The sequence below is a fragment of the Shewanella gelidii genome (assembly GCF_014647855.1).
GTDB classification, from domain to species: domain Bacteria; phylum Pseudomonadota; class Gammaproteobacteria; order Enterobacterales; family Shewanellaceae; genus Shewanella; species Shewanella gelidii.
This window is the reverse complement of the sequence record NZ_BMPZ01000003.1, coordinates 1-115,343: the sequence shown is the minus strand read 5'-3', so window position 1 is coordinate 115,343 and position 115,343 is coordinate 1. Positions and strand designations below refer to the sequence as shown.

The 115,343-nt window shown below is 45.6% G+C and carries 102 protein-coding genes and 1 riboswitch; of the genes, 47 read left to right on the top strand and 55 right to left on the bottom strand.

The window, feature by feature from the left end; all coding sequences use genetic code 11:
* Nucleotides 1-174: 174 nt before the first annotated feature.
* A complete protein-coding gene (locus IEY18_RS07465) occupies nucleotides 175-1,203 on the bottom strand; it encodes a methyltransferase (RefSeq protein WP_188920014.1) in 1,029 nt (342 codons plus the stop codon).
* Nucleotides 1,204-1,395: 192 nt separating this feature from the next.
* Here IEY18_RS07465 and IEY18_RS07460 point away from each other — a divergent pair, with 192 nt between their 5' ends.
* From IEY18_RS07460 to IEY18_RS07450, 3 genes are read left to right on the top strand one after another with little or no spacing between them, the layout of a single operon-like run.
* The gene (locus IEY18_RS07460; RefSeq protein WP_188919399.1) at nucleotides 1,396-1,809 is read left to right on the top strand and encodes a type 2 periplasmic-binding domain-containing protein; all 414 of its coding nucleotides are present in this window, start codon (nucleotides 1,396-1,398) and stop codon (nucleotides 1,807-1,809) included.
* Nucleotides 1,793-2,965, top strand: a complete 1,173-nt coding sequence (locus IEY18_RS07455; RefSeq protein ID WP_229779778.1) for a hypothetical protein — start codon at nucleotides 1,793-1,795, stop codon at nucleotides 2,963-2,965. Before IEY18_RS07460 ends, IEY18_RS07455 begins: the two co-directional genes overlap by 17 nt.
* A gap of 12 nt (nucleotides 2,966-2,977) precedes the next feature.
* Nucleotides 2,978-5,476 (top strand): putative bifunctional diguanylate cyclase/phosphodiesterase, encoded by a 2,499-nt coding sequence (locus IEY18_RS07450; RefSeq protein ID WP_188919397.1) that lies wholly within the window; start codon nucleotides 2,978-2,980, stop codon nucleotides 5,474-5,476.
* Between the two features lie 55 nt (nucleotides 5,477-5,531).
* Here the strand turns inward: IEY18_RS07450 and IEY18_RS07445 are convergent, their stop codons facing one another.
* From IEY18_RS07445 to IEY18_RS07420, 6 genes are all read right to left on the bottom strand, one after another.
* A complete protein-coding gene (locus IEY18_RS07445) occupies nucleotides 5,532-6,842 on the bottom strand; it encodes an alkaline phosphatase (protein ID WP_188919395.1) in 1,311 nt (436 codons plus the stop codon).
* A gap of 17 nt (nucleotides 6,843-6,859) precedes the next feature.
* A complete protein-coding gene (gshB, locus tag IEY18_RS07440) occupies nucleotides 6,860-7,810 on the bottom strand; it encodes a glutathione synthase (protein WP_188919393.1) in 951 nt (316 codons plus the stop codon).
* Nucleotides 7,811-7,946: 136 nt separating this feature from the next.
* Entirely contained in the window at nucleotides 7,947-8,678 is a 732-nt protein-coding gene (rsmE, locus tag IEY18_RS07435; protein ID WP_188919391.1) for a 16S rRNA (uracil(1498)-N(3))-methyltransferase, read from the bottom strand.
* Nucleotides 8,679-8,806: 128 nt separating this feature from the next.
* Nucleotides 8,807-9,295 carry a SprT family zinc-dependent metalloprotease gene (locus IEY18_RS07430; protein WP_188919389.1) on the bottom strand — a complete coding sequence of 163 codons (489 nt, stop codon included), beginning with the start codon at nucleotides 9,293-9,295 and terminating at the stop codon, nucleotides 8,807-8,809.
* Nucleotides 9,296-9,427: 132 nt separating this feature from the next.
* Nucleotides 9,428-10,600, bottom strand: coding sequence for a PA0049 C-terminal domain-containing protein (locus IEY18_RS07425; RefSeq protein WP_188919387.1), 1,173 nt, complete (start codon nucleotides 10,598-10,600; stop codon nucleotides 9,428-9,430).
* 130 nt (nucleotides 10,601-10,730) lie between these two features.
* Nucleotides 10,731-11,642: a LysR family transcriptional regulator gene (locus tag IEY18_RS07420; RefSeq protein ID WP_188919385.1), complete on the bottom strand. Its 912-nt coding sequence runs from the start codon at nucleotides 11,640-11,642 to the stop codon at nucleotides 10,731-10,733.
* A gap of 123 nt (nucleotides 11,643-11,765) precedes the next feature.
* On the opposite strand from IEY18_RS07420, the gene IEY18_RS07415 reads away from it, so the two are divergent.
* A complete protein-coding gene (locus IEY18_RS07415; protein ID WP_188919383.1) occupies nucleotides 11,766-16,316 on the top strand; it encodes an ATP-binding protein in 4,551 nt (1,516 codons plus the stop codon).
* A gap of 138 nt (nucleotides 16,317-16,454) precedes the next feature.
* Here IEY18_RS07415 and IEY18_RS07410 read toward each other — a convergent pair whose 3' ends face one another.
* Entirely contained in the window at nucleotides 16,455-16,811 is a 357-nt protein-coding gene (locus tag IEY18_RS07410) for a DUF4156 domain-containing protein (protein WP_188919381.1), read from the bottom strand.
* Nucleotides 16,812-17,314: 503 nt separating this feature from the next.
* Between IEY18_RS07410 and bla the strand changes: the two genes are divergently transcribed.
* Nucleotides 17,315-18,034 (top strand): subclass B1 metallo-beta-lactamase, encoded by a 720-nt coding sequence (gene bla, locus IEY18_RS07405; protein ID WP_188920011.1) that lies wholly within the window; start codon nucleotides 17,315-17,317, stop codon nucleotides 18,032-18,034.
* Between the two features lie 429 nt (nucleotides 18,035-18,463).
* On the opposite strand, the gene grcA is transcribed toward bla, so the two are convergent.
* Entirely contained in the window at nucleotides 18,464-18,838 is a 375-nt protein-coding gene (gene grcA, locus IEY18_RS07400; RefSeq protein WP_188919379.1) for an autonomous glycyl radical cofactor GrcA, read from the bottom strand.
* 861 nt (nucleotides 18,839-19,699) lie between these two features.
* Nucleotides 19,700-20,599: a LysR family transcriptional regulator gene (locus IEY18_RS07395; RefSeq protein ID WP_188919377.1), complete on the bottom strand. Its 900-nt coding sequence runs from the start codon at nucleotides 20,597-20,599 to the stop codon at nucleotides 19,700-19,702.
* Between the two features lie 640 nt (nucleotides 20,600-21,239).
* On the opposite strand from IEY18_RS07395, the gene IEY18_RS07390 reads away from it, so the two are divergent.
* Both IEY18_RS07390 and IEY18_RS07385 read left to right on the top strand, forming a co-directional pair.
* Complete coding sequence (locus IEY18_RS07390) at nucleotides 21,240-21,665, top strand: hypothetical protein (protein ID WP_188919375.1); 426 nt, start codon at nucleotides 21,240-21,242, stop codon at nucleotides 21,663-21,665.
* The gene (locus tag IEY18_RS07385) at nucleotides 21,658-21,852 is read left to right on the top strand and encodes a hypothetical protein (RefSeq protein ID WP_188919373.1); all 195 of its coding nucleotides are present in this window, start codon (nucleotides 21,658-21,660) and stop codon (nucleotides 21,850-21,852) included. Before IEY18_RS07390 ends, IEY18_RS07385 begins: the two co-directional genes overlap by 8 nt.
* A 27-nt stretch (nucleotides 21,853-21,879) precedes the next feature.
* Here IEY18_RS07385 and IEY18_RS07380 read toward each other — a convergent pair whose 3' ends face one another.
* The 18 genes from IEY18_RS07380 to serA all read right to left on the bottom strand — a co-directional run bounded on the left by IEY18_RS07380 (nucleotide 21,880) and on the right by serA (nucleotide 41,756).
* Nucleotides 21,880-22,140, bottom strand: coding sequence for a DUF5062 family protein (locus IEY18_RS07380; RefSeq protein ID WP_188919371.1), 261 nt, complete (start codon nucleotides 22,138-22,140; stop codon nucleotides 21,880-21,882).
* Nucleotides 22,141-22,286: 146 nt separating this feature from the next.
* Nucleotides 22,287-22,718 carry a nitrate reductase cytochrome c-type subunit gene (locus IEY18_RS07375; protein WP_188919369.1) on the bottom strand — a complete coding sequence of 144 codons (432 nt, stop codon included), beginning with the start codon at nucleotides 22,716-22,718 and terminating at the stop codon, nucleotides 22,287-22,289.
* Entirely contained in the window at nucleotides 22,715-23,629 is a 915-nt protein-coding gene (gene napH / locus IEY18_RS07370; RefSeq protein WP_188919367.1) for a quinol dehydrogenase ferredoxin subunit NapH, read from the bottom strand. Before napH ends, IEY18_RS07375 begins: the two co-directional genes overlap by 4 nt.
* Nucleotides 23,626-24,360, bottom strand: coding sequence for a ferredoxin-type protein NapG (napG, locus tag IEY18_RS07365; RefSeq protein ID WP_188919365.1), 735 nt, complete (start codon nucleotides 24,358-24,360; stop codon nucleotides 23,626-23,628). Before napG ends, napH begins: the two co-directional genes overlap by 4 nt.
* 37 nt (nucleotides 24,361-24,397) lie before the next feature.
* Nucleotides 24,398-26,878, bottom strand: coding sequence for a nitrate reductase catalytic subunit NapA (gene napA, locus IEY18_RS07360; protein WP_188919362.1), 2,481 nt, complete (start codon nucleotides 26,876-26,878; stop codon nucleotides 24,398-24,400).
* Complete coding sequence (locus tag IEY18_RS07355; protein ID WP_188919360.1) at nucleotides 26,875-27,144, bottom strand: chaperone NapD; 270 nt, start codon at nucleotides 27,142-27,144, stop codon at nucleotides 26,875-26,877. Before IEY18_RS07355 ends, napA begins: the two co-directional genes overlap by 4 nt.
* A gap of 411 nt (nucleotides 27,145-27,555) precedes the next feature.
* The gene (locus tag IEY18_RS07350; protein WP_229779777.1) at nucleotides 27,556-28,698 is read right to left on the bottom strand and encodes a lipocalin-like domain-containing protein; all 1,143 of its coding nucleotides are present in this window, start codon (nucleotides 28,696-28,698) and stop codon (nucleotides 27,556-27,558) included.
* A 19-nt stretch (nucleotides 28,699-28,717) separates the two neighbouring features.
* Complete coding sequence (locus tag IEY18_RS07345) at nucleotides 28,718-31,315, bottom strand: ABC transporter permease (RefSeq protein ID WP_188919356.1); 2,598 nt, start codon at nucleotides 31,313-31,315, stop codon at nucleotides 28,718-28,720.
* Nucleotides 31,308-31,976 carry an ABC transporter ATP-binding protein gene (locus IEY18_RS07340; protein ID WP_188919354.1) on the bottom strand — a complete coding sequence of 223 codons (669 nt, stop codon included), beginning with the start codon at nucleotides 31,974-31,976 and terminating at the stop codon, nucleotides 31,308-31,310. The genes IEY18_RS07345 and IEY18_RS07340 overlap by 8 nt, the downstream gene beginning before the upstream one ends.
* A 350-nt stretch (nucleotides 31,977-32,326) precedes the next feature.
* Nucleotides 32,327-33,046 (bottom strand): hypothetical protein, encoded by a 720-nt coding sequence (locus IEY18_RS07335; protein WP_188919352.1) that lies wholly within the window; start codon nucleotides 33,044-33,046, stop codon nucleotides 32,327-32,329.
* Between the two features lie 664 nt (nucleotides 33,047-33,710).
* On the bottom strand, nucleotides 33,711-34,565 hold the full coding sequence (locus tag IEY18_RS07330; RefSeq protein ID WP_188919350.1) for an ABC transporter ATP-binding protein: 855 nt from the start codon (nucleotides 34,563-34,565) through the stop codon (nucleotides 33,711-33,713).
* A gap of 69 nt (nucleotides 34,566-34,634) precedes the next feature.
* A complete protein-coding gene (locus IEY18_RS07325; protein WP_188919348.1) occupies nucleotides 34,635-35,618 on the bottom strand; it encodes an ABC transporter permease in 984 nt (327 codons plus the stop codon).
* Nucleotides 35,619-35,695: 77 nt separating this feature from the next.
* A complete protein-coding gene (locus IEY18_RS07320) occupies nucleotides 35,696-37,012 on the bottom strand; it encodes a CmpA/NrtA family ABC transporter substrate-binding protein (RefSeq protein ID WP_229779798.1) in 1,317 nt (438 codons plus the stop codon).
* 611 nt (nucleotides 37,013-37,623) lie between these two features.
* On the bottom strand, nucleotides 37,624-38,169 hold the full coding sequence (locus tag IEY18_RS07315) for a YqiA/YcfP family alpha/beta fold hydrolase (protein ID WP_188919344.1): 546 nt from the start codon (nucleotides 38,167-38,169) through the stop codon (nucleotides 37,624-37,626).
* Between the two features lie 26 nt (nucleotides 38,170-38,195).
* Entirely contained in the window at nucleotides 38,196-38,546 is a 351-nt protein-coding gene (locus tag IEY18_RS07310) for a TraR/DksA C4-type zinc finger protein (protein WP_188919342.1), read from the bottom strand.
* Between the two features lie 252 nt (nucleotides 38,547-38,798).
* A complete protein-coding gene (gene ygfZ / locus IEY18_RS07305; RefSeq protein WP_188919340.1) occupies nucleotides 38,799-39,773 on the bottom strand; it encodes a tRNA-modifying protein YgfZ in 975 nt (324 codons plus the stop codon).
* A 197-nt stretch (nucleotides 39,774-39,970) separates the two neighbouring features.
* Entirely contained in the window at nucleotides 39,971-40,342 is a 372-nt protein-coding gene (locus IEY18_RS07300; RefSeq protein WP_188919338.1) for a DUF3224 domain-containing protein, read from the bottom strand.
* 184 nt (nucleotides 40,343-40,526) lie between these two features.
* Nucleotides 40,527-41,756: a phosphoglycerate dehydrogenase gene (gene serA / locus IEY18_RS07295; protein WP_188919336.1), complete on the bottom strand. Its 1,230-nt coding sequence runs from the start codon at nucleotides 41,754-41,756 to the stop codon at nucleotides 40,527-40,529.
* Between the two features lie 141 nt (nucleotides 41,757-41,897).
* Between serA and IEY18_RS07290 the strand changes: the two genes are divergently transcribed.
* Nucleotides 41,898-42,491, top strand: a complete 594-nt coding sequence (locus tag IEY18_RS07290; protein WP_188919333.1) for a DUF2238 domain-containing protein — start codon at nucleotides 41,898-41,900, stop codon at nucleotides 42,489-42,491.
* Between the two features lie 48 nt (nucleotides 42,492-42,539).
* Here the strand turns inward: IEY18_RS07290 and IEY18_RS07285 are convergent, their stop codons facing one another.
* Entirely contained in the window at nucleotides 42,540-42,983 is a 444-nt protein-coding gene (locus tag IEY18_RS07285) for a hypothetical protein (RefSeq protein WP_229779776.1), read from the bottom strand.
* Nucleotides 42,984-43,657: 674 nt separating this feature from the next.
* On the opposite strand from IEY18_RS07285, the gene exeM reads away from it, so the two are divergent.
* The 6 genes from exeM (at nucleotide 43,658) to IEY18_RS07255 (ending at nucleotide 51,112) form a co-directional block, all read left to right on the top strand.
* Entirely contained in the window at nucleotides 43,658-46,327 is a 2,670-nt protein-coding gene (gene exeM, locus IEY18_RS07280; RefSeq protein WP_188919331.1) for an extracellular exonuclease ExeM, read from the top strand.
* A gap of 193 nt (nucleotides 46,328-46,520) precedes the next feature.
* Entirely contained in the window at nucleotides 46,521-47,921 is a 1,401-nt protein-coding gene (gene mpl, locus IEY18_RS07275) for a UDP-N-acetylmuramate:L-alanyl-gamma-D-glutamyl-meso-diaminopimelate ligase (RefSeq protein ID WP_188919329.1), read from the top strand.
* The gene (locus IEY18_RS07270) at nucleotides 47,922-48,575 is read left to right on the top strand and encodes a flavin prenyltransferase UbiX (protein WP_188919327.1); all 654 of its coding nucleotides are present in this window, start codon (nucleotides 47,922-47,924) and stop codon (nucleotides 48,573-48,575) included.
* A gap of 15 nt (nucleotides 48,576-48,590) precedes the next feature.
* Nucleotides 48,591-49,121: a hypoxanthine phosphoribosyltransferase gene (gene hpt, locus IEY18_RS07265; protein WP_188919325.1), complete on the top strand. Its 531-nt coding sequence runs from the start codon at nucleotides 48,591-48,593 to the stop codon at nucleotides 49,119-49,121.
* 225 nt (nucleotides 49,122-49,346) lie between these two features.
* Entirely contained in the window at nucleotides 49,347-50,321 is a 975-nt protein-coding gene (locus IEY18_RS07260) for an ABC transporter ATP-binding protein (RefSeq protein WP_188919323.1), read from the top strand.
* Nucleotides 50,322-50,341: 20 nt separating this feature from the next.
* The gene (locus IEY18_RS07255; RefSeq protein ID WP_188920008.1) at nucleotides 50,342-51,112 is read left to right on the top strand and encodes an ABC transporter permease; all 771 of its coding nucleotides are present in this window, start codon (nucleotides 50,342-50,344) and stop codon (nucleotides 51,110-51,112) included.
* A 154-nt stretch (nucleotides 51,113-51,266) separates the two neighbouring features.
* Here the strand turns inward: IEY18_RS07255 and IEY18_RS07250 are convergent, their stop codons facing one another.
* Together IEY18_RS07250 and IEY18_RS07245 are read right to left on the bottom strand one after the other, a co-directional pair.
* Nucleotides 51,267-51,836, bottom strand: coding sequence for an HD domain-containing protein (locus IEY18_RS07250; protein ID WP_229779775.1), 570 nt, complete (start codon nucleotides 51,834-51,836; stop codon nucleotides 51,267-51,269).
* Between the two features lie 88 nt (nucleotides 51,837-51,924).
* Nucleotides 51,925-52,827: a LysR family transcriptional regulator gene (locus tag IEY18_RS07245; protein ID WP_308424053.1), complete on the bottom strand. Its 903-nt coding sequence runs from the start codon at nucleotides 52,825-52,827 to the stop codon at nucleotides 51,925-51,927.
* A gap of 130 nt (nucleotides 52,828-52,957) precedes the next feature.
* Here IEY18_RS07245 and IEY18_RS07240 point away from each other — a divergent pair, with 130 nt between their 5' ends.
* The 7 genes from IEY18_RS07240 to IEY18_RS07210 all read left to right on the top strand — a co-directional run bounded on the left by IEY18_RS07240 (nucleotide 52,958) and on the right by IEY18_RS07210 (nucleotide 60,809).
* Complete coding sequence (locus tag IEY18_RS07240; RefSeq protein ID WP_188919321.1) at nucleotides 52,958-53,488, top strand: lactoylglutathione lyase family protein; 531 nt, start codon at nucleotides 52,958-52,960, stop codon at nucleotides 53,486-53,488.
* Nucleotides 53,489-54,076: 588 nt separating this feature from the next.
* Nucleotides 54,077-54,835, top strand: a complete 759-nt coding sequence (gene folM / locus IEY18_RS07235; protein WP_188919319.1) for a dihydromonapterin reductase — start codon at nucleotides 54,077-54,079, stop codon at nucleotides 54,833-54,835.
* 283 nt (nucleotides 54,836-55,118) lie between these two features.
* On the top strand, nucleotides 55,119-55,877 hold the full coding sequence (locus IEY18_RS07230) for an outer membrane lipoprotein-sorting protein (RefSeq protein WP_229779774.1): 759 nt from the start codon (nucleotides 55,119-55,121) through the stop codon (nucleotides 55,875-55,877).
* Between the two features lie 29 nt (nucleotides 55,878-55,906).
* Entirely contained in the window at nucleotides 55,907-57,166 is a 1,260-nt protein-coding gene (locus IEY18_RS07225) for an ABC transporter permease (protein WP_188919317.1), read from the top strand.
* Nucleotides 57,166-58,440, top strand: coding sequence for an ABC transporter permease (locus IEY18_RS07220; protein WP_188919315.1), 1,275 nt, complete (start codon nucleotides 57,166-57,168; stop codon nucleotides 58,438-58,440). The genes IEY18_RS07225 and IEY18_RS07220 overlap by 1 nt, the downstream gene beginning before the upstream one ends.
* A 117-nt stretch (nucleotides 58,441-58,557) precedes the next feature.
* Entirely contained in the window at nucleotides 58,558-59,307 is a 750-nt protein-coding gene (locus IEY18_RS07215; RefSeq protein WP_188919313.1) for an ABC transporter ATP-binding protein, read from the top strand.
* A gap of 2 nt (nucleotides 59,308-59,309) precedes the next feature.
* Nucleotides 59,310-60,809, top strand: coding sequence for a hypothetical protein (locus IEY18_RS07210; RefSeq protein ID WP_188919311.1), 1,500 nt, complete (start codon nucleotides 59,310-59,312; stop codon nucleotides 60,807-60,809).
* Between the two features lie 50 nt (nucleotides 60,810-60,859).
* On the opposite strand, the gene IEY18_RS07205 is transcribed toward IEY18_RS07210, so the two are convergent.
* Together IEY18_RS07205 and IEY18_RS07200 are read right to left on the bottom strand one after the other, a co-directional pair.
* Nucleotides 60,860-61,213: a hypothetical protein gene (locus tag IEY18_RS07205; RefSeq protein ID WP_188919310.1), complete on the bottom strand. Its 354-nt coding sequence runs from the start codon at nucleotides 61,211-61,213 to the stop codon at nucleotides 60,860-60,862.
* Between the two features lie 43 nt (nucleotides 61,214-61,256).
* Nucleotides 61,257-62,117: a GGDEF domain-containing protein gene (locus IEY18_RS07200; protein WP_188919308.1), complete on the bottom strand. Its 861-nt coding sequence runs from the start codon at nucleotides 62,115-62,117 to the stop codon at nucleotides 61,257-61,259.
* 392 nt (nucleotides 62,118-62,509) lie between these two features.
* Between IEY18_RS07200 and olsF the strand changes: the two genes are divergently transcribed.
* A complete protein-coding gene (gene olsF / locus IEY18_RS07195; RefSeq protein ID WP_188919306.1) occupies nucleotides 62,510-64,324 on the top strand; it encodes a bifunctional ornithine lipid synthase OlsF in 1,815 nt (604 codons plus the stop codon).
* Between the two features lie 31 nt (nucleotides 64,325-64,355).
* Here olsF and IEY18_RS07190 read toward each other — a convergent pair whose 3' ends face one another.
* On the bottom strand, nucleotides 64,356-64,670 hold the full coding sequence (locus IEY18_RS07190) for an ArsR/SmtB family transcription factor (RefSeq protein ID WP_188919304.1): 315 nt from the start codon (nucleotides 64,668-64,670) through the stop codon (nucleotides 64,356-64,358).
* Nucleotides 64,671-64,837: 167 nt separating this feature from the next.
* Here IEY18_RS07190 and IEY18_RS07185 point away from each other — a divergent pair, with 167 nt between their 5' ends.
* Complete coding sequence (locus IEY18_RS07185) at nucleotides 64,838-65,746, top strand: permease (RefSeq protein WP_188919302.1); 909 nt, start codon at nucleotides 64,838-64,840, stop codon at nucleotides 65,744-65,746.
* A gap of 374 nt (nucleotides 65,747-66,120) precedes the next feature.
* Here IEY18_RS07185 and metH read toward each other — a convergent pair whose 3' ends face one another.
* Complete coding sequence (gene metH / locus IEY18_RS07180) at nucleotides 66,121-69,828, bottom strand: methionine synthase (RefSeq protein WP_188919300.1); 3,708 nt, start codon at nucleotides 69,826-69,828, stop codon at nucleotides 66,121-66,123.
* Between the two features lie 292 nt (nucleotides 69,829-70,120).
* Here metH and IEY18_RS07175 point away from each other — a divergent pair, with 292 nt between their 5' ends.
* The 13 genes from IEY18_RS07175 (at nucleotide 70,121) to IEY18_RS07120 (ending at nucleotide 80,909) form a co-directional block, all read left to right on the top strand.
* Nucleotides 70,121-70,759: a histidine phosphatase family protein gene (locus IEY18_RS07175; RefSeq protein WP_229779773.1), complete on the top strand. Its 639-nt coding sequence runs from the start codon at nucleotides 70,121-70,123 to the stop codon at nucleotides 70,757-70,759.
* A 112-nt stretch (nucleotides 70,760-70,871) separates the two neighbouring features.
* Nucleotides 70,872-71,031: riboswitch (cobalamin riboswitch) on the top strand.
* A gap of 149 nt (nucleotides 71,032-71,180) precedes the next feature.
* Nucleotides 71,181-72,044 carry an ABC transporter ATP-binding protein gene (locus IEY18_RS07170; RefSeq protein ID WP_188919298.1) on the top strand — a complete coding sequence of 288 codons (864 nt, stop codon included), beginning with the start codon at nucleotides 71,181-71,183 and terminating at the stop codon, nucleotides 72,042-72,044.
* Nucleotides 72,031-73,173: a FecCD family ABC transporter permease gene (locus IEY18_RS07165; protein ID WP_229779772.1), complete on the top strand. Its 1,143-nt coding sequence runs from the start codon at nucleotides 72,031-72,033 to the stop codon at nucleotides 73,171-73,173. The genes IEY18_RS07170 and IEY18_RS07165 overlap by 14 nt, the downstream gene beginning before the upstream one ends.
* Before the next feature lie 17 nt (nucleotides 73,174-73,190).
* Nucleotides 73,191-74,234: a nicotinate-nucleotide--dimethylbenzimidazole phosphoribosyltransferase gene (gene cobT, locus IEY18_RS07160; protein ID WP_188919296.1), complete on the top strand. Its 1,044-nt coding sequence runs from the start codon at nucleotides 73,191-73,193 to the stop codon at nucleotides 74,232-74,234.
* A gap of 115 nt (nucleotides 74,235-74,349) precedes the next feature.
* A complete protein-coding gene (locus IEY18_RS07155; protein WP_188919294.1) occupies nucleotides 74,350-75,222 on the top strand; it encodes an adenosylcobinamide-GDP ribazoletransferase in 873 nt (290 codons plus the stop codon).
* Nucleotides 75,219-75,836, top strand: a complete 618-nt coding sequence (cobU, locus tag IEY18_RS07150; protein WP_188919292.1) for a bifunctional adenosylcobinamide kinase/adenosylcobinamide-phosphate guanylyltransferase — start codon at nucleotides 75,219-75,221, stop codon at nucleotides 75,834-75,836. The genes IEY18_RS07155 and cobU overlap by 4 nt, the downstream gene beginning before the upstream one ends.
* Nucleotides 75,837-75,893: 57 nt before the next feature.
* On the top strand, nucleotides 75,894-77,528 hold the full coding sequence (locus IEY18_RS07145; protein ID WP_188919290.1) for a cobyric acid synthase: 1,635 nt from the start codon (nucleotides 75,894-75,896) through the stop codon (nucleotides 77,526-77,528).
* Nucleotides 77,515-78,126, top strand: a complete 612-nt coding sequence (gene cobO / locus IEY18_RS07140; RefSeq protein WP_188919288.1) for a cob(I)yrinic acid a,c-diamide adenosyltransferase — start codon at nucleotides 77,515-77,517, stop codon at nucleotides 78,124-78,126. The genes IEY18_RS07145 and cobO overlap by 14 nt, the downstream gene beginning before the upstream one ends.
* Nucleotides 78,127-78,210: 84 nt before the next feature.
* Complete coding sequence (locus IEY18_RS07135; protein WP_188919286.1) at nucleotides 78,211-79,002, top strand: hypothetical protein; 792 nt, start codon at nucleotides 78,211-78,213, stop codon at nucleotides 79,000-79,002.
* 144 nt (nucleotides 79,003-79,146) lie between these two features.
* On the top strand, nucleotides 79,147-79,269 hold the full coding sequence (locus IEY18_RS17465; RefSeq protein ID WP_268244248.1) for a hypothetical protein: 123 nt from the start codon (nucleotides 79,147-79,149) through the stop codon (nucleotides 79,267-79,269).
* 111 nt (nucleotides 79,270-79,380) lie between these two features.
* Nucleotides 79,381-79,788 (top strand): hypothetical protein, encoded by a 408-nt coding sequence (locus IEY18_RS07130; protein ID WP_188919284.1) that lies wholly within the window; start codon nucleotides 79,381-79,383, stop codon nucleotides 79,786-79,788.
* A 118-nt stretch (nucleotides 79,789-79,906) separates the two neighbouring features.
* Nucleotides 79,907-80,278 (top strand): hypothetical protein, encoded by a 372-nt coding sequence (locus tag IEY18_RS07125; protein ID WP_229779771.1) that lies wholly within the window; start codon nucleotides 79,907-79,909, stop codon nucleotides 80,276-80,278.
* Nucleotides 80,279-80,351: 73 nt separating this feature from the next.
* Nucleotides 80,352-80,909 carry a hypothetical protein gene (locus IEY18_RS07120; RefSeq protein ID WP_188919282.1) on the top strand — a complete coding sequence of 186 codons (558 nt, stop codon included), beginning with the start codon at nucleotides 80,352-80,354 and terminating at the stop codon, nucleotides 80,907-80,909.
* Nucleotides 80,910-81,186: 277 nt separating this feature from the next.
* On the opposite strand, the gene IEY18_RS07115 is transcribed toward IEY18_RS07120, so the two are convergent.
* The 3 genes from IEY18_RS07115 to trpB form a co-directional block, all read right to left on the bottom strand.
* On the bottom strand, nucleotides 81,187-83,352 hold the full coding sequence (locus IEY18_RS07115; RefSeq protein ID WP_188919280.1) for a M3 family metallopeptidase: 2,166 nt from the start codon (nucleotides 83,350-83,352) through the stop codon (nucleotides 81,187-81,189).
* A gap of 301 nt (nucleotides 83,353-83,653) precedes the next feature.
* The gene (locus IEY18_RS07110) at nucleotides 83,654-84,949 is read right to left on the bottom strand and encodes a metal-dependent hydrolase family protein (protein ID WP_188919278.1); all 1,296 of its coding nucleotides are present in this window, start codon (nucleotides 84,947-84,949) and stop codon (nucleotides 83,654-83,656) included.
* Nucleotides 84,950-85,304: 355 nt separating this feature from the next.
* Nucleotides 85,305-86,507: a tryptophan synthase subunit beta gene (gene trpB / locus IEY18_RS07105; RefSeq protein ID WP_188919276.1), complete on the bottom strand. Its 1,203-nt coding sequence runs from the start codon at nucleotides 86,505-86,507 to the stop codon at nucleotides 85,305-85,307.
* Between the two features lie 460 nt (nucleotides 86,508-86,967).
* Here trpB and IEY18_RS07100 point away from each other — a divergent pair, with 460 nt between their 5' ends.
* Nucleotides 86,968-87,792, top strand: a complete 825-nt coding sequence (locus IEY18_RS07100) for a cobalamin-binding protein (protein ID WP_188919997.1) — start codon at nucleotides 86,968-86,970, stop codon at nucleotides 87,790-87,792.
* A gap of 99 nt (nucleotides 87,793-87,891) precedes the next feature.
* Entirely contained in the window at nucleotides 87,892-88,272 is a 381-nt protein-coding gene (locus tag IEY18_RS07095; protein WP_188919274.1) for an MAPEG family protein, read from the top strand.
* Nucleotides 88,273-88,331: 59 nt separating this feature from the next.
* On the opposite strand, the gene IEY18_RS07090 is transcribed toward IEY18_RS07095, so the two are convergent.
* Together IEY18_RS07090 and IEY18_RS07085 are read right to left on the bottom strand one after the other, a co-directional pair.
* Nucleotides 88,332-88,904 (bottom strand): TetR/AcrR family transcriptional regulator, encoded by a 573-nt coding sequence (locus IEY18_RS07090; RefSeq protein WP_188919272.1) that lies wholly within the window; start codon nucleotides 88,902-88,904, stop codon nucleotides 88,332-88,334.
* A 58-nt stretch (nucleotides 88,905-88,962) separates the two neighbouring features.
* Nucleotides 88,963-90,435 carry a coniferyl aldehyde dehydrogenase gene (locus IEY18_RS07085; protein WP_188919270.1) on the bottom strand — a complete coding sequence of 491 codons (1,473 nt, stop codon included), beginning with the start codon at nucleotides 90,433-90,435 and terminating at the stop codon, nucleotides 88,963-88,965.
* Nucleotides 90,436-90,819: 384 nt separating this feature from the next.
* Here IEY18_RS07085 and IEY18_RS07080 point away from each other — a divergent pair, with 384 nt between their 5' ends.
* The 3 genes from IEY18_RS07080 to IEY18_RS07070 all read left to right on the top strand — a co-directional run bounded on the left by IEY18_RS07080 (nucleotide 90,820) and on the right by IEY18_RS07070 (nucleotide 92,492).
* A complete protein-coding gene (locus tag IEY18_RS07080) occupies nucleotides 90,820-91,251 on the top strand; it encodes a universal stress protein (RefSeq protein ID WP_188919267.1) in 432 nt (143 codons plus the stop codon).
* 98 nt (nucleotides 91,252-91,349) lie between these two features.
* The gene (locus tag IEY18_RS07075) at nucleotides 91,350-91,781 is read left to right on the top strand and encodes a universal stress protein (RefSeq protein ID WP_188919265.1); all 432 of its coding nucleotides are present in this window, start codon (nucleotides 91,350-91,352) and stop codon (nucleotides 91,779-91,781) included.
* 225 nt (nucleotides 91,782-92,006) lie between these two features.
* Complete coding sequence (locus tag IEY18_RS07070; protein ID WP_188919263.1) at nucleotides 92,007-92,492, top strand: hypothetical protein; 486 nt, start codon at nucleotides 92,007-92,009, stop codon at nucleotides 92,490-92,492.
* Nucleotides 92,493-92,499: 7 nt separating this feature from the next.
* Here the strand turns inward: IEY18_RS07070 and IEY18_RS07065 are convergent, their stop codons facing one another.
* From IEY18_RS07065 to IEY18_RS07055, 3 genes are read right to left on the bottom strand one after another with little or no spacing between them, the layout of a single operon-like run.
* Nucleotides 92,500-93,048, bottom strand: a complete 549-nt coding sequence (locus IEY18_RS07065; RefSeq protein ID WP_188919261.1) for a DUF924 family protein — start codon at nucleotides 93,046-93,048, stop codon at nucleotides 92,500-92,502.
* Between the two features lie 16 nt (nucleotides 93,049-93,064).
* Complete coding sequence (locus tag IEY18_RS07060) at nucleotides 93,065-94,648, bottom strand: PH domain-containing protein (RefSeq protein ID WP_188919258.1); 1,584 nt, start codon at nucleotides 94,646-94,648, stop codon at nucleotides 93,065-93,067.
* Nucleotides 94,608-95,213, bottom strand: a complete 606-nt coding sequence (locus IEY18_RS07055) for a PH domain-containing protein (RefSeq protein ID WP_188919256.1) — start codon at nucleotides 95,211-95,213, stop codon at nucleotides 94,608-94,610. Before IEY18_RS07055 ends, IEY18_RS07060 begins: the two co-directional genes overlap by 41 nt.
* A 293-nt stretch (nucleotides 95,214-95,506) precedes the next feature.
* Here IEY18_RS07055 and IEY18_RS07050 point away from each other — a divergent pair, with 293 nt between their 5' ends.
* On the top strand, nucleotides 95,507-95,815 hold the full coding sequence (locus tag IEY18_RS07050; protein ID WP_188919254.1) for a winged helix-turn-helix domain-containing protein: 309 nt from the start codon (nucleotides 95,507-95,509) through the stop codon (nucleotides 95,813-95,815).
* Here the strand turns inward: IEY18_RS07050 and IEY18_RS07045 are convergent.
* Entirely contained in the window at nucleotides 95,812-96,141 is a 330-nt protein-coding gene (locus IEY18_RS07045) for a DUF2956 domain-containing protein (RefSeq protein ID WP_188919252.1), read from the bottom strand. The two genes, IEY18_RS07050 and IEY18_RS07045, sit on opposite strands and share 4 nt — an antisense overlap.
* 327 nt (nucleotides 96,142-96,468) lie before the next feature.
* On the opposite strand from IEY18_RS07045, the gene IEY18_RS07040 reads away from it, so the two are divergent.
* Nucleotides 96,469-98,247, top strand: a complete 1,779-nt coding sequence (locus IEY18_RS07040) for an ABC transporter transmembrane domain-containing protein (RefSeq protein WP_188919995.1) — start codon at nucleotides 96,469-96,471, stop codon at nucleotides 98,245-98,247.
* A 35-nt stretch (nucleotides 98,248-98,282) separates the two neighbouring features.
* On the opposite strand, the gene IEY18_RS07035 is transcribed toward IEY18_RS07040, so the two are convergent.
* Together IEY18_RS07035 and IEY18_RS07030 are read right to left on the bottom strand one after the other, a co-directional pair.
* Nucleotides 98,283-99,149 carry a substrate-binding periplasmic protein gene (locus IEY18_RS07035; RefSeq protein ID WP_229779769.1) on the bottom strand — a complete coding sequence of 289 codons (867 nt, stop codon included), beginning with the start codon at nucleotides 99,147-99,149 and terminating at the stop codon, nucleotides 98,283-98,285.
* A 51-nt stretch (nucleotides 99,150-99,200) separates the two neighbouring features.
* Nucleotides 99,201-100,802, bottom strand: a complete 1,602-nt coding sequence (locus IEY18_RS07030) for an AMP-binding protein (RefSeq protein WP_188919250.1) — start codon at nucleotides 100,800-100,802, stop codon at nucleotides 99,201-99,203.
* Nucleotides 100,803-101,220: 418 nt separating this feature from the next.
* On the opposite strand from IEY18_RS07030, the gene IEY18_RS07025 reads away from it, so the two are divergent.
* Nucleotides 101,221-101,781 (top strand): phosphoribosyltransferase, encoded by a 561-nt coding sequence (locus IEY18_RS07025; RefSeq protein WP_188919248.1) that lies wholly within the window; start codon nucleotides 101,221-101,223, stop codon nucleotides 101,779-101,781.
* Nucleotides 101,782-101,867: 86 nt separating this feature from the next.
* Here the strand turns inward: IEY18_RS07025 and IEY18_RS07020 are convergent, their stop codons facing one another.
* The 7 genes from IEY18_RS07020 to IEY18_RS06990 all read right to left on the bottom strand — a co-directional run bounded on the left by IEY18_RS07020 (nucleotide 101,868) and on the right by IEY18_RS06990 (nucleotide 108,743).
* Entirely contained in the window at nucleotides 101,868-102,080 is a 213-nt protein-coding gene (locus tag IEY18_RS07020) for a hypothetical protein (RefSeq protein ID WP_188919246.1), read from the bottom strand.
* Nucleotides 102,081-102,281: 201 nt separating this feature from the next.
* On the bottom strand, nucleotides 102,282-104,933 hold the full coding sequence (gene pepN, locus IEY18_RS07015; RefSeq protein WP_188919244.1) for an aminopeptidase N: 2,652 nt from the start codon (nucleotides 104,931-104,933) through the stop codon (nucleotides 102,282-102,284).
* A 116-nt stretch (nucleotides 104,934-105,049) separates the two neighbouring features.
* The gene (gene lpoB / locus IEY18_RS07010; protein ID WP_188919241.1) at nucleotides 105,050-105,643 is read right to left on the bottom strand and encodes a penicillin-binding protein activator LpoB; all 594 of its coding nucleotides are present in this window, start codon (nucleotides 105,641-105,643) and stop codon (nucleotides 105,050-105,052) included.
* 21 nt (nucleotides 105,644-105,664) lie between these two features.
* Nucleotides 105,665-107,047, bottom strand: a complete 1,383-nt coding sequence (locus tag IEY18_RS07005; protein WP_188919239.1) for a COG3014 family protein — start codon at nucleotides 107,045-107,047, stop codon at nucleotides 105,665-105,667.
* A 3-nt stretch (nucleotides 107,048-107,050) separates the two neighbouring features.
* Nucleotides 107,051-107,536 (bottom strand): peptide deformylase, encoded by a 486-nt coding sequence (gene def / locus IEY18_RS07000; RefSeq protein ID WP_188919237.1) that lies wholly within the window; start codon nucleotides 107,534-107,536, stop codon nucleotides 107,051-107,053.
* A 25-nt stretch (nucleotides 107,537-107,561) separates the two neighbouring features.
* Nucleotides 107,562-107,771 (bottom strand): SlyX family protein, encoded by a 210-nt coding sequence (locus IEY18_RS06995; protein WP_268244247.1) that lies wholly within the window; start codon nucleotides 107,769-107,771, stop codon nucleotides 107,562-107,564.
* Nucleotides 107,772-107,786: 15 nt separating this feature from the next.
* On the bottom strand, nucleotides 107,787-108,743 hold the full coding sequence (locus IEY18_RS06990; protein WP_188919235.1) for a WD40 repeat domain-containing protein: 957 nt from the start codon (nucleotides 108,741-108,743) through the stop codon (nucleotides 107,787-107,789).
* Nucleotides 108,744-108,889: 146 nt separating this feature from the next.
* Here IEY18_RS06990 and fkpA point away from each other — a divergent pair, with 146 nt between their 5' ends.
* Together fkpA and IEY18_RS06980 are read left to right on the top strand one after the other, a co-directional pair.
* On the top strand, nucleotides 108,890-109,654 hold the full coding sequence (gene fkpA, locus IEY18_RS06985; RefSeq protein ID WP_188919233.1) for an FKBP-type peptidyl-prolyl cis-trans isomerase: 765 nt from the start codon (nucleotides 108,890-108,892) through the stop codon (nucleotides 109,652-109,654).
* Nucleotides 109,655-109,883: 229 nt separating this feature from the next.
* Complete coding sequence (locus tag IEY18_RS06980; protein WP_188919231.1) at nucleotides 109,884-110,258, top strand: YacL family protein; 375 nt, start codon at nucleotides 109,884-109,886, stop codon at nucleotides 110,256-110,258.
* Nucleotides 110,259-110,464: 206 nt separating this feature from the next.
* Here the strand turns inward: IEY18_RS06980 and IEY18_RS06975 are convergent, their stop codons facing one another.
* Entirely contained in the window at nucleotides 110,465-111,094 is a 630-nt protein-coding gene (locus IEY18_RS06975) for a response regulator (RefSeq protein WP_188919229.1), read from the bottom strand.
* A gap of 80 nt (nucleotides 111,095-111,174) precedes the next feature.
* Complete coding sequence (narQ, locus tag IEY18_RS06970) at nucleotides 111,175-112,881, bottom strand: nitrate/nitrite two-component system sensor histidine kinase NarQ (RefSeq protein ID WP_188919227.1); 1,707 nt, start codon at nucleotides 112,879-112,881, stop codon at nucleotides 111,175-111,177.
* A 246-nt stretch (nucleotides 112,882-113,127) separates the two neighbouring features.
* On the opposite strand from narQ, the gene nrfA reads away from it, so the two are divergent.
* Nucleotides 113,128-114,531, top strand: coding sequence for an ammonia-forming nitrite reductase cytochrome c552 subunit (nrfA, locus tag IEY18_RS06965; protein ID WP_188919225.1), 1,404 nt, complete (start codon nucleotides 113,128-113,130; stop codon nucleotides 114,529-114,531).
* Nucleotides 114,532-115,343: the final 812 nt, after the last annotated feature.

The window sequence follows — 115,343 nt, the reverse complement described above, 5'->3', positions numbered from 1 at the left end:
AATAAAAAGGGGATGACAACGCATTAACTTATTATAGAACAAGCACTTCTATTTACTGCTTATCGGTACGTAATTTGATGAGTCTGTGGACGTTTTCTCGAAGCAAGCCATGCTGAAAGGCCGAAAGAATTGAGTGTGACAACCGATTTGCCGCCACACTTCATTGAAAAACAGCTATTTAATTCGGTTTTGGTAAATCTTGTATTTATTATTTTCAGCGATGCAATTAACCGTATCAAAATGTTGCGCAATCGCGTCACTATAGGGTAAGTGTCGGTTGGCTACGATCTGCCACAGTCCATTGGCATTCAGGCGCTGGCGGCTTTCGGCAACAAATTCAGTGGTGATTGACAGTGTACTGGCCAGGCCATCGTGAAAGGGCGGGTTAGAGATGATGGCATCAAACTTACCTTGGGTCTGTTTCAGTCCGTCAGAGGGGTAAACTTTGGCCTTTAAATCGTTTGCCTGCAAAGTAAGCTCGCATGACGCTAGTGCCATGGCATTAATATCAACACACTCCATCTCGAGCTCGGGTTGCTGTTTTAGCAATATGGCTGCTATCACTCCTGCACCACAACCAAAATCAAGTGTGCGACCGTGCAAAGATGGCAGGTTTTCGAGCATTAACGCTGTACCTGCATCGATTTTCTTCTCGCTAAAAACCCCTACAAGGTTGCAAATTTCAATGGTGCCCGCTGCTGTTTCGAGTTGATAACTCGACGACCAGTCTTGTAATTGAATTGCCGGGGCGCTTTGCACTAATTCGGCCGCAAACAAAATGCAGTGGCGGGCACTGTCGAGTTTATGAAAGCGTGAGAAACAGTGATGTGTGTTTTTTGCCAAAGACTTAATGCCGCCTTTATTTTCTCCGACGACGAGCAATTGTCCTGACTCGGATAGGTGGCTTGCCGCAAGCGCAAAAAGATAGGGGGCAAGGTTTTTGGCTTTTGGGAAAAAAACAATAACCGTATCAAAAATTTTGCTTTGCGGCAGGCTATGACCAAAGTGTAAGTGCAGGCGATCACTCTGGTGTGGCACCATGGTTAAATGGTGGTGGTAGTCCAGCGCAAGTGCTTCAACCTCTGTCGTGTTTTCTAACAATTTTAAAGGCAGTAAGTCGCTCTCATAATTTAAAACGAGAACACGTTGATGCTCAAATAATTCGCTATTGCGGATAAGGACTTGCGATGGATTGGATAGCACTAGAGTTAATTTGTCGATAGAAATTTGGTTGGCATTATAGCTGAACAAATCATAAAAACTCATGATTAATTGTGCGAGAGAGTCGTTTCTCTCCTAGACTTTAAATCACGAAGTCGTGGTTCAGGGTCTTCTAAGTTCCCCGATAGCGAATAGAAACGAGCAGATAAGGAAGACTGCGGAGGGAGAAGCAGGATGCGATTTTTAACGATAGGGATGTTGGTTCTGTGCCTATTTTGTGCGCGAACATTAGCTGCTCAAGTGATTGTTCACGATAGCGTGTTGCAGTTTCCTACCCCTTTACCAGAGCTTCGATTAATTTTCTCCAAACAGAAAACCTTCTGGCCAGATGGGCAGCCTATTGCCGTATTTATCTTGGCACCAGACTCTGATCTTCATCAAGAGTTCTGCATTAAACAGTTAGATATTTTGCCATACATCCTCCAACGACGATGGGATCGACTTGTGTACTCTGGTACCGGGGAAAGGCCCGTTATTCTTGATTCTGAAGAAGAAATGCGCGAACGAGTCAATTCGACCCCCGGCGCCATTGGATATATCTCTGAATCAATCGCATTAGCAGGAGGCAATTATGTTTGGGAGCAGTAAGAAATACCTACATGGAGCTGTGCTCATTTGGTTTGTTTCTCCAGCGGTGAATGCAAGTGAGTGGCAATTTAATGGGTTTATCAGTCAAGGTTACGCTACAGCTGAAGATAGTCAGTTTGTGGTTGGCAAGTCGGGCGATACAGCAAATATCACAGAAGCTTCTATTACCTCCTCATGGAAGATTAACGATAATTATCGTATGGCAGGCGCTTTGAACTTCAGGCAATGGGGAGAGCTGGCTGAAGCCGACGTAGATTTTGATTACTTATTTGCCGAATATACGCGCAATGTGAATAGCTCTCTTTATGGTGCTCGACTAGGTCGATTTAAAAACGAGTTTGGTTTTTACTCGAGTACTCGTGACGTGCCGTTTACTCGACCAAGCATCATGTTGCCGCAATCAATTTATGCAGATTATTTCAGAGATACCCAGTTGCATATTGATGGTATTGATCTCTTTGGATCCCATGCACTGAATTCAGGAGTTATTCACTGGCACACGTCCTATGGACAAATCACTGTGACCGATGATTTGTTGCGTAATGTCAATGGCTCTGTCGATTCTGGCGAGTACGACTCTCAGGAGTTCTACGCGCTTGATATCGATTACCAAATGGATAACGCGAGGCTAGGGGTAAGTTATTATCGAGCCGGTGTTGATTTCTCGCCAATTGCCCCTGCTTTATATTCCGAGGGCGACATTGTTCAGCATACTTGGGTTTTCTCTGGTCAGTATCGTTATGAGATGTTTGAGTTGACTACAGAGTATTTGACAAGTGATCGCGCGATTAATCAGATCATTTATCCAGAGCTTCTCGGTGAGGTTGAATCAAGATCATCTGGTTTTTATGCCGATATCCGAGCTTATCTTCCTTATCAGCTGGAGGCTTTTGTTCGGTATGATCAACATTATGACGATATCGACGATAAAAATGGTGCCAATTTAGAGTTAACCACAGGGGATCCTAGATACTACGCCTATACCTATGATTGGACTGTAGGGCTGCGGTGGTTCCCTGATTCAAATTGGATGGTTGCTGCTGAATATCATGACGTCAAAGGCGCGTCTTGGGTAACACCTTTGCTTGTTCGTGACCCAACCTCGCAAGCGAAACGATGGTCGCTGTTTGCTTTACAGCTCTCCTATCGTTTCTAGCGGGGAGACAATATGGTTAGCACCAAGTTCAACTCAATTTTCATTAGCCTCAGGTTTAAGTTATTAGCCGGTGTCTTGGGGATTCTGACTTTTGTTGCCTTGTTCTTGGGAGCTTTTGCATACAGCCAACTCATTCATCAACAAAATTACCTGTTAGATGGCCAGCAAGAGCGCTTGGCGCAAAACCTTAACTCTTCGATTCGTTTGGTGGTTGACCAAGTTGCAGCCACGAGTCAGCAACTGGCATTAATGGCTCAGGCTGATGAAATTGATGTGGGTGTTGAAGATTACCAGCGGCTGTTGAAACAGCAATGGTCTGATATTCAGCTCTATTGGGACATGAGAACGGTCAGCCTAGTTGAATCAAGTGGTCGTTTACTCGCACATGCCGGATTACCTTTAGAGGTTAGTGATCATCAATGGTTAGATAAAATCGGTGTTGTTTACGAGCCGCAATATCGGTTTGATTGCGATGCAAGTTGCAGTCTAAAAGTCGTGGTACCGACCTTGTTACAAGGACAAATGCATCTTCTATTTGTTGAAACGGATCTAACCGAAATCTTGGCTCGGTTTCGAATTAACGAAGAATTTGAACTGGCGGTATTGGGGCCTGAGTTAGCATCTAATCAAGCGCCCCTAGATAACGCGGTGCAGTTTTGGTCGCGCAAGCTTTATAGTCTCAGCAATCGCCATAATAGTATTGCAATACTGGATTCGGCATCAAAATCTTGGTCGTGGCAAACGCTCAACCATGGGGATGGTATTTATAAGATTGCCGATGAAACTTGGGCGCTTTGGGTGTTTCCCTTTCAACATGTCGAACCGTCACCCGCACTGTTAGTGATGTCTAATATGGATAGCTGGCATGCTTTGCTTTATCAGTTTCAGCAAAATATGTTGGGTTCTTTATTGTTTTCACTTCTGCTGGCCGGTTCGTTAGTGACGATTATGTTGTGGTCACCGATTTCCCGTTTGGTACAGCTTGCAAAAGTTCTTCCTCTCCTTGCTGAGCATAAGTTTGATCTGCTTCGTCAAACCCTACCGATGCAAAAACAACATTCAATTGATGAAGTCGATTTAGTTAGTTTTGCGACTCATAAACTCGCGGATCGACTGGAAACCCTTGAAGGGGAAGTCGATAGCTATACCAAAGAGCTGGAACGGCTTGCGATGTTGGATACTCTGACGGGGTTACCCAATAAAGCGATGCTGGTTCATGAGCTGAATAAAGCGGTAGCCTGTGTGGGACGAGTGCATAACCAAATCGCTATTTTGTTTTTAGATTTAGATGAGTTTAAGCGAATTAACGATACGCTTGGGCATTCTGAAGGTGATGAGCTATTAAAGGTGGTCTCTACCCGCCTGAATACCAGTGTCCGAGCGATGGACACTGTTTTTCGCCTCGGTGGTGATGAATTTATTGTGTTGTTACGAGGCATGAAGTCGAGCCAAGATGTCAGCAAGGTGATTCATAAGATCTTCGCTTCTTTACAGCAACCAGTGGTCTTGGGTCGCAACAAGCTGATTGTGACAACCAGTATTGGCGTCGTATTTTGTACATCGCCCAATATTCCAGCAGAAGAATTAATCAAGCAATCTGAATTAGCCATGTACCAAGCCAAAGATGGTGGGCGTAGCAACTATCGCGTCTTCACCGAAGATATGATGTTGCAAGCCAATAATCGCCTCATGATTGAACAAGACATTGGTACTGCGATTAGCGATCATCAATTGGCTCTATTTTTACAGCCCATCGTGGCATTACCCCACGGTGAGCTCAAAGGTTTTGAAGCGTTAGTGCGCTGGTTCCACCCTGAACGTGGGTTGATTATGCCGGGCGACTTTATTCCTGACATAGAGCAAAGTGATGCCATTATTGCCGTAGGCAACTATGTTCTTGAGCAAAGTGTGATTTTACTTAAGAAACTATCCGAGCAGGGGTATCAAGATATATACGTTGCCGTGAATTTGTCAGCCAAACACTACCTTGCTCCTGGCTTGAAACAATTTATAGAAGGTTTGTTGCTCCGCTATGATGTTTCGCCGGAGTGTTTGTTATTGGAAGTTACCGAAGAGAGTGTGATGGAGCAGGTTGAGCGTGCCATGATGGTGATGAAGCAACTGAAAGAGCTCGGGGTTCGGATTGCGATTGATGATTTTGGTACGGGTTATTCTTCTCTGAATTACCTGAAACAACTTGCGTTTGATGTGCTTAAAGTCGATCGTTGCTTTACATCTGGTGTTCTGGAGGGTGGCGTTGATACTCATATCGTCACTACCGTCATTGACCTAGCCCATAACCTTGGCAGAACCGTTGTCGCTGAAGGTGTGGAAACATTGCAGCAGAGTCAATTCCTAGCCAAAGCAGGTTGTGAGCTTGCACAGGGCTATTACTATTCTAAGCCGCTAAATCAAGAAAAAGTATTCCAGTTACTTGAGGGAATAGGTCAAGATAACATTTGGCCACGGGTCGATAATGTCAGCCCATTTATTCGCAAGCTGGGGTCATAAGCAACCCACGAATCATCAATGACTGACCAATAACAAAACCGATTGAAAGTGAACGTTAGTTTTGTTGCTGAATCAGGCGAAACAGCTTTTGTGCAATCTCTGTATTGTCTTGAAAGCCGTGGAATAACTCTGAACCTGCACCTTTAGCAAACACTTGCACATCAATACCTGTGTGCCCATTACCAGTCCAGCCAGTATTTGAGCGAACATCGATAAGTTTTTTCAATACTTTATGTATTGCCTTTTCGCCATGGGGGTAAGCGACCTTCAGCGTTGCTAACTCTTGTTCTGTCAGCTGAATACCAAGCTGTGACTGCACTGAGGTTAACCAGTTTGCTTCAGAAGCAGCCTGTGTAGCTATAGCTTGGGGCGTGGCTGCAATTGATTTGAGTATCTCGGGGCGCCATTGGTATTCTCCATTTGCCGCGACCGTCATACCGCCCGTACTGTGGTCTGCTGTGACGAGCAATAGCGTTTGCGGATTTTGTCTTACATATTGTTCAGCGACTTCAATCGCGGACGCAAACTCATCAAGTTCATGCATAGCGGTTGCGATATCATTGTCATGACCTGCCCAGTCAATAAGGCTACCTTCGACTAAAAGAACAAACCCTCGTGGCGACTGCTCTAGGGTTTTGAGCGCATGTTGGGTCATTTGCGTTAAATATTGGGCTTGTTTGTCATCGATCGCCCACGGAAGCTGTACGTCTGCAAATAGTCCCAGCACTTTCTTACTAGAAGAGGAGGAGAGCTGCTCAATATTTGTCAGCGTTTGGTATCCCTGAGATTGAAATTGTTGCAGTAGGGATTTAGGGAAATAACGCTGGCCACCCCCGAGGATGACGTCGGTATTGCTTTTTAGATAGCTTTTGGCTATCTGCTCGTAATTTCGGCGGCTCTCGTTATGACTTATAAAAGCCGCTGGTGTTGCGTGGTTAACTTGAGATGTTACTGCTATGCCTGTCTTTTTACCTTGCTTGTATGCCAATTCAAACAATGTTGTTAGCGGTTGGTGTTGTGCGTTGACGGAGATCGCACCATTGTAGGATTTCTCTCCCGTAGCTAAAGCTGTCGCCGCAGCTGCAGAGTCAGTAATATAGCCACTTTCTTTTGCCGGATAAGTGCTTGAGGTGCCTACGAGCAGCCGATCAAAAACCGTTTCTTCAACTTCATTTGTTGACGGGTTATCTTTGTAGTAACGATAGGCGCTGGTATAAGCTGGGCCCATCCCATCGCCAATCATTATGATGATATTTTTAGGTGTTGGGGTTTCAACTTGTGCAAGCGTACTCGCTTGTAAACCAAAAGATATGACCGTGAAACATGCAGTAATCAAAGCAATGATTGGTGTTGAAACTTGACCCATGAAAATATCCTTTTTCGTTATTGTGTTTGTAAACGTGCTTCAATAGCATCCATGAGCATGCCTGTAATATCAACATCAAATGCTGCTTGGATTTCTCGAATACAGGTTGGGCTGGTGACATTGATTTCGGTGAGCTTGTCCCCAATCACATCTAGGCCCACAAAAATTAGACCTCGTTTTTTCAATGTCGGACCTATGGTGCGCGCAATATGCCAGTCACTCTCTGAAAGTGGTTGAGCAACGCCTCGTCCACCTGCAGCAAGGTTGCCCCGTGTTTCTCCTTTTTGCGGAATACGGGCTAGCGAGTAGGGCACGGGCTCACCGTCAATCACAAGGATCCGTTTGTCTCCAGCGGTAATGTCTGGAATGAAGGCTTGTGCCATGGTGTATTGTTGACCGTGATTGGTGAGCGTTTCAATGATGACCCCTAAATTAGGGTCATTGGCCTTCACCCTAAAAATAGAGCTGCCACCCATGCCATCAAGCGGTTTCAGAATGACATCGCCTTTACGCTGGTGGAATTCGCGGATCCGATGTTCATCACGGGTCACGAGAGTTTCTGGGGTGAACTCAGAGAACCATGCTGTAAATAGCTTTTCGTTAGCATCTCTTAGGCTTTGAGGTTTGTTAACGATCAAAACACCTTGTTCTTCCGCCCGCTCTAACATGTAAGTTGCGTAGATAAACTCAGTATCAAAAGGAGGGTCTTTACGCATCAAAATGACGTTGAGTTCCGCCAGAGGCGTGTCAATCGCATCTTCTAGCTGATACCAGTTTTCTGGATCTTGCTGCACACGAAGTTTGCGCATTTTACCCATTGCTTGACCATTCACCATAGCGAGGTCTTGCATTTCCATATAATACAGCTCGTAACCACGAGCTTGTGCTGCCATCAACATAGCGAAGCTAGAGTCTTTTTTGATATTGATGTCGCTGATGGGGTCCATCACGATGCCGAGTTTGATCATGGGTTATCCTTTTGTATCGATATTATTCGATAGAAAATCGGGGCATAGTCGTCCCGTCTGTATTTTTAAATTGCTAATGTTTAAGTCGGTTGCGCGTAGCTCGCTTTGATAAAGAGCCCGAAAAACCAGTTGCTCATTAGCCTAAATCGCCAAATTTCATTTGTAAGGCACTGAGCGTGGTGAGTGCCGCAGTTTCTGTTCTGAGAACACGAGGTCCTAGCTGGATCTCCGTAAAAGACAGGGTTTCTGTCATTTTTATTTCCTGCTCAGACAAACCGCCCTCAGGTCCAATTAATAACCGAATTCTTGTCGTTTCTATATTTAATCCATTGATGCCAAATTGGGCTCTTGGGTGTAAGTTGAGCTTAAGGGCTGTTGTTGTTTCTGCGCACCAGTCTTGGACTGACATGGCTGGACGAATTTGCGGGACAATGCTTCGACCCGATTGTTCACAAGCACTAATGGCGATTTTTTGCCATTGTTGAATCTTTTTAGCCAGTCGTTCTCCTGTGAGCTTAACACCGCAACGCTCAGAAAATAGTGGCGTAATTGTATTCACGCCGAGTTCAACCGACTTTTGAATGGTAAAGTCCATTCTATCACCGCGCGAAATGACTTGGCCTAAATGAATGTTCAGCGGGGACTCACACGAGTTTTCAATATTTGAAAGTACTTTAACGGTGACATTCTTTTTGTTCGCGTGGCTGATTTCGCATAGGTAATCGTAGCCATCATTATTGAACAAACTGATTTGTTCGCCAGCGCCCATGCGCAGCACACGACCAATATGGCCAGCTCCTTCATCATCGAGTTGGAAATCACTTCCAACGTGAATGGGCGCATCCTGGAAAACTCTTGGCACTCTCATAAGGGCTTTATTACCTACCGAAAAACTACATTATGGGCTTATTGAACAAAACAGAGAAGAGCTACTCTGCGCTTTGTTGTTCGTGGGTCGCCCTACAAAAAATATTGCGGGCTCAATATACAAGCTCTTTAAGCGAATCGCCGCAATGTTTGCTGGCAGCGGCGGCAACGATATTGTGTCTCACCGCGCATCACCTTGTTATGGCGACGAATGGATAGTTTTACAAGGCCACATCCGCATTGATAGTCAAATTGTTTTCCTGTCACCGATTGCGTATTAAACTGATGTGTTGCCGTCGGGCGTAGAGCAAAAATATTGATCATCAATGCTTGCCATTCTTTTCCGTGAGGGCGTACTCGGCCAAATTGTTGGTGCGCAACTAAATGACAGATTTCATGGGGCACCACCTCTGTTAAAAATGCATTGAGGTTTTCGTGTAATAAGATTGGATTAAAGCGCAATTGGTTGGTCGCTAGATTCGCGGTGCCGGCGGCTTTACCGCGCAGTGAAAAACTGACCCTTGGCCGTGAAAAAGCCTGTTTCAATACGGCTTCCACTTGTTGATAGCAGATGTCGACCTGTTGGCGTACTTTAAGTTGTTCTTGTTCAGAAGTCATTGGGTCAATATCAAGGTGATTACGGTAGATAACTGAATTGTTTAACCGGATTGCAGCTAAAGGTGGTGCAACTTGTATGGGCCTAAAATAAAAGATGGGCTTAAATCAAACATTGAATTAAGCCCTTTAAATTTAGAGTGTTTGAGCCGCAGCCATTAACATGGCTTTGACCTGATCTACGATTTTCGCTTCAACTTCTGGGTCAAATCCTTTTACGCGAGGAGTATGGATATGGCCTACTGGTATCCGACTATTGAATTGCTGCTGAAGTAACACGCTACGATATGAAATCTCATTCGATAAATACCCGCCCCCAGAGCCTTGTACTGAAATAGCACTGTCGAGTTCACCTAAGCTGGAGGCGTCAAATTCACCGCGACTTAACGTTGTGATAGTTCGGTTATCATTGACAGCCCACTCACCTTTAACCGCTTGCATTGCTGCGACAGGTAAAGAAAATTCAACAAATTCCGGCCCTTTGAGTGTTGTGCCATTGAATCCAGGAGCCTTGGGGAGTGTCATGCTGGCACCGGTATAGTGATTAAGGTTATCCGGTGCGCTGGCGCTTCGGTTGCGCCCAGGGAAACGCTCAAGATCAAATGCATCGCGACCCATGCTGACTGTTGCAATCATGTCGACGCTATTGTCACGGTAAATAGGCGTTAACATAGACTCGATGATGCCATTATCAAAGTCAGAATAACGAACCGGAATCATGGCTGTTTCCACTTGAACGCGCTTTCCATTCACTTTAAAGCGATAACCATCTAGCGCGAGAGCCACTAACCCTGACGGGTTACTTTGTTCAATATTTCTATCTAAGAAAAATGGGTCAAATCCAGTGAGTAATATTTTAATTTGTGCTTGCTCAGAGAAGGCGATATCACTGAGCCCTCGAGATGCAGACTCAACCGCTTTGATTAAAATATCTTTTTGCCAAGGCACGATGTTGAATCCTGGGCGGTTTTGTTTAATCAAAGCCCGCATGGCGAGGCGGCTCCAATACAAAGAGCGGTCATCATTGTTGCCTGACTGTACATCGCGTACCGCTTGCTGCCAGAGGCGAACTCCTTGGCTAGCAACCATTTGCGTGATTTTTAATTCATCGTTATGGCTTTGATATTTGCTCGCTAACCCATCGACAAGGCCTGCATAACGCGCGGTGACTTCGGGCATGGTCTGCTGCGCTTTGAGTATGCGTGCTTCTTCAACATTAAATGAGAGGTCAACTGCCTGCGTCGCTGAGCTCAGACCGCTAACGGCAATTGCTGCGGAAACGAGTATCGCAAGACTGGGCTTCTTCATGGCTTATTCCTTTAATTCTTGTCGGTCGAATGCTTGATTTCAAGCACGCAAAATTCATTCAGAAAGTATAGCTTACCCTGTAGATTACATGGCAAAGCTTTGAAGGGAAAGTGATTAATAATCAACCCACTTACCCCATTAAAGATTGCAGCGACTCTTGGCTATTAAAGCGCTTATTAAAGAAATCCAAAAACACACTAATATTGGTCGCTAATTGTCGTCGACTTGAGTATACCCCATAGACTTTAAATGCTTCTATGGGCCACTCCTGCAAAATTGGCACAAGGCTGCCGTTTGCCAGTTCCGTTTTACAGACCGAATTCGATAGCATCGCAATGCCGTAATCATCCAGTGCAAGTTGTTTTACCATAATGGCACTATTAACGCGGACTTTACGCTTGAAGCTGACCATTGTTTTACGGCTCCCTTTACCCAATGGCCAAATGGGCAATGAGCGGGAGGTGCCTAACAGAATGCCTTTGTGGTTTGAAAGTTCTTTTGGTGTGGCCGGGGTACCGTTGGATTTTAGGTAGCCTGGGCTGGCGACCAAAATTGGTTGGCGCTCAAACAAAAGCCGGGCAACTAAATCGGAAGATTGCAGTGGTCCATATTTAATTGCGATGTCATAGCCTTCTCCGACCAGTCCCACGTCATTATCGGTGAACTGAACATCAAGTTCGATATTTGGGTAAAGGCGCATAAAGCCACTACACATATTGGCGATGAGTTCTTGACTGAAAGAAACCGGAATTGCAATCCGTAATGAGCCACTAACATCGTTATGTGTATTTTCAATTGTTGCCTTGGCGGCTTCGATTTCGTCACCTATGACGTCGCAATGTTGATAGAAAAGTGCTCCGACCTGTGTGAGGCTGAGGTTGCGAGTATCCCGTTGTAAAAGTCTCACGCCAAGTTGCTCTTCGAGCTGTGCAACCTTACGACTAATGGTTGATTTTGGTAACCCAAGTTCCCGTGCTGCTTGAGAAAAACCATTTGCTCTAACCACTGCTGCGAACAGCATCATCCCGTTTAAATCTGCCATAAAAAACCAACTGTCTCAAAAATGGAACAAAGCGTCTACAGCAGTTTAATGGTATTTGCAGGCATAACAAAGTTATATTTAGCCGTTAAAAATTTTAAGAGGCTAAGCAGAGGATCTTTTTTGATGACCAGCACTAATCAGCCCGTAAACACGACACAAATTCAGACTGCCGATCCGCTCTTTTTGGAAGCGGAACATTTGGCAAAAGACTTCTCTCTGTTTCCAAAGCATAGTAAACAGAGTTTGTCGGAAGAAGTTAAAGGATTGCTAGGCGAAGATACGATTCAGGCTAACCTGAAGGATCTTGCACAGTTAGATGTCGATGGATACGTGACGAAAGTAATTCAACCGACTCAAGACAAAAATCGCCCCGGCGCGAAACGTATGATTGCCGACTTAAAAGGCAAGCTTATTACAGAAACCCATAATGGCCCTTTTTATAGTGCTGAGATTGAACTGAATTTCGGATCTCGCACCCGCCGTGTTGGTTTTGTTGCCCAAGAACGTACCACGAGTAATGGTGCGTGGATGCCTGAGCACCACCTTGCATGTTGTCATGCGGTGCGTCATTTTGCTGAACTGGCCATGCCAATTATTTACCTTATTGACACCCCCGGTGCCGATGCAGGTGAAGCGGCGAACAGCCAAAACCAAGCGCACTCAATTTCAAAAGCCATTGCAGAAAGTGCCAATGTAGATGTGCCTACGGTTGGTATCGTCATTGGTGCAGGCTATTCCGGTGGTGCGATTCCACTGGCTGCGGCAAACATTTTGCTGTCGCTTCGAGATGCCATTTTTAATACGATTCAGCCGCAAGGTTTGCAAAGTATTGCACGTAAGTACAACCTTTCTTGGCAGGAATGTGCTAAATCAGTCGGAGTCTCTCCAGAAGAGCTTTACACCGCAGGATGTATAGACGGCATTGTTGATTTTTCTCCTTCAGACACCGATGAGCGTCAGCATAATTTACGCCGCGCAATTATCAGCAGTATCGAAGCTGTAGAAAAAGCAGCAGTAGAATTTGTTCGCGACTCTAAAGACTTACGTGAGCATTATGATCGCAGTCTAACGCGTTTTCTTGAACCATCTAAAGACTTAGTGGCTCTTGAAGACCAGTCCGAACTCGCGGTTGCGGCAAACCCAACGATGCACTTAAACCTGTTTGGTAGTGCATACCGTTACCTACGTTATTTGACTCTACGTAGTCGTATACATTCTATACCTGAAGGAGAGTACGGTCGCTTATCAAAAGTGAGCGTGCCTGAAGGTGACTTGCTTGCGCGTATTCAACGTGAGCAAGATAAAGTGTTCCAGTCGTGGTTATCTAATCCTGATAAGTTGGTTTACGACGAAGAGTTAAACAAGCTGTGGGGCAACTTCATTGCCAAGCGTGAAGAAGTCTCTACAGAGCGTAACGTATTAACGCGTTTAATTTTGGGTGAACCAAAAGAGAATTACAAAAAAGCACGTAAAGCGCTGATGTTTAACATTGGTTGGTCGCTTTACCATCGCTGGAAAGGCAACGCCAAGAATAACTTCAAAGGCCTGATCCACTACCTTGAGACCATTCCACCTGAAGTGACTCAAACTGAGTGGCCTGAGCTGAACAAAATGAGTGTGCTTGATGTGATCGTCCATGACGAATTACGTGAAGACTTCATTTGGCATTGTCACAACATCTTAGTCTTTGATTCTCTTTATGATCATGTTGTAGGTGACTTGGCTTCGATTTCCAAAGAAGCCATGCTCTCAAAAAGCCTGTCTCGTAACTCTGTAGATAACCTTCTACATACGTCGATTGATAGCGCATTGTCGACACAAGATACTGCCAATGATAAGAGCAAGTTCTACAAGTGGCTGAAGTACTTCATGAATCAGTCAAACCGTGCGGAACTGCTAACTCGTACAGAGCAATGGAAGAGTGTTGGTTTCCCGCAGTTAAATGACAGTCTGTTTGTGATCTTGACTTACTTCTTTGAGCGTTTGTTGCCTGAATTCTTCGACAGTGAAGAAGATACAAATAAGTATACCGGCGCCATTAACCCTGTACGTATCGGTCGTCGTAAAGACTTCTGGAACCGCCTCACTATGGGTTACCAAGATCTTCTGATTCAAAAAGTTCTACGCGATGAAAAACGCGCTGGCAAGATGACTTGGGAAAATATCATTGAGAAGTTCTTTACTCACTTCGATGAAATTAACGCAGATAAAATGTCTGCAAACTTACTCAACTTCCCAGGTTTCCGACTGTCTATTGAAGATGCATTAGACCGTGGCGTTCGTCCATGTGGTTTGATTACAGGTCTGGCTGATTTTGAGCGTGATGGACAAAACATTCGTGTGGGTGTGGCTGTGTCTAATACAGCATTCCAAGCGGGTGCGTTTGATATGGCAAGTGCCGAGAAATTCAGTGACCTGTTGATTGAATGTGCCAAACGTAAGCTGCCGGTGATCTGTTTTATCAGTTCTGGCGGGATGCAAACGAAAGAAGGCGCTGCAGCGCTATTCTCGATGGCTGTGGTGAATGATCGTATCACGCGTTTTGTACGTGACAACGAATTGCCTATTATGATGTTTGGATTCGGTGACTGTACCGGTGGTGCACAAGCAAGCTTTGTGACACATCCACTGGTGCAAACTTACTATCTGTCGGGCACGAACATGCCGTTTGCCGGACAAATGGTTGTGCCAAGCTATTTGCCTACTACTTCGACGCTTTCGAACTACTTATCGAAGGTGCCGGGTGCGATGAATGGCTTAGTTCATAACCCATTTACCGATTCATTGGATGACCGTCTCACCAGTATTGACCCGCTGATGCCAAGAGCAACAGAAAACATTGGCGACTTGATCACCAAAGCGGTATCTACGCTTGTTCCTGAAATGATTGTTGAAGATGAGACCATCGTACAAAACGATCCGCGCGAACTGATGAAGCCTATCGATAAGGTTCTGGTTCATGCTCGTGGTTGTACGGCTGTCAAACTGATTCGCAAAGCACATGATAATGACATCAATGTTGTACTTGTGGCTTCTGATCCAGACATGAACGCTGTTCCAGCAGACATGCTAAAAGAGAATGACAAGCTCGTTTGTATTGGTGGTAACACGTCTGATGAGAGTTATCTAAACGCATATTCGGTTCTTAAAGTTGCCGAGTATGAGCAGGTCGATGCGCTTCACCCTGGGATTGGGTTCCTATCTGAAAGTCCACAGTTTGCGGCACTATGTGTCAATAATGGTGTGAACTTTGTTGGCCCGAGCGTATTTAGTATGACGACAATGGGTAACAAGTCGAACGCAATTAAAACCTCACAGTCGCAAAACGTGCCGGTTGTTCCAGGAAGCCACGGTATTTTAAGCAATGCTGAGCAAGCCGTTAACGTTGCACGAGAAATTGGCTATCCGGTATTGCTGAAAGCAGTACAAGGTGGTGGCGGTAAAGGTATTCAGGTCGTTGAACGCTCTGAAGACATGATTGGCTTATTCCAAAAAACCGCAACAGAAGCCGCAGCAGCCTTTGGTAATGGTGATCTTTATCTCGAGAAGTATGTGACGTCTTTACGTCACATTGAAGTTCAGCTCCTTAGAGATAAGTTTGGAAATACCAAAGTACTTGGCCTTCGTGACTGTTCAGTACAGCGTAATAACCAGAAAGTAATTGAAGAGTCTGGTTCAACGATGTTGCCAGAAAACCTTAAGCAACAGGTGTTGGAATATACTCGAGCTCTGGGCGATGCAACAGACTATATGGGTGCAGGTACTGTCGAGTTTATTTACAACCTCGATGCCAATGAAGTGTATTTCATGGAAATGAATACGCGTCTTCAGGTTGAGCATCCAGTGACAGAAGCCACTTCTGGCATTGATATTGTCAGCGCTCAGTTTGATATTGCTGCGGGTCGTTCAATTGAAGATCTTGCTCCAAAAGAGCAGGGATATGCAATTGAACTTCGTATTACTGCCGAGAAGGCTGCGCTAGATAGTGACGGTGTGCTGCAGTTAGTGCCAAATCCGGGTCAAATTCGCGAGTGCGTAATGCCTGAGCGAGATGACATGGAAATTATCTCTATCGTTGCAGAAGACAAAGAAGTCTCGCCTTACTACGACAGCCTGATTGCACAAATTATCTGTACGGGTAAAGATCGTGAAGATGTTGTCAATAAGCTATACGAATACCTCGATTCGATTGTGATCAAGGGCATTGCGACTAACATTCCATTGTTAAAACGTATCCTGAAAGACAGCACATTTAATGAAGGCGTATACGATACCAACTATTTACCACGCCTGATGGCAGAGCTTGATGTCCCAGAGCTGATTGCAGAAATGGAAGAAGCGGCGGATACAGCAAGTGTTGATACGGCATCATTACGTGTGGGTGAAAGTAATGAGCTGAAAGTACTGGCACAAGGTGCTGGAATCTTCTATACCTCACCCGCGCCGGGTGAAGCAGACTTCGTGAAAGAAGGTGACATTGTTTCAGTGGATCAAACACTTGCGTTAACGGAAGCCATGAAGATGTTTAGTCAAATCTCACTGGCTAGCTTCAATCGTAAAGGTGCAGAGCTATACCCTGAAGACAAGCAATATCGTGTAGAGCGTATTCTCAATGGCAACGGCCAGCAGGTATCGCAAAATGATCTCTTGTTTGTCGTTTCACCCGTAGAGTAAATGTAAAAGGTCTCTGTTAACCTTTTAATTTAAAAGTTAAAAGCCGACTCAAATGAGTCGGCTTTTTGTTTGCAGGTAACTGGCGCTTCAATGTAGGGCTGTTCATAAGTTAACAAGTGAATTAAACCTGTTTTGTATCTAGTACGAACATTTATAGGCTTTGCCGACGCCGGTAGTATTTGTCGTTCCTAAAGAACCATGCGCATTAGTATTTTGTAAGTCTTGGATATAAACTAGATTCCCCCCCAGCTTATATGCTTCATTTCTTAGCTCATTTCTGGCACCAATTATAAGATCTTTATTTGAAGTGAGGTCACCTGTGAGCCAGTTTCCTTGAGAGCCAACAACCTCACCGAGGAACTTACATTGACTCTGATCGGGTCGTTCATTCACTAACTCTACTGTTTCGGCTCCGGGCACGGTTTGTTTCGCGGTACAACCAAAAAGAGATAAACCAACAACTGTAAATACGACTGCATTTAATACTACTTTCATTCGACCCTCATTACCTAAATAGAAAACTAAATAAGACTTAAGCGGATTTAATTCGCCTTGCATTGTTTTGTTAATCAAAAGCTATAATTTCGTTACTTTTTTTACAATGCAATTATTCGAAAATAAGTCCAAAGTATGAAGCGATAGCTTTCTCAAAATATTGTGCTGGATACATAAGTCAGGATTACTATTCAATCCACTGTTTTTCAGTCGATTCTAGCAACTCTTAATTGACCAAACAGGGTTTAGGTCATGCACTAAAGTTATGTTTTCATGATTCAAAAATGCACATTAAGCTGTAGCTACCTATTTAATATGCCTATTCATGGATGATTAGCAGTTCTTGATTTCTTGAACATGTTTATCCACGCTTTATTTGTGTAAACGCATGCAAATTGGAGGACTATGTGATTTAAAAACGGCTGCCTGTGTTAGAGTATTCTGTGGTTTAAACGTGTGAGTAATGCCACTGATGAACGATTGAATGGTGGGAGAATGTTGTGATGATAAGAAATATTTTTATCGTATTTTGGCTCTTTTCAGTAGTTGCTTCAGCAGATGAACAGTCGTTAAAAATTAAAAAAATCGCAGACAATGTCTATCAGCACGTTTCCTACCAAACCATAGAGCCTTGGGGAATGGTCAGTGCATCAGGGCTAATTGTTGTGGATGGAAAGGACGCATATATTATCGATACTCCTTGGTCACAAGGAGATACACAACAGCTCGTGAATTGGATTGAGTCAAAAGGGTTCTATCCTAAAAGCGCAATAATCACTCACTTTCATGAAGACGCGAGCGGTGGTTTATCATTTCTGAACCAATCTAGAGTTAAGACCTATGCGACCGCGAAAACGAACGATCTTCTACGAATAAAAGGCAGAGAACCAGCCAATAGTGAAATTACCAGTAGTACATTTCAGTTGGTGAGCGATGCCATTGAAATATTTTATCCTGGAGCAGGACATACCGTAGACAATGTAGTTGTTTGGCTGCCTCAAAAAAGCATTCTATTTGGGGGGTGTTTTGTTAAAAGCTTGGAAAGCAAAAGTTTGGGGAATACAGAAGATGCTTCTGTTCAAGCATGGCCAGATTCAATTCAAAATGTAATTCAAAAATACCCGAACATTGAAGTCGTCGTGCCAGGGCATGGCAAAGCTGGAGATATAGAGTTACTAAGGCACACCGAGAAACTGGCTTTAAAGATACAATCTCTTCAATAAGAGGTTACAGTGGCACCGTGGTTTAGACTGTGGTTTTGAGTGCCTATGGCAATGAGCCGAATTTTACCCAGCAAGACCAGAGGAATGCAGCAGTTGATTGCAAAGACCAGCATTGCTTCGGTAGTAGTATGCCATTTTAAGTATAGCTTTCGTTTTCCTTTGCATTCGTTTTGACAAATTTCTTGCTTGGTATTCCTTGGGTTTCAGTTATTGCTTGGTTTCTTCGAAATATTTTGGTTTGAATGGCTTGTGGTGGTTGGTCATTGCCTGTCTATTTCCCCTTTGATTAAACTAGAAAACCCAAAGATAAATAGGTTCGAGTTGTATATCGTTTCGTCACTATAGAAAGCCTTATCTGGTCGTAAAAAAAATCGCAGCGTAAGCTGCGATTTTTCTGGGGATTTGGGGGTTACGCTCGGAGCGTAGAGATTACATAGAAGCAGTGAAAGTACGCTTAATGATATCTTGTTGCTGCTCAGGCGTTAGCGAGTTGAAGCGAACTGCGTAGCCAGATACACGTACCGTTAGCTGTGGGTACTTGTCTGGGTTCTCAATCGCGTCTTCTAGCGTTTCTTTAGTCATCACGTTTACGTTTAGGTGTTGGCCACCTTCGCGCTCTGACTCATTCTTTACAGGCACTTCACGGTACTCAAACTTACCAAGAGAATCAATGCTTACTACTTTGTCAGTTTGCTCTTTATCTTGAGCTGCGACACAACGTGCTTCTTGCTTATCTTGGTCCAATAACCATAGAGAATTTACTAGGTTTGCTTGTTCAGCCTGTGTGATTTGAATTCCAATCATTGTACTACTCCAACAGTGATATTGCGTTTCAGTGAATGTATGTTCATTTCTACCAGTGCTTCCCGATGGTTTCTTTGATTTAAATCAATTTTTGCTCTGTTTGTTTTCGTGGGAATTTGCCGCAAAAACAATGTATTAGCGAAAGCTGTTTTTCTAATGTTAATCAACCACTTGAGTGGTAAGGGTTTTTAAGTGATGGGTGCGTTGTTTAGACCAAGGTCTAGTGTGAAATTGTTGCAGAGATTATTTCTCATGCTCAAGACTGATATTTAATGGATATATCATTTGGGGTAGAGTTTTGTTCGCGGGATCGATTTGGATCTCAAGAGCGATGAAGTGCAATGCCGTTTTGGAATGTATCTATGCATGAGTGTCAGTACTATCTATAAATAGACGCGAGTAAGCCCAAGAAACATAAACAGTTTTACTTGAAGATTAGTGAAATCATTGAGTCTTATTTAGGAAAGAATAAAATATTTTATGCCGATCGCTGTACAAAAAACACACTACTTCATTGATCTATATGCACATTCTTAAATGGAATTTAGTGCATTTAATTAATTCATTGTACCCGTATTGGTTTACCGATTATTGTGTTAAACATCATCAATGAATGACCCCATTGATGAAAAGGTTTAAGTTGTTTCGACGTGTGTTTTATCACTAAGTTAGGCGGAAACTCCCTCAATTTCTGCTAGTGACATACAGAAGGACAACGAAGCAAGGAATGCTAGCTGGTTTTGTCATCACCCCCAGCGAAAGCCTTGCAAAGTTATATTACGTTGGTTGCGTTATATTGATTAGTTGGCTAGAGGCTACACATACCTCATTCACCCCGAGCTTACCATAGCTCGGGGTTTTTTATGTCTGCGATATTGCTGGGAACTTTTCCTTACCGACATCGATGAGTGCTTTGGCCGCTGGTGTCAGTGGTAAGTTATTTCGCCACATGAGGGCAATATCCCATGCCAGTGGTGGCTCCATCGGTTTAAAGTCAAGTTTGTCTTGTGGCAGGCGGTCACAGATCGGTTGGGGTAATAGCGCTAGCCCCATATTTGCCTCGACCATTGCTGCTAGAAAATCCCACTGACCACTTCTGAAAGCAACGTTGAGTTTATAGCCTGCCTCTTTGCTGAGGCGAGAGATCAGCTTCGCCAACGAAAAATCTTCGTTGTAATTGATAAATGGTTGGCTAGCAATATCTTCCCAGGTGAGAAACTCTTTTTCTTTAAAAGGGTTGTCTTTCGGCAAGCAAACCAGCAAAGGGTACCGTACCAGCAGTTGACTAGAGATATGCTCTTCATGGGTCACTGGTAACGCTGTAAACGCGATATCTAAAGTATCGTGGAGTAATGCTTGCTCACAACCAAAGCCTCCGAATTCTTGCATCTGGATCTCTACACCAGGAAACTTTTCTCGGAATCGATTTAATAGACTGATGGTTAGACTGCTCATCATTGGGCAGACGCCTAGGCGTAAACGACCAGTTTTGAGACCGGTGAGATTACTGATATCTTCTTGCAGTCGATGCCATTGCCCAACCATTTGATTGGCACTGTGTTGAAATAGAATCCCAGCTTGGGTCAGTTCAACTTTTTGGTTATTGCGAATGAGTAATTGCTGGCCCAAGGTTTCTTCAAGACGCTGGATCATTTTACTGATTGTGGGCTGAGTGATATAAAGCTGCTCAGCAGCACGGGTAAAGTTACCCGTTTCCACAAGTGTTAAAAAACACTGCAGAGTCTTAATTGGTATATTCATTCTTGATTGGAATCCATGGTATAGAGTTTTTTCATTGTACTAAATTTGGGCTTTTTATTACCGTGAGCCGGATCTAGCCTGCGATTTGTTATTCTGCGATTTCGTGAGGATGGGTCACACTTTTGATTAATTCGAGAGTGTTGTTGTTGTACTTGCCCGCAAAATGACTTTGGTCTAATACCCTCGTTATCTGCACAACTTCCCCTTTAAATTAAGTGATTTTTGGCAACAGCACTAATCCAATCTGCTGTTTTATTAACCTTTTTAGTCACTAACTAGTGCATTCTACATTGGAATGTATGTGATGTGTATTATTCATTTTAAAAATAAACAAGCCGTTGCTATGCTGAATTTATCGATTTGGAGCGGTCAAGCATGCGCAAAGTTGGATGTGCCTGATTCAGACTGTGGTTGGTCATTTGCCCCGAATCGACTCTGTTTAGTTTACTTATTTAGTTGGCTAGAGGCTTAACACCTCATTTCCGCCCCGAGTCTGTATAGACTCGGGGTTTTTTTATCTGTAATAGATCACAGCATATTTTTCATACGTTGTTACCATGGCATTCGGTAACCTTGTCGGATATTGGGTATGCAACGTATGGTTTGCAAAGCAGTTTTTGCTAGTCTCTGTGGTTTATCTATGATGCTAAGCGCCTCTGCTGACGCACTCATTGACGGTAACCAACATGCGGATGTTTTTCATGAGCGCAAAAGAACAAGCCGTCAAACTCAATATATTGTTCTTTCCCCGCTGAACCCCAGATTCCAATCCATTGATAGAGTGGGTGGTGAACAGATCAACCGCGTCACTGGTATGCTAGTGAAAGAGTGGTGCCATGTGATAGAAGTTATGTCGGATGAAGCTGCGCTGTATTGGACAGTTTCTGGCGACGATGTAATGAGTAAACCCATTCCCCGTGATAGCAAGAGTGTCGAGCAGGCATTGGTGTGCACTTTCGCCGATGAAGCCTTTTACCATATCGAGTTTTCAGCACATCCCATGGCAAGTTATCAACTAAATATTCAAATCTTTGAAAAGTGTCGTACAGGAGTCGATTGTGAATAATCTACAAGAGCAAAATGAGCGCTTGCATATTCAATTGGCGCAAACGGAATCTTTATTAGAAGAGGCGATTTCAATGTTGGAATCGATGAGTTGTGAGCTTCGATTTCGTGGTTGTGAGAATAATCATAAACTGGTGCGTCGCGCTCGCATCTTTAAACAGAGGTTTGAAGAAGATCGTAAGCTTTAAGCTGGTGATCTTCCACCGGTGCGATGATCAGTTCAGTAGTTCGTGGGTCTCTGGCAGTTGTTTGGCTATCCACACAACCAAACGGTGTTTCATACCTGGTCCATCTTCTTTATCTTTTGGTAGGGGTTGGATCAGTTGGTCTTTTATCAAGAGTCTGTAGATACATTCCACTTTGTCTTTGACTGAAATTCCAGGGTCAAACTCGGCATACCCGCGCTTTTTTGCATAGCCAGTACCAATTTCCAGTGCGAGCTTTAACAGTTGTGCTTCGTGCTTATATTTCTTCATTGAAGGGGCACCTCTCAACGTTAATCTTGACTCTAAAATAAACCAATTGAATGACTTAGCAAGTACTTTCGCTTGTATATGAAAAAGCCACCTCAAATGAGGTGGCTTTTGTTCAATAAAGGCTCATATTGCAAGGAGCCTTGCAATTATTTAGTTGAGAATACGTTCTCAACAATTGCTTGCTTGTTGTCTGCTTGGGCAACGTGACACTGAGTACAGAAATAGTTCTGACCGTTCAGTTTACCTTGTGCATTCACAACGTGAGACTTTGCAACTGGTGTAGCTTTCATTTTCTCTGCTTTGTCCCAGCTATGACAAGTCATACACTTATTCTGGTTCAGACCGATTGTGTAATCGTCTCTGTGTGGAATGAGTGGTGGCTGCTCAATGTAGTTACGCTCAATCGACATTCCGCGTTTCGGGTAAGTCGGCATTGCATCAGCAGGACGTACATCTGTAATTTGGCTATCGCCAGCAAGTGAGGCAACGTTCACAGGTTTAGCTTGAGGCTCAGCTTGTTGGCCGGTACAAGCGCTGACTGCCAACATGAGCGCGGCTAAAGTGAGTACTTTTTTCATTGGTTGTTCTCCGCCTTTAGGGCAATTCGATTTAGATCTCGTTGTTGAAATCGGTTTTTATACTGAAATACGCGAGGCGCACAAACATCGATACATCGTCCGCAGAGGGTGCAATCACTGTCCATTATCATGGGTTGGGTACTGCCTTTCTTGAGTACAGGTTTTAGCACCTGACGCTCAGGGCAAACAGTGAAACAATCCATACAGTTATCGCAAGCCTCAGCATTAACCGCAGAGACTTTGATTGGACTCGTTTTGCCAATCAGGGAAAACATGGCACCTGTAGGACACAAATGGCTGCACCAAGCTCGTTCAACAACAAGTAAATCGAGCAAGAAGATGGCAGCAAGAATCCACAAACCGCTACCTGCACTAAACAAAATGGCTCGGTATACGATGGGAACAGGGTTGGCCCATTCCCAGACCGTAAAACCGGTCAAAATTGGTAGTATCAGGACTAACGCCAGTAGGTAATAACGTAAGTTTCTTGGCATCTCGCTGGTGCGAGGGAGCTTGAGTTTACGTCTTATCCAGCTTGCACAGTCGGTAATAATATTGACTGGGCAAACCCAGCTACAAAAGGTGCGACCACCAACCACGGCATAAAATGCAATGATAATGGCTGCGCCAATTAACAGCGTCACTTCCGGCCAATGTCCTGTGAGTAACACTTGCATTGTTACTAACGGATCAGTGAGTGGAATAACCCCAAGTAGCTCGCTGGAAGAGAGGTTTCCTTTGAAGAACCAAAGGCCAAACCAAGGGCCTATGGCAAATAAGGCAAGTACCAGCAGTTGCGATAAGCGGCGTAAGATTAAAAACTTATGCGCGCCCCACCAGCCCAGTTCATCAACTGCGGCTTGGGCAAACTTGTCTGACTTTGTTTGGCTATTGGCGATGTTCTTACTCATATCGATAGCCCCTTATTTAACATCTCTAGTGTTGTTTTTTCTGTGTTTTCGTAGGTGTCATGTGCCGCGGAACGACCCAAGGCAACTTTTGCAGGCAATACTTTGATAACCGCTTCTTCCGTAACGCAAGCTCGTTCGCATTTACCGCAGCCAGTACAAGTATCACTGTTGACAGTAGGAAGGAACATCGCGTGGTGACCACTTTTGTGGTTACGTTGGCGTTCTAGGGTTATCGCGTTGTCGATTAACGGGCAAACCCGGTAACAAACATCACATCGTAAGCCTTTAAAGTTGAGACAATTCTTCTCATCAATCAGAACTGCAATACCCATTTTTGAGTCATCGATATCCTCAAGACTGTGGTCTAGCGCGCCCGAAGGACAAACTTTGACACAGGGAATATCGTCACACATCTCACAAGGTATTTCGCGTGCAGTAAAGAAAGGTGTTCCTGTGGCTGCGCCTTCAAACCAGCGGGCTAGTTTTAGGGTGTCGTAAGGGCAAGCCTCGACACATAAGCCACAGCGAACACAAGATGAGAGGAAGTCCTCTTCATCAAGGGCGCCAGGAGGACGAATAGCAAACGGGTCTCTTTGGCTCGACTGTGTCGCCGTTGCCGTCAACCCTAAACCAACCAAGCCCATGACACAGCCAGCTTTGGCTGATGTCGCGAGGAACTTGCGACGATTAAAGTCGCTTGCCTTGGTTGATTTACTATTCGTGTTACTCATGACTAATTTCTCTTTGTTTATGCGTTTAAGTTAAAACTTAGGCCTTCATAACCTTAACTGGACACTTCTTGAAATCTGTCTCTTTCGACAGTGGATCAGTTGCATCTAGAATAAGTTTGTTGACCAATTGACGCGCATCGAAGAACGGCATAAATACTAAGCCTACTGGTGGCTTGTTACGGCCCTTCGTTTCAACACGAGTTCTCACTTCGCCACGTGGAGAAGCAACAATCACTTCGTCGCCACGTTTCAGACCACGCTTACGCGCATCTTCTGGGTGCATAAATACTTGTGCATCAGCATATGCACGTTGCAGCTCAGGTACACGTGCAGTCATTGAAGCTGTATGCCAATGCTCAAGGACACGACCTGTAGACATCCATAGATCGTATTCTTCGTTTGGAGACTCAGCAGCTGGCTCATATGGCAGTGCGAAGATAACCGCTTTCTTGTCTGGCTTACCGTAGAAGCTAAAGTCTTCACCTGGCTTCACATATGGATCGCCTTGTACGAAGCGACGTAGTGTTTCTTTGCCGTTCACAACAGGCCAGCGTAGACCGCGACCCGCGTGGTAAGTATCAAAGTCAGCAAGGTCATGCTTATGACCGCGCGTGAACTGTGCATACTCTTCGTATAGACCTTTTTGAACATAGAAGCCGAAATCTTCAGACTCTTCGTTCATGTCGCCTTTACAGTCAGAAACAGGGAACTTATCAACAACACCGTTAGCAAATAGCACGTCATATAGAGTCTTATCTGCATACTCAGGCTTCTTCGCAATAAGCTCTGCTGGCCATACTTCAGATACTTTGAAGCGCTTCGAGAACTCAACAAGCTGCCACAAGTCAGACTTCGCGCCGTCATGTGCTTTCACTTGCTGGTGCCACATTTGTGTACGACGCTCAGCGTTACCGTATGCACCTTCTTTCTCTACCCACATTGCTGTTGGTAGAATCAAGTCAGCGGCAGTTGCAGTGACTGTTGGGTATGGGTCAGAAACAACAATGAAGTTTTCTGGGTTACGGAAACCTGGGTAGATTTCATCGTTGATGTTTGGTCCCGCTTGCATGTTGTTGGTACACATTGTCCAGTAACAGTTCAGCTTGCCATCTTTCAACATACGGCTTTGCAATACAGCGTGGTAACCAGGCTTCGGCGGAATCGTTCCTTCAGGAAGTTGCCATAGCTTCTCAGTCAGATCACGGTGTGGCTTCTTCTTCACAACCATGTCAGCAGGTAGACGGTGTGCGAATGTACCCACTTCACGTGCAGTACCACAAGCAGAAGGCTGACCTGTTAGAGAGAATGGACTGTTACCTGGAGTCGAGATCTTACCGGTTAGCAAGTGGATGTTGTACAACATGTTGTTGGTCCAAACACCACGAGTATGCTGGTTTACACCCATTGTCCATAAGCTCATAACTTTTTGCTTAGGATCAGCATAAGCTTTAGCAAGCTTGAGTAGGTTCTCAGCTGGAACCTTACTCATCTTCGCTGCGTACTCAAGGGTGTAAGTGCTTACAAACTTTGCGTACTCATCGAAAGAAATAGGCTTAGACTTACCATTACCTGGGTTCTTCGCTGCTTTCTCAAGTGGATGATCAGGACGTAGGCCATAACCGATATCAGTTGTACCTTTTACAAACTTCGTGTGTTTCTTAACGAAGTCTTTGTTCACGCCACCATTTTGGATAATGTAGTTGGCAATGAAGTTCAGAATGATCATGTCAGTCTGTGGCTCGAATACCATTGGGTTATCGGCCAAGTCGAAGCTACGGTTTTCGTACGTCGAAAGAACGTGAACACGAGCATCTTTATTGCTTAGACGGCGGTCAGAGAGGCGAGCCCATAGGATTGGGTGCATTTCTGCCATGTTACAACCCCAAAGCACGAAGTTTTGACCGGCTTCGATATCGTCGTAACAACCCATTGGCTCATCAATACCGAAGGTACGCATAAAGCCACCTACAGCAGACGCCATACAGTGACGTGCGTTTGGATCGATGTTGTTGGTACGGAAACCAGCTTTATGAAGCTTAGACGCTGCGTATCCTTCCCAAACTGTCCATTGACCAGAACCAAACATACCTACAGAAGTAGGACCTTTTTTCTGGATAGACTCTTTCCATTTGTCAGCCATGGTATCAAGTGCCACATCCCAGCTTACTGGGGTGAACTCACCTTCCTTGTCATACTTGCCATCCTTCATACGAAGAAGTGGCGAGCTCAGACGGTCTTTACCGTACATGATTTTCGACAGGAAGTAGCCTTTGATACAGTTTAGGCCTTTGTTGACAGGACTTTCTGGGTCACCTTTGGTTGCAACGATGTTGCCCCCTCTGGTGCCAACCAAAACACTACAACCTACACCGCAAAAACGGCAAGGTGCTTTGTCCCACTTGATGTTGTCTTTTTGCTCAGCTGCTTCAACAATCTTAACTGGCAAAGTGACCCCAACAGTGGTTGCAGCGGCTACTGCAGCGTTGGCTTTTAGAAACTCGCGACGGCTAATGCTCATGGTGTTTCCTCACTCTCTTGTTCTAATGGTTCGACTTGGTGGTAGATAAGGCTATTTGATAACACTCCTTTCAGAGCGTTAATTTTTTCTACGTTACTGAGGATGGCTTTTTGTGTTTCACCTTCAAGGGTTACAATCACTTTTCCTTCTTCAGTCACGGCATGAATTTCTGTGCCTGGAAGGGCACGGATTTCCGAAGAAACCTCAGACATGGCTTCTGGTGTGACAAGCACTACTAGACTGCTGACGTGGTATTCCTGGGTCATCTCTTGCTTTTCACCTTTTTTCTTTTAAACGATAGGTAACCAATTTAGTTCACTAGACTCTGGATTAGTAAGAGCTAAATAAGCATAGTCGGTTCTATCAAGAATAGAATTTAGTCTAGACCTCATAGAAATTGTGGGTATACCTCACAAGAGGTATTAGGGGTATATATAGATCGAGATCATATTTTTATGTGTGATCTAAATCGCAGATTGAAATTTAGACTAATGCTTTCGCAAAGCCTTATTTAGTTGGGGGTTTGTTTAGGATTGGAACAAAGACGTTAAACAGGTGTTAGCCAAGGCTGGAATGAGAATGGTTCACATTTTTGGTGCCACTTTAGTCGTATAAGACTAAAGTTATAGTGTGTGCTAGATCACGACAAAAAATAAATTTGTAATAGAAAGAAGCATCTACTTTTCGTAGCCGGTGAGTTCCATATAACCATTGCCTTGATGGCTACCGCGAACCTCGATTGGACCTTCCCAATACTGTGTGCTTAAAGGCATCGCAGAATTTACATTTAATGGCTCAATTGTTACATCAATGTTTTGTGAGGCAATCGCAATACGCCAGTTGACCGGGTAACGACCTTGGTCGGTTTCATGCCATTGTCGAACTTGCATCATAATGTCACCGTGACTGATGTTTTCCCCGCGACCATCGGCATACATTCTGCGACCACTATAAAACACTTTTTCGCCCCGCAACTGAAACAACATCAAAGCACTGCCATCATTGAGGCGTAATGCAAACCAATCCCAACCTTGCTGGCTGCGTGTTAAAAATTGCGAGCTCCATTCTCGGTCAAGCCAACCTTTACCATGGACCTTTTGCGTGTTGCCATTGAGGGTCATTGTTCCCGAAATGTCGATAAACGGCTGACTATAATAGTAAGAAGCAACCTTACCGTTGGCGGTTTTGATGCTGTATCCTGCATCTCCTTGTAATTGCAGTGGGGACTGGCTATCGAGTTGCAATTGATAGGCAAAGGCTTGGTCTTGTACTTCAAGTGTTGCAGGGAATAGTGCCTCGCTCTGGCTTTGCCAGCGCCAGTTATCGAGTTGAATGGTCAACGGTGTGCTAGATACGCCAGCGATTTGAGGATGCCCACGTGACCATTTTTCAGCAGCCACATGTTGCTTGGGCTGGGTCACTGCCGCGTGTGCCATATAGAGCTGCTGAGTTTGCCACGAGTTGGCTGCAGGCTCTGAAGCAAGATTCGTGTTGTATTCCTGGGAAGGGTTCAAATCCGCTTCATTGGGTGGGAACGGCGTCCCTAAAGCAATTCGAAATTGTGTCCACTGCAGTCCGAGAGGCTCACCTGAGTCAGTGGTTAGGTTGGCGGTGAGGTACCACCATTCAACTTTGTAATCCTCATGGGCTTGATGATCACGTGGGAAGCTTAAATTTGCTTGTGGGCTGACTGTTGCAAAGCCTTGCTGTTGCTGGCTTAAAATTGAGAGCTTACCCTCATCGCGTGTTTGTTGCTGAGGAGAGCATGCACTGACTAGGCTCACTAAGCCTATACTCGTGGTAAGTTGAAGTCGTTTCATAACATTCCGTGGCATCAGACTACATCGCCTCCTGTTGTAGGCTGGCAACTAAGGGACGTCGGGTTTGCCAGTATAAAGGTAGGCTAACCGCAATTGTGCCTGTAGCAAGGGCAATCAGCATCAGCTTCATACACTCCATCCAGCTCCAGACCATTGGAATACTCCAGCCAAATGCTTGTAGCGTGACTTTATGAATTAATAAATAACTTAATGCGTAGCCGGTGGGAATGGCCACGAACGCGCTGAGGCCGATGATTAGTAGCATTTGCCCAAAGACACTGATGCGAATTTGTCGTCGCGTTACACCAAGCGCGTAGAGCCGTGCTAGCGGGGCTTGACGGGATTGGGTCAACATCACCACAGCACTAAATAAACCAATGGCGGCCACGAGCAGCGTTAAGCTATTGAGCACAGATGTAATTGAGAATGTTTTGGCAAACATCTTCATGGCCTGATCTTTAATTTTTCCCTGGCTATAAACATTGGCACTGGAGAGATTATATTGTGCCTGCACTGCTTCGACTAATGGCGTAAAGTCAGCCGTTGTCGTGATGGCAATGCTTTTTAAATATGCTTGATGACCGAGTTGATGCCATAGTGGTTCCGCAATCATTATTTCGCCAAGAGGGTTACCGTAATCAAAAAACACCCCTGCTACAGTGAGTGGGCGAGGCGTATTGTTCTGCCCATTTGCGATGTGCTTTGACATCTGAGGTTTGAGATCCTGATACCAACGGCCAGTCACGTCATCCCAAGCAACTTTATCACCCATGTTTATGCCTTGCTTGATGGCAAGAGGCTCACTAATCAGTATGCTCTCTCCGGCTAAATAGGCAGGCCAAAAGTCATCCAAATGCTCCTTAAGGACAGTGGTGTTGCGCAGGGAGTATTCATCCTGAGTAGTAATATTCGTTGGCTGATCTCGAAATGATATTCGGGCGTTCCACTGTTCAAAAATGCCATTAACCTGTGGATGCCTTTCAAAGTCCTGCTTCAGCTTGGGGAAGTCACTTAAAGCGGGCCTGAAGTAAACATCTGCATGAAGCCGATTGTCGAGCCATTGCCTAAGGGTAATATCGAAACTGCTGACTAAGGTATTCATGGCAATATTGGCGCAAAGAGCCAGTAACATGGCCATCATTGCCAGTGAGAGTGGGGCAATTAGCTCTCGGGTTTCGGCAATACTGTAGTGCAGTAAATTACGCTGCTCAATGCTGAGTCGTATTGTTTGGCTCCACTTGGCTAGAAGCTGGCAACTATATTGCAACGCTAAAGGTAGCAGCATAGGAATAGCGACAATCACCAGCCCCATCAGTAATAAGCTTTGTTTGTAGTGGTTTGAGAAGGGCAGCAGTATGGCGGCGCAGCCGAGCAATACAGTTGCCAGAATAAAGAGTCGTCGGTTTTGTCGCTCAGCGCTACTTTGCAAAGCCACTCTCGTGGCACTGCGCGCTAAAGGTTGGCGGCTGAGCTGCAAATACAGTGGAATACAGGCAAGGCCAGCCGCAACTAAAGTCAGCACGATGGCTTGAAATAACCAACGCCATTGAAATTGCCCTGGCAGAAGCTGTGCGCCATAGAGTTGCTCTAACGTTAGCGCCACCAAAGGCTGCAACCATTGGCTCAGCTGCAAGCCGGTAACAAAACCGACGCAGGAACCCAGGATCACCAGTGCCAATAACTCGGTCAAAAGACCTGCCATCAATGCCTGGCGAGTTACCCCTTGTTGCAGCAATTTTACGAGTAAAGTTTGCCTTTTGAGTAGGGAATAGCGCACGCCGTTATAGGCAATAAAAAGCCCAACAATAAAGGCCAGTAAGCTCATGGCATTGAGATTGAGATGGAAGCTTTGGGTGAGTGCCGTGAGTGCTTCTCCCTGATCTTGTTTTATAAGCCGCAGATGCTGGTCATAACCCTCACCTAAAGCCTGCTGCAGCAGCGTCTCCAGCTGCGGATGTGGGTCGAAGAGGGCGATATAACTTAGGCGGCCCGTTTTACCCAGCAGAGTCTGAGCAAAACTAATATCCGCGACAATATTGTTGCCAAGCCCGAGATCATCATTGACCGAGAGCACCCGAATATCATGCTGCTTGAGCTGCAAGGTGCCATTGGGGGCGGCTCGCTTGGCCAGACTTTGGCTCATCAGCAGCAATGGCTCGCCAGAGAGCAGACGGTTTAAGGGCAGTTGGTTAAAGTTCACTGGCGCTTGGGCTTGCTTGCCATCTGAGTTTTTATTTGTGTCGCTGACCTGACGCTGGGACATGGCGGCGACTAAATCACTGCCGTGCATTTCCCAGCGTTGCCCCTGGCTGTTCTCTAGTACGCCAGTGACGACTGCTAATGGGGTCTGCAGTTGGCTTTGCCTTAGCTTAAAATACCAGGTTTCATCAAGGTCGCCCTGTTGTGCTAGCAGTAAACCCGTGGCGCGCTGACTCAATAGCTCTGTGGATTCACTGTAGCTACGAATAGCATTATCATTGGTGGCTCGCACCCCAACTAACAGTGTGACGGCTAGAACCACGCCAAGCAAGATCCCACCCGCCTGCAATGGAGCATGGCGATAGTGAGCGGCAAATACTCGAGCGCAATGCCAACTAAGGCGCAAAAAATTACTCATGCACAGTGCCTTGGTCTAAATGCCAGCGTCTGGTCATAAAGTTAGCGCAGGTTTCACTATGGGTGACCATTAAGATGCTGGTATTGGCTTCAGCTGCAAGCTGACATAGGAGTGCCATAACTTGCTCACCCGCATTTTGATCTAAATTGCCCGTTGGTTCATCAGCAAGGAGTAATGCCGGTTTGTGGGCAAGGGCGCGAGCAATGGCCACTCTTTGTTGCTGGCCGCCTGAAAGCTGCTCGACTCGGCGGTCCAGAACTGTTGAAAGGCCAAGGGTGTCGATTAGGGTGTCGCACCACGGCTGCCAGCTTTTCCCCAATAGGCTGAGAGGAAAAGTAATATTGTCGCGCACGTTGAGGGGAGAGAGTAGGTTAAACTGCTGGAAAACCATACCAAGCTCAGCGCGGCGAAAGTGGCTCCATTGACGATCTTGCCAATTGTGGGTTTCCTGATCCAATAGCTTAATATGCCCAGCATCTGCATGCTCAAATCCGGCGATAAGATTAAGGAGGGTGCTTTTTCCAGTGCCGCTTGGGCCGGTGAGGGCAACTGTGTCGCCGGTTGCCACAGATAAGTCGACGCCATTTAACACTTGATGACGTTGCTCGCCATCACTAAAGCTTTTGCTTAATCCGGTGATTTCAACAATCGTTTGGCTCATGAAACTCCCTCTTACTCCCTGCCAGTTATGGCTTGAGATTCAGTATACTGGATTCAATTAATGCGCAAAGTGATAAAACACAATTGCTGACGTAATGCTATACGTTGGAATGACTGATTTAGATCCGCGAGCGCAATCGATTGGCTCATTTGTTGGAATGAGCCTGAGTATTTCTGTGGAGCGTCAAGCACAGAGCAGGTTTATGTGTCCTGATGAGCACTCTTGAATTTCGTGAATGCTGGCATGTTCGCCTGTGCTATCCGTTGTCAGTTGATGAATCCCTAGGGCAGCGTTAGCAAGCTGGACTCCGCTGACGATTGCATGCACGCGACGGTTTATGGCTCTTTCAACTATACGAACTGAAGACTTACAAACATGGCAATAAGAATCATGGTCGCAATCAGACCGATCACACTAATGGCGATGATTTCCCAATTAGACGCGCGAACGAATCCCGCATGCTCTTGAATATCATCGCTACTCAGTTGCGTTTTACGGGAAAGCTCTCGTGCAGTAATGGCGTAAAGGAGGGGGATGATTGTGGGAGGAAAGGCGTCGGGCAGGTATGGAAGCACTGCAAATAGGGGAACCATAATCATGCTACCCAAAACCAAGGTCCGTTTCGCAAACCTGTCATTTCCTAATGATTGATAGTTCGCCCACAGAAAATAGATTGCAGAGATTGGCCCTCCCAAAAATGAGCCCAAGGCGATTTGGATTGGCGTATACATAGCGACGTCTAGATTAGCGTGAGGCTGGCTGTGTGCGTTAGAAAAATGCTTCATCGCTAGACTAATGGGGATGACAGGCATCAAAGACGCAAAAACCTTGAAAGCCATAAGCACGAAAAAAAATTCTGCCGTGGGAAGTGCTTCAATAAAAGCAGGGATCTGGCCCATATAAGTGATATAGATTAAGGTTTTATGAGCTAAATAGTAGGCTAAGAAAGAACACGCAAAAGCAATTACGCACCATTTCAAAGGCTTTAGGCTTAGTTTTTTAGCAACAAGAAATATCGCTGATGAGGCAAAAACCGAGGCCGCTAGCTCGGCCCACATACCGTTGTCCATTATATTCTCCCGCCTTCAGTGGCTTGTTGGTATATTTGGCTGCTGAATCAATGTTGCCGGATCAAGGATAGGGTAAGGCGCAATGTCTTGACCTTGTCACCAGGCCAAGACATTGCGCCCAACATTTTAATCATCAAATCTCTTTCTTTGAGTCGGCACTATACATGATGATGTATTTTGCGCTAACGAAAGTGCTGAATCACGCGTATGGGTACGCCAAACTCCATTGGATACGCCATATGCACAGTACTTTTATGTCAAGCGATTGATTTTTTGACGTATTCTATCAGTGAGGCGAAGAAAAAACGAGCACAGGTGCTCGCAGGGCGAAATATCAATCTAAACGGTTAGATTGATATTTCATTTTGTCGATTACCCGCCGTAGGCTCTCGATATCCGCATATTATAAGTGACATCGTAAGCGCAGCTATGTGAGTTTGAGATGACATCGGATAGGCAAAACGCCTGCTTGCGGTATTCGGATGTACGAGAAAAGCTCTGCCATCGACACATGTGGGCCTATGGATACGAGGGGCTGAATATCTTCGTTGAGATCTGACCTGAATGGTTCAAATAGGCTGGCGAATAAAAGCAGTTCCTTGGACTAAGTGGAATTGAAATGGCCAATAGAAGGCCATTTCAATCTATCGTCGTAAGCAAGCGGTTAGGCTGAGGCCGCCGCTGAGTCATCCTCTGAATTTTTGGCTTCAGTTTTAGCTGCTGTTGGTATGACCTCGACTTTACGCTGTTTTTCATACAAAAAAGTTAATACAGCTGAGCGCAAGCGGTTGTATTCAGAATCTTCTGCCAGTGCCAGACGATTGCGCGGTCGTGGCAGGTTGACTTCCAGAATTTCACCCACAGTTGCAGCTGGACCATTGGTCATCATCACGATTTTATCTGACAGTAATACGGCTTCATCGACATCATGGGTGATCATAATGACGGTATTATTGAGCTCATTTTGAATTTCCATCAATGAGTCCTGCATATGGGCACGCGTGAGGGCATCCAGCGCGCCAAATGGCTCATCCATCAGCAGTACTTCGGGTTCCATTGCTAGAGCTCTCGCTATCCCCACGCGTTGCTTCATGCCGCCAGATATTTCATCAGGACGCTTGTCCATTGCATGATCCATGTGAACAAGCTTGAGGTTGTGCTCAATCCATTCTTTGGTTTCAGCTTTTGATTTGCTGTTACCGAATACTTGCTTCACCGCTAGCTCCACGTTTTGGTAAGCGCTCAACCACGGCAGTAACGAGTGATTTTGAAAGACCACCGCCCGTTCAGGCCCAGGCTGCTTGACCTCTTTTTTATTGAGAATGACGCCGCCGGACGTCGCTTGGTGCAAGCCCGCGACGACATTCAGTACCGTTGACTTACCACAGCCCGAGTGGCCAATTAATGAGATAAATTCGCCTTTTTTGATTTGTAAATTGACATCTTTTAATGCCGTAAATTCACCTTTTGGGGTGGGAAATGTCATATCAATGTGGCTGATATCTAAAAATGCACTCATTTCAAAATCCTTAAATCGCTAAACTTTTATAGAGCTCACAGTGGGTGAACGGCTCGATTCTTCTGCTGATTATTTATCCCAAGAAACCCACGCTTGAAGTTTTTGCATGCCTTTATCGAGCAAAAATCCGATAAAGCCGATCACCACGACAGCGGCCATAATTCGAGCAAGAGATTGTGAACTACCATTTTGGAATTCATCCCAAACGAACTTTCCTAAACCTGGGTTTTGCGCCAGCATTTCTGCGGCGATAAGTACCATCCAAGCAACACCTAAAGATAAACGCATGCCGGTAAAAATCATTGGTATCGATGCTGGAAGAACAATCTTACGGACATGGGTCAGTGGCGAAAGACGCAGTACTTTGCTGACGTTGACCAAGTCATCATCAATCGTTGATACCCCCTGTGCAGTATTAATAACCATTGGCCAGAGGCTACATAAGGTTACGGTGAGCATTGAGTTCAAGAAAGATTTAGCAACCCAAGGGTCATCGCTAACATACATTGCACTCACAACCATAGTGACAAGGGGTAACCAAGCTAAAGGTGACACAGGTTTAAATAGTTGAACAATGGGGTTGAGGGCTGCATTAAGCGTTGTGCTTAGCCCCATCCAAATACCTAGGGGAATCGCAATGGCTGCAGCGAGTAAAAAGCCACTCATGACAGTGATTAAACTGGTGCCAATTTGATCGACAAATGTCTCTTTGCCGGTATATTTACGTTGCTTGGCTTGATAATTGGGGTCTTTAGCTAATTTAGCCGCGTTGCGTTTTTCTAAGCGCTCGTAAAATTTTTGCTCTTTTTCTCTAGACTCCATATGTTCGTCATACAGTGTTCCAAATTGCTGGGCGACGGCAACGGGCCCCGGAAACTGGCCGAGTGATGTTTTAATGTTCATGGACGATGCGGACCAAAGCACCAGAAATACAGCAATGCCTACAGCGGGTAATGTCAGCGTTTTGAAAATCTGTTTCGACCAACTATAGGCGGCCTCAAACCGCGGGTTGGTTGATGTCGATTTGAAGGTGAGGGACGTCGAGTCTGTCATAATTTGCTCTCCAGATATCCTTGATACGATGCTGACGTAGTGAGATTGAGTTGGGCAGCACGCTGCCCAACGATGGCTTAAAGTCGATCACCTGCTTTAAGGCCAATTGCGAACTTACTCAGGTATGCATTAGGCTGCGTGCCGTCATAGACGATATTGTCAATAAAGTGTTTTTGCGGCTTGCGATAGCCTGTTTCCTGCGCGAAATCTGGAAACTCATCTTTGCCAATTAGTTTATCTGCAATAAGCGATTCTGCCGCGGCTTGGTAGATATCAGGACGATAGACTTTCTTCGCAAGGTCCTTATACCAGTCGTCACTTTTATCATCTGAAATCTGACCCCAGCGACGCATTTGCGTGAGATACCAAATTGCATCTGAGTAGTATGGATACGTGGCGTGGTGGCGGAAGAACACATTGAAATCTGGCACTTCACGTTTATCGCCTTTTTCATACTCAAAGGTGCCTGTCATGCTGTTGGCTATGACGTCGTAATCTGCACCCACATAGTTTGATTGGGCTAGAATCTTCACGGCTTCAGGGCGGTTGCCGTTATTATTGTCGTCAAGCCACTTTGCTGCACGGATAAGAGCGCGGGTTAAACGAATGGTGGTATTCGGGTACTTTTTGGCAAACTCTGCGGTGATCCCAAACACTTTTTCTGGGTTGTTTTTCCATATTTCATAGTCTGTGACTACCGGAACCCCAATACCTTTAAATACAGCTTGCTGGTTCCAAGGCTCCCCCACACAGTATCCGTAAATCGTGCCTGACTCTAGAGTGCTCGGCATTTGTGGTGGCGGGGTCACCGACAGCAAAGCATCTGCATCAAGCTGTCCTGATGTATCGCCTTTATGTGGCGCGTAATAGCCAGGGTGAATGCCGCCAGCAGCTAGCCAATACCTTAGCTCGTAGTTATGGGTAGAGACAGGGAATACCATTCCCATTTTGAAAGGCTTTCCTTCCGCATTGTATTGCTCAACAACGGGCTTAAGTGCATCGGCTTTTATTGGATGTACAGGTTTGCCCGAAGCATCCTTGGCTAAGCCGGGCTTCATTTTTTTCCAAACTTCGTTGGAAACGGTAATACCATTGCCATTTAAATCCATAGAGAATGGCGTGATAATCTCTGCTTTTGTGCCATAACCCATGGTGGCGGCAATTGGCTGTCCGGCAAGCATATGAGCGCCATCGAGTCGTCCATCAATGACGCCATCTAATAAAACTTTCCAGTTGGCTTGGGCTTCAATGGTGACGTAAAGGCCTTCATCTTCGAAATAGCCTTTCTCATAGGCAATGGCAATCGGTGCCATATCCGTTAATTTGATAAAGCCAAACGTGAGATCTTCCTTTTCCGGTTCACCAAGTTCCGCATGACTTAAGCTGGAAAACATCGCGGTTGAGAACGCTAGTGCAAGACTCGTGAGTTTGAGTGTATTGAGCCAGCGACTTTTCGACTTCGGTAAAAATTCCTGCGTGCCACGCACTGTTTCTGCTACTGAAATGGCCGTTGTTGAAGTGCTAAGAATTGCTTCGGTATTGGACTTCATCCTGTCTATTCTCCCTCGTCTCTCAATAAAAAGTGTATATGTAAAAATCATTAAAGCGAGATGTTGCATGCGGGCATCTCGAGCCGATGGTTGTGTTACTGACATCTTGTGGATTTGGCAATGTGCGTCAGCATCAACTCATGACCTGTGTTACCAATGGAATTACACTTTTTATGCCAAAGATGTTATGCATTGATTTATAAGAAAATAATTTTAATGGGTAGGGTTTTACTCGTTATTTAATTACAACGAAGGTGCAGTTTAGGGCAGGAATTGCACTTAAATTGAACATGAAATGGTTGTAAAAGTACCTAATTAGAGGTATGCGATCGAAGTGGTCGGTCGCCATGATGGGGTAGAAACAGTGCCATACTTGGCAGTAAGCATTTGCGGATTGGTAGGGCGAACGTAGTGATTGATTGCGTGAGGCTATCGTTCGCTAAATAGGTTTTGTATTAACCTTGGCTGCGTGTACTTCTGATGATTTCGGCGAATTTTGCTTTATTGCTCACACGATGACCCCAATCTGTGGTGATAAATGGCCATTGGCTGTTTTGGCAGAATTGTTTTTGATAGGCCGCGGGAATTAAATCGTCTTGCTCACCGATTACAATGGTCGGTAGCGGAGTTAAGGCAGGGTTTATCGGTGCAAAATCGTCGAGCATTGCTTGATCGATTCGAATTGGCTGTTGCGTGACGTAATTCATAGCAGGCTGGTGTAAGTACTTTTGTAAATGTTTGGCTGGCTCAAAACACACATTGACCGCAACGGCACGAAGCCCCGTGAGTTCTGAAAGCTTTAATGCATAGTAACCGCCCATAGAGGTCCCTAAAACACCGGTAATGGGTTGTTGCATGATGAGGTCGGTCAATGCTTGAATACTCTGACTGTAGAACTCTGGTTGGTAATCCACTGAGGTCACCTCGAGTCCAGCTTGTTTTAGCCCTGTAACGGTAGAAGATTGACCGCCTGAACCTAACCCATGTAAATACAGATACATCTCAATCCCCTCGAAGTGCGTCGTGTTTATTCTTTCTCAGCCTGGCAAGTGATACAAAAAGCTGCAGTGGGGTGGATCTCTAAGCGTGGAAACCCAATGCCTTCTCCGCACGCTTCACAAAAGCCATACTCATCAGGCTCGGCTAAAATTTTCTTTATGCGTTTAAGTTGTTCAAGCAGATGCACTTCATTGGCTTGTGCCATTTGTTGCTGTTGGATGGCATCAATTCGAGACACTCTGCCAACGGATTGCTGATCGAGAGTCACTGGAGCACTATGCTCATGCAGCGACGCAAGTTGGTCACTGCCTTCTGCGGCAAGCCGTTTTAAACCTTCAAGCAAAGTGTGTTTTTGCGCTGAAGTGAGTTCCTCTGCCATTGTGGCCGAACCTTACTCGTGAATCTGTCAGTTTTTCATCCTAAGGGATGACCTGATACAAATAAAGCAAAGCACATCGCGCAGAAGGTGAAGTGTGATCTTTGCAATAAATTACAAGTAAATTGGTAACTTACGCGCACTTTTTTGTGCATTTCATAAAAATGCGCCAAAGGCAGAAGCACTTTTGGCGCATAAAAAATACTGATGTTTAAACCATCAATAAAACATTGCTGCTATTTTATAACACAGCAATTATTCTTCCGATTCAATCTCATAAGGTAATGGAATCACGGTTAAGCTCGATGATTCATCATCAGCGACCCTGAGTACGGCGTCATTTTCGGTGTCATTGGCCAACACCGCAGTCAATAACACTTGCTCATCGGTTTGTACCCACTCGATAATATTACCCGCACGGCGGAAACTATCTTCGACAGCCACTTCAAGTTTACTTTCAGCGTTTAGCAACGTTTTACATGTGCCAGACAAAATATACAGCGCACGTTTATTGCCGCCGCGATATTTCATTCTCGCAACCGTTTCTTGGCCCATGTAGCAGCCTTTATTAAAGCTAATGCCATCAATTGATTGTAGGTTACACATTTGCGGGACGAATTGGGCTGCATGTTGCGCTGAGATGTTGGGGTAACCTGCTTTGATTTCTTCGGCTTGCCAAGCATGACAATCAACAAGCTCTATTGCTTGCGACGTTATGAGTTGCTGAGCTGCATCTTGAGTTAACCCCAAAATATAGCGAGCTGGAGCTGAGCCGTCTTTGAGCAGAAAGCCATGATCGATCTGAGTGAAAAGCTCAGTGGTTTCACCATAGTGTTGCGCAACCCACTGGCTCGCTTTCGTACCAGCTATGCCAATAAGCACATAGTCAGAGGTTGCGTTTTTTAACTCAGCTTTACTAAAGACGGCGTATTTTTGCAGCTGGGGTAAATCAACATCAATTGCAGATACCGGGAGCAGCATTTTTAGACCATCTAAATGCTTAAAAATGCGAAAGCTGGCAAGCATCTTCCCCTTTGGGTCACAATGCGCTCCCCATTTCCACTGGTTTGCTTGCAGCCCAGTAACGTCAGCAGTGATTTGACCATTCATAAAGCTTTCGGCTTGTTCACCTTCAATTTCAATTAAACCTAAGTGTGAAAGCTGGGCAAAATAGAGTTCTGGCGCAGCCGCATTTAGTGGCCACATTGGGCGAGTTACATTGGTCGTCATCATGATTCCTAATACGTCAAAGGGCAGTGCATTTTCGCGATTGTAGCACCATTTAAATCAAGGGCTAAAGGGGAACCCTCCAATTCTATGAGTGACTTGATTTTGTATCGTGTCCGTCACAACTCATGGGGCTTCAACTCCAATCAGCCCATAGCGCTGGCGCTCGCCTATGCAAGTCATCTACTAGATAGTTGGGGCTAAATTTGGTAATTCAATTGATAGTGATGAATGCCATCAACTTGAGTGATAGCGAGCTCACCTTGGATGCCTTCGAGCTCGCCTTGTCCCGAGCCTGAGACGATTACGATTTGTAGTGACTGTTCAGAGTTGGACATATTACCGACGTGGAATAAAGTAAATGCGCCCGCTTTACCAGCAAGCTCGCCTTCGAACTCTTCAATCGCTGAGTATACGGCTGAGCCACTTGGTGTGCGCTTGCTCAGCATTTGACCTGTGCCAACGCCTTGAAGCGCGCCTGAATATGTTTTTGAAATCAACAGACGACCAACATTCGGTATATCTTCATGTTGCGGGGTGAGGTTGACTTCAAACGTACCAGTAACAGACATGGGCAACTCTCCTTGGGGGTTTCCATGATACTACGCAATCTGTCTTGGTGATGTCACGGCTTATCGTATTGGCTGTTGTGGCAATACTGAACCGTGAGTTTCTAGAAAAGAGTAAGAAACAAAAAACCTCCCGCAGGAGGTTTTTGACTATATCAGCGATGGGATCGCCGAGCTTGCCGTATCATTAATACAGTAAACGGGTTCGAATTGTCCCTTCAATTTTCTTCAACTGCTCAAATGCAGTATCGGCTTGATGGGTTTCGACTTCCATGACCACGTAACCAATTTCCGACGTTGTTTGCAGGTACTGAGCGGCAATATTGATGCCTTTTTCTGCAAACGCTTGGTTGATCTTAATCAAGATACCTGGACGGTTGTGGTGAATATGTAACAGGCGCGAGGTATCGCTGTGTTGTGGGAGTGTCACTTCTGGGAAGTTAACTGCTGATACGGTTGAACCGTTATCAGAGTACTTCGCGAGTTTACCGGCAACCTCAACACCAATGTTCTCTTGTGCTTCTGCCGTACTACCACCGACATGTGGCGTCAGCAGTACATTATCCAATCCGCGTAGCGGGCTGATGAACTCATCGCTGTTTGATTTTGGCTCAACAGGGAATACATCAATTGCAGCACCTGCAAGATGGCCACTTTGCAAAGCGTCTTTTAGGGCATCGATGTCAACTACTGTGCCACGGGAAGCATTGATCAATACTGCGCCTTCACGCATGCAAGCAAACTCTGTTTTGCTCAGCATGTTTTGGGTCTGCGGAGTTTCTGGCACGTGTAAACTAACGATATCAGCCAAAGATAACAGTTGCTCTAGCGAATGAACCTGTTGGGCATTCCCTAGCGGTAACTTGTCTTGGATATCGAAGAAAATGACTTTCATGCCTAAGGTTTCGGCCAAAATACCTAGCTGGGTGCCGATGTGGCCGTACCCGATAACCCCAAGGGTTTTACCACGTACTTCATAACTGCCACTGGCACTTTTCAGCCAACCGCCACGGTGTGCGACAGCGTTGCGCTGTGGAATGCCACGCATAAGCATAATGATTTCGCCAAGCACAAGCTCTGCGACACTACGAGTGTTAGAGAAAGGGGCGTTAAAAACTGGAACGCCGAGCTTTTCTGCCGTGAGGAGGTCAACTTGGTTCGTGCCGATACAGAAACAACCAACGCCGACGAGCTTCTTTGCATGCTTAAGAATGTTCTCAGATAACTGAGTCCGGGAGCGGATACCAACAAAGTGAGCGTCTTGAATGGAAGCAACCAGTGCCTCTTCGCCAAGGGCGACTTTGTGATACTCAATATTCGTGTAACCCGCACGTTCTAGAACATCGACTGCAGATTGATGAACGCCTTCCAGTAGCAGGATCTTGATTTTATCCTTGTCCAGCGAATGTTTCGCCATGATGTGGGTACCCTCTAATTAATATAATAAATGCTTATGCTATGCTGACTTACTAAGCCAGTTTCAAAGTAGCATGTTTTTTCGTGGCTGTGGAGGTCTGGATGGCTAAAAAACATGAATAATATCGAAGGTGAAAGGAATTTGAAAAATAAAATCTCATGGATAGCAGTCTATTTTGCTGTTTTGACTTGGTCATATATTGAACCAAAAGATGGGTTTACATGGTGGCTAGAGGCGATTCCGGCAGTTCTTGCCTTACCGATACTTTTATTCACGCGTCGCTCGTTTCCATTAACTTCACTTGCTTATTGTTTGATTTTGTTTCATTGCGTGGTGTTACTCGTCGGAGCGCATTACACCTACGCAGAGGTTCCCTTGTTTAATTGGATAGCTGATTGGACTGGTGGCCGCAACAATTACGATAAGATTGGTCATTTTGCACAAGGGCTAGTGCCCGCTATTTTGGCAAGAGAAATCGTAATGCGCCTGAACGTGATCAAACCCGGCGCATGGTGCAATTTCTTTGTACTTTGCTTCGTTTTGGCATTCTCTGCTTTTTATGAATTGATCGAGTGGTGGGTGGCTGTTGCAACTGGTGAAGGTGCTGAAGCATTTTTAGGGACACAAGGCTATGTATGGGATACCCAGTCAGATATGTTCTTAGCCTTAATTGGTGGCATCATTGCGCTCACGGTTTTGGCGAAGCGTCATGACCAACAATTACAACAACTTTAACCAAGTGGTGCTGTATTCACCAACCCTTGCCAACACGTAACATACGGCTTACTCAGCAGCGGCGTGTTGCTTCGCTGCATTGATGGCTTGAACTAAGTTATCGGCATCATCGGTTCCTAAGGAAATGATGGTGCCGTCTTTTAGTTTCAACTCTACTGCTGTTAACCCTGAAACGTTATAAAGCCAGCCTGTCGAAATTAAACGTATCCCTAAGCCGTTATACCACTTCGTTTCGATTACTCGTGCCGATTCAATTTGAGATATCTCTAAAGACTTATTCCAAAATCGAGGACCAAAGAACCAAAGGATTTTGCCGTTTTCAACACTAATTGTGAGTGAGGAAAACAGTATGGCAATGATTGCGAACAGAATGAAGATATAGCCGGTAGGTTCATTGGGTTTGCTAAATGATGCAAGTAATAATAAAAGTGAAACGATACCGATGATGGCTAACATAGCTTTTGCGAGTTGAGTATTTTTATAGTGCATCATACGTTCCTTGTGTGATTCAGAACCGAGTGGTGGATCAGTCCGAAATATTCTTTTTGCACAACAACTATATCGCGGTTACAAAATAACCATATAGCGATTCGATCACAGTACAAAAGGTTTTATCTTCAATCACTTTGATTCTCATTGTCTTAAGATTCATGGTGACTGCAACGAAATGCAAGAGGATGACGTCACCGTTGGTGAAATCCTGTCCGTTGTAATTTTGGAGTGCCGAAAGCGCTGTTATTGTGATGTGATACCGTACTGGTGTGTATATAAATGTGTTCAGAGCTCTTTTTTAAGGAGGGTTGTTCTGTATATTTGTATCATTTTTTGCTCAATATTTCTTCGCACCCACAACCTTTATTAAATTTTTATAACAATCCAGTTTGAGTTTCTATGCAGTCTATATTACATGAATATACGGAATGCAGGGCTGATTAACGTATTCTTATGAAATAAAAGCACTTTTTTTACACCGACTTATTGAATGTTTTTCGAATTTTACCGTCAATGATCGGGTTTAGTTTATGCTTAATTGGGGTGATCTGAATCTCAAATGCTTTTGTTAAAGCGTGATCAAAGCCATTCTTTTTGTAATATAACTTTGTGACAATCCCCGCGCACGCCAAAACAAAATTGGCGGCTTTAATTATAATTATGGGGTTGTAAATATGAGAAACACGAACAAGCTAACGGCCATATCATTGGCGGTTGCTGCTGCATTGCCGATGATGGCAAGTGCAGACATTATTATTTCAGAATATGTCGAGGGAAGTGGCGGCAATAAGAAAGCCATTGAACTATACAATAGTGGCACCTCCAGCGTTGACTTAACTGGATATACACTCGCACGTCATAGCAATGGTGCTGCAGCTGCATCGGTGATGATCTCCTTAGATGGTCAAACGATTGCACCGAATGCGACCAAAGTCATTGTACATAACACCACTGATATTCCTGTCGCAGCTGGTGTTGACTATCTCACAAGCACTTCAATGACATTCAATGGGAATGATGCGGTTGATTTAATGAACGGCACTACCGTGATTGACCGTGTGGGTGTGTTGTCGTCGAGCGACTTTGCCAAAGACGTCACCCTAGAGCGCAAGGAAAGCGTGACGATGCCGAGCGCCACTTGGGATCAAAGCCAGTGGACTGACAAAGGTGAAAATCACCTCTCTGGCTTGGGTGCGCGTATTGGCGATGTTGCTGGTGGTGAAGAACCTGAACCAGAAGCCTTCAGCTGTGAGGGGGCGCAATTCACTCCAATTTATGATGTCCAAGGTGCTGAAGAGAAAAGTCCTTTGATTACAGATGGCTTCGAGACTGAAAATGAGTATACCGTGCGTGGTGTGGTCACTGCCCGTGGTGAAAGCTTATTCAAAGGTTTCTATATTCAAGATATGGACGGCGATGGCTCTCCGTATACCTCAGATGGCATTTTCGTAAACTTAGGAGCAAAAGCTGCAGATGACATCCAGCCGGGTGTTGAGGTTTGTGTCCAAGGTAAGGTCAAAGAATTCTACAACATGACCCAAATTGATATTTCAGCTGACAATAAGGTTGAAGTACTTGGCACGGGTGATGTTATTGAGCCGACAGCATTTTATGTTGCTGACGACGAAACCTTCGCTCAAGCGCTGGAGCGCTTTGAAGGGATGCATATCTTAGTGGATGCTGGGAGTGATTTGAAAGTTAGCCGAACCTTTAGCTACGACTATGACTCGCGCCGCAATAACATGATGTTGTCTTATAAAGCACCATTGATGAAGCCGACTCAAGTATATGCACCTTTATCTGACGCCGCGGTCGCGCTAGAAGCTGCCAACCGCGCCAATCAGCTGTTCCTAGAATCAGATTATAAAGCGCAAAATGGCGAAGTACCTTACATGCCAACGTTTAATGCCGAAGATGGCTACATTCGTGTAGGGGATCAGCTGACCAACATGACTGGTGTTGTGAGCTACAGCTACGGTGAATATCGTTTAGTCGCGACCAATGAAGTTGTGGCTGGTGACTTTATGCGAGGTGAGGATCGTTTATCCACCCCGACGATTGCGAACGAAGGTGACATACGCGTGGCGAGTTACAACGTCTTGAACTTGTTTACCAGTGACAGTGATATCGGTGGTGATCTAAATCCAAGTTGTAGCGACCAAGCAGATGCAGATGCCAGTCGCGGTTGTGGTCGCGGTGCTCACACGCTAGATGATTATCTATTGCAGCGTACTAAAATCGTGAATGCATTGGTTGAAATGAATGCAGATATTGTTGGTTTGATGGAGATTGAAAACAACGGTTTCGGCGAAGACAGTTCGATTCAGTATCTCGTCAATGCACTGAATGCTGAACTGCCTGCACTCGATGGCTATGCATTTATCGAAGCTGCGGACGCGGATAAATATAAAGGAATGTTTATCGGTGGCGATGCCATTACTGTAGGCATTTTATATCGTCCAAATAAGGTGACGCCAAGCGGTGATGCATTTGTGATAGCGACGCCGGAGCAACACGCAGCGGAAGGTGTCTCAAGTCGTGGCGAAGGGGATGATATGGAGATGAGCCCTGCCTATGACAAATACCAGCGTCATAGCTTAGGTCAGGCATTTGAAATCAATGGTGAGCAGCTTACTGTGGTGGTCAATCACCTGAAATCAAAAGGTTCAGGTTGTCTTGAAGATTGGAATCAATTTGCAGAAAGAGATGATCCAGCAGATTTGCAGGGTCACTGTAATGCATTCCGTGTTTCTGCAGCCAAAGTTCTTGGCGAAGCGTTAAAAGGTGTTGAAGGCGACTTACTGGTACTGGGTGACATGAATGCTTATGGCATGGAAGACCCAATTGCTGTGTTAACCGACTATGATGCAACTACAGCTAACCGTGAAATCATGACCGCCTCTTGGACAACCCTTGATGGTAAAGTCTATGAGCGTGAAGGCAGTAAGATTGACAAAGGTTACGGCTTAGTGAACTTAAATACACAAGGTCATGGTCCAGCGACGTACAGTTATAGCTATAGCGGTGAGCTAGGTAATCTAGACCACGCCTTAGCCAACACCACTGCTGCAGCGCGTCTTGTAGCGATTGAAGACTGGCATATTAACTCCGTTGAATCGAGCTTATTTGAGTACTCTGGAAAGTACACCGGTGACTTGGAAAAATCTGAAAATGTGTTTGCATCTTCGGATCATGATCCAATCATCGTTGCACTAAGCTACCCAGAAAAAGTGGAACCAACGCCAGAGCCAGAACCTAAAAAGAAAAGTGATGGGGGCTCTCTAAGCTTTATCGGTCTCGCTCTACTTTCAATACTTGGCTTGCGTCGTCGTATGCACAGCTAAAAGGTGGTGAATGCCACAGTGATTTGGCGATGATTGAATGTGATTGTTGTCGTCAGTTCAATGCCAAAAAAGGGAAGTGAAAACTTCCCTTTTTTATTGCTTTGCGAAAGGAAAGCTTGCGAGGATTAAATCTTGTGCTCAAGTATGGCGTAGGTACAATATCGCAAGTTAACTGGCCAATAGAGCGAGCAAGATGCACGTACATATTCTAGGAATTTGTGGAACCTTTATGGGCGGTCTCGCCCTCCTCGCTAGAGCCAAAGGTCATCGAGTGACCGGCAGTGATGCGAATGTTTACCCACCAATGAGCACCCAATTACAAGAACAGGACATAGAGCTGATTCAAGGGTTTGATCCGCAACAGCTCAACTTTATCGATGAGCAAGGGCAAAAAGTCAAACCTGATTTAGTGGTCATCGGTAATGCGATGAGCCGGGGTAACCCATGTGTCGAAGCCATTTTAAATCAAGGTTTACCATACACATCAGGTCCGCAATTTCTGGCGGAGCACATCTTACCTGAACGTTGGGTATTGGCGGTCTCAGGGACGCACGGCAAGACGAGTACCTCAAGCATGTTGGCATGGATATTAGAAGCCAACGGTTATGAGCCTGGCTTTTTAATTGGCGGTGTACCACAAAACTTTGGCATTTCTGCTCGGCTTGGTAACTCGCCATTTTTCGTGGTTGAGGCCGATGAGTACGACAGTGCGTTTTTTGATAAGCGCTCTAAGTTTGTTCATTACCGTCCACGGACGCTCGTGATCAATAATCTAGAATTTGACCACGCAGATATCTTCGCCGATCTTGCTGCCATTCAACGCCAGTTTAACCATGTGATAAGAACGGTTCCCAATCAAGGGAAAGTCATCTGGACAAAAACAATACCCGCAGTGCAACAGGTGATTGACCAAGGTTGTTGGAGTGAGCAAGAACATTATCATCCTGCAGAAAATGCCCACGGTTGGTATGCCCACCGCCTAAGCGATGATGGGCATCATTTTGAAGTGTATTTTGACAATGAGCTGCAAGGCGAAGTTCAGTGGCAACTCATTGGTGAGCATAATATCGAAAACGCCATTATGGCGATCGCAGCCGCCAGACATGTGGGCGTGGTTCCAAGTGCGGCTATCGCAGCTTTAACCGGTTTTGCACCGCCAAAGCGACGCCTAGAATTACTCGCGGATGTGCACGGTATTCAGGTTTATGATGACTTCGCTCATCACCCAACAGCCATCGCATCAACTCTTGCTGGATTAAGGGCGAAAGTGGGCGAAGGTAGAATTGTTGCAATATTGGAGCCTCGTTCCAACACGATGAAATCAGGGGTGCACAAAGACACTCTCGCTCATTCATTGCAAGATGCGGATGAAGTATTAATCTATCAGGCAGATGCCATACGCTGGGATGTCGCTGATGCGATGAAGCAATCCGCTGTGCCAGTTAGTGTGTTTGATAACATTGACGAAATCGTCACGTTAGCCAGTGCCCAAGCCAAAGCAGGGGACACTCTATTGGTCATGAGCAATGGGGGCTTTGAAGGGATTCATCAACAATTAATTGCGGCGATCAAGCGTCAACATGAGGAATCATAAATGGGTTACGCAAAAGCGGAAAAAGCAATCAGTTTAGGTTGGACTGGTGCCTCTGGTGCGCCTTACGGTTTAAGGCTACTTGAGTGTTTGCTTGATGCTGATTACCAAGTGTTCTTGATGATTTCATCAGCAGCCCGAGTGGTGCTGGCAACGGAAGAAATGCTGCAATTGAGTGCCGACCCGGACAAAGCCAAAAGTCAGTTACTTACGCATCTCAATCAGAAGCGCAAGCAACCGGTTACCGGCGAGCTCGTAGTGCTAGGCAAAGAGGAGTGGTTCTCACCGCCAGCGTCTGGTTCAGCGGCGCCCAAGCAAATGGTGATTTGCCCATGTTCTACGGGTACCTTGGCTGCAGTCGCAACAGGAATGAGTAATAACTTGTTAGAACGGGCCGCAGATGTGGTCTTAAAAGAGCGGGGGCAGCTCTTGCTCGTGCCAAGAGAAACTCCCTTTAGTGCCATTCACTTAGAGCATATGTTATCGCTCACACGCCTTGGTGCCACTGTGATGCCAGCAGCGCCGGGCTTCTATCATCATCCCAAATCGATTCAAGATCTGATAGACTTCATGGTCGCCCGCATTCTCGACCACTTAGGGGTTGAACATGCACTCACAAGTCGTTGGGGCTACGACAAACACCCTACAGCCGATTAGTAGTATGAGACGCCAATGAAACACACCACAGAAGTGATGATCTCTGCGCAGGATATCGATCAACAAATTGATCAACTTGCCGCCCAAATTAACCAACACTATCAGCATAGCGAGCGCTTGTTGATGGTGGGCTTGCTGAAAGGCTCCGTTGTGTTTATGGCCGATCTCTGTCGCCGTATTCAAGGTCATGTGGAAATCGACTTTATGTCGGTTTCCAGCTATGGCAATGCCATGACTAGCAGTAAAGATGTAAAAATCCTCAAAGATGTACAATCAGATATCGAAGGTCGCGATGTCCTCATCGTTGAAGATCTGATCGATTCAGGCAACACGCTTAATAAAGTTCGTAAAATGTTAGAACTGCGCGGCCCGAAAAGCCTTGCGATTTGTACATTGCTTGATAAGCCAGAGCGTCGCGAAGTTGAGGTACCTGTTGAATTTGTTGGTTTTACCATTCCTGACGAGTTTATCGTAGGTTATGGCATCGATTATGCCGAGCAATATCGCAATCTACCTTATATCGCAAAAGTTGTGCCTTTAGATTAGAAATCTATTATGATTGGCTCCCTGTTTTCAAGGAGCCTTCATTCTTGCAAGGGTTCGCGACACATTGGCTGTCGTTTTATTGGTGCGTTTATTCTAAAACTAACCTGAACTACCCACGCGTGTGATGCCCCTTGGCAGCTTAATTCTACAACATCCATAATGTTGGCAGATCTTCTATGCAACGATTTGCAGTTTCATTTTCAGAATCAATTTTAGGTAATACCCATGTCAACAAAGCAACCCGCCTTGGTCATTGACGCTCTTAAGAAAACCTATAAAGGTGGCGTTGAAGCAGTTAAAGGCATTAGCCTGACAGTCGAGCAGGGGGATTTTTTCGCGCTCCTTGGTCCAAATGGTGCAGGTAAATCAACCACCATTGGAGTCATCAGCTCTTTAGTTCAAAAGACTGCGGGTTCAGTGAAAATTTTTGGTCATGATATCGACCAAGAATTAGAACTTGCCAAGCTGCGTATTGGATTGGTACCGCAGGAGTTTAACTTCAACCAGTTTGAAACTGTGCTGCAAATTGTGGTGAATCAAGCGGGCTATTATGGGGTTGCAAAACCGGTTGCACTTGAGCGGGCTGAGCGCTATTTATCTCAGCTCGATTTATGGGATAAGCGTCATAGCCAATCTCGTCAGCTTTCTGGGGGAATGAAACGTCGCCTCATGATTGCTAGAGCGCTAATGCATGAACCCAAACTGTTAATTTTAGATGAGCCAACAGCGGGGGTCGACATTGAGCTGCGTCGTTCAATGTGGGATTTCCTGACCCAAATTAATGCACAAGGCGTGACGATTATTCTCACCACGCACTATCTTGAAGAAGCTGAAATGCTATGTCGCAACATCGGTATTATCGACAAGGGTGTATTAGTTGAATGTACAAGTATGAAAGCATTGTTAAGCCAATTGAATGAAGAAACCTTCATTCTGGATCTCAGCAAAGATGTCGAACAACCCCCGCAACTTGATGGCATCAATAGTCGCTTAGTTGATGGGCACACACTTGAAATCGACGTTGCCAAAACCCATAGCCTTAACCAAGTCTTTGCTCAGTTATCGAGCCAAGATATTCAGGTTCTATCGATGCGCAATAAAGCCAATCGACTCGAAGAGTTATTTGTAGGCTTAGTGGAAAAAGCGAATCAAGAATCCACATCTTCAACGCAGATAGAAAAGGCGGCCAAAGCATCATGAGTTCACAACAAACACCCAATATGCACCGTTTATATGCGATTGCGTTCAAAAGTATCATCACTAAAGAAATTAATCGCTTTACCCGTATCTGGGTGCAAACATTGGTACCGCCCGCGATTACGATGACCCTATATTTTTTGATTTTTGGTAACTTGGTTGGCAGTCGCATTGGCTTAATGGGCGGTGTGAGCTACATGGAGTTTATCGCGCCGGGTTTGATTATGATGTCGGTTATTACCAACTCTTATTCAAATGTTGCATCTTCATTTTTTAGTGCAAAATTTCAGCGTAATTTAGAAGAGCTGATGGTTGCGCCCGTACCCCATTATGTGATGATTGCTGGATACGTTGGTGGCGGTGTTTCTCGTGGCCTTTTAGTGGGTTTAATTGTTACGACTGTGGCGATGTTTTTTGTCGACTTGTCTTTGCATCATGCTGGGCTGGTGGTCTTAACGGTCTTCTTAACGTCAATCTTGTTTGCTTTGGGGGGATTAATTAATGCCGTATTTGCGCGCAGCTTTGACGATATCAGCATCATTCCCACCTTTGTACTAACACCGCTCACCTATTTAGGTGGTGTATTTTACTCGCTAAGTTTATTGCCTGACTTTTGGCAAGGGGTATCTGCATTGAACCCTGTGGTCTATATGATTAACGTCTTTCGTTATGGCTTCCTTGGCTTTGCTGATATCAGTGTGCCATTTTCAATTGCCGTGATGGTCAGCTTCTGTGTTGGTTTATATGGAGTGGCTTACTATTTGATCTCACGTGGTATTGGGCTAAGAACCTAATCGTTGCGAATAAGGTCAACGATCCAAACAAAAAGCGAGCTCAACAGGGCTCGCTTTTTTGTTGAAAGTCTCTTCGCTAAGAGCGTGGTTTGCAAGTCGAACACTCTGCCATTATCTCAATGACTGTGTATGAAGGAGTCAATCCCGTCACGCGTTATGGCGATAAAAATTGTGCATATGCATCGATTTTGGTTTGGAGTCGCAAAGCTAAATAGGGACTAGTGTGGTGTAAACACTGGTGAATGAGCTGAGCCTCTTCACGGTAGCACATTGCTTTGTCTTTATCCCAGTGTGCTGGAGGTTGCTGTAAGTTGGTGATTCGATCAGCGAGCTTCACGAGGCCGACGGCTTTGGGTTGGCGTTGTAATCGCTGCAGGCTATCGCGCATCTGTGCCTGCTTGCTTTCAAGTTTTGTGTTTTTCGTCAGTGCTAAAACCCCATCTGCAACGGATTCACCAAAGTATTCAACAAGGGTTTGATAACTTGTTGGTGTATCTTCGATGGTGTCATGAAGCAGGGCACACTGCATGGCAAGATTAGCTGGTTCAGGCGCTATTTTCTCGATTGAAATTGCGCTAAGCACTTCCATCGCCACATTTCCAAGGTGATTGATATAGGGGATATCAGATGAGGGCAGGGTTTGGCCTAAATGGGCTTGACTGGCGAACTGCCATGTGAGTTGGTAGACATCTGGGTCCCACATTGATGATAGGGGTTGGCTCATGGCTTGTCCTCGTACTTGGTCGATTATCTAAGTGAGTTAACTTGGTTCGTTGTGCTCTGCCATGACAAACAGGCGCTCCAAGTGCGTTTTACAAGCAGGGCTGTGCCAGTGTATCACGCAATAGTGTGGTGATTGTTTCATAGCGCTTGGGTAAGTCCCGATGGCGCTTGTGCACCAAATAAAGCGTCTCTTTCACTTTGCGCTCGGTTGGGGCAATGGTTAAGGCTTGCTTATTGGCGAACTGTTTGAATGCACTTTCTGGGATCACGGTAAAGCCAAGCCCATTGGCGACCGGGAGCAATATTTGATGAATTTGATTGATATAGCCTGTTTTGGGTAAACGGTCGAGGCGAATTTTCGCGAGTTCTGGATGACCACACTGTTCAAAATAGAGGGATAAATAGTGCAGCGCATCGGGATGATCAATAAGGCCGCACGCCATTAACCCTTGCGGGGTAATTTCTTGGCCTTCATAGCTGCGAGGCAATACTAAACAAAGGGTTTCATAACCAATCACAGTGCTGTCAAACAGGTTACCACTTGGTAATTGAGTCACAATGCCTATATCTAGCTTTCCACTTTGAACATCGCTAAGAATTTGGTGATTCGGTGCAGCTTCTAACTGCATGTGCAGCCCTTGATGCTGCTGCTGTAGCTTTAGTAATTCTGGGTAGAGCATCAGAGCCAGAGCCCCTGAGCAGGCAACATTGCAGGTCCCTTGGTAGGGTTCGTCAGCACCGAGCTTCTCAAGCAGTTTGGACTCTTCAAGGCGAACTTGTCGTGCATAGCTGTAGAGCATTTTCCCTTGCTCCGTAAGTTCAAAGCCTTTGTTTTCCCGTTTAATTAGCGGGTATCCACAGCGTTGCTCTAACTTTTTGATATGTTGACTGACACCCGGTTGAGTCATATGTAGTTTTTCAGCCGTTTGGGTGAAATGACCCGTTTCAACCAGTGTTTGGTAGGTGTATAGCCACGTTGGATTTAGCATCATCTCGAACCGGTTGATAACAAAATATTATCATATTGAGAAGAATTAATAATTTCAACCGTGGTTTGTAAATGCGTATATTGACATTTCTGGCGGAGTCACCGCGAAAGCTAAATTAACTGGAGAGGTAAATATGTCAACATCAGCAACCGAAACATCACCAGCGCCCTACCCAAGAACGTTTTCCCACATTGGAATTTCAGTGCCCGATTTAGAGGCCGCAGTGAAATTTTACACAGAAGTCTTGGGTTGGTATCTCATTATGCAGCCCACCGAAGTGATTGAAGATAATTCAGCAATTGGTGAAATGTGTACCGACGTATTTGGTGCGGGTTGGGATAAATTTAGGATTGCTCACCTCTCAACGGGCGACCGAATTGGTGTTGAGCTTTTTGAATTTAAGGATCAGGAAAACCCCGAGGATAACTTTGAATACTGGAAAACCGGCATTTTTCATTTCTGTGTTCAAGACCCGAATGTTGAAGCTCTTGCCGATAAAATTGTTGCTGCTGGGGGGAAGAAACGTATGAAAGCGCCGCGCTATTACTACCCAGGAGAAAAGCCTTATCGCATGATTTATATGGAAGATCCATTTGGCAATATCCTAGAAATCTACAGCCATAGCTATGAGTTACATTATGCGAGCGGTGCTTATAATGGTTAATGCTGCGGGACTCCCTACTTAGTTGCACAGTTTTAGCAAGGATCATTCATAGATACTTTATCGCGGGTGGGCTTGTTAATTTGCTAAAGCCCTTGGTTTCTTTAGTACCCAGTTGGAGCAGAAAACCAAGGTTGAGTGCATTTTTGGACGACAGGTTAAGGATGACATTTTACCCTGCGCCAGCGAGCGATTGTGCGGCAGCTCTGTCACACTCTTATCATGTCTGGGCTTGAGGTGTGGCAATTATCGCTGTTATTTGTGAATTACCTATCATGTTGCTTGCGATGATTAGCTGGCGAACTCGCACAATTGAATTTGGTTTTGTGACGTTTGATGAGCCATTGATCCCAGTTTGCTTGCCAATGTGATCTATATTTTGCGCTTAGATCTCAGCCTCGTTTTAAGATGTGAATTAGTTCATTTTATCGCGCTTAGGTATTCTATTTTGGCCTTAATTGCCGAGGATTTATGCTAACTTTGCTATAGCCGTTGAAGAAATAATTCAACAGAAAACATTTCCCAGCAGTCACTTAGCCAGTATCTGTCGTGTTGTGAGTGACTCAACTTGGCAAATAAGAAGGGAGCGTTATGGAAAGTCCAATTTTAATTACTGGAGTTGGAAAGCGGATAGGATTCGCTTTGGCAAAATACCTCGTCGAGGCCGGTTATAAAGTTATCGGTAGTTATCGTACTGAATATTCAGCCGTAGCAGAGCTAGATCAATTAGGTGTTGACTTATATCAGTGTGATTTGGTTTCAGATGAGCAAATCCTTGCCATGATCGACTCAATCAAAGGCAAATATCCCTATCTTAGAGCCATTATCCATAATGCTTCAGATTGTATTGCGGATGATGAGGTCGAAGATCCCAATACCATCGATCGGATGATGAAGGTGAACGTGAGCGCGCCTTACCAAATCAACTTGGCTTTGGCCGATCGCTTGAAAGGTTATGATCAACAAGTCAGTTGTGATCGCGAATCAGAAGGTGATGTTGGTGCTGCTGACATTATTCATTTAACCGACTTCGTCGCGAAGAAAGGCTGTGATAGTCATGTTGCCTATGCAGCGAGCAAAGCAGCACTCCATAATATGACGCTCTCTTTTGCTGCGCGCTTAGCTCCTCAGGTGAAAGTAAATTCGATTGCACCCGCATTAATCATGTTTAATGAGGATGATAGTGAAACCCATAAGCGCAAAATGTTAGCGAAGAATTTATTGCCGGTAGAGGCCAGTCAAACAGAAATTATGGAGTTGGTAAACTACTTGTTGGGTAGCCGTTATGTGACCGGTCGCTGTTTCAATGTGGATGGTGGGCGTCATTTAAAGTCTTATCAGACCGGTTAATTGTGACTCCGAAGCAAGTCCCAAATATCAACAGACTCGTGCCCATGCACAGATGGTAACGCCATCGACTATTTAATCACTAATCCAATGCAAGTGACCTGCGCACTTGCATTGTTTTTTGTGCCTCTTATCAGAAGTTCATCTTTGACACATCAGATTACAATCGAGTCTTCAGAACTGAATTCAAATTAACAAATAGCTATGTTTTTGCTGTTGAATTAGCGATATGCTGTAGTGACTCCCACCCGATATTGGCGGTGGAATCACTGATAAAGGCGGCGATATGCAACACCCAATGTTGGCATTATTAGCAAGCTTACTTCTGTTCACGACTACCGGCCTACAAAGTGCCGAGCTCACGGCCAAGCAGATTGTGCATCAGTCGATGGAGCAATGGCGGGGCGTGAGTTCCGAGTCCACCATGAGCATGATCATTCACCGGCCCGATTGGCAGCGCACGATGACGATGCGAGCTTGGACCCAAGGCGACAAACTGTCGTTAGTTCGGGTCACTGCACCTAAAAAGGATGTCGGGAACGCCACACTGATTAAAGATAACAGTATGTGGAGTTTCGCCCCGAAGATAAATCGAGTGATCAAAATTCCGTCTTCAATGATGAGCCAAGGTTGGATGGGCAGCGACTTTTCAAATAAAGACATCGGTAAATCAACAGATATTGTTGACCAGTATCAGCACCGACTCATTGAAACCTTGCGTGAAGGTGAGCATCAAGTTTACGTCATTGAGTCGATTCCCCTTGAAGATGCTGCAGTGGTTTGGGGGAAAGAAGTCCTGCAGGTTCGAGATGACTTTGTGGTGAAACGTCACGAATTTTGGGATCAAGATGGTGAATTGATAAAAGTGATGGTTGCCAGTGAAATTCGACCGATGGGAGGTCGTGCCGTGGCCAGTCGTTTGCGCATGGCGAAGGTGGCAACACCGGATCAATGGACGGAAATGGTGACACATCAAGTGGCGTTTGATGTTGCACTGAGTCCACAAATTTTTACTTTGTCTAATTTACGTAACCCTCGGCGCTAACGCTTCAAGGAAACAGCAAGGTCGTGGCGATGAATATTGAATTACGGCTCGCATGGCGCAATTTATGGCGTCATAAAAAACGCACATGGATTACCGTCGCTGCGATGGTGTTTTCAAATGTGCTGTTGGTTTTAATGCTGTCTTTGCAACTTGGCTCTTATCAAATGATGATTGACAACGCGCTTGGATTATTTAGTGGCCAGATCCAAATTCAGCATCAAGATTACCTTGAGAACCCCAAGTTTCGCGATGACATTGTGCACCCCCAAGGGTTAGTCAACACACTAAAACAGGCCACAGATCTTGAGACGATATCAAGTCGCGGTGTGACCTTTGCGCTCGTATCTAGTGCCTCACGCTCATATGGCGTTCAAGTCGTGGGGGTTGAGCCTCAGAGTGAGCCTCTCGTTTCAACCATACCAGGGCTGATTATAGAAGGACGCTATTTACAAGCGTCATCTTCCAAACAAAATGAAGACCCCGTAGCTGAGGTGGTGCTCGGTAAGGTTTTGGCTAGAAACCTTAAGGTTGGTCTTGGCGATGAACTCACGTTGCTCGGCTCTGGTCGCGATGGCTCTTTTGCCGCCGGCGTCGCAACTGTTGTGGGAATATTTAACTCTTCTTTACCGGCACTGGATCGCACCATGATACAACTGCCGCTCGACTATTTTCAGCACCTTTTTGCCAGTGAAAATCGCGCAAGTTACGTGGTACTCAATACCCCAACACCTTTGGAGCTAACACAGCTCAATGCCACCATTGCAGAGCTGTTGGCGCAGCAGCGCCCAGATGAGTCCTTGCAGGTTCGCGATTGGGATGCTTTGCAGCCGGGGATCCGTCAAGCCATTCAAGCGGATTTATCGAGCGCCGCTTTTATGTATGGTGTTTTGATTTTGCTGGTGGCATTTTCAGTAATGAATACCCAGCTCATGTCTGTGTTAGAGCGTACCCGCGAATTTGGCACGATGATGGCCCTTGGGCTAAAGCCGTGGCGCCTTGTGAAGCTGATATTCCTAGAAACCACCATGATGGCCACTCTCGGCATGCTACTGGGGGCCATTTTAGGGGCAATGCTCACCCAGTATTATCACGTGGTTGGCTTTTACTATCCCGGAATGGAGGAGATGGCTGCGAAGTTTAATTTACCTGAGCGTTTCTACCCTGATGTTACTTGGTTCGCCACCTTTATCGGCCCTATTTTTGTCATGATTGCATCAATTATTGCGGCGATCTATCCAGCGCTTAAAATTCGCAAGCTCGATCCAATTTCAGCAATGAGGGCAGTGTAATGAACGTCTCCTCATTAACGATTGCTTTTACGCTTGCGTGGCGCAACCTCTGGCGTAACTATCGCCGCACGCTCATTATGCTACTCGCCATTGGCCTTGGGGTTTGGGCGATGGTGTTTATGACAGCCATGATGCGCGGTATGGTCGACGGCATGCTAAAAGATGGCATTCGCGCTTTGCCCGGTCATGTCCAAATCCATCACCCCAATTACTTAGATGACCCCAGTGTCGCCAATAGTATCGCCGAGCCTCAAGGTACGTTGCTGGATGCCCTAAACCACCCTCAAGTGGACGCATGGGCCATGCGAGTCAAAGTGCCTGCAGTGATTTCTAGTGAGCGTGAAACTCGAGGAGTCATGTTGCTTGGTGTCGATGCCGCAGCAGAATTAAATCTTAGCTTTGATATCAGCCATATCACCCAAGGCCAGTTTTTACCTTCGTTAACCGAGGAGGAGCTTGCAGTCGATGTACAAGCACAAAAAGCCGCAAAAGGTATTGTCATCGGTGTCAAGTTGGCGCAAAAGCTTGAAACCCGCTTAGGCAAACGCATTGTGGTGATGACCCAAGATATCGACAACACCATTGTGGATCGAGGGTTCCGTATTGTCGGTCTCTATCAATCTGATATTCCCGGATTTGAAGAGATGTATGTATATAGCGATCGCCGTTTGATCCAGTCGATGGTGGGGTTAAAGGGGCAGGTGTCAGAAATCGCAATCAATGGTGATGGCTATCGGGATAATCAAGCCTTGCTCAGCCATATAGCCAATGCCAGTCCAGCGGATATGAAAGTTGAATCATGGCGGCAAGTGGATGCGTATTTAAGTGCAATGTTAGAGATGATGGATGGCTTTGTGCTGGTGTGGATCGTGGTAATTTTTCTTGCCCTGTCTTTTGGTTTAATGAATACCTTGATTATGGCGGTTTTTGAACGGGTGCGAGAAATTGGTTTAATGCAGGCATTGGGAATGAGGAGTAGCGGCGTGATGCGGATGATCTTGATTGAATCTCTGCTGTTGCTATTGCTTGGGCTTGCGGCAGGTAACATTTGCTCGTTGTTATCCATCGCTGCAATTCAAGATGGGATTGATGTGACCGCAGTTGCGGAAGGTATGGCGATGTTTGGTGCCAAAGCTGTGCTCTATCCCGTTTTACAGTATTCAGACATGCTACTGGCCAATGTTGTGGTCATTGTTTTGGGGCTACTCACGAGCTTGTATCCAGCTTGGCGCGCTGCTCACTACGACCCTATCGTAGCGCTCAATAAGCATTGAATGATGACGGTCAGACTCGTCTGGCCATGAAGGGGTGTCGGCAACGCTCGGCGAGAAAAGCAGCTATCTACTGTCGAAGTCGCGATGAGCGCAAGATTAAGGGAAAGAGTCACGATTATGATTAAAGTTACTTGTCGCAAATTACGCAAAACCTTTGTTCAAGGGGAAACCCAAATCAAGGGACTAGATGACGTCAGCCTATCCATCGAAAAAGGTGAGTTTGTGTGCCTGTCGGGACCATCAGGATCGGGAAAAACAACTTTACTCAATGCACTTGGCGGCTTACATACGCCAGATGAAGGCACAATCGAGATTGATGGTGATGTGATTTCGCAAATGGGGGCGAGTGAGCTTGCTGACTTACGCTTGCGTCGCATCGGCTTTGTTTTTCAGTCTTATAATTTAATTCCGGTTTTGAGTGCGCAAGAAAATGTCGAGTTTGTGATGCAAATTCAAGGGGTTGACTCGCAAGAGCGCGACCAGCGCGCCAAAGCCATTCTTAAAGAAGTTGGACTTGAAGGCATGGAGACGCGATTGCCTGCAGAGTTATCGGGTGGCCAGCAACAACGGGTGGCTGTCGCGCGGGCATTAGTCAGTGAGCCCGCACTTATTCTTGCGGATGAGCCTACAGCCAATTTAGACAGTGCCACCGCCGAAAACCTGATGCAGCTGCTTGAAAATTTGAACCGTAAACATCAAGTCACATTAGTGCTTGCGACCCATGATACGCGGATTATGGGCTTTGCACGTCGGCAGATCCGTATGCAAGATGGCAAAATTATCTCCGATGAAATATCCAGTGGGAGCCAGCACGCATTACGCGGTGGCGACCCTTTGACGGCTTCGCATCAGGAGCAGGATTTCTAACCATGTTAATGCGTCGTATTTGCCAATCCATGATGACTTATAGGAACTCGATTTTATCGCTTTTTTTGCTGGGGGCGTGGGTATTGTTACTGTCGCCAATGCCATCCTTTGCTCAAGCACAAAATATGGCTGAAACCGCGAATGCGGCGTCCAGCAAAGACATCCAAATTGACTGGCGTGGACATCTAAAAGGTCAGGGGCGTTATCAAGCCTACCGCGATGGTAGCGTCTATCAGCCGCTTGGTTTTCAAGAGCAAGCTTCCTTGAATAGTGACACTCGGCTGAACTTCACGGCATCGAGGCAGCAGTTTAGTGTGGAAGTTGATTATCAACTTCTCAGCCAAGTTGGCGATGAGGTTGAACTGAGCCGACGATTTGTCGAGGCAGCAAATGACCCCATAAGTGGATTGTTCATCCCAGGCATTTTGAATGATGATCGGCGCTTATTTGATTTTACTCATACCTTGTCGCAAGGGGAGCGGCATCAATGGGTCCATCGCCTTGATAGAGCCAATCTTGCCTATATCGATGATCAATGGGTTGTAAAGCTTGGGCGGCAAGCGATTAGCTGGGGCAATGGTCTTATGTATAACCCCATGGATATCTTTAACCCATTTTCGCCAACGCAAGTGGATACCGAGTATAAAAGTGGCGATGACATGCTCTATGGTCAGTATCTCACGCAAGATGGCGATGATTTGCAAATGGTGTGGGTGGTCAGGCGTGATCTGCTGGGCAAGGTTAATGCTGAGCATGACTCAATCGCGGCCAAATACCATTTGTTTTGGCAGCCAGACTGGTTGGGCCAACCGGTTGACGAACCTATTGAGGTGGATTTTCTCCTCGCCGAACATTTTCGCGACTATATTGCTGCAGTGGGGTTGACGCAGAGTTTAGGCGACGCATTATGGCGGACGGATATAATGCTGACGCATGTTGCTGCTACCCAAATTCCCACAACTCTGCAAGCAAGCCCGACATTAGCGGCTGAAGAATTGCCCGCGGAAAATGTAGCGAGTTTGGTGAGCAACTTGTCTTACTCTTGGCTGTGGCAACCTCTGCAAACAGGAGGGGGCTTCAATATGAATGGCAGTCTCGAATATTTTTACAATGGTTTTGGCCAAGCTGATGGTGAGTATAGTCCCGAGCAACTCGTTGCCAATCCCGCGCTTCTGAGCCGTTTGGCTCGAGGCGAACTTTATAGCCTCGGCCGTCACTATGTTGCGGCAAGTGTCACTATGGAGCTAACCCCGCTTTGGTTAATCACACCAACGGCATTGGTTAACCTGTCGGATCATTCTGCATTGCTACAACTTGTCAGTCAGCATGATATCCAGCAAAACTTGCAATTGCTGTTTTCGCTCAATGTACCGGTAGGCCCAATAGGCACTGAGTTTGGTGGGCTCGAGTTGGCCGGTGTCCCGCTTGATTTGCAAACTGATTCACCGTTACACATTGGCCAGCAAGTCAGTGCGCAATTACAGTTGGCTTGGTACTTTTAGGGGCTGTTTTTATCGTGATGAAATGACTGCTGCATCGCTATCACAACACTTTACTTACATTGGATATGTAAATCAGACGTGATCTCAATGACTTGGCGTTTATTTATTTCACTTGATGTGAGGTAACCACACTGGCCTTCGCGTTCCTGACCATTGGCAAATGTGAAATGATATCGGTATACCCCATCCACCTGGGTTAAATCATAGTAGATTTGGTTTTGAGCCCGGCTTTGGATCGCCCCAAAATCCATTCGGCTATGGGGAAGGTACACGAAAGTTTGTAATGTCTGTGCGCTGGATTGATTGATGACGGTTACGCTGGGCAAAATATAGAAATAACCTGCGTATAGGCCTGCCAAAGATACACCTATCGCAAGCAGCACTTTTATCGCTTTGTCGCTCATTTCACTCGATACCCGCTCAATGGTTTTCCTTGACTTTCAGACTTCAGACTCGCTGTGACTGTTGTTCTTGATGGTGGACCACAAGATTCCGGCCTTGTTGTTTGGCTTGGTAGAGCGCTTGATCTGCACGTTCAATCAAACAAGTGTGATCCACGATATTGTGAGTTAATCCTGCGACACCAATACTGGCGGTGAGTTGCATCTCATGGGATTTTTCGCCACATTGACTGGCAATTTCCATCAGGTGCTCAGCAATACTGAGCCGCAGACGTTCTGCCAATTGCGCGCCACGTTCACTTTTGGTTCTTGGTAAAATAACAATCAGTTCTTCTCCGCCGTAACGGGCAACAATATCGGACTCGCGAAGCGAGTTTTTCACGAGTTGAGCAAAGCGTTTGAGCACTTCGTCACCAATGGGGTGGCCGTAGGTATCATTCACTTGTTTAAAATGATCAATATCAACAATAAAAATCGAAAGGGGTTGGCGATATTTTTTTGAGCGCCATACTTCATCGCTAATGCGTTTATCTAAATAACGGCGGTTGAAAATGCCCATTAACGGGTCGGTAATATTCTCTTGTTGTAGTGTGTAAATCTGCCGAATATCACGGGCTGTTTTCACTGACAAAGTATTTACCAATAGTACAAAGACGGCGCCGAAGAAGAAAATGACTGGCACACTTAAAGCGTCAACATGAACCAGTTTCCCTTGATGTTGCAACCAGTAGGCAATATAGCCACCGATAAAAGCGACAATGAGTACACCTAAAAAAAACCAAGCATTGCGAATTTTGCCAGTGGGTAAACGCGTGTATAGCAGAGAGATGGGATAGATGGCGATGGCAAGTACCAGTGCTCCAGCTAAAATGAAGCCTTCGGCGAAAAAGTTGATTAAGTTCGACAATCTCTATCCTTAGATCTGCCATAAGCGATAACAAGCTCAAGGGGTTTTAGATCTTCTGTACCACACAGTTTCAGATTAAACTTAGTTTATGTAAAAAAGTTGATGTAACGCATAAAACAAGATTGTCTAATTGAACGTTCGATCAAATGTGTGCGGTAAAGCAAGTTTTGACCCGATGCAGTACGGCAAATGGGCATCAATTTCCTCATCGCTATGCCGTTGGCGAATCTAGATAGCATTCATCAGTCCCTTCTCATTTTGTCCCCTTGTCATCAAATTGCCATTAAAATTTCACATTGCAGTTAAATCGGCTCATTAGGCTGTGGCTATCGTCAATCAAGCTTGCTCAATTCATCTTCGGTTGAGTGCAAGTGAGTCGGAGACTGGCCTCTATGTTTACTGTTGAAAAAGTTGTTGCAGAAAACCTACCGCGCGTGAATCAAACCCCCTGGCTAGCAAAGCCGACTAAGGCGGCGCTTAAATATCTATTGCACGAGCAAGAGTGCAATCAAATTGCAGACTCGTTTGCTCATCTTGAAGGTATAGATTTTGTAGAGCAGGTATTGGCCGAGTTTAATTTTAGCTACTTAGTACCAGATCAAGAGGTTGCCAATATTCCGGTGGAAGGGCGGCTGGTGATCTTTGCCAATCACCCCATCGGCTCACTCGATGGTTTGGCGTTGATTAAACTGATTAGTGAAGTACGCTCAGATGTCAAAGTGGTCGCCAATGAGCTATTGATGAACATACCGCCGCTGCATCCTATGTTGCTGCCGGTGCGCAATATGACGGGCGGGACGCCAAAGCAGCACTTGGCCAATATTCACAAACACTTGCAGCAAGAAGGGGTTGTGTTGATTTTCCCTTCCGGTGAGGTCTCTAGGCTGCGCCCCAATGGTATTCGTGATACAGAGTGGCAAAGCGGCTTTTTAAAAATGGCTATGGCCTGTGATGCCCCATTGTTACCAATTTATGTGGATGCCAAAAACTCTGCGGCCTTTTATGGCGCCTCAATGATATACAAGCCGTTAGCAACCTTGTTGTTGGTCAAGGAGATGTTTAAGCAAGCGCAGAACACCATTGGCGTACGTATCGGTGAGCTGATCCCCAATGAGGCGGTAGCGAGCAATCACTTTCCACTCAAAACTAATGTTAAGTTGCTGCGTAATCACCTGTATCGCATCGGCAAAAATCGCAGTGGCCTGTTTACGACCCAAAAAGCAATCGCCCACCCAGAGTCGAAAGTGGATTTAATCGCGGCACTCAAGCAATGTGAGCTATTAGGGCAAACCCAAGACAATAAGCAAATTTATCTGTACCAGCACACCGCAAGTAACCCAATCATGCGCGAGATTGGCCGGTTGAGAGAAATCGCTTTTCGCGCCGTAGGTGAGGGCATTGGGTTGCGCCGTGATACCGATAAATACGATCGCTACTATCAGCATTTGGTGCTTTGGGATCAAGACGACCTTGAGATTGTTGGTGCTTACCGTTTTGCTTGCGCCGCCGGGGTGCATCGACAACAAGGGCCAGAGCAGCTTTATAGTCAATCGCTATTTACCTATGCCAAAGAATTTGCGCCCTATTTTGAACAGGGACTAGAGCTAGGGCGCAGCTTTGTTCAGCCCAAATATTGGGGCAAGCGCAGTTTAGATTATCTCTGGTATGGCATTGGGGCTTTTCTGGCTAAGAACCCACAGTATCGTTATCTATTTGGCCCGGTCACGATCAGCAATCAACTGCCGGCTAATGCGAAGAATATGCTGGTGCACTTCTATCAAACCCAATTCGCCTACGGCGCAACTTTGGGTGCTAATGGTGGGCATGAATCGGCTGACTTAAAAGAGGTAAGCAATGACAAGATGGCTGAAGCCAATTTGCCGTTTCGATTAACGCCTGCACAGCAACAGGCGCTGGATGCCCTGTATCGCAGCGATAGTTCTAGTGATAATTTAAGCGCCACAATAAGCGACAACTACAGCGAGAATTTTAAAGTGCTTAAACACAGCCTCGCCAATATTGGTGCCAGTGTGCCGACCTTGTTTAAGCAATATGCGGAAGTGTGTCAGCCCGGCGGTGTTGCTTTTCTAGAGTTTGGCATCGATGTTGATTTCGCCAACTGCATTGACGGTTTAGTGTTGGTGGATACTCAGCAACTCAAACCAAAAAAGCGCCGTTATATTGATAGTCATCAGGTTGATTGTTAACGGCGGGACTGCCTTGCATAGCTAAATCCATTCATTTTTCATCGGCGCAGCATTCGTCTTGCAAAAAGGTGATGACTGTTTCTAGCTGTTGGTATTCGGCGACGCAGAAGAGGGTGCGGCCTTCGCGCCGCTGTGACAGTAAGCCTGCCGAGACCAGGCTAGAGATATGATGTGACAGGGTTGAGTTCGGAATATCTAGCTGTTGCTGCAGTTGACCGACCGCAATGCCTTGATAGCCAGCACGCACGACACGCTTGAAGATACGTAATCGGGTCGTGTGGCCAAGTTCTTTCAACGCTTTGGCGATGATTGAAATTTCTTTGTCTATTTCACTGTTATTTTTCATATTTTCATTAATCAGTTGCAGTTCAAGTACCGAGAGACATGATTCAAATGTTACTTATATTTCGATATTACTGGAAATATCTTGATTTATCCAATCGATGAAACTATATTTCCATTATTCTAGAAATGTAGTGGTGCCATTGAGCGCCGAAAAAATAAGAGAATATGATGTTGCAAAGTACATTAGAGATGTTTGTGTTCTTGGCTGTTGAGTTGACGCTGCTGTTTTTAATCATCAGCTTTTTGGTCGGCGTGCTGCAAAGATATATTCCACCGGCCAAAATTCAGCAAATTCTTGGTGCTAAACAAGGTAAAGGTTACCTAGTCGCTGGATTTCTGGGGGCGATAACGCCATTTTGTTCCTGTTCAACAATTCCGTTTTTAAAAGGACTACTCAGGGCGAATGCGGGCTTTGGCACCATGATGGTATTTTTGTTTGCGAGCCCTTTATTAAATCCAATCATTATTGGTCTATTTGTGGCGACATTCGGGCTACAAGTTGCGTTATTTTACTTTGTCGTGGCCTTGGGAGTCTCGATATTGGCCGGTGTGACACTAGAAAAGTTGGGGTTCGATAGATATATCAAGTCTGAAGCCTACCTTGAGCCCGTTGCGAAAAGCTGCGCGACAGGCTGTTCTGGTGCGCCAGTGCAACGTGGTTGGAGGCAATCGGTTTGGTGGCAGATTTGGCTGGTTACTTGGAAAGATTTTAAAGGCGTTCTGCCTTACCTGATGGGAGGCATTGCGCTTGGCTCTGTTATTTATGGGTTTATGCCAACAGAGTTTGTCGCGGGTGTGGCTAGTCGTGACAACCCTTGGGCGATCCCCGTTGCCGCTGTTATTGGCATCCCGCTTTATATTCGCGCCGAAGCGGTTATTCCTCTCAGTGCTGCACTTGCTGCCAAAGGTATGGGATTAGGGGCGGTCATGGCGCTGATTATTGGCAGTGCTGGCGCAAGTTTAACGGAAGTGATTTTACTGAAGTCGATTTTTAAGAACCAAATGATAGCCGCATTTTTGTTGGTGATTATTGGGATGGCTGTAGTCGCAGGTTTTGGGTATAACAGTCTGTTTTAATGGGTACTTTTACAGAATGGCTTAATGGATACTGGCGGTTCTATCTGTTGTTTAATCCAAGAAGCAAAGTTATTCGATATCCAATATCCATCATTCTGTGGGAAGAGCAGGGATTGCCACCGTCAATCTTACAGGGAAGTACTAGTAGCGCCCCATAGGGGATGGATACAACAAGCCTGCGGCAGCAAATAGATGAAATTGCAGTGTAGGGGTATAACAAATTTGGCCTCCGAGCTAGAGGCAAATTCACCAACTCAAACGCTATCTGGTGGCACTACTCATGTCTTACGGGCGTTTGTATAAGGTTCTTTTAAAGTGTAAACCTAAATCAGCATAGGGCTATTGCTAGCACTATGCTGATTTAGTAGGTTCGTTTACTCCACATCATAATCCAACACTGGCATGAGCCATTTTTCAGCTTCTTCTACGCTCATGCCTTTACGTTTGGCATAGTCTTCAACTTGGTCACGGCCGACGTTGGTGATGCCAAAGTAGCGGGATTGTGGGTGGGCGAAGTACCAACCTGAAACTGCGGCGGTTGGATACATGGCGAAGCTTTCGGTGATTTTCAAATCGATGGTTTCATCGGGTTTGAGTAAATCCCACAGCAAGCCTTTTTCGGTGTGATCGGGGCAGGCAGGGTAACCCGGTGCTGGACGGATCCCTTTATACTTCTCGCGGATCAGGTCGTCATTTTCCAACTGTTCTTCACTGGCGTAGCCCCAAAATTCTTTCCGCACTCGCTCATGCATCCGTTCGGCAAAAGCTTCGGCCAAGCGGTCGGCAAGAACCTTGAGCATAATTGCGTTGTAGTCGTCGTGGGCTGCCTCAAAGCGTGCGATATGTTCGTCGATGCCGTGGCCAGCGGTGACGGCAAAGCCACCCATATAATCGGCCACGCCTGAATCCTTGGGTGCGACGAAATCAGCAAGGCAGAAGTTATCGTTGTCAACGCGCTCAATTTGCATCCGAAGATGATGGGTGGTGAGAGCGACTTGTGTGCGGCTTTCGTCAGTGTAGATTTCGATATCATCGTGGCCAACACTATTGGCTGGGAAGAGACCCATCACCGCTTTTGCGGTAAGCCACTTTTCTTCAATGATGGATTTGAGCATTACTTGGGCGTCGGCGTAGAGTTTACGTGCCTCTTCACCAACGACTTCGTCTTGTAAAATTTTCGGGAAGTGGCCGTGGAGTTCCCATGCGCGGAAGAAAGGTGTCCAATCAATCCGCTCTAATAGATCTTCTAATGGATAATCATCAAATATTTGTCGACCGAGTACCTGAGGGGTGACGGCTTGGTAGTTGTCCCAGTCCTGTTGGCAACGATTCGCGCGGGCGTCTTCAATGGAGATGACTTTTTTACGTTTACTCTGATTTGCACGTTTCTCACGTAGCATGTCGTATTCGTTGTAAGCTGCATCAATTGTGGCTTGGCGGGTTTCATTGTTAATCAGTTTTGACACCAAAGGGACGGCACGAGATGCATCGGCCACGTAAATCGCACCGGCTGGTGAATGGGGAGCAATTTTCACTGCAGTATGGATTTTAGAGCAAGTCGCGCCACCAATAATTGATGGAATGGTTAAACCTTCTCGGTGGAAGGTTTTCACGTTGTGCACCATTTCATCCAGACTTGGGGTAATTAAACCAGACATGCCGATGATATCGACCTGTTCGCGTTTGGCGACTTCAACGATTTTTTCGACCGGAACCATGACCCCAAGATCAATTACTTCATAGCCGTTACAGGCCAGAACTACGCCGACAATATTTTTGCCGATGTCGTGCACATCGCCTTTTACGGTAACCATGAGCACTTTACCGTTAGATTGGCCTTCTTGCTTTTCGGCTTCGATAAATGGATTGAGATAGGCGACCGCTTTTTTCATCACGCGGGCTGACTTGACCACTTGGGGTAAGAACATCTTGCCCGAGCCAAATAAATCACCGACGACATTCATGCCATCCATTAACGGCCCTTCAATAACATCTAGAGGCCGCGTGGCTTGGGCGCGTGCTTCTTCTGTATCTTGGTCAATGAACTCGGTAATACCTTTGACAAGTGCATGTTCAAGTCGTTTGTTTACGGAGAGGCTGCGCCATTCGAGATCTTCTTTTTTGGCCGCAGCAGCGCCGTCGCCTCGGAATTTCTCTGCGACTTCGAGTAACTGCTCTGTGCCGTTAGAGTCTGCCACCGTACAAGGACGGTTAAGTACAACATCTTCAACCCGTGGTTTGAGCTCTGGGTCAATATCATCATAAATAGCGAGCTGGCCAGCATTCACAATTCCCATATCCATGCCCGCTTGGATCGCGTGATAGAGGAATACGGCGTGGATCGCTTCTCGTACCGGATTGTTGCCTCGGAATGAGAACGATACATTGGAGACACCGCCAGAGACCATCGCGTGGGGCAGGGTCTTTTTGATTTCACGGGTGGCTTCAATAAAGTCGACCGCGTAGTTGTCGTGCTCTTCAATGCCGGTCGCAATTGCAAAGATGTTTGGGTCGAAGATGATGTCTTCTGGTGCAAAGCCAACTTTGTCGACCAAGACGCGGTAAGCGCGGGTACAAATCTCAACTTTGCGGGCTTTGGTGTCGGCTTGGCCTTCTTCATCAAAGGCCATAATAATGGCTGCTGCGCCATAGCGTTTGACTAACTTTGCTTGTTGAATAAAGGTGGCTTCACCTTCTTTGAGCGAGATCGAGTTTACGATGCCTTTCCCTTGAATACACTTCAAACCGGCTTCAATCACTTCCCATTTCGAGGAGTCGATCATAATGGGTACACGGGAGATATCGGGTTCAGAGGCGATCAGGTTGAGGAATTTTTGCATCATCTCAACACCATCAAGCATGCCTTCATCCATATTGATATCGATGATTTGTGCGCCGTTTTCTACTTGGTCTCTAGCGACATCAAGGGCGGTTTCAAATTCACCCTCTTTAATGAGCCGTAAAAAGCGTGCCGAGCCCGTGACATTGGTTCGTTCACCCACGTTTAAAAAGAGTGAGTCAGCGTCGATTGAAAGCGGCTCCAGCCCAGATAATCGGCAAGCCACTGGAATCTCGGGTAACACACGGGCTTGATGTTGGCTGACGGCGTCACGGATAACTTTTATATGCTCCGGCGTTGTACCGCAGCAACCGCCAACAATATTTAAAAAGCCTTCAGCTGCCCACTGACCGATGACCTCGGCCATCTCTTGTGGTGACTCATCATAGCCACCAAATTCGTTCGGTAAGCCCGCGTTGGGGTGCGCCGAGACAAAACATTCGGAGATTTTCGATAACTCTTCAACATAAGGTCGCAGCTCTTTGGGGCCTAAGGCGCAATTGAGACCGATAGAAATGGGCTTCACGTGGCGCAGAGAGTTATAGAATGCCTCGGTGGTTTGGCCTGTGAGCGTCCGCCCGGATGCATCGGTAATGGTACCTGATATCATCACCGGAAGTTTTTCACCTCGCTGTTCAAAAACAGACTCAACAGCAAACAGTGCGGCTTTGGCATTGAGGGTATCGAAGATGGTTTCCACCATAATGATATCCGCGCCCCCTTCGATAAGGGCTTGGGTTGATTCGGTGTAAGCTTCGACCAATTGATCAAAATTGACGTTACGAAAGCCAGGGTCATTCACGTCTGGACTGATGGAACAGGTGCGGTTGGTTGGGCCTAACACACCGGCGACATAGCATGTGCGGCCGGTTTCTGCGGCGACTTCAAGCGCAGCAGCTTTCGCAAGGCGTGCGCCTTCACGGTTCATTTCGGCAGACAGTGACTCCATTTCGTAGTCGGCCATGGCGATTGGCGTGGCATTGAAGGTGTTGGTTTCAATAATATCGGCGCCAGCGAGCAGGTATGCTTTATGGATCTGCTGAATGATTTCTGGTTGGGTGAGCACTAATAGATCGTTATTGCCTTTGACATCGCAAGGCCAGTCTTGAAAGCGTTCGCCACGGAAATCCGCTTCTTCTAGCTGGTGAGCTTGGATCATGGTGCCCATCGCACCGTCGAGCATTAAAATGCGCTCTTTTAGCTGCTTTGCTAGTTGTGCGAAAAGTGGATTTTCAGTGGTCATAGATGTGTTCCTACCGGCGGTCGCAATTACAGAGTTTTTTCTATTGCGCTATGTTCTCAAGCACGTTTCGTTGAGCATTCTTTATCTCAAACGTTCTTTATATCAAGCATAGGGAATTAACTCTAAGGTTTAATCGGATCTATGCGATTTTGTCATTCAGACGTTTAAACGTATAGACGTCCATACGTAATTGGGTTTATAGTACCGACACGACAGCAAAGTGCAAGCTTAATGCGATAAGTTGTCATCATTTAAAGGTTCGCAGTGCGATCTGCTGTATGAGAGGAGGGCATTGACGTTGAAAGAGAGCATTCAGGTTCAGCAAACACAGCTCTGGTTATTGCGTCATGGCGAATGTGAAGGTGGCGATATCTTGCGTGGTCAGGTGGATGTGCCACTTACGCGTCGAGGCTTGCAACAAATGGAGCATGCGCTAAATGCCAACCTTGTATTTGACCATATCTATAGCTCGCCATTGCAACGCTGTGCTGAGTTTGCCAAGTCGTTTTGCCAGCAACAGGTAACCGAGTTAAGTCTTCAACCAAATTTGGCTGAATTAAATTTTGGTGATTGGGATGGGGCTGGTTTCGACACGCTTTATCAACAGCACGGTGATGCCCTCACTCAATTTTGGAATGATCCATGGACAAATAAGCACTTGCCACCCCAAGGTGAGCCCATGGTTGATTTTGAACAACGGGTCATCGAGTTTATTAAGCAATGCGCAAGTGAGCATGTGGGGGAAAAGGTGCTGTTGGTGACCCATGGGGGCGTGATCCGCTGCTTAATGGCATGGGCGCTCTCTGTGCAGCGTAGTGCAGGATTTTATAGTCAGCTCGCAATTGCTTATGCCAGTGTTATTCAGATTGATATTTTCGTCGATGAGCAAGGGCAGCTTCATCCCAAACTCTATTGGCCAACAATAGGTTAATGGCGCGCTTGTGCCCTCAATGCGCACTAAACCTCAAGCATGAAGGTGGAATGCTTCATGTTTGTTGCAAATACGGTTGCCTAAAGCATGCAAATTTAGCAACATAACCCCACTTTATGAATCAAGGCGTTGGGGATTTCACATTTATCGTGCGAAATAAACCCAAACTTAATAGGGAATCAGGTGAAGCCTGAGCTGTGCCCGCAACTGTGATGAGTACTTTGTTAGTGTGTACTCTAAGTCAGGATACCTACCTTGATTTGAATGCCCAACAACCGAGCGGGTAACTCGGCGGAGCGGATATGACAACTCACGATCTATTAGCCAAGCTAATGGCGAGGGAGCGATATTGCGCTAGGATGCGACATCAACAACTTGTGCTTCAACTACTCGAATTTAAGCTTGGCAACGGGAGGCTGACATGATCGTCAATGCGATAGATGTCGTCGGCTTGTCATGGCAGCTCGAGCGGCAAAGTATTCTTTCAAATATTAGTTTCAGTCTACCCAAAGGACAGATGCTGGGTGTCATCGGTGCCAATGGTGCTGGCAAGTCGAGTTTACTGCGTTGTTTGTATCGATATATCGAGCCAACTTCTGGCTCAATCTCAGTGCTTGGTCAAGATATTCACGGTTATTCAAGCCGAGCCTTTGCCCGTGATGTCGCGGTCGTGCTTCAAGAAACGCCGGCACACTTTGAAATGACGACCAGCCAGTTGGTCGCGATGGGATTAACCCCACACAAAAGCTGGTTTGAATTTACCAATCAAGATGACAAACAACATATTCAACGAGCCCTGCAGCAAGTGGGGTTAGAGCATAAAGCGAATCAAGATTATGATAAATTGTCTGGTGGTGAAAAACAGCGGGCATTGATTGCTCGCGCCATCGTTCAACGTCCAAGCGTGTTGATTTTGGATGAGCCCACCAATCATTTGGATGTTCGTTATCAAATCCAAATTTTAGAACTTGTGCGTAGCCTCGGGATCAGCGTGATCTGTTCAATTCATGACTTAAATTTGGCCGCAGCGACTTGTGATAATTTGTTGCTGTTGCATCAGGGTCATTGCGTTGCATATGGCTCGCCACAGGAAGTGCTCACCCAAACGCAAATTGCCAGCGCATTTGGTGTCAGTTGTGAAGTGCAGCCCCATCGTCAAACTGGTAAGCCTGCCATACAGTATTTTTATGGTTATCAGCCGTCTTCGGCAACGATAAAAAATGTGCCTACGCCGAAAAGTGCTGCGATTGCCGCGGGTCAGCGGAGGTCGCATGGAGATGCCTAACGCGGCGACCGCTAAGTCAAAAACGATGCACTCGTCATGGGCGATGATATTTTCTCCTTTATCCGCGCAAGCTTGGTTATTTATCGCTTTACTATTGTTGGTCATCATCACCCCGGTTGTCGCTGCAAGTTATGGCGCGGCGGATCTGCCGATGAGCCAAGTTCTGCGCATTCTTTTGGTCCCTATTGTTGGCCAGGACAGTGCAGTTTATCTGACGACCTACAGCTTTATGACGCCGTTTGATAGCACGCATAATTCAAATATTGCCGAGCGGATAGTCTTTGAACTACGTTTGCCGAGAATTCTTTTAGCCTTTATCGCAGGGGCGGGTCTTGCAATTTCAGGTAGTGTTTTGCAAACCGTGACGCGCAATCCATTGGCTGATCCATTTTTATTTGGGATCTCTTCAGGCGCTTCATTGGGCGCTGTAATAGCGATGTCAGCGCTTAGTGTATTGGGGCTTGAACTCAGTGGTATTGGTGGTTGGCTCAGTGTGCCGATAGGGGCTTTTATTGGTGCGAGTGCGGCTTCACTGATGGTACTGGGAATGGCCGGTACCAATGTGAATAGCCAGACCGAGCGTATGTTGCTCTCGGGCGTGGCCATTACTTTTATGTTTGGGGCGATGACGAGCCTGATCTTGTATTTTTCCTCGCCACAAGCCACAGCTTCGGTACTGTTCTGGAGTATGGGCAGCTTTGCCAAAGCCAGTTGGTCGAGCCTATGGATGCCAGCAATCGTTGTTGTGAGTGGTATCGGGGTGATTATGGCAATGAAACGTCAGATCTTGGCCATGCTGGCCGGTGATGAGACCGCACATACGCTGGGGATCCCTGTGGCTCGGGTTCGGTTAGCAATGCTCTTGTTATGTTCATTAATCACCGCCATTATCGTTGCCCACTGTGGTGGCATTGGTTTTGTTGGCTTGATGATCCCCCATATTGTTCGATTATTATTCCCTGGCCGCTATCCTATTATGATCACAGCAATTGCTGGTGGATTGTTTATGATATGGGTGGATGTATTCGCCCGCAGCCTTATGGATAATCAGGAATTGCCCGTCGGAATTATTACTTCAGTCATTGGCAGTTTATTTTTCTTGATTGTGTTGCGGCGTCGGCGACGTTAACGAAAAGGAAGTTTGTAATGTTTAAAATCACCCCTGTGGATCGCGCGCAACAAACGCAGATCCAACATCGCATCGATAATAAAACGAAACCAATTGGCGCCCTTGGCCAGCTTGAAACCATTGCCATGCAAATGGGTTTGGTATGGGGGGCTGATCAGGTGCAAATTAATCGACCTCAAATGCTTATTTTTGCCGCGGATCATGGCATTGCCAACTCTGGTGTCTCTGTGGTGGGTAGTGAAGTTACCGCGCAGATGCTGCAAAATTTTGTGCAGGGCGGGGCGGCGATTAATGTGTTCTGTAAGCAAGTCGGGCTTGATTTAGAAGTGATTGACTGCGGTATTATCCAGCCGTTGTCTAATGAGCCTTCAATTATCAATAGTCGTTTAGGGGGAGGCACTGGCGCTATCCATAAACGGGCGGCAATGACACTTGGCGCAGTGAAGCAGGGCTTTGCCATGGCTGATGATCTGATTGAGCGCCACCATCAAAACGGCACCAACTTGATTGCTTTAGGTGAAATGGGAATTGGTAATACTAGCTCTGCATCGGCCATTATGGCTGCAGTGTTGGATATCAGCCCAGCCGATTGCGTTGGCCGAGGTACAGGGATCAACGCACAAACCTTGAAGCGAAAACAAATGCTTGTTGAGCAAGCTTTGTTATTGCATCACTCGGAGTTGACCGATCCCTATAGTATTTTGGCCTGTGTAGGAGGCTTTGAAATTGTGCAAATGACTGGCGCAATGTTGGCTGCCGCCCAGCGAAACATGTTGGTTGTGGTGGACGGCTTTATTGCTTCGGTCGCCGCTTTACTTGCGGTAAAAATTGATGCCAATGTTCGAGACTTCTTAATCTTTTCCCATCAATCCGAAGAGAAAGGCCATCAATTGTTGCTGTCTCATCTTGGCGCCGTCCCTTTACTGAATCTTGGTTTGCGATTAGGGGAAGGGTCTGGTGCGGCATTGGCGTTCCCATTGCTCTATGCTGCCGCCAATTTTTACAATGATATGGCTTCCTTTGAAGAGGCTAATGTTGAGTCGGTGTTGCTGGATGATTAGCGCGTCTTGACGCTTTTTGAGGATGAACCGACGGGGTTAAACCCATCGTTTAGCCAATAGAACAACCCCTGTGATCATTTGGTACTGGATCATAGGGGTTTATTTTGAGGTAAGTATGGCTTTTCTTGTTTGCTGGCATCGGCAATTGATGTTGTTTTTTGTAGCGCTCGGTTTTTTTACTCGGATTCCAATGCCTCGCTGGGTGGTCGTCGATCGAATCGCACTAAACCAAGCGAATCGCTATTTTGGTGCTGTAGGCCTTGTTGTTGGCTTCATCAGTGCGGCGGTGTATTGGGCCGCAGCGATGATTTTCCCAGCGAGCGTTGCCATTATCTTAGCCATGATCTGTAGCATGTTCGTGACCGGTGGTTTTCATGAAGATGGGCTTGCAGATACCGCGGATGGACTCGGGGGCGGGTGGCGTGTTGCTGATAAGTTGAGAATTATGAAGGACTCTCGCCTTGGGAGTTATGGCGCTTTGGCATTAGTGAGCGCGCTTATTTTGAAGTGGCAACTCTTACTGGCGCTCAGTGGTCTTTCGGAAGCAACGGTTGTCAGCTCTGGATGGTATCAATGGGGGGATGTCCCCAAGCCTGATCATGTGATGTTGGCCATTATCATTGCACACACATTAAGCCGGGTTGTGGCGACAAGCCTTATTTTTTCAGAGCCCTACGTACAAGATGACGACAAGAGTAAGAGTAAGCCCTTGGCAGAAACGCAAACCGTAAATGACCTTTATGTGTTAGTGCTAACGGGTATCAGTGTTTGTTTTTTGGGTGTGAGTATATTGAGCAGTCGCGGTGGACTCGAGCCGTTCGAGAGTGTGTTGGCATTAGCATTCAGTGCGCTAATGGTGCGCTGGATTGCAGCTCGCTTCTTGCGGCGGCAAATTGGTGGGATTACAGGGGACACCCTTGGCGCTGTGCAACAAGTGAGTGAACTCGTTTGTTATGGCGTTTTATTTATGTGCTGGAGTGCAACATGATTACGCTGGTTTTAGGTGGTGCCCGTAGTGGCAAAAGTCGTTATGCCGAGTCATTCGTACAGCAGCTTGTACAGTCTCAGCAAGCGTCGAATCAACCGAATTTTCAATGTGTTTATATTGCGACGGCGCAAGGTCTCGATGCTGAAATGCGCCAGCGTATTGCGCATCATCAAACTGCACGTGCAGAGCAAACTATTACGTGGCAAACCGTTGAGCAACCGCGAAATCTTGCCGAGGCTATCGAGCAACACAGTAGCGACGACACTGTGATTTTAGTGGAATGCCTCAGCCTTTGGCTTAGCAATGAGCTGCTGGCGGAACTCGAACCATCGCACGTCATTGAGCAAGAATTTAATGAAGAAACCCTGTGGCAAGAGCCACCCTGTGACATGGTACCGGTTTGGCAGCCGGCAAGGTCGCGTTTGATGCAGGCGATAGAGTCGCATCGAGGTCACTTGATCTTGGTGAGTAATGAAGTTGGGCAAGGAGTTGTCCCCCTTGGAGAAATCAATCGCCGTTATGTGGATGAAGCTGGATGGCTCCATCAAGATATTGCAGCACAGGCCGATCGGGTTGTATTGGTGACCGCAGGAATACCGCAGATCTTGAAATAATGAAGGTCATTTAGACGGAAAGCCGCGTGCTGTGTTGAACTGGGACCGTTGTAAATCATGAGTAAGAGTTGTTGTACCTTGATGGTGCAAGGCACCACCTCTGATGCGGGCAAAACCACGCTAGTGGCGGGATTGTGCCGACTATTTGCCGACCAAGGCTATCGTGTTGCGCCTTTTAAACCGCAAAATATGGCATTAAATAGTGCTGTCACAGTGGACGGTGGTGAAATTGGCCGCGCGCAAGCACTACAAGCGAATGCTGCTAGGGTGGCATTTCATACTGATTTTAATCCCATCTTACTTAAACCGGGTTCAGATACCCGCTGCCAAGTCATCGTGCATGGCAAAGCCTTGACTTCTTTACAAGCTGACCAATTTTTTGGCAAGGCTAGTCAGCACTACAAACAGCTGGCGATGAAAGCTGTACTTGAGTCTTATGGCAGGTTAACTGAGCAGTATCAAATGGTGCTGGTGGAAGGTGCTGGAAGCCCTGCTGAAATCAATTTGCGCGCGCATGATATTGCCAATATGGGCTTTGCGGAAACAGCAGGTTGCCCAGTGATATTAATTGCCGATATTGACAAAGGTGGCGTGTTTGCACACTTAGTTGGGACATTAGCATTGTTGTCAGAATCTGAACGGCAACGGGTAAAAGGCTTTGTGATTAACCGCTTTCGCGGAGATATAAGCCTGTTGCAGTCAGGGTTAGACTGGTTAGAGCAGCATACCGGCAAACCGGTTCTTGGGGTATTGCCGTACTTGCACGATTTACATTTGGACGCTGAAGATGCATTGGTTGAACAACCGGCTCCGCAAAGTGAAACTATGCCTGCCACGCGTAAATTAAAAGTGCTGGTGTTGGTTTGGCCGCATATTAGTAACCATACTGATTTTGATCCCCTTCGACTTAACCCCAGTATAGATTTTCAGTACTATTCTTTGAAGCATGCAGCACAGCGCTATCAAGCTTTAGGAGAGTTGCCCAAGGTTGATTTAATCATTTTGCCTGGTAGTAAAAGCGTACGTCAGGACTTGGAGTTTATGCGTCATCAGGGATGGGATAGCGCAATTCTTAGACACCTAAGATATGGTGGGAAAGTGATTGGGATCTGTGGTGGATACCAAATGCTAGGGCATCGAATTGATGATCCTCTCGGGGTTGAAGGTCAAGCTGGTAGCAGCCAAGGATTGCGCGTATTGGATGTAGAAACCACATTGGCGGCGTCGAAACATTTAACTCAGGTCAGTGGCACGCTCAGGTTAGAAGGAGCGCAGCCAGCTCAGTTTAATGGCTATGAAATTCATTGTGGTGTGACGCGAGCGAGTCAATTGCCGGTGGATGACAGTGGTCACCTCTATACGTACCAGAGTAAACCGCGCCAAGCCCCTATCCAATTTAAGCGTCAAGCCAAGCCCGACTTAACCCATGCAAGTGATGGCGTGGTATCGCCTGATAATCAAGTACTCGGTACTTATATCCATGGGTTATTTGATGCGCCAGAGGCGTGTGCTCAAATGCTGCAGTGGGCTGGTGCAAAGGACGATCAAGCTGTGGATATTGGCGCAAATCGAGAAGCCCAATTGCAGCGATTAGCGACAACATTGGCGCAATCCCTTGATATGGAAAAACTCAATCAAATTTTAAATCGCTCAACAACTGATGAAAAGAGATCTTGCAATGACGACAGATAAAACGGAACAAAAAGCGCAACGCCATAAAAGCCGTCAGCAAAAAGTAAAAGCTGGGGTGGACGCAAAAATTGCCGCCGCACAGCAAGAAAAGGGAATCCTGCTCGTACTAACCGGGAACGGTAAAGGCAAATCCACGGCAGGTTTTGGCAGCGTGGTTCGCGCGGTTGGGCATGGAAAAAAAGCGGCAGTGGTGCAATTTATTAAAGGGACGTGGGGCTGTGGTGAGCGTAATGTGCTGGAACAGCTCGGTGTCGATTTTCATGTGATGGGTACAGGGTTTACTTGGGAAACCCAAGACCGAGAGAAAGATACGCAAGCTGCCGAAACCGCATGGCTTGCGGCAGAAAAATTACTGCAAGATGAATCGGTTGATTTAGTGCTACTCGATGAACTCACATATATGGTGAGTTACCACTATTTGGATGTCGAACGGGTGGTTCAAGCGTTAGCTAACCGACCTGCAATGCAGCACGTCATTATTACCGGCAGAGCATGCCATCGCCGTATCGTCGAGCTTGCCGATACGGTCAGTGATGTTACCCCAATCAAACATGCTTTCGAACAAGGCGTGAAGGCGCAGCAAGGGTTTGATTATTAGGTTTTTTATTGTCGCTGAAAGCATACATTGACATTAAGTAACCATAGTCTGGACTGCACCGAGTCTTATGTACATAGGGGAACTATGAAGCAACTATCGAGTTTTCTACTATTACTCGTTTTCATGAGTAATACAGCTCAGGCACTTGACCTAACTTACCACGATCCAGATAAAGCGATTAAGCAAGCGGAGCATGTACTCCAAGATGTGTTTTTCAAAGCTGATGCCAAGAGTGTTTATCTAGGAACTACTGGTACATTAAAGAGCGCAATTACCCCTGAAAACTTTCAGTTTCTAATTGAACAACTGGTATACAGTTATCCACATAAGAACATAACTATCTATGCTCATGAACTTTACGGTGCCGCCGAGAGAATAGCCGTTTTTGCAAAAAGCCAAGTACATGAGCAAACGCTTTTCTATTCTTTGTTCTTTAGCGGATCAGATATTCAAGGTTATAAACTGGAAAACCTTCGTATCACCTCTAATCCATTGCCTATTGGGGGGATGTATCAAAAGCTAGATACCCCAAAATATCTTGAATCGGAATTTCTTCTTAATCGTTTAATCGACCTTCCCAATTCAAAAGAAATTTCAATCGAAGCAGTAACAAAGACTTTCTTCGAAAGTGAAAACATATATGCCTATACCCTTAAATATCGTGCAGATGTGGACATGGAAAACCATCAAGCTCTTCAAGCTTTAGCAAAAGCTGTAATGGACTCATATGCTGGTGACAAAGCGACTGCTTACGGATCAGAGATTGCAGTAATGACTGTATCAAAAGCAAGTAGGTTGGATGATCCAAATAAGCCAATTCAGGCGTTCCGAACATTGTTTAAATACGAGGGTGGTGAATGGTTGAGGTGGAAATGAACATAACAAAAAAAGGCAATTGGACGCGCTATGCGCGCAATTGCTTTGAGCGTTACCCAAAGGGATTTTAATTCGAAACTAACTAGTTCGAATTAAAATTTCAACTCGGAAATGTCCACGTTCGTGGATAGGGGCGCTAGCACGATGATGCCCCAAAAAGAGTTTGAAGCCGCATCTTCACAAGATACTTTTTCTAATGGAAAGGCGTTTGGGTTGTCATCGATGAAGTTCGGACAACAGTACGTTGAGAAACTAGAAAGTATCTAAATAGATAAGGGCTTACCACGGTTCACAGTTTGAACAAGGTTATGCTAGGGTTGATGAAATTTGCGCTGCGTGTAAACGCGCATAATCAAGACTAAGCTGTAGCTGGATTCGATGGAATTAATCATAAAAATTATAATCAGGTTAGGGATAGGATCAGCGATCATTAGCACTCTTTTCATATTTTGGGGCGCTTCCATGTTTTCTGGCATGTGCGGTAACTACATCCACTCAAAAACAACGTCACTTGATGAAAAGTATGAAGCTGTCATTTTCCAAAGAGATTGTGGGGCTACAACGGGGTTTAGTACTCAAATTTCTATCATTAAATTTGGTTCTAAGTTGGAAAATGATCCTGGCAATATCTTTAGCATTAGCGGTCACCCCGAAAAAGTGGCACCAGAACTCGTTTGGATCAACACAAATACGTTACACATAAAGCATGATGTAACTGGCAACGAGTATTTATTAGAGGTTGATTTTGGCTGGTTCGAAAAGCTAAAAATAAAGTATGGTAAATAGTACAGCCCACCAAAGAGCATGATTCGTTCATAAAATCACAGGAACAATCTACGCTGGCTGGTGCTTTGCATAGTATAGTCAGCTCATATTTTTCCATATACAAAGCGTTGGTTTTTATATGAAGATTAGATTTGCATTTTTAAGTTTATTCATTGTTGTGAGGGGGGCGGTGGCTGCAAGCGAACTTGGTCCACCAGAGGGGGTATCGGAAGAAGATTGGAAGGCTTATCTAAATCTTAAAAAAGATAGGAAAGCCATGCTTAAGAAAAGGTTTGAAAACGAGCTGAGAATCGCTCCACCACTTCCTCCATGGAAAAAGCACCCAGATCATCAATCAGGTAGCATGTTTTGGCGAATGGGGGTGGGAGAAGAATATCTTACGGATTATTTTAGTGTGTACTTAAAATACGCGAGTGACGATGAACTAAAGGCCTATAAGCTAAAGTACCCTGCACCAAGAGGTTGGCAAGATTGGTATAAAGAGAACTAACAAGTGCATATGCTTACTTTAGCTTACCTGAAATGAGCTGGCGCATATTTTTACGTTTTTTCGAGGTAGTGCATTGAAATTTATAATTGGAATGTTTTTGACTGTTGTATTTATAAGTTTAAATGCTCACAGTTCAGACTCCCACTCTGTAGTTAATCAGAGTCAGGCGGATGAAATCGAAGAAATGTTTCACTATTTTAGCTCGGGTAAAAGATCTGTTTTTCAGTTATATAAATTTGGCGGCGTAGTCCTTATTCCTGGCAGATACTATATATCAGAGCATACAGAAAACAAGTTGAGTATGACTTCGTTAAAACTCGGTGGGCCAGGAGCTACATCATCAAGTGAAAGTGGCTCTATAGTTGTTGAAGTAAACTCTAAAAATGAAATGGTTTCGGTCTTTAAACAAAATGTAAATTATACTAAAAGAAAAGACCTTAGTTGTTATGGTTTTAAGCAGTTGGTAGGGGAAAGTGATGACTTTGGAAACATTCTTCTTTTGTATAATGAGGATGAATATTTCTTAATGATTGACAGCAATCCGGCTATATTTGAAGTTGTTTTAGCCTCATTCGAGGCAAAACACAGGAATGATAATAAAAATGCATGTTTCTCGTGGCCACTCGAATAGTATCCCAAATGGTTTCAATCTAACTAGCAAGTTTATTGCTAATTAGGACCTTGATATTCCTATTTGGATAGATATAACCGGAGAGTTAATAAAGATAACCAGCAAGTGTAGCCGACACCTTTTCACGCTAGTGAAAGAACATGCCGCTTTTCTGGTTAACTGATATTTTCTTCATTTTTATAGTTTGGCTGTTCGGCGTGGATGATCAGTAAATCGAATTAGCACTCATAAAAAAACCGGAGGCAATCGCCTCCGGTTTGTGGTTAAGCAAGGATATTTAAAGTAGTCCACGGCGAATTAGCAAGCCTTCAACTTCTGGTTTTGCGCCTTTGAAGTTTAGGTACTGCTGGTTCGGGTCGATTGAGTTGCCTTTGGAGTAGATGGTTTCGCGAATTTTGTCGCCATACTCACGGGTTAAACCGCCATTCTTTGCCATGTAATTAAATGCATCTGCGGCAAGCACTTCACTCCACATGTAGGCGTAGTAGCCCGCAGAATAGCCGCCGGCAAATACGTGTGCAAAGTAGTTAGACTTGTAACGTGGTGGCACGTAATCAGATTTTACGCCATTTTTACGGAGCGCTTTGTCTTCAAAATCAGCGAGTGACTCAATTTTAGTGCCGGGTGCGATGCTGTGCCATTCCATATCTAGCAAAGCTGCAGCAACATATTCGAGGCTATCGAAGCCTTGGTTGAATTTGTTTGCGGCGAGCATTTTGTTCAGTAGATCTTGCGGAATTGATTCTCCCGTTTGGTAGTGCTTGGCGTAGTTTGCCAATACATCAGGGTGAATTGCCCAATCTTCTTGGAACTGTGATGGGAACTCAACATAATCGCGTGAGACAGCCGTACCCGCAAGCTTTGGATACTTCACGTCTGATAACATGCCGTGCATGCCGTGGCCCATTTCATGGAACATGGTGGTCACGTTATTAAAGCTAACCAGTGCGGGTTGGCCTTCAGCTGGCTTAGGAATGTTCATTACATTCACAATGACTGGCTTTTTGCCGAGTAAGTGGTTTTGGCCTACGAATGCGTTCATCCACGCGCCACCACGTTTCCCTTCACGGGCAAAGTAGTCTGCGTAGAATAGACCGATACTGGTACCGTCTGCTTCGAACACTTCATAGGTACGCACATCAGGGTGATAAGTCGGTAGATCGTTACGCTCTTTAAAGGTGATACCGAACTGACGCTCTAGTGCGTAGAAGATACCCTTTTCTAGTACGTTGTTGATTTCGAAGTAGTTACGAACTTCTGATTCATCCAGATCATACTTTTGAGCACGAACCTTTTCAGCGTAGTAGGTCCAGTCCCAAGGTTTTAGGTCGTGTTGGACACCCGAAGCGCTCATGAGTGCTTTGAGTTCAACTGCTTCCAACTCATTTTTAGCGACAATTTTTGGCGCCATATCACCGAGCATGGTTAGCACTGCATCTGGCGTTTTTGCCATTTGGTTGTTCAGTACATAGGTCGCCCAGTTTGGGTAGCCCATCAACTTGGCTTTTTCTGCTCGTAATTCGGCGAGACGAATTGCAAGTGGACCATTCAGATCCATGCCTCGATTCGCTGATGCTTGCCATACCTTTTCACGCAACTCGCGATTATCTAAGCTGGTCATGATAGGTTGGCGAGTGGTGTTTTGGAGCGTGATTAAGTATTTGCCTTTCATGCCTGCGGCTTCAGCTGCAGCCGCCAAAGACGCTATTTTTGTATCAGGTAAACCCACCAGTTGCGCTTTATCTTCAACGATGACAGCGGCGTCTTTAGTCACCTTCATAAGGTTTTGACCAAAATCGTTGGTTAGTTTGGCAAGTTCAGCATTGAGCTCTCTTACCTTGGCTTTTTGCGCGTCATCGAGCTTAGCACCAGCACGAACAAAACCTTTGTAAGTCAGTTCGGTGAGGCGCTTATCTTCGCCTGTTAACTTATCGATATTGTTATAAACGGCTTCAACACGAGCGAACAGCTGAGGATTTAAATCAATGTTATCGCCATGTGCTGTGAGTAGCGGGATCACCTCAGACTGGATGGCTCGAACGTTTTCACCAGAAATGGTACCGGTAATGTTGAAAAACGCCCCTATTGCGCGTCGTAAAAGTGCGCCCGTTTTTTCCATGGCGACAATGGTGTTATCAAACGTTGGCGCATCGCTATTGTTTGCGATCGCAGCAATCTCATCAGCTTGCGCTTGGATGCCTTGTTTAAAGGCTGGCAGGTAATGATCGAGTTGGATCTTATCGTATTGTGGCGCTTCGTATTGAAGGCTACTTTTTACCAGTAGCGGGTTGTTTAATGTGTCCGCTGGGACTGCTTTTGTCTCTGCAGCGGCTACTTTTGTGTCAGCTTGTTTGGCATTTTTTGATGGCGAGGTTTGTGTTTCGCCACAGCCAGTGAGTACTAAAGAAGCCCCAACAGCTAATGCAATTAATGATTTTCGCATGGAAGTTTCCCTGAAATTATAATTTTTTTGGTGATACCCAATTTTTACACGCAATACTCTACCTTAACTGCCCCTAAGAACCTAAGCGCTGGCGGCTCTAAGGTGTAAGAACGAGACATGGATTGAGTTGTTAACAAATCGCTAATCTTGACTTGGCATATTTGGCGCAGGTTTTGGTGATTTTTTGATGGTCATTACAGCGGTGATGAATACAAGGCTGAACGGGGTTGCCATTGAGCTTGTTCATTCAAAAAGGAGCCGCAGCTCCTTTTGGGTTGAAGTCCGTAGAAATCAGCTGGTTTTATTGCTTATAGACGGTGCCACCTTTCATGACGAAATCGACGTCCAGCAGTTCTTCAATATTTTTTAGCGGGCTTGCATCCATTGCAATGATGTCGGCATATTTTCCGGCCTCTAGTGTTCCTAGCTTATCGCTCATACCAGCGAGATCAGCACCATTGACTGTGGCAGATTTGAGTACATCAGCGGTTGTCATGCCAGCTTGGTGCATCAGTACGGCTTCTTGGGCGTTGATTCCATGTTTTGAAACCCCGCTATCGGTTCCAAACGCAATTTTAACCCCTGCTTTGTATGAAGCTTTGAAGCTTTTTTGCATGTCTGAACCCACGCGAATTGCTTTGGCTTTTACTGCTGGCGACATAAAGCTTGAATTTTTGGCCATTTCCACTGCAGTTGCCCCTGCAAGTAAAGTCGGCACTAGATATGCGCCAGACTTTTTGAACAGTTTGATGGATGTCTTGTCGGCATAACTTCCGTGCTCAATACTGTCGACCCCCGCTCGAAGCGCGGCGTTAATTCCGTCCGCAGCGTGGGCATGGCTTGTGACTTTACGTCCAAGGCTATGGGCTGTATCGACTATCTCTTTGAGTTCATCATCCGTCATTTGCTGACCGGTGCCGGTGTTGGTATCTGACAATACGCCTCCGGTTGAGGCAATTTTAATGACGTCGGCACCATACTTGATGACATCACGAGTGACTTTTCGGCACTCATAAGGGCCGTCACAAAGGCTTTCCAGTGATTTGATATGGAGAATGTCGGGCGCCATTCCATCTGCATCTAGGTGTCCGCCGGTGACAGAAATCGCCGCACCTGCAATGACGCGAGGTCCATCAATCCAGCCTTTGTTTATGCCGTCGCGGAGTGCATACATCTGCTCGGTTTGGCTTCTGAGATCACGGACGGTAGTGAAGCCAGCCAAGAGGGTTTTCTTGGCGTAGTACACACTACTCATGGCAAGGTCTGCATCGGATTGCTTCAGCATATTTTTATCGTTGTCTGGGCCGAATTCAGCTTGTAAATGAACATGCATATCCATCATACCAGGCATGACAAAGCTGCTGGATAAGTCGATTAGCTGTGCATCTTGGCCATAGTCACTCGCAGCAACAAACCCTGAACGAACGGCTTTGATATGGCCATTTTCAATAATGACAGATTGTTTTGTCAGCGGTTTTTTGCCCGGTACCGTCAATAGCTCTCCTGCGTGTAACACTTGAATAGCCGCGACGCTAGAGACACTAGTTAATGCGCAGGCTGAGGCGACGAGTAACGAAATCAGGTTTACTTTTATCATTATTAGTCCTGTTATTTTTGGCATGGGAATCGCTTTGCATGGATTGCAGTTTGCAGCAAGGCATACGGGATGTCGATGTTCAAGCGAATGATTAATATAGCGTAAACCTCAAATATGTAAACTTATATTCACATTGCGAGAGGGCATAAGACGTTGTGGCTTGTTGATAGATGATATGAAAAGGTAGTTTTTAATCTGTTGTGGTCGGAGGGGGCAGGGGTTCTGATTGGGCAAAGGGCTTGCGCCGCGAGGGGGGGATGCTTGGTTGAGTTCAAGGCAAACCTACAAGAAAATAAGACAAAAAAGTGCCAATCCTGAATCGGTTGGCACGGTCTTTTGCAGGTGTTTATGCGCGTTATAGGCCTAACTTGTCAGCCACATAATCGGCGTCTTTATCACCACGGCCAGAGAGATTTACCAAGATGCGTTGTTCTGGAGCCATCTCTCGTGCTTGACGCATAGCCCAAGCAACGGCATGGGCGCTTTCTAGAGCCGGTATAATGCCTTCGACCTGTGATAGGGTCATAAATGCATCAAGACACTCTTGGTCTGTGACCGATTGATATTGAACGCGTTCAATATCTTTCAGGTAGCTGTGCTGCGGGCCGACACCAGGATAGTCGAGTCCGGAGGCGATTGAGTGAACCGGTAATGGTTCTCCATTTTCGTCTTGTAGCACGTAGCATTTAAACCCATGAATTGCGCCTGGGCTGCCGAGTGTTAATGTGGCCGAGTGACGATGGGTATCTAAACCTTCGCCGGCTGGCTCTACTCCAACAATTTTTACGTCTTCATCTTCTAAAAAGGCAGTAAACAGTCCGATGGCATTTGATCCGCCGCCGACGCATGCAGTAATGACATCGGGTAATTGATTAAACTTCGTTTGAAATTGCTCACGTGCTTCGCGACCAATAATGCTTTGGAAGTCTCTGACCATTGCTGGGAATGGATGCGGGCCAACGACTGAACCAATGGCATAGATATAGTCTGTTGGATTTTCTAGGTAAGCAACAAATGCACTATCAACCGCATCTTTTAGAGTCGCGGTGCCTTGGGTGACGGCGACCAATTTACAACCTAAGATTTTCATCTTGGTGACATTCGGATGCTCTTTTTCAATGTCGACTTGGCCCATATGTATTTCGCAGGGGATCCCGACTAATGCGCAGGCTGTCGCAAGCGCGACGCCATGCTGGCCAGCGCCGGTTTCTGCGATGACTTTCTTTTTACCCATATGCTTGGCTAGTAGTGCTTCGCCAAGACAATGGTTAATTTTGTGCGCACCGGTGTGGTTCAAATCTTCTCGCTTGAGATAGATCTGGGCCCCCCCGATTTGGTCACTTAATCGTTTGGCATGATAAACTGGGCTTGGACGACCTACATAGTCTTGAAATAGCTGCATGAGCTCATCTTGGAACGCTTGGGTTTGTCGAATTTCTTCGTAAGCCAAGCTGATATCATCCATGGCTTGTTTTAGCTCTGGAGGAATAATTTGGCCACCATACTCACCAAAATAGCCTTCGCTATTGGGCATTGGGGCGAATTCGAACTTGCTCATACTACCTCTCTATATCATGCTTGCATTTATTAGATTCATGGTGAAAACACGTCCCCAATATATCCTAGGGAGGTGATTAGACAAATGGCAATTAGTATAAGTTTGATCTTTAGCATGCTTGCAGACAATATATATTGTTACCAATAAAGACAAAGGCTTAGAGCTAGGTTTATCTCGATCTTTTTCTTGTGTATTCCGCATACGCTTTTGTGTGATTAGCGAGTGTTTTACGCCTAATTGAGATAGGGTTTGGCGGGAAAAAATTGCGGTAAAGGAAACGTCACGAGGATGCGATTTCCTGCTGAGAGTTTCGCTATTCTAGCCTTGGCTGTGTTATTTTAGCTGCAGATAATCTAGCTAGCCCTTTACACCTATAGGAATAAATGTGAGTCGTTTCGATTGCTTCCAATCTAAGTATTACCGTTTTCAATGTGCCTTTGCTCGACATTTTAGAACATTCATGTTGCTGCTCTCTGTGCTGGGTTGTGGTTCAGCCACTGCGGAAGGTGTACCCGCGAAACGGGTGGTTGCTTTATCTCCCCATAGTGTCGAAATGTTATTTGCAATTGGTGCTGGTGATACCATCGTGGCAACGACAGAACATGCAGATTATCCGCAAGCGGCAAAACATATTGATCGCATTGGCGGTTATCACGGTATTCAAATAGAACGAATTATCGAGTTGAATCCAGATCTAATTGTGATTTGGGATAGCGGCAATAAAGCCGAGGATATTCAGAAGCTACGACAGTTAGGTTTTCAACTCTACGGCAGTGATCCGCATACCTTAGCGGCAGTTGCAGATGATTTGTTAAATTTGGGGGAGCTAACGGGTCATCGGCAGCAGGCAGAGCTTGTCGCAGCGGACTATTTGCAGCAACTGCAAGCTTTGAGAGCTACGAATCAGCAAAAAGCGGAAGTCTCCGTTTTTTACCAGCTTTGGTCAACACCGTTAATGACGGTTGCGAAAGACAGTTGGATCCAGCAAATCATTGATGTTTGTCATGGGAAAAATGTGTTTGAAAATGCGGATACCGATTATCCTCAAATTAGTGTAGAGAATGTGCTGGTACGGCAGCCTCAGGTGATTTTGCAGACGCAAGATAAAGGCAATGCAAATGGAGTCGATTGGTCACGATGGCCGGAAATACCGGCCGTTGTGGATAATCAAATCTACCAACTTAATGCCGATTTATTGCACCGCGCTGCGCCACGGGCATTACTGGGAATACAGTCAGTTTGTGATGTATTGGATCAAAGCCGAGCAGAGCTTAGCGCTAAATAACGCCTTGTGAAATAGTTGCGAGACGGCAGCCATGAAATGCCAAGCCGTGTTGGCAAAGTAAACTTAAAATAAGGCTTATCAACTTGTGAGGGACAATCTATGCAAACCCTATTGATCTGCTTGTTTATTGCGATGTTACTACCTTATGTGGCGAAAGGACCCGTTGGCATCGCCATGGCTAAACTTGGATATGACAACCAGCACCCACGTGAGCAGCAGAGTCAGTTGACTGGTTATGGCGCGAGAGCTGTTGCTGCCCATCACAATAGTTTTGAGTCTTTAATTATTTTTGGCTTAGCCGTGGTTGCGGTGATTGCAGCTGGAAAAGCCAATGATGCTGCAGCGGCCTATGCCGTGGTCTACGTGGTGGCTCGCCTTGCATATATCGGTTTTTATCTTGCGAATTTAAGTACATTGCGATCTTTGGTGTGGTCCGTTGGGATCTTCTGTTCTTTTGCAATTTTATGGCAGGCCATTTAAATCGCGCCCATCGGCTTCTATCAAGTCATTAGCGCTTGAGCGTGTCTTGATTCCACGGCCTACTTGGCAATGGAGCGCCACATCATCGTAAAACTGGCTTCACGGTGAGCCGCATCACCCCATTTTTCTGGATTTTCAATAAAGAATTGTGCACTAGCCAAGTATTGGCCATGGCAATTGGCCAACATGAGGTGCAATGGATGTTTCGCGAGCAAACCCAACACTTGCCCCTGTTGTAGCATCGTCGAAAGGAACCCTAGGGTTTCATGCATGGCCTGTTGTCGAATGGACTCAGACACCGCCGGAGACAATGAATACTGTTGGAAAAATGATTGGCGCAATGGGTGCTCTAATGCCCATTGAATCGCGGCTTGCCATAAATGCTCTGTATCTCGCTTAAAGTCACCACTGTGGAGCATTTGGGCTTGAATACCATCTGCAAACCCTTGCTTTATATTGAGAAACAACTGATTCATCAAGGCTTCTTTTGATGAGAAATGATGAAACAACGTTCCTGTTGCCACGCCTGCAGCTTTGGCTATCGAGGCTGTGGATGTCGCATAAAATCCTTGATGCACAAACAAGCTGAGCGCAGTGTCGAGGATTTGCTGTTTCTTCGTTTTATCTGACATGTGGGACGATTCCGTCATGGGCATCAATAACATAAAAAACGTGGTGACATCATTATCATTAGCGCATAAAGAATTTGATGAGTAATTTTTGCATCCAACCATAGGGCGGGTGAACCAGCTTTCCGGTGTTTAGCTTGCCACGACTCAATATTGTTTTGGCATGACTAAAGGTTTGAAAGCCTTCCTTACCATGGTAATGCCCCATACCGGATGCGCCGATGCCACCAAATGGCGCATCGTCAGCTGCGACGTGAAATAGGGTTTCATTCACGCAAACTCCACCAGAATGGGTTTGCTGCAGTACTTGTTCCGTAATCTCTGCATCAAAGCTCATTAGATATAAGGCCAGTGGGCGCGGTCGCTGATTCACATAGTCGATGGCTTGCGTCAGGCTTTGATAACCGATAATTGGGAGTAACGGCCCAAAAATTTCTTGCTGCATCACGAGCATTTGATCCGTTGTATCGGTGATTAGTTGAGTCGGGATTTTGCGACTTTGTGGGTCAATGTCTTGATCGTTCGCGCTGGTGATGTTTGCCCCTTGTTGTTTTGCATCTGCTAACGTGTCTAGCAGCCGTTGAAATTGGCTCTGATTAATCACCGCGCTGTAATCAGCATTGTGATTGAGATCGCCACGATACATACGCTGAAATTGTCGCTTGTATTCTTCGACAAATGCAGCAACTTGATGTTCTGGACAAAGCACATAATCAGGAGAAACGCATATTTGGCCTGCGTTTAAGCATTTGCCGTATATCAATCTCTCGACAGCCGTAGCGATGGGCATATCTTCGGCAATGATGACGGGTGATTTTCCACCTAGCTCTAAGGTTACAGGGGTTAAGTTCTGGGCTGCAGCGGCCATGACATGTTTTCCGACACGGGTGGATCCGGTAAACAGTAAATGGTCAAAAGGAAGTGCCGAAAACGCGGCGGCTACATCTGCTTCCCCTTCAATGATGGTTACCCATTCCGGAGAATAGATATTTTCAAGCATGGCCGTTAATGCCTGATTGGTGGCGGGGGTAAATTCAGATAGCTTTAGCATCACCCGATTGCCTGCGGCCAATGCGGTAATAAGTGGCCCTATCGATAACATGACGGGGAAGTTCCAAGGCACGATGATGCCAATAACACCAAGCGGTTGATATTGAACTTTTATCTTTGCTGGTGCCAATAATAGTCCTGCATGTCTGGATTCCGGCTTCATCCACTTTTTTAGTCGCTTCAAGGTGTAATTGATGTTGTTTATACAGGGCAATATATCTGAGATGAGGGTGTCGTCTTTTGAGCGGTGGCCATAGTCTTGGGCCAATGCATGGATAATGGCATCTTGGTGTGTCATTAATGCTTGTTTGAGCTGCTTTAGTTTCTGGATGCGTAAAGAAAGTTCGGGTGCGGGATGACGTTGGTAATCACTTCGTTGAACCGTGAGTTTTTGCGCTAGTTGTGCACTGATCTCTTGTGTTGTCATACAGTTCATCTCGCAATCCTTTTTGATTAAATATGGTGAAATTGCATCCACCTGCATGGATTAATTCTGATTAATAATTAATCGACTGATTAGTCAGTCAAAGGCTATTAAAACAACGTTAATCTGTCAAGATATCGCTGTCAATTGTGATCTGGATCATGTTTGATTTGTTTGGCTAGTTCTAGACTTTAAGTAGAGGGGAGTACATTTATTGAGCAACTATGATGCATTTTAAAGATATGTTTTTAAAGCTCTTTATCTGTTCTTAGTGGTCAATATGTGCTGTTAATACTCCTGGCGGAGTCTGGTGTTCGGCAGGAATAATGGATAAACAACAAGTTAACGATATTTAACCATTTTTGACACACAAACCTGCTTTACTGTGGTTGAGATAAATTGATAACTGACTTGTTCCGATGACTTCAAAAAGAGGAAATAATCATGCGTACTCGTCAAATATTATGTCCGACTGATTTCTCTGAAACAGCTTCTCATGCATTGAAGTATGCCATTGAAATGGCCAACTTTTACAAAGTAGGCTTTCGACTACTGAATGTGATTGAGCAACCCTATGGTGATGAGAACTATCAAATTCTCGCAATCACTCCTGAAGAGCTCGCTGAAAACATGGAAGAAGATGCCGCCGCACGTATGCGCGATATTTTAAGCGAGTTAAATAGCGATTTACCAATAGAAACCGTATTGCGCCACGGCTCACCCGCGACACAGATCCTTGAGGAAGCGAAAGACTCTGATGTTGGCATGATTGTGATGGCGAGCCATGGTCGAACAGGTTTGTCCCACTTCTTACATGCAAATGTCGCGGAAGAAATTGTCAATAAAGCGGCTTGCCCAGTGCTTGTGGTGAAGTAAACACGGTTTTTAGCTCTATTTAGCGGGAATACTAAATCGCGAGGTCAATGCCTGAGGTTGCAGTGGCACCTCTAGGATGGCCAAAGGAGGGATTCATTATGCGTACTCGTCAAGTTTTATGCCCAACTGATTTTTCTGAGACTGCAAACCATGCGTTGAGCTATGCAGTTGAGATGGCAAATTTTTACAAAGTAGGATTACGTATCCTGCATGTAATTAGTAAGCCTTATGGTGAAACTAACTATGGGATTGTATCGATTACACCCTCAGAGTTAGAGAAGTATACGGAAACCTATGCGGCTGAAAAAATGCGTGATGTACTTGCACATTTACAAACACACCTAAGAGTTGAGACGATTATTCGTCGCGGATCTGCGGTCGGCCAAATCCTTGAAGAAGCCGAAAACGTGGATGTCGGAATGATCGTGATGGCTAGTCACGGACTGACTGGTGTTGGTCATTTCCTTCATGCAAGTGTGGCTGAAGAAGTGGCTATCAAAGCTAAAAAACCCGTGTTAGTGGTTAAATAGTAAGTCCACCTTGATGTGATAGTCGCGCCTGTATTGCAAGTGTCTGCTATCATTAAAATACTGGCAGGGTCGAGAAGAAAAGACCGAGGATTGAGGCCGTATAGCCCAAACCCTTGATGCTTACCTCTCGGACCTGCCTTTCTATTTGCCTCATTCCTGCTTTCCATTCGCTTTTGTCATTGTTAATCTTAGCTTTTCATTCTGAGTTGCTAGGCCGTATTTGTTATGAGTTTATGGAAAGAACTATACGATATTATCGATAAAGAGCGCGGCCGTTGGTTGCAAACCTCAGCTGAGAAAAATGCCCTGTACTTTGAAATTAAAGCCAATTTAGCTTTTATGATGGACGCCCTAGAAACAGGGCTTGATGAGCAAATGATTGTTGCTGGCTTTGAGACGAAAGCGTTTGAAAAGGCGTTGGTCACTGGGATTGAGCTTCCTGCCAAAACGGGAAAAACGGTACCGAACTCGTTTATTGGGAAGTACAAAGAGTTCAAGCCCTATATCGGTCAAGATAGTCGATTTTTAATTGAACGCTTGTATCTTAAAATTAGTGTATTGCAACGCGTTGTCCGCTCGAGTCAGGCTGCGCAAACTACTCGCCGAGCCAAGAATGCTTTGCCTGTATCCACATTAAAGCTTAAAAGCTTATTTCGTTTTTTGGTCTTTGTGGTTGCGTTTTTAGACAACAAACCTCTAGCTCAACTCTAGCTGGGGTTTAGAAGCCCGAGCCCGGTTGTTTTAAAAATTCTATTTCTTCTACTGTTGATTCTCGCCCCAAAATTGCATTGCGATGAGGATAGCGACCAAAGCGATCAATGATAGCTTTATGACTGATTTCAAATGCAAGGTTATCTTTTGCGGCCTCACGGGAAAACAACTGGATGGCGACTTGATGGATCAGCTTTGATTCGCTATGCATGTACGGCATGTAGAGAAAGGGAACTTGAGGAGGCGATAACTCAAAGTCAGCCTGAATCGCCACAGCCTCTTGTGCTAGCACTAACGCCATGCCATCTGAAGCAAAGCTCTTAGGGTGATCACGATAGATATTTCTCGAAAACTGATCAAGCACAATAATTTCTGCAAGTCGGCCTTGCGCTGTTGCGCGCCAAGTGTATAGGTCACCCTGTTTTGCGGCCATAAGCAACGGCTCAAATCGCTTGCGGATTTTGTCATCAAAAGCCTCATCCTTCACCCACCATTGTTTGGGCTCTATTTCATAAAACCAAAACTCTAAAACATCGGTTGGACTGTGATTTGGCATGTCTGACCCCTTGGTTTTAAATCCAGTTGCGGTTGTCGGATGTCACTAAGGATAGTGCATGTTCTGCGATTGCTCTTGCTTGTGACAGTTCAATATATGGTAGTTCTAATGTACCGCTGGCAAGGCCAATATAGAGTGTTGCCAGTCCACGTTTTCGCTGCGATGGAGTTTGCATCAGGTTAACATGCTGAACCTTACTAAGGGGTAAGCAGTGCCATGCGCGGGCGAAAGTGCCTTTGTGTATCCAAAGATCGTTGTCCGACTTGTGAAAGCCCCATTGCCTATACGTGAGATAATTAACCGCGATCATGATACCGACCACTAGCATGATTATCGGGGCAAGCTCAGGGATCCCAAGCCACTGTACACTGGCCGCGCTGATTATCGTGGCTGCCAGTATCAACCAGCTCAACCGACGCCAAAACCATAGTGGGTGGATACCCTGTCGTTGTGGCGGTAAAGCGTGTGCTTGTATCGAGAGTTGCTCAAGCTGTGGTAAGAGGTTAGCAATATCATGGCTACTCATACTGGGCACAAGCATGTGCTGGCCCCGCTTTTCAACTTCATGGCCTTTCACTTGTTTGAAATCAATGGTCCAAAGTTTAAATATCCGTCCGAAGATAGGCTGACTAAACCGCACAACCTGAATACGCTTTAGGCGCATAGCATCATGCTGTTTAGCAAGTACTCCACCTGTGCGATGCAATGTGTCTTGTTGCAAACTTAACTTGTATGGGAAGTACTTTAAAATGGCCGATACAATAGAAATCATTGAAAACAGCATGTAGCTTAAAAGGATCGCGAGGATCACCACGATGGCTTGCAAGCCTATATTGCCCTGGGTGATCGCCAGATACCAATCGAGGCCATCGTTGACAGCTTGGATTTCTAAGATGTCTTCCCATGGCAATTGGCTAAATATCGGACCCGCAATAATTGCAAACCATAAAAAGTTGTTTTGATAGAAACCAAATTTAATTAAATCTGTAAAAGATTTGCTGACCAAGGTGCTCGATGCCAATCCCTGCGCAGTATTGGCTGTAGAAATCGTGTGTTCTGAACTCGCTATGTTTTGGGCTGCGTCAGAGTTAAGAGATGTATGTGCCTGCTGACTCGCCGCGAGCAATTGCTTTTTCAAGCGAATTGCATGACGGTAGGGGATTGCTGCTAAGCTGGCTTCGTCATGCTTTGAGCCTGCGGTTTCAACCACCAGACTATACAGACCTACGGGTCGGAAATAGAAGGGTTGCTGCATCCGAACATTTTGAATTTTATTGAAAGGGATTTTATCGGCTTTCGTGAATAACAGGCCGCTCAGAATATCCAATTGTTGGTCTTGCAATCGATATCTAAATTTTAGCCACTTCACAATGGAAGCCACGAGGATGAGCAGCAAAATAGCTGAAGTCGCAGCAATCATCCATGGTGAGTCAAATCCCTGATTCCAGCCGGTATAGACAAAGGGCAAAATAGCATAGGCGTTCGTGAGCAAAAGTCGAAAATTATTGAAAGTGAAGCTAACCACAGACCATGGCGATAGCTTAGTCCATTGAGAAAGCTTACTGCCCATCGGTAATCCCTTCAGATTCAGTGTCGACATTGTCGGCAACCAGCCCTGCCTGAGTGAGCAAATGTTGTCGCAGTTGCTCTGCTTGGGATTTTTCGAGCCCTGGTAGGTCAATCTCGGCGCTGCCACTGCCAGCACTAAAGCATTTGAGTGTGGAGAGTTGAAAACGCCTCTCTATGGGCCCCTGACTTAAACTGACATGTTGTAATCGTGTGTAGGGTAGCGAAATGCGTTGTTGCCAGATGATTCCTTTTTGTAAGAGTAATTCATGCTGGCATACACCAAATGCCAATCGTTTCGATTGAGCCTGCCGAACGAACCCTGTGATAATTAACATGATAAATAGGCCACTAACGATACTGAGCACGAGCATTGTCGGGAGCCCTAGAATCACCATTGTGACTAGAGTGGCAATGGTCAGGACGACGATGGCTAAAAATAGATGTTCTAACGCGAGTGCAGAACTATAGCGAGGATCAACGGGAGTGAGCTGAACCTGATCAAAACCTTGCCACTGGCGCGTAGAGAGTATGGTGTGGTCGACTTGAGCTGTGGCTTGCTCATTGCGCTGTGGCGGACGTTGATTGTCACTGGTCATGCAATTCCCTTTCGTCTCATTTTGACTTGATGCTTATCTGTGTTTTAGACCCAATTTACTGCAATCTATGATGAAAGCCTATGGCTAGAAACATTCCGCAACAAGATGGAGGGTGCCAGCCAATGGATTTGCTGTCATTTGAGTCAGACCAAGCTGCCGAGCAATGAATGAACCCGAATCGCGAATGGGTAGGAAAGTCATTTATATTCTTCGATTTTGGTGAAGTCTATTCCTTCATTTGATAAGGGTTGATAAGCTGACGGCTATTCAAACTTTCTAAACCAGAGGATGGTATGACACTCGCAGCCCCACAAGCCTCAAAACAGCATAAAGCGTTTATTCGTAAACTTTATTTAGCGCATCTTATCGATAGTGAACAGCATAATCTTGGTTCATTGCAAGCTCTTACCGGCATGCCACGCAGAACCTTGCAAGACTCGATTACTGCGCTAAAAGATATCGGCATTCACTGTGGTTTTGTGCAACAGGGAGAGCGTCATAATGCAGGGTTTTATCGTATTGATACGTGGGGGCCGATCAGCCCTGCTTGGGTTGATACTCATGTTGATGAGATGAAGTCCCTGCTTGAGATTGCCAATTAAACCATCGACAAATAGACAGCAAATGCTATCCAGCTCAGTGCTAAGAGTATCCAAGGTAAGCTGGTTTTGGAGGATGTGACCGTCGTAGGCGTATCGCTCTGAACCTCTTGCTTGTCGAGTTCTTGCTTTTGCTTACTTTTTAGCTGTTGTTTGCGGTGTTTATCTTTTTGTCGCGATTTGGACTTTTGCTGTTTCTTATACTCTGCAATCCCTTTTTCAATGCCTTGAGCGATGAGCTTAGTTTGCTCTTTGGTTTGACCTGGCTTTTGAGTTGCCTTGGCGACTTTCATCGCTTCTGTTTTGGTTTCCGCTGATATTTGATTCATGCTGTGTTCTTATTTTGTGTAATGGACTGTGGCGCGCAGTTTTTCGCTGATCTTTGTTTCTATAGACGCAGTTTCGAAAACAATATTGGCCAACGACTTCGTGTGATTGCGCAGCAATGAACACTTGGCCTGAAACTACAAGCATGCCAGCCATTGAAGCGTCTAAGGGTCGTCAGCTTAGCATATTTTCTGTTGCACTTAATTGCTTGATTCGTATTCCGCGAGAGGGGATGATGATCTGCATTCTATTGTTAAAGAGATTATCCCGTGCCGGACTCATCTGTGAGCTTTTCTCCAAACTCTGCTTCTATTCGGCCTGCTAAAAGTATGCGCGTATTGCCATGGATTGGGCAATTCCTAAAGCCGCACCGTGGCAAAGTCGTCGCAGCGGTTATTTTCTTGTTTGTCGGCTCTTTGGCTTGGTTATCACTTGGTCAAGGGGTGCGGTTGCTGGTTGATGAAGGCTTTGTAGAGCACAATTCCCAGCGGTTAAATGAGATTATCTTGCTGATATTATTGATTACGGCAATTAGCGGTGCCGCTGTTTTTTGTCGCTTCTATTTAATGACTTGGTTAGGGGAACGTGTCAGCAATGACATACGGCTGCGCGTTTACAATCATCTGCTCAATTTGTCTCCAGCTTTCTATGAAAAGACGAGAACTGGAGAGGTTATCTCGAGATTTACGGCCGACACCACCTTATTGCAAAGTGTGGTTGGCTCAAGCCTGTCGATGGCCTTACGTTCGTCGGTCACTGTTGCTGGTGGCATCGTGATGATGGCCATCACCAGCTTCAAGCTGACAGGGTTGGTGATGCTCGCTGTCCCGATGGTGCTAGGACCGGTGATGTTTTTTGGTCGTAAAGTTCGAGATTTATCCAGAGAAAGCCAAGATAGAGTGGCTGATCTTGGGGCATATGTTGATGAGTCTTTACATGAGATTCATACCGTGCAGGCTTACACCCATGAATCTCGCGATCGCAGTTTATTTGCTGAGCGAATTGAAGCCATTATGGATGCTGCATCCAATCGAATTTTGTTTCGCTCGATTCTTATCTCCTCGGTGATGTTTCTCAGTATTGCAGCGATTGCTTTGGTGACTTGGATTGGCGCTCAAGATGTGATGACGGGGGCTATCTCCAGTGGTGAGTTATCTGCTTTTATGTTTTATGCCGTGATGGTGGCTGCGGCGGTGGCTACAATCAGCGAGGTTATTGGTGATATTCAGCGAGCGGCGGGGGCAACAGAGCGGTTAATTGAATTGTCGATGACACCGATTGATATCCCTGAACCTGATTCACCACAAAGTCTGCCTGAAACCGTACGTGGGGAGCTGCAGTTACAAGAGATGTGTTTTGCGTATGATGCGACTGAACCACATGACGTAACAGCAATGTCAGCCAACGAGAAGTACGATACCGATGTGCTCAAGCAGCTGAGCTTGCATATTCAACCCGGTGAACGGGTGGCGCTGGTAGGCCCAAGTGGCGCCGGAAAGAGTACTTTATTTCAGTTATTGCAACGGTTTTATTTGCCTCGTTCAGGCTCCATTTGGCTCGATGGCATTGAGATTAGTCAGTTGCGTACGGATACCCTTCGTCAGCAATTTGCACTGGTACCACAGGAGTCGGTCATCTTCGCGACCAGCGTACTTGAGAATGTGCGCTATGGGCGCTTAGATGCCTCAGAAGAGGAAGTTCGTCAAGCCTGTATTGCTGCAAGAGCGGATGATTTCATTCAAGAGTTTCCACAACAATATCAAACTTATTTGGGGGAGCGAGGCGTGCGCTTATCTGGAGGGCAAAAGCAGCGTATCGCTATAGCCCGAGCAATTCTCGCTCAGCGGCCGATCCTCTTACTGGATGAGGCCACCAGTGCGCTAGACGCTGTAAGTGAGCATAAGGTGAAGCAAGCCCTGGATACTTTGATGCAAGGTAAAACAACCTTGATTATTGCCCATCGATTGGCAACCGTCATGAACGCGGATCGCATTGTGGTTCTTGATAAAGGTCGACTTATTGCCAGTGGTCGTCATCATGAATTAATGAAAAGTAATCCGCTTTACCGAGAATTTGCCGAGCTACAACTACTCTCAGAAGAAGCCTAAGTCCAGAGAAATAGGCTTTTGGTCAGCACATAAATTTAGGGTTTGATGGTTTCATGAGGGGATTGCGCTGGATGATAGTCAGCATATTGAGCGACGATGGCATCTATTTCACCGGATTCAATAAAATACTGCAAAGATTGGTTAATTTGGGGCAATAAGGCTTGCTGGCTTTTATGCAGGCGAATGACCAATTCACCATCACTATGAATTGATGCTAAAGCGATAGAAATATCAAACTGTTTTGCCCAGTAGAGCGCAGGTAAATCCCCAATAATGGCGGCATCAACTCGCTTCTTATCGAGGGCTCGTACTAGTTCCCGTTCACTACCAAAATCAACACGAGTAAAGGTATGGGTATTGGGATAAATATAACCCATGACAGTCCCGATCCGCTTGCCGTGCAATTGATGAGTTTGCGCCCACGCGGATGACTTCCCTGCTAACGTGACGACATATTCTTTAATGGGTAGAAATGGAATTGAAGCAACAAAATCATCACTGATTTGATCATTCTCAAACCAACTTGGGCTGACAATATCGAAATCGAGCTGACGGCGTTGGAGCGCTTGGTTTGTTCGCCTTGGTGGGAATTCCAGTACTTGCCCTTCAATACCTGCTTTATCCAGCATGCGAGGGATAAATTCTCGCAGAATCCCAGGTTTATCGCCCCCATTTTTTATATAGTAGGGCACCCAAGTGCTCGATCCATTTAGATTATATTTTAGAATGGGCTTTGGTTCGGCAAACAAAGAAAAACTAACGGCGGAAAGTACGCTGAAGGCCAAAACGATAAGCTTTTGGATGCCATGAGGGGTCATTAAATACTGCCTATTTAAGTCGATAGCCAGCAATGTTGGCGCTGCTTTGAGGCGCGTAGTTGTCATTGCTCGGGTTATAGTCATTTTATCGAGTTCAACATTGAAACGCCATTCAAACTGCGAATACAGCCTAAATTAGCTATCTCTAAGTTGCCGCCTCAGAATCTTACCAACGGTTGACTTGGGCAATTGATCCACAAACTCAATTATTTTTGGGAGTTTATAGGCGGTCAGTTGTTGACGGCAATAGTCTTCAATAGACTCTATAGCTAGCGCTTTATCTTGGGCTGAATCCCGGAGCACAATCACTGCTTTGACTGCTTCACCGGTATGTTCATCGGGTACGCCGATAACGGCACATTCTAAAACGCTGGTGTGACCGGTGAGCACATTTTCAATCTCGTTGGGGTAAACGTTAAAGCCAGACACTAAAATCATGTCTTTTTTCCGATCAACGATTTGCAAGAAACCGTGTTCAAGTTCGATGGCTATGTCACCGGTTTTGAAATATCCGGATTCAGTAAATGCAAGGCGTGTCTCTTCGGGTTTATTCCAGTAGCCTTGCATGGCTTGGGGGCCTTTGACGGTGAGTTCGCCAGTAATTCCCTGCGGAACCGGGGTGTCATTCATATCGACAATTTGAACATCTGTTGCAATCACAGGTTTACCAATGGTGCCAAGCTGCTCCAATTGAGGCGCGTTCAGCGCCACCACCGGTGATGTTTCTGATAGACCGTACCCTTCTGAAATCGTGCAACCCGTTGTCGCCCGCCAAAGTTCAGCGGCGGCTTTTGTGAGTGCGGTGCCACCAGAGATGGTGAGTTTTAAATGACTAAAGTCCAATGCTTTAAAGTCGGGCTGATGACACAAGCCAACAAAGAGTGTGTTAAGCCCTGCAAATCCTGTAAAGGGGTATTGAGAGAGTGTTTTAATAAGCGCGTCGATATCTCTTGGGTTTGGAATCAGTACAGAACAAGCGCCGACCTCAAAATACAGCACCAAATTTACCATAAACGCGTATATATGATAGATGGGTAACGGGGCAACAAAGATGTCCTGCCCTTCGGTGATAGTATGCGCTAGACGAGACTTGGTTTGTAAGGTATTGGCGATTAAGTTGCCATGGGTCAGCATTGCCCCTTTACTGAGTCCGGTAGTGCCGCCTGTATATTGCAGCAAAGCTAAGTCATCAATTTTAGGGATTACACGTTGAAATGTATGTTGAGCTCCTACGGCGATGACATGGTTAAACTCAATATGTGAAATCGCTGTACTTGGATGGCACTGGGGCGCATGTAAGTCGAGTGCATGGGTTGAAATAATCGTTTGGACCCCAGTTTGTTGGATGTAATTTGCCATGCTGGGTAGTAGATCTGACAGGACAACGGCTGCTTTTGCGCCAGAGTCATTGAGCTGGTGAGTAAATTCTCGCTCAGTATACATCGGGTTGGTGTTAACCAGCACCATCCCCGCACGCAATGCACCATAAGCAGCAATGATAAATTGGCTAATGTTGGGCAAAATTATTGCAATACGATCGCCAGTATTTAAAGAGGTTTCTTGCTGCAAATAGGCAGCGAAGTTGCGTGACATCGTTTCGACTTCGGCAAAAGTCAAATGCTTACCAAGGCACGCATAAGCAGTTTTATCAGCATACTTTTCAGCAGTTTTCTCAATAATATCAACTAATGAGTGGTAGCCGTGATTATCGAGATGAGACAGGGCGTCGTATTGCATGATATTCACCTTTGGGTTGTCGGAGTGGCGCTTGCCAAAGTCACAATGTGTCAGATTTAAAAATAAAACACACGTTTAGATTAGTGTAATAATCAGCCATAAATCAATTGTTAAGTTTGTATCAATGGTGCTCATGACTGTTTTTACCCTGTGGGATAGGGGCTTGCGGGTCGCGACGTTAGACTAAAAGAGAAGGCGGTTGAGTCACAGTTTTGCTTTAAGCTGAGTAATCTAGCAGCACAATATCAGCATTTAGTGTAATATACGCGCCCAAATTAGCGGGGCATTCTCGGGTGCTATCGTCTGCTGGGCCGGAGTCAACCGACTTTGTAGCCGCGATTGATATTTTTGCTCTGCTGGGGTTGCCAGTGTGGGGCTTTACCTTTTTGCAATCATGATTATAAATGGGGACATTGCGATGTCAGAAAAACACTTTATTACCGCCCAAGAGCTGCTCGAAGATTCTTTTCGCTTAGCAGCCCAAGTATACGACAGTGGTTTTCGTCCGCAGTTTATTGTGGGCATCTGGCGCGGTGGGGCACCAATTGGTATTGCAGTACAGGAGTATTTTGACTTTAAAGAAGTTGAAACCGACCACATTGCTGTGCGCACGTCTTCTTATTACGGGATTAATCAGCAAAGTAAAAAAATTAAAGTTCATGGTTTGCACTACATTATTGAAAATGCCAATGCCGACGATGGTCTATTGATTGTTGATGATGTGTTTGATTCAGGCCGTAGCATTGATGCGCTGAAAACCAAGCTCACCGAATTAATGCGCTTGAATATGCCAAAAGATGTTCGTATTGCTTGTCCGTACTACAAACCAAAGAACAAAGCTGTCGACTTAAAGCCAGACTATTTTATTCACGAATCTGAAGAATGGCTGGTTTTCCCTCATGAGGTTTCTGGGCTGACCATTGAAGAGCTTGAACAAGGCAAGAGTGATTTGAAAAACATTACTCACCTGTTCAAGTAGCTCTGTACTTCATTGTCATCGGCCTTGCTGATGGCAAGCAATAAAAAGGTATCGCGATGCGATACCTTTTTTGTATGGAGAGCCATTTATAACCGATTAATTTCGTCCCCGAGCTGATAGCTTTTGTCGGTAACGATGGTTTCTAGTGTCTCAACCCGTTGCTGCAGCTTGGTCAGTTCAGCTTTTAGCTGCGTGACTTCTTCACTTTGTACGCTCTCTCTGTTTTCTTTATGATGTTTGAATGCAGAAAGTGCGACACCTGCAATAATTGCGACGACGGCTACTTCAAATGGTCCCATAGTTTATGTTCCTTGTTTTAGTTCTCTAGCAATGTGGCTGGTTATGACGCTAAGCCAAATCGTGCCTTTGCTGTACGAGTTCGTTTGTTTTTAACCTATTCAATTTTACAAATAATAGCAATTAGTAGGCCAATCTATAAATTCTTAATAAATCAATATGTTAAGCACTGGTAACAGGGCTGCATTTTATTATTTTCACCACTATTTAGTGAAATGCATATTTTGTTTGATGCTGACACATATTTCATCGTCTTGCTTGGCTTCTAGTAAAGCTCTATGACTTAAAACAGACAAAGCTTGTTGCGGTGTTTGCTTTTCAAGTTGTTGATTTATTGCTTGTATATTGGCGTGATTACAATGTTTAGGTACAAGATGTTGGCTATAGGCACGCATAAAAACGGGGCCGTTAGTTGCATCGAGTTGTAGCCAGTCATTCAACCGTTGTTCGGTTGTTGCTTTGCTCAGCAATCGCTGCTCTGCGGGATATAGGTGTGCCATCACAATTCGAGCATCGGCAAAAGGGAGACTATTTTGTTGAACGCGATTAAACCAGTCGCGTTTGTTTTTGGCTTCGGGACGTAACACATCTGCAGCTATTGCTTGCTGTCGCCCTTGGTTTGACGGATCGCGTTCTTTTTCTTGTCGCAGCAGCTGGCGGCTACTTAGGGTCGCGTATCGATTTAATTGTTTAATGATTTTCCAGCGCAGTGACTGATCGATGGAGAGCCCTGCAATTTGAAGCTCGCCAACGAGTAACTGCTTTAAATGGTGCAAGCTATCCATATTGCTCGCCAATGCAATATAAGTTTCAAACCATAGCCGTTGTATAGGGGGGGATTGCCAGGATTCCATCACTTTGCGGAGGCTCATTTGTTGCATCCCTTTCACGGCTTTGTTGGCGTAATTGCGCTGGCTAGGCTGCATATAAGCCAATAAATCTTTAGCATTGAGCATTCTTTGGGTAATTTGCTTTAGGATTGTGGCATCGGTCTCTTGGGGCGCATTCACAAATATGCTGCCAAGGTATTGTTGTAAAGTCAGCTCCCCCGCTTCAACACTGTCCCACAGGCTAAGCCAAAGCATTGAGCGCAGGAGGGGGTCTTTGAACTTACTTAAATTCCTCTGGGCTGTAGTGAAGCTTTTTTTATCCAAAGCAACTTTTAAATAGCCCCAATCCTGATAGTTTGGATAGATTAAGTCTGGACATGGTGTACCGATAAGCGAGGGCACTTCAGTGACTTCATCTGCATAGGAGACAGCCACTAGGTTGCTCAGATGCATCTCTCGTCGCCCTTCTTTAAAAAGTGCGAGTTGAATACTTTGCTCTCGGAGGGGCATGATTTGATCTGGTGCGGTTTGCACTAATTTTAGTGCTGCAATTTGTTGATTGCGGCATTGCCATTCAACCGATACTGTATTGACGCCTGCTTGATACAACCAATCTTGGCTCCAGCCTGATAAGTCTCGTTTTGCTGCCTCACCTAAGCTGTTGATGAAGTCATTCAATTCAGCATTTTGATAGCTGAATTTTTTGAGGTAGTTGTGTACGCCTTGGCGGAAGACTTCAGTACCGATGAAGTGATTCAGTTGTGCAAGAACAGCCGAGCCCTTGGCGTATGTGATGGCGTCAATATTGTCAAAAGCATTCTTGGTACTAGGGACTGGCGTTTCAATCGGGTGAGTCGTTACTCGACTGTCGAGCAAGTAGGCTTTGCGCTTGCCCTTACTGTAAAAGGTTCGCCATGCATGGGTAAACTCTGTTGCTTCTGCAGTGGCTAGGATGCCCATAAATGAAGCAAAGCTTTCATTCAGCCATAAGCCATTCCACCACTTCATGGTGACCAAGTTACCAAACCATTGATGTGCCATTTCATGCATGATGACACTGGCTGTTCGTTGTAACTGTTCTTGAGTTGCTGGACCGTGGGGCAAGAAGCGTTGCTCAGAAAAGGTGATGGCTGCGGCGTTTTCCATGGCGCCATATAAAAACTCAGGGACAAGCAGTTGGTCGTATTTTTGGAAGGGGTAGTCGATGCCAAAATAGTCTTCGAAAAATGTCAGTCCACGCTGGGTATAGCTAAACCAAGTTTCAGGGGTAACCTGTTTTGCAACCGATTGACGTGCAAATAGTCGAAGTGGATATTTGCCGCTTCCATCTTGCCAAACTTGATAGGGGCCGGCATGGACTGAAAAATTATAGGGGCTGAGTGTCTTTGTGGCAGGGAATTGCCAAGTATTCATCTGGGGGTTATTCACCGATGGCGTAATACTGATTTCGCGGGTGGCGCTGACCACTTGCCAAGTTTTTGGTACCGTCACCGATAACTGAAACTTTGCTTTGATATCTGGTTGATCAAAGAGTGCGAAGACTTGTTGTGCGGCGGCGGGCTCGAAATGCGAGTATAGATAGACTTGCTGATCGATTGGATCTTTAAATCGGTGCCAACCTTCGCCGTTTGTACTGTGCTCTCGGGTAAAGCTAACTTCAATCGTATTGTGGCCGGTCACTAACATTTTGGGATTAATTTTAAGATAGCTACCATTGTATTTTGGGTATAGCCAATGACCATTAATTTTTAGGCTATCAATTTGTGCTTGATGGATATCGATACTTAAAGGTGACTGCGTATCTGCTAAATCAAACTCTATTTTGTTTTTGCTTCTAAAGTGCTCAGAGCCATCGGCTGTCAATTGAATAAAATATTGAACGTTAGAGACTCTGCTCGCGCGATGGTGGGCTTGTTGTTGGGTGATATATTGAGAGTCATCTCTTGAAAATGGCGTTGTGGTACTGGTACATGCTGCAAGATATAGACAGATAAAAGTAATAATAATTGAGCGAAACCAACCCACGAAGCAACCCTTTCACAATGTAGCAGTAATAGTCTGTCACGTACCCTAGCTCATGTTGCTAGGAGGGGCAATAAAAAAGCCAGCGAACGCTGGCTTTGATTTAGCTTGTTTGCTGCTTACTTGCCAAACAAGGATTTTGACTTGGTTTTGCGGATTTCTTTTTCGTCCGACCATTCGATTAGACCGGTTTCAAGATCCATTAAGCGCATGGTCATCTTGTAATAGACGTCTTTGGTGCTCCCCGCTTGCTTTACGATGCTAGAGAGGTTGCCATACAACATATACTGTGCCCCGATTTGGCGGCCAAAATTAATTGCTGTAGATGGGTCAACTAATCCAGAGTTGTTTTGGTAATCCAACTGTTTACGCACAGAGTCGACTTTGGTCATATCAATAAATCTAAATTTACCTGAGCGCAGCAATTTATTGCTGATGGTATCGGTAACGGATTCAGTATCGATATGTTCAGAAGTTTTATTTTTAATTCGATCGACAAATACAATAGGGCGTTGAGACTGAGTGATAACAACCACTGGGGGGAATGTCATCATGCTGTCTACCATTTTGGCGGCTATAGCTTGCAGATCCGTTGAACCGAAATTCTCATTTACAGTTTCAACTTCTGTGGCATCGCCATACTCTACCTTTGATTGACAACCTGCCATTCCAATGGCCACCGCCAGTACAAATATCAATTTTAAGTGCTTCATAGTCAGTTCCATTTTGTGTCGTTAAATTAGTATTGAATAAAATCGTAGGTAATTGCCAGTATCAATTGCCCATATGAGGGTGGTTCTACCCGGTTCAACGGTGATCTGTGTGCTATTCGTGTTGTCTAGGTTTAAGGTGTATTCACCGCTATCTGCATATTGCCGTGCGATTTGCGCTTGTCGTGGCAGTGTTAACCAACTACGTCGATCAGCTTGTTCTGAAACAACATTAAATAGCTGAATGGCAATGGAGCCTATATCCAATTCATTGCGACCTCTCTTGCTATTGCTGGTTATACTGCTGGCGATTTCTGATTTAGCATAAACTCGAGCAGCTTGCCGAGCGAGTGCCGCAGGTAAGTCTTCTTTGAGCGCCGTGATTGCGAGCGCATCGATGTTCGCGATTGTTGCTGCAGTCATGGGGTTGGACAGACCGTTGATCGTGACATTGCTTTGGGCGGGCATGCGTGAGGGGTAGGTTGCTAAAGCGGCCGTTTGAATATTGCCGTCAATGGTAAATGGCACGGTAAAGCTTTGCTTTATCGGTACAAAGGCCTTTTCGATGATGATGACCACCTGTCCTTGGTGCTTCCCAGCAAATACCGGTTGACCAAATCTTTGTTCAAACTCTTGCGCTTGAGGCATTTTTAATTGGTTGGCAAGGCGAACGATATCTTGTTGAACGAAAGGGTTTCTCGGTGCAATTTGCGCGGCTTTGCGATAGTCAATGAAAGCATCATTGGGTTCACCAAGAATTTCATGGAGCAAACCGGTAACGTAGTAGCTATAGGCGTTTAGAAATGAACTACTAAGGTTGCCACTTGCTTCTTCAAGTCGCGCCACCTCTGAGTCAACGCTGCCATTAGCAAGCGATTGTATTGATTTAAGTGATTTTTGATATTTCTCTTGTTCGAGGCTTTGCAACTCATTGCTGCGACGAACTTCGACTAAGGCGCCTTGTGGATCGCCTGAAAATAGATAATTTAGTGCCTGATATTGGTGCAGTAAAATGCGTTCATAGCCGGGGCCACGGTATGGAATGACGTTATCATTGAATAAAAAACTAGATGCCGTACTACCAAGCTGAGAGGCACTAATCAACGCTTCATCATCAAATGTTAAATAGCGTGTGATGGCCTGTTGGTAGTATTGTTTGCTTGCGTCAAAATCACCCGCAATTTGGGCTATGCGTCCAGCCTCTTGTGCATATAATAATCCGTCATTCCCGCTAATCGCTGGCTCTAACTGAGATGCGCCTTTCAATGGTGTATTGCTGTTTAGCCCTTGTTTTATTGGCGCAATTTGAGAGGGGTAATTCACAAATACGCTGTTATGGGCGCAACCACTGAGATAAAAGCAGACTGCGATAAGTGCTAGCCCGCGTTTTAGCGCTGTTAGAGTCATCGACTATCCTTTTTCGGCCTCTGTCAGCTTGATGCGCTTAAACAAAGTGATGCCATTCATATGATCAAGCTCATGCTGGAAAATACGTGCGATAAAGCCTTCAAACCTTTGGCGGTGCCAGTTGCCTTGTAGATCTTGAAAGCTTGCTTCAATCCAGCTGTGACGTTCTATTTTAAGGCGGCGCCTTGTGAGTGATAAACAGCCTTCTTCTGCGACCTCTTTGCTGTCACTGACGGCTTCTACTTTGGGGTTAATCACCACGAGAGGTTCCATTTCAGGCGCATGGGGATATCGCTCATTTGGGTGTGATGCCACAATAAACATGGCTTGCATCCGAGATACCTGAGAGGCTGAGATACCCACGCCTTTTGCCAACTCCATACGTTGTTGGAGTTGTTTTGCAAATGTGGCAAGTTCTTCATCAAAGACTGTGACCGGCTCAGAAGCCTGATTTAAACGAGGGTCGCCAAATTGAGTAATGGTTAACATGTTGTTCCTTTCTAACTTTTTTACTTTAGTAATGAGGTGGCGGAGTTTCTTCACTGGGAGAGGCCATATTACTTGGCTCCATGTCTTTTAATTTTCCGATTAAAAGCTGCATGGTTTGCTGTTGCTCGCCAACTAATTGATTGAGCTTAACCACTTCCTGATTCAGCTCTTCTATGGTCATGTCTTGAAATGCTAGTTTTGTTTCTAGCTCTTCGACCCGCGTCTCTATATTCACCTGAGTACCTTAATTTTATTTTGTTTGTGGCCAAGCTTCGACAAGCCCATTACTGCTGAGGCTCATGATTTGTCCTGCTTGCCCTGTTGCTACAGAGTATACAACGACACCTCTATTTTGGGTGTTTTTCATCAATTGTACCTGCCAATTGGCTATTTTTTTACCAGTATCTCTTTGCCAGAGTATGACTTCCCTTGCGGGGGTGCCGGTTAAAAGGTGTTTGTCTTCATTGACAAATCGAGCGGCAGAAAAGTTCATTTGTCTGCGTTTGATATTTATTTTTGAGAGCTCTTGGCCAGTGATGTTATTCCATATTCTGGCATCATTCGTGCTATCACCGGCAAAGCCTAAAGTGCCAGACTGGTTGAGCGCAACTTTGGTGACGCGGGATTGAAATTGCCAAGTATGAATGGGTTGGCCAGTTTGCGCATGCCAAAGGATAGCTTGCATGTCGTTGCCACCACTTAATGCTTTTTTGCCATCGGCGGAGAGGGCAACACTGTTAACTTTTTCGGTGTGCCCTAAGAATTGAATGAGCTTATTGTTACGGGTATCAAGTGACATGACCGAACCATTGGTTAACCCAACCAATAAGCTGCCATTGTCAGCAACTGCGACCGTTTGTCCCGGTGCAGACAAAGACCACCATCCGATAGAGCTCCCATCATCAAGTTGCCAAAGAGCGACAGAGGTTTTACTTAAAGTGACTGCGTATTTTTTATTGGGAGAGAATCGCGTGTCTATGACGGTATTTTGATCCTCGCCATGGTGCCATGTGTATTTGAGAGCGTGACTAGAGAGATCCCAGACCTGGACGCCTTGCTCAAAGGTGCTTAATAGCGCTAAGTCACCTTGTGCAGAAAGGTTTGCGTGGTAGCTCGGCTCTTTGGTCAGCTCGATTACTTGGGTGGCTTTGGGTTGGCATCCGGCAATAAATAGCGTGCAAATTATCAGTATCAATCGTATTAGCATGAACTTGCTCCGAGATTCGTTGTCTCTAGCTAAGGACAGTTTACCCTTAAAAGTCAGGGTAATGGTATTGGAATAACAAAGATAACTAGTATAAAGTAGCGTGGTTTATATCATTGTAACCGCTAAGGGACGCTGAGGAAGCATTAATGAAATCGATTTATAAATTGTCTTTAGTCGCACTGGCTGTAGTTGGCTTGTCTGCTTGTAATCAAGAGCAAAAAGCTGCTGAAGCAAAGCCAGCTGTAGAGCTTAAAACTGAAGCTCAAAAAGAAGCATACAGTGTTGGCGCATCTATTGGTCGTTACATGGCTGGTCACATCAAAGAGCAAGAAGAGCTTGGTCTTAAAGCAGATAGAGATTTAATCATCACAGGCTTTAGCAATGGCTTAAATGATGAAATGAAGCTGACCGAAGAAGAGATGCAAACTATTTTGCAAGGCTTAGACAAAAAACTAAATGCGAAACGCACAGAACAAGCGGAAGCACTAGCGTCTAAAACGGTTGAAGAAGGGAAAGCTTTCTTAGCCGCCAATAAAGCAAAAGAAGGCGTCGTCACGACAGCTTCTGGCCTTCAATATGAAGTCCTTACTGCCGGTGAAGGTGATAAGCCTGCTGCAGAAGATACGGTTGAAGTTCATTATACCGGCACCTTAATTGATGGAACGAAGTTTGATAGTTCACGTGATCGCGGTGAAACAGCTAAATTCCCATTAAACCGCGTCATTGCGGGCTGGACTGAAGGTGTTCAGCTGATGAACGTGGGCTCAACTTATAAGTTTGTGATCCCATCTGAACTTGCATATGGAGAGCGCGATACCGGGTCAATTCCTGCGAACTCTACGCTTGTGTTTGAAGTTGAGTTGGTCTCCATCGTCAAGGCTGAAAAGAACGAAGCCCCAGCGAGTGAGTAATTTTGAGTTACGGCTCAACTGATGAAAGGCGCTGCGGCGCCTTTTTTAATGCCTGTCGGTTTTAAATGAGCTTCGATATTGGCGGCACAAACATTACCGCAGCACATTGATTTCGTAAGAATTAAAGTGGCAGATGGAATATCTGCGGCTTAATAAGTCAATGTTAACTAAGCAAGGTGGTGCAGCTTAGTTTAAAATAGATGAAAAGAAAAAACGTAAAGGTCGCACTATGGAGTATGAGTTTCGACGCAATACGCTTACCGGTACATTTCAAGCCAGCTTTAGTATGGATCATGAAGTGTTGGGGTTGTGGTTTTCTGAGGAGCTAGCAGACAATCGGGCTGGATATATAGAAATCAGTCAGGCCATTGTGCAACTACAAAAGAGTCACCTCAAAAGTTGGCGTTATGTTGGCAAGGGCCTTACTTTAGAGCTAGATTCTGAGCAAGCGCGAGTGTTTGCTAACGCATTAGAAATGCAAGAGACGCAACAGCTTGATGAATCGATGTCTTTTTACGATGCAGAATCTGAGGCGTTTTGCGGGCTAGAGGATTTCGAAGTCGCATTACAAAGCTGGCGCAAATTCCTAGATGAAAGTAGTTAGCTGTACAAGTTTCCAATAAGCCGAGTGACTGCTACGGCGCGCCGATGACATGCGGGATTAATATAGGTGTCGCAGCGGATAAAACTAAATAAAGAAAAAGCCGAAAAGAGTGATTCAACAATCATTTCTTTTCGGCTTTTTGCTGTGAGCACTGAGCAATGGATAACGAACACAGTGACTCACGATAAGCGATGTGCAAGCCGTGGTTATCGGTTCAGATAACGTACGGCCATTTCGGTACGAGATTTCGCATTCGCTTTACGGAGCAAGTTCTTCACATGAACTTTTACGGTGCCTTCACTGATATGGAGCTTTTCTGAAATCACACGATTACTCAGGCCTTCAGCGAGATGCTCCATAATTTGCAGTTCACGTGGAGTGAGGCTGTCAATCCACTGATCTTCATCTGCAGCATCTTTCATTTCATAAAGATACTCTTGGATTTCACCGCTGATGACACGATGCCCTGACATGGCTTCTTTTAGCTTATTGAGCAGGATATCTGGCTCAGTATCTTTCAAGAGGTATCCGTCAGCTCCAGCACGCAGTAGGCGAATAACATCTTGTTTGGCATCTGACACGGTTAGAATCACGATACGTGATGTGACGCCTTCCTGGCGTAAGCCATTGAGCGTATCTAACCCCGTCATTCCCTTCATATTGAGATCAAGCAATATGATATCGGGCTCTTGTTCTGCGACCGCAGCTAAGGCATCGAGTCCACTTCCCGCTTCACCAAATAGCGTGAAGTCTGAGTCCGAAGATACCAGCTGGCAAATCCCCCGTCGTAGCAGCGGATGATCATCAACAACAAGTACTGAGTATGGTTTACCCATCTTTAACGTCTCCTGCAGCAAGTTGGCTTTGTGAGTATACTCACTTGTTTTAGTTTAATTTTATATGACATTGTGTTTAGTTATTTGGGTTCTTCTTGTTGTGGTGGGAAGGTTAAAGTCACCGTAGTTCCACCATGGGTATTGCTTACAAAATCAACCGCGCCATTGAGGCGGCTGGCACGTTCATGCATGATGCCAATACCGAAATGTTGATCTCTCTCTTTTAAATGATCAACGCCAATACCATCGTCACAGATACTTACGAGGACGAGACCTTCAGCAGTTTTGTAACATTTTATCTCAATCTGCTTCGCATTGGCATGTTTGATTGCATTTAGTGTAGCTTCTCTGGTGAGCTGCAAAATATGAATATGTTGATGTGCGCCCAATAATTGCGGTGAAAGCTGGTAATTGAGTTCAATTTGCATCTCTGTTTGCCCCTTCAGTTGGTCAACCATAGCTTTCAACGCGTTGAATAAGTTGGGCTCTTTGATGGTCAATCTGAATGTGGACAGTAATTCACGAAGTTGCGCGTAGGCAGTATTGACGCCTTCATTAATCTCGTTGAGCTGTTCATCTACTATTGGGTTACGACACTCATTGTTTAGCCCTTTACTAAGAAGGCTGATTTGAATTTTAAGGAAGGCAAGCAGTTGACCCAGTGAGTCATGCAGCTCTCTGGCTATCACGCCACGCTCTTCCATTAAAGCTAACTGTTGCCTTTGTTCTGTCGCACTATGGATCAGTAAAGATCGCGCCAGCATAATGCTGAAGTTTTCAAACAGGGGTTTGTTAATTTTTTTGTCAGTAATTATCTCAATATAACCGTAATTGACATCGCCAAAGGTGAGTGGAAATTGTGTTGTGGGGTGCTTAATATTTGGCCAGCCGCCATCGGCTTCGATAATCTCTTTAGGCTCATTTTTTTGTTGAATAATCAGTCGCAAGTAGGATAAAGATTCATAACTTTTCAGCTTGTCGAGTGCATTTTTCAGGGTGCGAAAATCCAACTGGTTGGCATGCAAATTAATGAGGTTCTCATAGAGAAAGGTTAACTCGTTATTTGCGCTGGTTAATGCCAGTGTTTTTTCTTCAACTTGATGCTCAAGATCCTGATACAAAGCAGATAACTCTTTTGCCGTGCTTTCTAGGGCATCTGTTAACGCTGTAAGTTCGACATACTCCGTTTGTGGCATTTCTACTTCAAACGTTCCCTTCGAAATGGTGTTCGCAGACTCCATTAATTGCTGTAAAGGTTGCACCACTTTTCGCTTAGTAAAACGAACGGCAAAGAAGGCAATAAGCAACATAAGACCGAGCCCGAGAATTTGGCTGGTTGCAAGTAATCTGAGCTTAAATGCAGCGTGATGCTCCATCTCTAATACGAGTAGGTTGATGGTATCGACGAAGTCTTTTAGTGAGGCAGCATATCGTCGGGAATTCTCGTCCTCAATGTAGCCTTTCATGATTTTCCACTTATCGACCACGAGCAAATATTGATCGGCAAGTTTATCGGGACTTGACCAATCGAGAGAGCGCTTAAGTGCATCAGAGTAAAGCGTATTTTCAAACTCAACGATCTTATTTGCCGCTTCATTGCTTCCCGAGTTTGCGTAAAACATCAGACGGTAACTTTGCATGCGCAAAGAACCGGATGCGTTAATGCCACGTGCATCGCCTAAGCTATATGAAAGATTGATGATCGCAAAGATCGCAAGGCCACTAGAGAGAAGGATGAGCATAAGCATCAATCCAAGAATTTTTGAGGTAAGGCTGCCTCTTTTCATGCGCAAATTTCCGCCAATGTGATGTTTTTTGTGCTATTTATATTGAGTGTTCTACTTTAGATGGTAGTAGAGCACATTAGCAAATGGATAAAAATGTGAACAATGACACGTTTGCATATTGATCTAGCGCAAGTTTCGTCAAGGATACCCCATAAGGGGTATACCTTTCACGTTAGTATGGGACTAACTTTGACATTGGAGATGTCGTGGTTAATCAAACTAAATATAACGTAACACGGAGATGAGATGGTGAAGAAGATGACAGGTAAATCCTTTGCACTGAGTGCATTGGTAGCCGCCAGCTTCATGGCTGCGAGCGCAGTAGCTAGTGATAAGACTGAGCCTCGTAACGAAGTTTATAAAGATAAATTCAAGAACCAATATGCAAGCTGGCATGCGACTAGCGAAAGCAAAGAGATTATTGATGTTCTTGAAGAAGATCCAAATCTAGTTATTCTTTGGGCTGGTTATGGTTTTGCAAAAGACTACAACAAAGCTCGTGGTCACATGTACACAGTAACTGACCTACGTAACACTTTACGTACTGGTGCACCAACTGGTCCAGATAATGGTCCTATGCCTATGGCATGTTGGAGCTGTAAGAGCCCTGACGTACCTCGCTTAATCGAAGAGCAAGGCGAAAAAGGTTACTTCACTGGTAAGTGGTCTAAAGGTGGTGCTGAAGTAGTAAACGCATTGGGTTGTGCTGACTGTCACGAAAAAGGCAAGTCTAAGCTACGTATTGCTAAGCCATTTGTTGCTCGTGGTCTAGAAGCAATTGGTAAGCCATTCGACAAAGCTTCTCGTAAAGACAAGCAGTCTATGGTTTGTGCTCAGTGTCACGTCGAGTACTACTTCGAGAAAACTGCAGACCGTAAAGGTTTTGTTAAGTTCCCTTGGGACATGGGTATGGGCGTAGAAGCGATGGAAGCTTACTACGATGCGCTAAACTTCAAAGATTGGACTCATAAAGTTTCTAAGACTCCAATGTTGAAAGCACAGCACCCTGGCTATGAAACTTGGATTGACGGTACTCACGGTAAGAATGGCGTAAGCTGTACTGACTGTCACATGCCTAAAGTTAAAAACGAAAAAGGTCGTAAGTATACAGACCATAAAGTTGGCAACCCATTCGATCGCTTTGACGAAACTTGTGGCACATGTCACGAGCAAAGCAAAGAGACTATGGAGCACGAAGTTAAGTCTAAGCTAGCTGCTGTTACTGATCTTAAACTAAGAGCTGAAGCTCAATTAGTTAAAGCTCACTTCGAAGCTGGTGCAGCTTGGAAAGCTGGTGCGACTGAAGCTGAAATGAAGCCTATCTTAACTAACATCCGTCACGCTCAATGGCGCTGGGATTATGCAACTGCCTCTCACGGTGTTGCAGCTCACGCAGCTGATGTAGCGCTACGTATCCTTGGTACTGCTGTAGATAAAGCTGCTGACGCTCGCGTTCAACTAGCTCAACTACTTGCTGCTAAAGGTGTTGCTCAGCCAGTAGCTATCCCTGATATCTCTACTAAAGCAAAAGCACAAGCTGCGCTTGGTATGGATATGAAGAAGATGAAAGCTGACAAAGAGAAGTTCAAGAAGACTCTTGTTCCTCAGTGGGATGCTGAAGCTAAAAAGCGTGAAGCAACTTACAAGTAAGCTATCTTAAATAGATAACTTTAAAGCCCCGCAATCGCGGGGCTTTTTATTGCTTGGAATTTAGAAAAAAATGGTTTAGTGCAGTCTTACGGCAGATTAAGTCGTGGTGCTTCGCCCACACCCGAGCAAAGGGGTAAAGCGTTTGTACCCCTTTGCAAACCCTCAACGCCCCATTGCGAAGTTGTTGTCCTCATGTTTATGGCAAAATGACTAACGCTTCCGATGGGGCGTCCCTTCCCCTCGAAAGCTAGCCAGACATCCATGTCTGGGCTTACGCCATTTACGCCAACACATTTCGGCAACTTCGATGGGGAACCATCGCAACCTGAAGGTTAATCTGGGTATTTCGAATGAAGTGAAATCGAAGAGACGATTAACCCGTACAAGCGCGGCTGTGGACTTCCAAAACAGGGACGTTTTGGTGAAGCCCTCAGGGACGAGTCTACGGCGTTCCACAGAAGCGCTTGTGCAAAAGCCTGCGGCAAGCAATAGATTGGATTGAAGTTATGGCCTTCAAACTGCCAATTTGATTAGCGGACAATTCAATTCCTTTTGGCCTCACGGCCAACCAAAGTCGTGGTGCTTCGCCCACACCCGAGCAAAGGGGTAAAGCGTTTGTACCCCTTTGCAAACCCTCAACGCCCCATTGCGAAGTTGTTGTCCTCATGTTTATGGCAAAATGACTAACGCTTCCGATGGGGCGTCCCTTCCCCTCGAAAGCTAGCCAGACATCCATGTCTGGGCTTACGCCATTTACGCCAACACATTTCGGCAACTTCGATGGGGAACCATCGCAACCTGAAGGTTAATCT

Excerpts from the sequence above, each read along its gene's own strand:
- IEY18_RS07460 (WP_188919399.1), top strand. The coding sequence starts at position 1,396 with ATGCGATTTTTAACGATAGGGATGTTGGTTCTGTGCCTATTTTGTGCG.
- IEY18_RS07455 (WP_229779778.1), top strand. The coding sequence starts at position 1,793 with ATGTTTGGGAGCAGTAAGAAATACCTACATGGAGCTGTGCTCATTTGG.
- IEY18_RS07450 (WP_188919397.1), top strand. The coding sequence starts at position 2,978 with ATGGTTAGCACCAAGTTCAACTCAATTTTCATTAGCCTCAGGTTTAAG.
- IEY18_RS07445 (WP_188919395.1), bottom strand. The coding sequence starts at position 6,842 with ATGGGTCAAGTTTCAACACCAATCATTGCTTTGATTACTGCATGTTTC.
- gshB (WP_188919393.1), bottom strand. The coding sequence starts at position 7,810 with ATGATCAAACTCGGCATCGTGATGGACCCCATCAGCGACATCAATATC.
- rsmE (WP_188919391.1), bottom strand. The coding sequence starts at position 8,678 with ATGAGAGTGCCAAGAGTTTTCCAGGATGCGCCCATTCACGTTGGAAGT.
- IEY18_RS07430 (WP_188919389.1), bottom strand. The coding sequence starts at position 9,295 with ATGACTTCTGAACAAGAACAACTTAAAGTACGCCAACAGGTCGACATC.
- IEY18_RS07425 (WP_188919387.1), bottom strand. The coding sequence starts at position 10,600 with ATGAAGAAGCCCAGTCTTGCGATACTCGTTTCCGCAGCAATTGCCGTT.
- IEY18_RS07420 (WP_188919385.1), bottom strand. The coding sequence starts at position 11,642 with ATGGCAGATTTAAACGGGATGATGCTGTTCGCAGCAGTGGTTAGAGCA.
- IEY18_RS07415 (WP_188919383.1), top strand. The coding sequence starts at position 11,766 with ATGACCAGCACTAATCAGCCCGTAAACACGACACAAATTCAGACTGCC.
- IEY18_RS07410 (WP_188919381.1), bottom strand. The coding sequence starts at position 16,811 with ATGAAAGTAGTATTAAATGCAGTCGTATTTACAGTTGTTGGTTTATCT.
- bla (WP_188920011.1), top strand. The coding sequence starts at position 17,315 with ATGATAAGAAATATTTTTATCGTATTTTGGCTCTTTTCAGTAGTTGCT.
- grcA (WP_188919379.1), bottom strand. The coding sequence starts at position 18,838 with ATGATTGGAATTCAAATCACACAGGCTGAACAAGCAAACCTAGTAAAT.
- IEY18_RS07395 (WP_188919377.1), bottom strand. The coding sequence starts at position 20,599 with ATGAATATACCAATTAAGACTCTGCAGTGTTTTTTAACACTTGTGGAA.
- IEY18_RS07390 (WP_188919375.1), top strand. The coding sequence starts at position 21,240 with ATGATGCTAAGCGCCTCTGCTGACGCACTCATTGACGGTAACCAACAT.
- IEY18_RS07380 (WP_188919371.1), bottom strand. The coding sequence starts at position 22,140 with ATGAAGAAATATAAGCACGAAGCACAACTGTTAAAGCTCGCACTGGAA.
- IEY18_RS07375 (WP_188919369.1), bottom strand. The coding sequence starts at position 22,718 with ATGAAAAAAGTACTCACTTTAGCCGCGCTCATGTTGGCAGTCAGCGCT.
- napH (WP_188919367.1), bottom strand. The coding sequence starts at position 23,629 with ATGAGTAAGAACATCGCCAATAGCCAAACAAAGTCAGACAAGTTTGCC.
- napG (WP_188919365.1), bottom strand. The coding sequence starts at position 24,360 with ATGAGTAACACGAATAGTAAATCAACCAAGGCAAGCGACTTTAATCGT.
- napA (WP_188919362.1), bottom strand. The coding sequence starts at position 26,878 with ATGAGCATTAGCCGTCGCGAGTTTCTAAAAGCCAACGCTGCAGTAGCC.
- IEY18_RS07355 (WP_188919360.1), bottom strand. The coding sequence starts at position 27,144 with ATGACCCAGGAATACCACGTCAGCAGTCTAGTAGTGCTTGTCACACCA.
- IEY18_RS07350 (WP_229779777.1), bottom strand. The coding sequence starts at position 28,698 with ATGAAACGACTTCAACTTACCACGAGTATAGGCTTAGTGAGCCTAGTC.
- IEY18_RS07345 (WP_188919356.1), bottom strand. The coding sequence starts at position 31,315 with ATGAGTAATTTTTTGCGCCTTAGTTGGCATTGCGCTCGAGTATTTGCC.
- IEY18_RS07340 (WP_188919354.1), bottom strand. The coding sequence starts at position 31,976 with ATGAGCCAAACGATTGTTGAAATCACCGGATTAAGCAAAAGCTTTAGT.
- IEY18_RS07335 (WP_188919352.1), bottom strand. The coding sequence starts at position 33,046 with ATGGACAACGGTATGTGGGCCGAGCTAGCGGCCTCGGTTTTTGCCTCA.
- IEY18_RS07330 (WP_188919350.1), bottom strand. The coding sequence starts at position 34,565 with ATGAGTGCATTTTTAGATATCAGCCACATTGATATGACATTTCCCACC.
- IEY18_RS07325 (WP_188919348.1), bottom strand. The coding sequence starts at position 35,618 with ATGACAGACTCGACGTCCCTCACCTTCAAATCGACATCAACCAACCCG.
- IEY18_RS07320 (WP_229779798.1), bottom strand. The coding sequence starts at position 37,012 with ATGTTTTCCAGCTTAAGTCATGCGGAACTTGGTGAACCGGAAAAGGAA.
- IEY18_RS07315 (WP_188919344.1), bottom strand. The coding sequence starts at position 38,169 with ATGTATCTGTATTTACATGGGTTAGGTTCAGGCGGTCAATCTTCTACC.
- IEY18_RS07310 (WP_188919342.1), bottom strand. The coding sequence starts at position 38,546 with ATGGCAGAGGAACTCACTTCAGCGCAAAAACACACTTTGCTTGAAGGT.
- ygfZ (WP_188919340.1), bottom strand. The coding sequence starts at position 39,773 with ATGACGACCAATGTAACTCGCCCAATGTGGCCACTAAATGCGGCTGCG.
- IEY18_RS07300 (WP_188919338.1), bottom strand. The coding sequence starts at position 40,342 with ATGTCTGTTACTGGTACGTTTGAAGTCAACCTCACCCCGCAACATGAA.
- serA (WP_188919336.1), bottom strand. The coding sequence starts at position 41,756 with ATGGCGAAACATTCGCTGGACAAGGATAAAATCAAGATCCTGCTACTG.
- IEY18_RS07285 (WP_229779776.1), bottom strand. The coding sequence starts at position 42,983 with ATGATGCACTATAAAAATACTCAACTCGCAAAAGCTATGTTAGCCATC.
- exeM (WP_188919331.1), top strand. The coding sequence starts at position 43,658 with ATGAGAAACACGAACAAGCTAACGGCCATATCATTGGCGGTTGCTGCT.
- mpl (WP_188919329.1), top strand. The coding sequence starts at position 46,521 with ATGCACGTACATATTCTAGGAATTTGTGGAACCTTTATGGGCGGTCTC.
- IEY18_RS07270 (WP_188919327.1), top strand. The coding sequence starts at position 47,922 with ATGGGTTACGCAAAAGCGGAAAAAGCAATCAGTTTAGGTTGGACTGGT.
- hpt (WP_188919325.1), top strand. The coding sequence starts at position 48,591 with ATGAAACACACCACAGAAGTGATGATCTCTGCGCAGGATATCGATCAA.
- IEY18_RS07260 (WP_188919323.1), top strand. The coding sequence starts at position 49,347 with ATGTCAACAAAGCAACCCGCCTTGGTCATTGACGCTCTTAAGAAAACC.
- IEY18_RS07255 (WP_188920008.1), top strand. The coding sequence starts at position 50,342 with ATGCACCGTTTATATGCGATTGCGTTCAAAAGTATCATCACTAAAGAA.
- IEY18_RS07250 (WP_229779775.1), bottom strand. The coding sequence starts at position 51,836 with ATGAGCCAACCCCTATCATCAATGTGGGACCCAGATGTCTACCAACTC.
- IEY18_RS07245 (WP_308424053.1), bottom strand. The coding sequence starts at position 52,827 with ATGATGCTAAATCCAACGTGGCTATACACCTACCAAACACTGGTTGAA.
- IEY18_RS07240 (WP_188919321.1), top strand. The coding sequence starts at position 52,958 with ATGTCAACATCAGCAACCGAAACATCACCAGCGCCCTACCCAAGAACG.
- folM (WP_188919319.1), top strand. The coding sequence starts at position 54,077 with ATGGAAAGTCCAATTTTAATTACTGGAGTTGGAAAGCGGATAGGATTC.
- IEY18_RS07230 (WP_229779774.1), top strand. The coding sequence starts at position 55,119 with ATGCAACACCCAATGTTGGCATTATTAGCAAGCTTACTTCTGTTCACG.
- IEY18_RS07225 (WP_188919317.1), top strand. The coding sequence starts at position 55,907 with ATGAATATTGAATTACGGCTCGCATGGCGCAATTTATGGCGTCATAAA.
- IEY18_RS07220 (WP_188919315.1), top strand. The coding sequence starts at position 57,166 with ATGAACGTCTCCTCATTAACGATTGCTTTTACGCTTGCGTGGCGCAAC.
- IEY18_RS07215 (WP_188919313.1), top strand. The coding sequence starts at position 58,558 with ATGATTAAAGTTACTTGTCGCAAATTACGCAAAACCTTTGTTCAAGGG.
- IEY18_RS07210 (WP_188919311.1), top strand. The coding sequence starts at position 59,310 with ATGTTAATGCGTCGTATTTGCCAATCCATGATGACTTATAGGAACTCG.
- IEY18_RS07205 (WP_188919310.1), bottom strand. The coding sequence starts at position 61,213 with ATGAGCGACAAAGCGATAAAAGTGCTGCTTGCGATAGGTGTATCTTTG.
- olsF (WP_188919306.1), top strand. The coding sequence starts at position 62,510 with ATGTTTACTGTTGAAAAAGTTGTTGCAGAAAACCTACCGCGCGTGAAT.
- IEY18_RS07190 (WP_188919304.1), bottom strand. The coding sequence starts at position 64,670 with ATGAAAAATAACAGTGAAATAGACAAAGAAATTTCAATCATCGCCAAA.
- IEY18_RS07185 (WP_188919302.1), top strand. The coding sequence starts at position 64,838 with ATGTTGCAAAGTACATTAGAGATGTTTGTGTTCTTGGCTGTTGAGTTG.
- metH (WP_188919300.1), bottom strand. The coding sequence starts at position 69,828 with ATGACCACTGAAAATCCACTTTTCGCACAACTAGCAAAGCAGCTAAAA.
- IEY18_RS07170 (WP_188919298.1), top strand. The coding sequence starts at position 71,181 with ATGATCGTCAATGCGATAGATGTCGTCGGCTTGTCATGGCAGCTCGAG.
- IEY18_RS07165 (WP_229779772.1), top strand. The coding sequence starts at position 72,031 with ATGGAGATGCCTAACGCGGCGACCGCTAAGTCAAAAACGATGCACTCG.
- cobT (WP_188919296.1), top strand. The coding sequence starts at position 73,191 with ATGTTTAAAATCACCCCTGTGGATCGCGCGCAACAAACGCAGATCCAA.
- IEY18_RS07155 (WP_188919294.1), top strand. The coding sequence starts at position 74,350 with ATGGCTTTTCTTGTTTGCTGGCATCGGCAATTGATGTTGTTTTTTGTA.
- cobU (WP_188919292.1), top strand. The coding sequence starts at position 75,219 with ATGATTACGCTGGTTTTAGGTGGTGCCCGTAGTGGCAAAAGTCGTTAT.
- IEY18_RS07145 (WP_188919290.1), top strand. The coding sequence starts at position 75,894 with ATGAGTAAGAGTTGTTGTACCTTGATGGTGCAAGGCACCACCTCTGAT.
- cobO (WP_188919288.1), top strand. The coding sequence starts at position 77,515 with ATGACGACAGATAAAACGGAACAAAAAGCGCAACGCCATAAAAGCCGT.
- IEY18_RS07135 (WP_188919286.1), top strand. The coding sequence starts at position 78,211 with ATGAAGCAACTATCGAGTTTTCTACTATTACTCGTTTTCATGAGTAAT.
- IEY18_RS17465 (WP_268244248.1), top strand. The coding sequence starts at position 79,147 with ATGATGCCCCAAAAAGAGTTTGAAGCCGCATCTTCACAAGATACTTTT.
- IEY18_RS07130 (WP_188919284.1), top strand. The coding sequence starts at position 79,381 with ATGGAATTAATCATAAAAATTATAATCAGGTTAGGGATAGGATCAGCG.
- IEY18_RS07125 (WP_229779771.1), top strand. The coding sequence starts at position 79,907 with ATGAAGATTAGATTTGCATTTTTAAGTTTATTCATTGTTGTGAGGGGG.
- IEY18_RS07115 (WP_188919280.1), bottom strand. The coding sequence starts at position 83,352 with ATGCGAAAATCATTAATTGCATTAGCTGTTGGGGCTTCTTTAGTACTC.
- IEY18_RS07110 (WP_188919278.1), bottom strand. The coding sequence starts at position 84,949 with ATGATAAAAGTAAACCTGATTTCGTTACTCGTCGCCTCAGCCTGCGCA.
- trpB (WP_188919276.1), bottom strand. The coding sequence starts at position 86,507 with ATGAGCAAGTTCGAATTCGCCCCAATGCCCAATAGCGAAGGCTATTTT.
- IEY18_RS07100 (WP_188919997.1), top strand. The coding sequence starts at position 86,968 with ATGTTGCTGCTCTCTGTGCTGGGTTGTGGTTCAGCCACTGCGGAAGGT.
- IEY18_RS07095 (WP_188919274.1), top strand. The coding sequence starts at position 87,892 with ATGCAAACCCTATTGATCTGCTTGTTTATTGCGATGTTACTACCTTAT.
- IEY18_RS07090 (WP_188919272.1), bottom strand. The coding sequence starts at position 88,904 with ATGTCAGATAAAACGAAGAAACAGCAAATCCTCGACACTGCGCTCAGC.
- IEY18_RS07085 (WP_188919270.1), bottom strand. The coding sequence starts at position 90,435 with ATGCAGGTGGATGCAATTTCACCATATTTAATCAAAAAGGATTGCGAG.
- IEY18_RS07080 (WP_188919267.1), top strand. The coding sequence starts at position 90,820 with ATGCGTACTCGTCAAATATTATGTCCGACTGATTTCTCTGAAACAGCT.
- IEY18_RS07075 (WP_188919265.1), top strand. The coding sequence starts at position 91,350 with ATGCGTACTCGTCAAGTTTTATGCCCAACTGATTTTTCTGAGACTGCA.
- IEY18_RS07070 (WP_188919263.1), top strand. The coding sequence starts at position 92,007 with ATGAGTTTATGGAAAGAACTATACGATATTATCGATAAAGAGCGCGGC.
- IEY18_RS07065 (WP_188919261.1), bottom strand. The coding sequence starts at position 93,048 with ATGCCAAATCACAGTCCAACCGATGTTTTAGAGTTTTGGTTTTATGAA.
- IEY18_RS07060 (WP_188919258.1), bottom strand. The coding sequence starts at position 94,648 with ATGTCGACACTGAATCTGAAGGGATTACCGATGGGCAGTAAGCTTTCT.
- IEY18_RS07055 (WP_188919256.1), bottom strand. The coding sequence starts at position 95,213 with ATGACCAGTGACAATCAACGTCCGCCACAGCGCAATGAGCAAGCCACA.
- IEY18_RS07050 (WP_188919254.1), top strand. The coding sequence starts at position 95,507 with ATGACACTCGCAGCCCCACAAGCCTCAAAACAGCATAAAGCGTTTATT.
- IEY18_RS07045 (WP_188919252.1), bottom strand. The coding sequence starts at position 96,141 with ATGAATCAAATATCAGCGGAAACCAAAACAGAAGCGATGAAAGTCGCC.
- IEY18_RS07040 (WP_188919995.1), top strand. The coding sequence starts at position 96,469 with ATGCGCGTATTGCCATGGATTGGGCAATTCCTAAAGCCGCACCGTGGC.
- IEY18_RS07035 (WP_229779769.1), bottom strand. The coding sequence starts at position 99,149 with ATGACTATAACCCGAGCAATGACAACTACGCGCCTCAAAGCAGCGCCA.
- IEY18_RS07030 (WP_188919250.1), bottom strand. The coding sequence starts at position 100,802 with ATGCAATACGACGCCCTGTCTCATCTCGATAATCACGGCTACCACTCA.
- IEY18_RS07025 (WP_188919248.1), top strand. The coding sequence starts at position 101,221 with ATGTCAGAAAAACACTTTATTACCGCCCAAGAGCTGCTCGAAGATTCT.
- IEY18_RS07020 (WP_188919246.1), bottom strand. The coding sequence starts at position 102,080 with ATGGGACCATTTGAAGTAGCCGTCGTCGCAATTATTGCAGGTGTCGCA.
- lpoB (WP_188919241.1), bottom strand. The coding sequence starts at position 105,643 with ATGAAGCACTTAAAATTGATATTTGTACTGGCGGTGGCCATTGGAATG.
- IEY18_RS07005 (WP_188919239.1), bottom strand. The coding sequence starts at position 107,047 with ATGACTCTAACAGCGCTAAAACGCGGGCTAGCACTTATCGCAGTCTGC.
- def (WP_188919237.1), bottom strand. The coding sequence starts at position 107,536 with ATGTTAACCATTACTCAATTTGGCGACCCTCGTTTAAATCAGGCTTCT.
- IEY18_RS06990 (WP_188919235.1), bottom strand. The coding sequence starts at position 108,743 with ATGCTAATACGATTGATACTGATAATTTGCACGCTATTTATTGCCGGA.
- fkpA (WP_188919233.1), top strand. The coding sequence starts at position 108,890 with ATGAAATCGATTTATAAATTGTCTTTAGTCGCACTGGCTGTAGTTGGC.
- IEY18_RS06980 (WP_188919231.1), top strand. The coding sequence starts at position 109,884 with ATGGAGTATGAGTTTCGACGCAATACGCTTACCGGTACATTTCAAGCC.
- IEY18_RS06975 (WP_188919229.1), bottom strand. The coding sequence starts at position 111,094 with ATGGGTAAACCATACTCAGTACTTGTTGTTGATGATCATCCGCTGCTA.
- narQ (WP_188919227.1), bottom strand. The coding sequence starts at position 112,881 with ATGAAAAGAGGCAGCCTTACCTCAAAAATTCTTGGATTGATGCTTATG.
- nrfA (WP_188919225.1), top strand. The coding sequence starts at position 113,128 with ATGGTGAAGAAGATGACAGGTAAATCCTTTGCACTGAGTGCATTGGTA.